The following is an 88,948-nucleotide window of genomic DNA, read 5'->3' on the forward strand; positions in this document are numbered from 1 at the left end:
CGCCGAGGGCTACGCCGACAAGATCAGCGCCGACGCCGCCGGCGGCACCCTGCCCGACGTCGTCAACGTCTCCCCGGACCTCGTCGCGCCCCTGGCGAAGGCCGGTCTCGCCCTCGACCTCGACAAGACCGCCGCCAGGTACCGGCCCGAGTACCTCGACGGAGCCTGGGCCAGCCACCAGGTGCCGGGGCTCAGCGGTACCTGGGCGTTCCCCTGGTACCTGAACACCGGCCCGCTCTTCTACAACAAGTCGCTGTTCGAGAAGGCGGGACTCGACCCCAGCAAGCCCCCCACGACGTACGGCGACCTCTTCGCCGACGCCCTGCGGATGGCGAAGGCGAGCGACGGCAAGGTCTCCACCCTCGCCAACGTGCCCACCATCGAGGACTTCGGACGCTACGGCGTGCCGCTGATGAACAAGGAAGGCACCGGCTTCGCCTTCGACGACGCCAAGGGGGTCGAACTCCTCACCAGGTACAAGGAGCTGTACGACGCCAAGGCGCTCGACCCGCAGGCGCTGACCGCCACCCCGGAGTCCTCCGGGAAGAAGTTCCTCACCGAGGCCGTCGCCATGAACCCCGGCAGCGCCCTGGATCTCGGCAACTTCAAGAAGCAGGCACCGGGCCTCTACAAGAACATCGGGATCACCGACCAGATCACCAGCACCGGCCACGTCAACATGTACGTCATGGGCGTGATGGTCAACTCCCGCACCAAGCACACCCCGGCCGCCGTCGCCTTCGCCCACTTCGTCACCGACGCGCACAACCAGATGTCCTTCGCCAAGAAGGTCGCCATCTTCCCCAGCACCGCCGGCTCCCTCGACGACCCCTACTTCACCCAGGAGGACGGCACCGACGAGACCCGCGTACGCGTCGCCGCCGCCAAGTCCCTGAAGAGCGCGGTCAACTACACGCCGGTGCTGTTCAGCGAGCAGATGAAGACCGCGCTGCGCAACGAGGTCGCCAAGGCCCTGCAGGGCAAGGAGAGCCCCGAGGCGGCTCTCGACAACGCTGTCAAGGCGTGCGACCAGCTGCTGAAGCAGCAGGGCTGACCATGGCCGCCCCCACCGCCCCGGCCCGGACACGGCGGCAACTGCCGACCAGTCCCTGGCTGTTCGCCGCGCCCGGCCTGCTGGTCACCGGCGCCTTCGTGCTCTACCCGTTCGTGTCGACCGTGGTGAACTCCTTCACCGACCGCCGCACGCTGGTCCCGGGCCGCTTCGTCGGCCTCGCCAACTACCGCGAACTGCTGCACGACGACATGTTCTGGACCGGTCTGCGCAACAGCACGCTCTACATCGCCGGCGTCGTACCGGCCCTGGTGATCCTGCCGCTGCTGCTCGCCCTGCTGGTCCACAGGAACATCCCCGGGATCACCTTCTTCCGGTCCGCCTTCTACACCCCGGTCGTCGCCTCCATCGTGGTCGTCGGGCTGATCTGGGTGTGGCTGCTCGACGAACGGGGGCTGGTCAACTCCCTCCTGGAGGCCGTGGGCGTGGGGCGGGTCGGCTTCCTCAGCGACCAGTGGCTGCTCCTGCTGAGCGCCATGGCCGTGACCGTGTGGAAGGGGCTCGGCTACTACATGATCATCTACCTGGCGGCGCTGGCGAACGTACCGCGCGAACTGCACGAGGCGGCCGCCGTCGACGGCGCCGGCCCGGTCCGCCGCTTCCTCACGGTCACCGTGCCCGCCGTCCGCTCCACCATGGTGCTCGTCGCCGCGCTCTCCTCGGTCGCCGCCTTCAAGGTGTTCTCCGAGGTCTACCTGATGGCGGGCCCGAGCGGCGGTCCGGCCGGTGAGGACACCACCCTCGTCATGCTCGTCCAGCGCACCGGCACCGGTCTGACCGGCCGCGTCGGCTACGCCTCCGCCCTCTCCGTCGTCGTGTTCGCGGTCACCGTCGCCCTGATGCTGCTGGTGCTGCGGGCGGACCGGAGGGAGGAGTCATGAGCCTCCTGGAGAAAGCGCCGCGCACCACGCGCCCGGCCGCACCGACCGCCGCCCGGGAGCCCCGGATCACCGACGAACACGGCCGCCGCGTCCGGCCCGGCGAACTCGTCCTGCGCTACCTGCTGCTGCTCGTCGTGCTCGCCCTCACCGTCGGACCCTTCCTCTGGCAGCTCTCCACCTCCCTCAAGGGGCCCACCGAGGACATCTTCAGCTCACCGCCCGGCTTCCTCCCCGCCCACCCCACCCTGCACAACTACGAGCGGGTCGCCGACACCATCCCGGTCTGGGACTACGCCCTCAACTCGCTGAAGGTCGCGAGCGCGAGCGTCGTGACCAACTGCGCCGGCTCCGCGCTCGCCGGGTACGCGCTCGCCCGGCTGCGCTACCGCGGCCGGCGCGCCACCACCCTCGTCTTCGTGCTGGCCATGCTGGTCCCCGTGGAGGGCATCGTCATCGCCCAGTTCACGACCATGCGGGAACTCGGCCTCAACAACACACTCATCGGGGTCGTCCTGCCCGGCGCGGTCGGCGCGATGAACGTGCTCCTGATGCGCAACGCCTTCCGCGGCCTGCCGTACGAGATCGAGGAGGCCGCCTACGTCGACGGCGCCGACGCCTGGCAGCGGTTCCTGCGCGTCGCGCTGCCGTCGGTCAGGGGCACCCTCGCGGTCGTCGCGATCTTCGCCTTCATGGGCGCCTGGGACGACTTCCTGTGGCCGCTCATCGTGCTCAGCGACCCCGACCGCTTCACCCTCACCATCGGCCTGAACTACCTGCACGGCACCTTCGCAGGCGACGAACGCCTGGTCGCCGCCGGCACCGTCATCGCCGTGGCCCCGCTCATCGCCCTCTTCGCCTGCCTCCAGCGGTACTTCTTCCGCGGGGTCGGCGAGGGCGCCGTCAAGGGCTGAGCCCGTACCCCCGGCCCGTACCCCCGCGAGGAGCAAGGACACCGCATGCCCGCTGCCGTCCGCTTCGGCGTCAACTACACCCCGAGCGAGGGCTGGTTCCACCACTGGCTCGACTTCGACCTCGACGCCGTGCGCGCCGACCTGGACGCGATCGCCGCCCTCGGCCTCGACCACATCCGCGTCTTCCCGCTGTGGCCCTACTTCCAGCCCAACCGCACCCTGATCAGGCCCAGCGCCGTCGAGGACCTGGTACGGCTCGCCGACGCGGCCGCCGAACGCGGCCTGGACGTCAACGTCGACGGACTGCAGGGCCACTTGAGCAGCTTCGACTTCCTGCCCGCCTGGACCCGCACCTGGCACCGGCGCAACCTCTTCACCGACCCGGACGTCATCGAGGGCCAGGCCGCCTACCTGCGCACCCTGGCCGCGGCCCTCGTCGACCGGCCCAACTTCCTCGGCATGACCCTCGGCAACGAGGTCAACCAGTTCGCCGCCGGACCGCACCCGGACCCCGACCGCATCACGCCCGAGGACGCCGAGCGCTGGCTCACCCGGCTGCTCGCCGCCTGCGCCGAGGGTGCCCCCGACCGGCCGCACCTGCACGCCTCGTACGACGCCGCCTGGTACCAGGACGACCAGCCCTTCACCCCCGGCCACTCCGCCCGCCTCGGCGCCCTCACCGCCGTGCACTCCTGGGTCTTCAACGGCACCGCCCAGCGCCACGGCCGCACCTCCGTGGCCACCGAGCACCACGCCGCCTACCTGGTCGAACTGAGCAAGGCATGGGCCGAGGAACCGCACCGGCCCGTCTGGCTCCAGGAGGTCGGCGCGCCGGCGCCCCTGGTGCCCGCCGAGCACGCGGCGGCCTTCACCGAGGCGACCGTCCGCAACGTCCTGGACTGCCCCGACCTGTGGGGCGTCACCTGGTGGTGCTCGTACGACGTCTCCCGCGAACTCGCCGACTTCCCCGAACTCGAATACGGACTCGGCCTGTTCACCAGCGACCGGCGGCCCAAGGGCATCGCCCGCGTGCTGGCCGACGCGGCCCACGCGCCCCACCGGCCGGCCGCCACCCGCACCACGGCCCTCGTCGTCCCCGCGGACCCCGCCCGCCGCTCCCGCTGCGCACCCGGCGGACCCGTCTTCGACGCCTTCTTCCGGCTGGTCGCCGACGGGGCCCGCCCCACCACCGTCCTGGACACCCACGCGGACGACAAGGAACACCTCACCGCCCGCGGCATCACCGAAGTCGTCACTCCCGGCCAGGTACTCCTTCCCACCCCACCCGGAGGCCCCAGCTCGTGAACCCCACCAGACGCACCGTCCTCGCCGCGGCCACCGCCGCTGCCCTCGCCCCCGTGCCCGCTCTCGGCCCCGTGCCCGCCCTCGCGGCCGGCCGGGCCCGGGCCGCCGCCACCCCGCCGTACGCCTCCTACTGGTACCCGGACTCCCTGCCCGCCGGGAGCCCCGGCCCCGGCATCACCTGGCGCAGCCTGAAGACCTGGCGGGCGGCCGACGACCCCGACCTCGCCTTCAACGCCGCGTCCGTCCCGCTCGCCCCCCGCTTCACCCCGACCCCGGCGAACCCGACCGCCCGCACGGGACAGGCCCGCGTCCAGGCCCTGGTCTCCTTCGGGCCCACCTCCGCCAACCCCTCCCAGGGCGCGGCGGACGCCGACTACTACGCCCTCACCCACTGGGCCTACCTCGACGAGCTGGTGTTCTGGGGCGGCTCCGCGGGCGAGGGGCTGATCCTGGCGCCGAACGCCCCGGTCGTGGACGCCGCCCACCGGCACGGCGTGCCCGTCCTCGGCAACGTCTTCCTGCCGCCCACCGCCTACGGCGGGCAGCTCCGCTGGACCCGCGACCTCGTCGAGCAGGACGCCGCCGGGCACTTCCCGCTCGCCGCGCAACTCGTCGCGGTGGCGGCGGCGTACGGCTTCGACGGCTGGTTCGTGAACGCCGAGACCGGCGGCGGGAACACCGCGCTCGGCACCGCGATGCTCGGCTTCGTCAAGGAGCTGAGGACGCTCGCTGCCGCCCGGGGGCAGCGGGTGACCTGGTACGACGCGATGACCGTCAACGGCACGGTCGCCTGGCAGGGCGCCCTGGACAGCCAGAACCAGGCGTTCTTCCAGGCCGCCGACGACATGTTCGTCGACTTCCGCTGGAGCGCCGCCACCCTCGCCGCCTCGGGGACCGAGGCCGGGCAGCTCGGACGCAGCCGGTACGCGCTGTGGGCGGGCGTCGACGTCGAGTCGAACGGCCCGGACACCCCGGTGGACTGGGACGCGATCGTCCCCGCCGGCAAGCCCCACGTCGCCTCGGTCGGCTTCTACCGGCCCGAGTGGACCCGCAACCACCTGCCGGCCGACCGGCGTTCCCCCGCCGACTTCCACGCGGCCGACGACCGGTTCTGGACCGGCCGGTCCCTGGACCCGGCGCGACCGGACGCGACCGATCCGTGGCGGGCGCCCGCCGTGTCGGTGGCGGACCGCTCGACGGTGTCCTCGGTGCCGTTCGCGAGCGTGTTCAACACCGGGCACGGGCTGCGCTGGTACGAGGCCGGAGCGGTCACCTCGGACGCGCCCTGGAACCACCTCGGGCTCCAGGACCGGCTGCCCGCGCGGCGCTGGACGGTGCGGACGGCGGGGGAGCGGCCCGCCGTCTCCTTCGACTTCGAGGACGCCTGGCGTGGCGGGAGCAGTGTGCTGGTCGCCGGCGCCCTGGACCGGCCGGCGGTGCTGGACCTGTACGCGACCCGGCTGCCGATCACCCGGGACACCGTGGCCGAACTGACCTACAAGGCCGAGGCCGGAGAGGCGGACGTCGAACTGGCCGTCGCGACCGGCGAACCGGCGGCGCCCGGGGCGGCACCGCCGTACCGGTACCTGCCGGTGGACCCGGGCGGCCGGGCGTGCCGCACGACCTCCGTCAACGGCTGGCGGACGGTGGAGGTACCGCTCACCCGTCTCTCCGGCACCGTGCACGCCCTCGGGGTCCGGCTCACCGGCGGCGGCTCACCGGTGCGCTGGCGGCTCGGCGCGCTCGCCGTCCGCGACACGGCCGGACCGCCCGCCGCGCCCTCCGGCGCCCGGGTCACCGCGGCGGACGGCGGCGACCTGCGCCTCGCCTGGAACGCCGCCCCGGGTCCCGTCCGCCACTACACCGTGCACCGCGTGCTGCCCGACGGAACCCGCCGCTTCCTCGGCGGCACCTGCCAGCGCGCCTTCTTCGTCGCCGGTGCGCGGCCCGAGCCGGGCGAGAGCGCAGCACGGTTCGAACTGCGCGCCGTGGGGGAGCTCTACAACGCCTCGACTCCCGTGACCGTCACCCACACCTGGTAATCACCCCGGACACCCCAGCAGGGAGCACCCCACATGCATGACGACCGCACGCTGGTCGAAGCCCGCCTCCGGCGCGTCCTCGACGAACGCATCCGCCCCGCCGTGTACCCCGAGTCCGTGCCGCTGCGAGTCGCCGTCTGGCACGCCCCGGGCGAGCCGGTACCGGTCGCGGAGGGGCTGGCGGCCGAGCCCGCGCCGATCGAGGTCGGCGCCCGGTGGGGTGCCCCGTGGGGCACGAGCTGGTTCACGGTGACCGGCACCGTGCCCGAGGCGTGGGCGGGCCGGACCGTGGAGGCGCTGCTCGACCTGGGCTTCGACGAGAACATGCCCGGGTTCCAGTGCGAGGGCCTGGTCTACCGCCCCGACGGCACACCGGTGAAGGGGCTCAACCCGCGCAACCAGTGGGTGCGGGTCGCCGCGCCCGCCGCCGGCGGCGAGGAGGTGTCCCTGCACGTCGAGGCCGCCTCCAACCCCGTCGTCCTCGACTACCGCCCGTTCCGGCCCACCCCGCTCGGCGACCTGGCCACCGCCGGGCACGAGCCGCAGTACACACTCACCCGCATGGACCTCGCCGTCTTCGACGAGACCGTGTGGCAGCTGGTGCTCGACCTGGAGGTGCTGGGCGAGCTGATGGCCGAGCTGCCCGAGGACTCCGCGCGCCGCCACGACATCCTGCGCGCGGTCGACCGGGCGCTGGACGCGGTGGACCTCCAGGACGTGAACGGCACGGCGGACCGGGCCCGGGAGCGGCTCACCGGCGTGCTGGCCGCCCCCGCGGTGCCGTCCGCGCACCGGATCAGCGCCGTCGGGCACGCGCACATCGACTCGGCCTGGCTGTGGCCGCTGCGCGAGACCGTGCGCAAGGTGGCCCGTACGACGTCCAACATGACCGCGCTCCTCGACGACGAGCCGGACTTCGTCTTCGCCATGTCCCAGGCGCAGCAGTGGGCGTGGGTGAAGGAGCACCGGCCCGAGGTGTGGGCCCGGGTGAAGAAGGCGGTGGCGGGCGGGCGGTTCGTGCCGGCCGGCGGGATGTGGGTGGAGTCGGACACCAACATGCCGGGCTCGGAGGCGATGGCCCGTCAGTTCGTGCACGGAAAGCGGTTCTTCCTCGACGAGTTCGGCATCGAGAACGAGGAGGCGTGGCTGCCCGACACCTTCGGCTTCGCCGCCGGCCTGCCGCAGATCATCAGGGCGGCCGGCTCCAAGTGGCTGCTGACGCAGAAGATCTCCTGGTCCCGGACCAACCGGTTCCCGCACCACACCTTCCAGTGGGAGGGCATCGACGGCACCCGGATCTTCACCCACTTCCCGCCCGTCGACACCTACAACTGCTCGATGAAGGGCGCCGAGATCGCCCACGCGGCCCGCAACTTCCGGGACAAGGGCCGCGCCCGGCACTCGCTGGCGCCCACCGGCTGGGGCGACGGGGGCGGCGGCACGACCCGCGAGATGGTCGCCAAGGCGGCCCGGCTGCGCGACCTGGAGGGTTCGGCGACCGTCGCCTGGGAGACCCCCGCCGCGTTCTTCGCGAAGGCCGAGGCGGAGTACCCGGACCCGCCGGTCTGGGTCGGCGAGCTGTACCTCGAACTGCACCGCGCCACCCTGACCAGCCAGGCCAGGACCAAACAGGGCAACCGGCGCAGCGAACACCTGTTGTACGAGGCGGAGTTGTGGGCGGCGACCGCGGCCGTGCGCACCGGGTTCCGCTACCCGTACGAGGACCTGGACCGGATCTGGAAGACGGTCCTGCTGCACCAGTTCCACGACATCCTGCCCGGCTCCTCCATCGCCTGGGTGCACCGGGAGGCGCGGGCGACGTACGAGCGGGTCGCCGCCGAGCTGGAGGGGATCGTCGGGGCCGCGCAGCGCGCCCTCGCGGGCGAGGGGGACACACCGCTGGTGTTCAACGCCGCCCCGCACCCGCGCGCCGGTGTCCCGGCCGGCGGGGCGGCGACGGCGCGGACGGAGGACGCGACGACGCTCCTGCCCCGCCCGGACGGCGGGCACGTCCTGGACAACGGCCTGCTGCGGATCGAGATCGACGCCCGCGGCCTGGTCGTCTCCGCCCGCGACCTGGCGGCCGGGCGCGAGACGATCGCTCCCGGCGCGGCGGCCAACCTGCTCCAGCTGCACGCCGACTTCCCGAACATGTGGGACGCCTGGGACGTGGACGAGTTCTACCGGAACACGGTCACGGACCTCACGGACGCCGACGCGGTGACGGCGGGCGAGGACGGCGCCTCGGTGCGGGTCGTACGGTCCTTCGGCGCGTCCCGGGTCACCCAGGTGCTGTCGCTGCCGGCGGGGGAGCGGCGGATGGTGCTGGACACGGAGGTCGACTGGCACGAGACGGAGAAGTTCCTGAAGCTGGCCTTCCCGCTGGATCTGCACGCCGAACGGTACGCGTCCGAGACGCAGTTCGGGCACTTCCACCGGCCCACCCACACCAACACCTCGTGGGAGGCGGCCAAGTTCGAGGCGTGCAACCACCGCTTCGTGCACCTGGAGGAACCCGGCTGGGGCGTCGCGGTCGTCAACGACTCGACGTACGGCCACGACGTGACCCGCACCGTCCGCCCCCGGGGCGACCGGGGCACGACCACCACGGTCCGGGTGTCGCTGCTGCGCGCCCCGCGGTTCCCCGACCCCGAGACCGACCAGGGCGTGCACCGCTTCCGGCACGCGCTGGTGCCCGGCGCGGGAATCGCCGACGCGGTCCGCGAGGGCTGGCGGATCAACCTGCCCGAGCGGCGCGCGAACGGTGCCGGCACGGTGTCCCCACTGGTCACGGTCGACAACCCGGCGGTCGTGGTGACCGCCGTGAAGCTGGCCGACGACGGCAGCGGCGACGTCGTGGTCCGCTTCCACGAGGCCCACGGCGGCCGGGCCGAGGCCACCCTGGACCTGGGCTTCCCGGTCGCGGACCACACCGTGACGGACCTGCTGGAACGACCGGCCGGCGAGGCCGAGCCACCCGCGCGCGACGGCGACCGGATCACCGTACGGCTGCGGCCCTTCGAGCTGATGACCCTGCGGCTGCGAAGGGCGTGAGCCGACGGCGGGCGGGGGCGGGGCGGGGTCTGGAAGGTCGCCCCCGCCGTCCTGGCCCGCCCCGCCCGCCGTCCGGGCTTCTCCCGGGCCCGCCGCTGCCACGATGATGTGCGGATGAGACGAAGAAGGGTCCCCGACCACTCCTGGGCCGCGGAGCCTGACCCGCTGCTGGCCCTCGCCCAGCGGGAGTTGGCGTTCTACGCGCGGGCCTGCGAGCGGGCCAGGCGGCTGCACCACGTCACCGAACTGGGTGCTCTCCTGAGCACGTCGGTGACGGTCGTGGCCGCCGGTCTGCACGCCCCCGCGTGGCTCACGGCTCTGATCGCGGGCGGCGCGGTCTTCTTCACCGGAATGCGCCAGCTCTACGGCGCCGGGTCGCGCTGGGTGCTGGCCGCGCAGGCGCGGGAGGCGCTGCGCCGGGCACTCGACCGCTACCTGCTGCTGCCCCCGGCCGAGCGGGACCACGCGGCCCGGCAGGCGCTGCAGACCGTGGTCGAGGAGGTCGGCGCGAACGAACTGCGTGCCTGGTCCGAGACGCAGGGCGGCCGTCCCGAGGCGGCGCCGCTGCCCCCGGTGCAGACGTGAGGGTCCTCGGCCGCAGCGGCGTCGAGGTGAGCCCGCTCGGCTTCGGCGCCGCCGGGATCGGCAATCTCTACACCCCGGTGGACGACGAGCGGGCGCACGAGGCGGTGCGCGCCGCCTGGCGGCGCGGCATCCGCTACTTCGACACCGCGCCCCACTACGGACTCGGTCTGTCCGAACGGCGCCTGGGCGCGGCCCTGCGGGAGTACGACCGGGCCGCGTTCACCGTCTCCACCAAGGTCGGCCGCCGGCTCGAACCCGCCGACGGCACCGGCGACGACCTGGCACACGGCTTCGCCGTCCCGGCCAGCCTGCGCCGCGTCTGGGACTTCGGCGCCGACGGCGTCCGCCGCACCCTGGAGGCCAGCCTGGAACGGCTCGGCCTCGACCGGGTCGACGTCGTCTACCTCCATGACCCCGACGACCACGCCGAGCAGGCGTTCCGCGAGGCCTACCCGGCCCTGGAGCGGCTGCGGTCGGAAGGCCTCGTCGGCGCGATCGGCGCGGGCATGAACCAGGCGGAGATGCTGACCCGGTTCGTCCGCGACACCGACGTGGACGTCGTCCTCTGCGCGGGCCGCTACACCCTGCTCGACCGGAGCGCGGCGCACGAGCTGCTGCCCGAGGCCGCCGCGCGCGGCGTGTCCGTGGTCATCGGCGGCGCCTTCAACTCCGGCCTGCTCGCGGACCCCGGGCCCGCGGCGCCGTACGACTACGGCCGCGCGCCCCGGGAACTGGTCGAGCGCGCACGGCGTCTGGCGGCCGTCGCCGAGCGGCACGGCATCACCCTGCGCGCCGCCGCCCTCGCCTTCTGCGCCGCGCACCCGGCCGTCGTCACCGTCCTGGCCGGCGCCCGCTCGGCCGCGGAAGTGCACGACTGCGCCGACCAGTTCACGACCCGGGTCCCACCCGCCTTCTGGCACGACCTCCACACCACAGGCCTGCTCCCCGAGGCTGTGCCCGACCCCACCGGCACCGGCGTCGGTGATCCGCACGACGGGTGAGGCCGTCCGCTCCGCCTCGCCGCGCGTGAATTGCGGCCACCGCCCGCTAGGACCGCCGCGCCGCCGACGCGAGTCTCGTCGGTGGCAAATACTCGCGTACGTACGTCCGGTCCCAGCACGCGCCCGTCTCGCGCAGTTCGCGCCAGGTGGTGTAGCGGTAGCGGAAGAGGCGGGCGCGGATGTGGCGGGGTGGGGTGTCCGGGGGGAAGGGGGAGCGGCGCAGCAGTCTCAGGGTGTCGCGGTCGTTCTCCAGCAGCCGTTCCACCAGGCCGCCGAACCAGTCGCCGGCGTAGGCGGGGGACAGTGCGGCGAACCACATCAGCCAGTCCAGGCGCAGGTGGTAGGGCGCGAACTGGCGGGGCCAGTGCCGGGGGTCGCCGGGCTTGCCCCGGAACTCGTACTCCCGCCAGTCGGAGTCCTCGCGCGGGACGTCGTCCAGCGTGCCCTCGACGACCACCTCGTAGCGGACCCGGCTGACGCTGCCGAACGCCCCGTAGGTGTTCACCAGGTGCAGCGGGTCGAAGGAGCGGTTCATGACCTGGCGCCGGGAGACCATGTTCAGCACCGGGTGGTAGCTCAGGAAGAGCAGCAGCGCGGCCACCGCGAGCACGACCACCTCGTACCAGAGCGGCGCCGCGGGCACGGACGGCGCGCCGGTGGGCAGCCGGAGCGCGGACAGGGCCAGCACGACGGTGATCCAGTTCAGCCAGGAGAAGTTCCCGGACACCACCAGCCAGAGCTGGGTGACGATCATCAGGGCGGCGGCGGCCGAGGCGATCGGCTGGGGCGTGAAGAGCAGCACCGGCACGACCAGCTGCGTGAGGTGGTTCGCCGCCACCTCCGCCCGGTGCAGCGGCCCCGGCAGATGGTGGAAGAACCAGCTCAGCGGTCCCGGCATCGGCTGGGTCTCGTGGTGGTAGTACAGGCAGGTCAGCTTGCGCCAGCAGGCGTCGCCGCGCAGCTTGATCAGCCCGGCTCCGAACTCGACCCGGAACAGGATCCAGCGCAGCAGGAACAGCACGACGACGGGCGGCGCGACCTCGTCGTTGCCGAGGAACGCGGCCAGGAACCCCGTCTCCAGCAGCAGGGACTCCCAGCCGAACGCGTACCACGTCTGGCCCACGTTGACGATCGACAGGTACAGCGCCCACGGCACCAGCCACAGCAGGATCGCGGCCCACAGCGGCAGCAGCGAGTCCGCCCCCGCCAGCAGGGCCGCCGACACCGCGCAGCCCGCCCAGGCGCAGGCCGCGAAGAACCGGTCCGAGTAGTGGAGCTGGAACAGGCTGGGGGCCCGCCGGAACCGCACCCGCGCCGTGAAGCGCGGGATCGGCAGCATGCCGCGCGTGCCCAGCAGGGGCCGGAACTGGAGGGCCGCCGTCAGGAAGGCGACGAGGTACACGGCGGCCAGAGCCCGCTGAAAGACCAGCCGGCTCAGCCAGTAGTCGGGTGTGGTGAACCAGTCCACGGCCGTGCGCTCCTGCCTCCATTGTGGCCGCCGCGAGGCGAGTGGCCCCAGCGGCGCGGGAAGGGCCCGTCACTGCGTGTACCTCACCGCTCCGCCCGCGTAACCCGGGCGGCCCGGCGCCCTCACCCGCCGGTGGCGCCCCCGTCCGGTCCGGCGCCCGCTCGAAGAATCGGACAAACCCTGGCAAGGTGGGCGCATGGCTGATCGGGGAGCGAGTGCCCTGTCACTCCCGGAGGACTGGCCCGCCCACCCGGATCCGATCCTGGCGCTCAACCGCATGGGCAGCTTCGACTGGGATCTGGACACCGGTCTGTTCAGCATGGACGCCCAGGCGCACGAGATCTTCGACCTGCGCCCCGAGGAGTACGACGGCCGCCCCGAGAGCCTGACCGTGCGGGTGCCCCGCGCCGAGGGGCACCGCCTCGACGCCCTGGTGGCCCAGGCCATCAAGGACGGCCGGGAGAACTACGGCGCCTACTTCCGCGTCCGGCGCCGCGACGGTGCCCTGCGCTGGACGCACACCCAGGGGTACATACGGCGGGACGGCACCGGCCGCCCCCGGCGGATCATCGGCATCGTGCGGGACGCCACCGAGGAGCTGGACGAGGCGGTGGTGAGCCGGGAGACGGCCGCGCAGGTCGCCGCCCGGCGGGCGCAGACCAACGTCGTCCAGATCGCCACGGCGGCCCTCGCCCACGCCCGCACCGTCCAGGACGTCATCGACGTCGTCAAGGACACCCACGGCCTCACCCTGCTCGGCTCCACCAGCATGGTCCTCGGCCTGGTCGAGGCCGGCCGCATCCGGCTCGTCGCCGAGGGCCCCGCCGGCACCTTCGTGCCCGGCACCCGGGTCACCCGTATCGAGGAGCCCTACCCGATGAGCGAGGCGGTGCGGACCCTGAGCCCGTGCTTCATCGAGTCCCCCGAGGAGTTCGCCGACCGCTTTCCCCTGCTGTGGGGGCAGATCACCGGCCTGCGCATCACCTCCGCCGCCTATCTGCCGCTGATCGCCCAGGCCAGGCCGATCGGGGCGGTGGGCCTGCTCTACAGCGACCGGCGCGGCTTCTCGCGCGAGGAGCGCGATGTGCTGGTCGCGCTCGGCAGCAGCATCGCGCAGAGCCTGCAGCGCGCCATGCTCTACGAGCAGGAGAAGGACCTCGCCCAGGGCCTCCAGCAGGCCATGCTGCCGCGCACCATCCCGAGCGTGCGGGGCGCCGACGTGGCCGTCCGCTACCGCGCCGCCACCGTCGGCGGGGCCCTCGGCCGGGACATCGGCGGCGACTGGTACGACCTGATCCCGCTGCCCGGCGAGAAGGTCGGCGCCGTCATCGGCGACGTCCAGGGCCACGACACGCACGCGGCGGCCGTGATGGGCCAGCTGCGCATCGTGCTGCGCGCCTACGCCGCCGAGGGCCACACCCCGGCCACCGTGATGGCCCGCGCCTCCGTCTTCCTGCGCGAACTGGACACCGACCGCTTCGCCACCTGCCTGTACGCGGAGGCCGACCTGTCCACCGGGGTGGTGCAGGTGGTCCGGGCCGGGCACATCGACCCGGTCGTCCGGCACTCCGACGGCACCTGCCGGCGGGTCACCGTCGAGGGCGGGCTGCCGCTCGGCCTGTCCGCCGAGTTCGGCCGCCTCGAATACCCCGTCTCCACCCTGGAACTCGACCCCGGCCACACCCTGCTGCTGTGCACCGACGGCCTGGTCGAACAGCCCGGCGTCGACCTCGACGACGGGATGCTCGCCCTGACCGCCCTCATCGACAGCGGCCCCGGGGAGGTGCGCGACCTCGCCGACCGGCTGATCCAGATGGCCGAGGAACGCGGCGGCGACGACGACGTGGCCCTGCTCCTGCTGCGCCGCCGCGCCCCCGAGGCCCCGCGGGCGGGCGGCCGGCTCCAGCAGCACGTGGCGCCCGGCGACCCCGAGGCCCTCACCCGGGCCCGGCACATGATCCGGGCCGCGGTCCGTTCCTGGGGCGCCCGGGACCGGTCCGACGAGATCGAGCTGGTCGCCGACGAGCTGATCACCAACGCCCTGATGCACACCGAGGGCTCCGCGATCGTCACCGTGCGGGTCCTGGAGGGCAGCGGCCGCCGGCTGCGGGTCGAGGTGGAGGACTCCTCCAGCGCCCTGCCGCGCCGCCGGGACGCCGGCGAGAACGGCGTCTCCGGCCGCGGGCTGCTCCTGGTCGACCGGCTCGCCGACGTCTGGGGCGTCGAGGCGCGCGGCGGCGGCAAGGCCGTGTGGTGCGAGTTCGCGGTGCCGGACGGGACGCGGGCCGGCGGCTGAGCGGCCGTGCGCCGGCGGCGCCGGATGGCACTCTGGACGTATGCCGGAACTGCCCGAGGTAGAAGCGCTGAAGGACTTCCTCACCGAGCACCTGGTCGGCCGCCGGGTGGTGCGGGTGCTGCCGGTGGCCATCAGCGTCCTGAAGACGTTCGACCCCCCGCTCACCGCCGTCGAGGGTGGCGAGGTCACCGCCGTGGACCGGTACGGCAAGTTCCTCGGCCTGGCGACGGACGGCGGACCGCACCTGGTCACCCATCTGGCCCGCGCGGGCTGGCTGCAGTGGCGGGACCGGCTGCCGGACGGCCCGCCACGCCCGGGCAAGGGCCCGCTCGCCCTGCGCGTGGCGCTGGAGACGGGCGAGGGCTTCGACCTCACCGAGGCCGGCACCCAGAAGCGCCTGGCGGTGTACGTCGTCCGGGACCCGCGCGAGGTGCCCGGCATCGCCCGCCTCGGCCCCGACCCGCTCGCCGCGGACTTCGACGAGGAACGGCTCGCGGCCCTGCTGAAGGACGAGCGGCGCCGGATCAAGGGCGCGCTGCGCGACCAGAGCCTGATCGCGGGGGTCGGCAACGCCTACAGCGACGAGATCCTGCACGCGGCGAAGATGTCCCCGTACAAGATCGCCGCCTCGCTCACCCCCGAGGAGGTGCACCGCCTGCACGAGGCGCTGCGCACCACCCTGACGGAGGCGGTCGAGCGCTCGCGCGGCCTCGCGGCCGGCCGTCTGAAGGCGGAGAAGAAGAGCGGCCTGCGCGTCCACGGCCGCACCGGCGAGCCGTGCCCGGTCTGCGGCGACACCATCCGCGAGGTCTCCTTCAGCGACTCCTCGCTCCAGTACTGCCCCACCTGCCAGACCGGCGGCAAACCCCTCGCCGACCGCCGCCTGTCGCGACTGCTCAAGTAGCCCGCGCGGCCTCAGCTCGGGTCGAGCGAGACCAGCCGCTGCCCGTCCGTGGTGCGTACGTCGTAGTGGGCGATCTGGTCCGGGTGCATGGTGGAGCCGGCCATCGTCATGGTCGTACCGGTGTCGCGGGTGCCCACGGACCAGCCGCTGACGACCTGCTCGGAGCCGTCGCGGCCCACGACGACCAGCCGGCAGGAGTGGGGGCCGGAGGCGTCCTTGACCTCCAAGCGCATCAGGCTGCCGGAGTCCCCGTCCTCGGTGGTCACGCGTGCCCACACGCCGGTGCCGGGGTCGGTGGCCGCGGTGACCCGGGAGGCCGGCTCGCCGTGCCCGGCGAAGGCCATGACCGCCGGTCCGGCCACCGCGAGCACCACCGAGGCGGCCAGGCCGTACAGCAGGCGGCGGCGCCGGGCCCGATGCCGGACCGTCAGTTCACCCAGGAGCCGGTCGAGCAGCCGGGGACCGGGCTGGGCCATGGGGTGCACGAAGCGCGGCGTGGCACGGCGGTACAGCATCAACTGCCGTGCGGCGGGACCGAACTCGGTCACCTGTGCCGCGCACTGGGGGCACTCCATGAGGTGGTCCTCGAAGCGGAAGGACTCCGCCTCGTCCAGCACGCCGAGCGCGTACGCGCCGACGTCGCGATGCCTTTCCAGGGACCTCATGCCGAATCCTCGTGCCGATGGGTGCGGGTGGGGTTACTCCTTGCTCCCATCCGTACGCAGACGACAACCGAATCACTCAAGGCACACACCGAATCGTGACCTGGAGATTCGGAGCGGCCCGGCCCGCGGATTGGTCCGGATCGCAGAAAAATCCGAAGAGGCCGGAACGTGGCAGGTCCGGGGCTCAGAAGAGGTGGATGGCCAGGTGTCCCAGCGGCAGTCCGAGCCGCCAGGCGGGGGTCCACACCTTCGGCCCGTCGTCCTCTCCGAACACCGCGCCGCCGCCCGGCACCGCGTCCAGGTCGGGCGCGAGCAGCTCGGTCTCCTCCAGCCAGCGCCAGGCCTCGGCGGCCAGGGCCAGGTCCGGTGACGGCGCGCCGGCCGCGGCCTCCTCACCGGCCAGTTCGGCCATCCGCTCGCCCACCCACTCCAGCCACGGCTGGTCGTACGCCGTCAGGGACAGCCAGTTCTCCAGCTGCGAGATCACCCGGATGCCGGACAGCTCGCCGTCGGTGTCGGAGAGGAAGACCGTCAGGGCCAGCGCGTCCCGGCCGGCCCGGAACTCGAAGGACGTCGGCGGCATCAGATCGCCGGTGCGCAGCAGTTCGTCGGCGATGTACTCGGCGTACAGCCAGGCCATGGGGACGGCGAGTTCGCCCTCGCCGGTGCCGTCCGTGCTCTCGTGACCTCTGTGCAGCATCCCTTCCTGCCTTCCTCCGGTGCGTGCGCGTCGCCCGAACCCCTGGACCCGTTGTGGGCGGCCCCGTCCGGAACACGGATGAGGACAGCCCATTGCCCGAACGGGGGTCACAGCAAGGCGCTTTACCGAGGTTTGACCAAGGCCCCGGTTTCACCGCAGGTCGGCCGCATAACCCGGAAGAACCCGGCGCAGGGCGCGCAGCGCGTAGTAAGCGCGCGACTTCACGGTACCGGGCGGGATCCCGAGGGCCCGCGCGGCTTCCGCCACACTGGCCCCGCGGAAGTACACGAGCACCAGGACGTCACGGTGCTCCGGAGTGAGTGTCTTCACAGCCTCCCGGACGTCGAGCGCCGCGGCGGCCCGCTCGGCGTGGTCGGCGGTCACCCGGGCGTTCTCCGGCACCTCGTCTCCGACCTCGCAGGGGCGCGCCCGCCGGGCCCGCCGCGCGTCGATCGCGAGCCGCCGGGCCACGGTCAGCAGCCAGGGCCGTACGGAGTCGAAGTCGGCCGCGCGCAGGGCCTCGGGATGCTGCCAGGCGCGCACCAGGGTCTCCTGCACGAGGTCCTCGGCGCGCTGGCGGTCCCCGTCGCTCAGCCGCAGCAGCAGGGCGAAGAGGGGGCCGCCGTGGTCGCGCTGGAGCGCGGCGAGCTCGTGCTCGGCGGTCGTCGTCCCGGGGGGAAGTGAGGTTCCGGCCGTCATGGCCGTATCGCAGCGCAGGGGGCGGCCGGGGGACAGGGGGCGCGCCCGGCTGTGCGACGGACGGTCGATCGCGGCGGTGAACGGTCGCACGCGTGACCTTCCGCCGTACGGGGAGAGCACCGGATGGGTTAATTCGGGTGCTCGGGTTGTTTGCGTCGGGGGTCGGTTTCATACCCATATGCCCGTCAAGGCTTTGTCGGTAAATAAGACGTCCGCACAGACGACGACGACCCTGGGGTGAGCTGATGATCGGACGCAGACACCAGGTGGCGCTGGCCCTGACCGCCCTCCTCGCCGCCGGGGCGGCCTGCCAGAACCAGGTGCGGCACGAGTCCGCGAGCCCGGGCCGCCCGGCGCCGCCGCCCGTCGTCCGCGACTTCACGCTCGTCGCGACCGGTGACGTGCTGCCGCACGCCTCCGTGATCGAGCGGGCGGGCTTCGACGCGGGTGGCCGGGGCTACGACTTCCGCCCGATGCTCGCCGGCGCCGAACCCGTGGTCCGCCGCGCCGACGTGGCGCTGTGCCACCTGGAGACCGTCTACGGCGCCGACCGCGGCTTCACGGACTTCAAGGCGCCCCCGCAGCTCGCCGCCGGCCTCACCGCGACCGGCTACGACGGCTGCTCGACCGCCTCCAGCCATGTCCTGGACGACGGCGCCCCGGGCCTGCGGCGCACCCTGGACACCATGGACCGGGCCGGGCTGCGGCACTCGGGGACCGCCCGCACCGAGGCCGAGGCGCACTCGGTCACGATGCTCCAGGCGGGCCCGGCCCGGGTCGCGCACCTGTCGTACACCTACGGCACCGACGGCCACCCGATGCCCGCCGGGCAGCCCTGGGCGGTCAACCTCATCGACGCGGACCGGATGATCTCCGACGCCCGGGCCGCCCGGCTCGCGGGCGCCGACGTGGTCGTCGTCTCGGTGCGCTGGGGCACCGAGTGGGAGGAGGCCCCGGACGGCACGCAGCTCGAACTCGCCCGGCGTCTCACCGCCTCGACCACCAACGGCCGCCCCGACATCGACCTGATCCTCGGCAGCCACGCCCACGTGCCGCAGGCCTACGAGAAGGTCAACGGCACCTGGGTGGTCTACGGCATGGGCGACCAGGTCGCAGGCGAGATGTACAACCGCAGGGGCGTGCAGGACTCGCGCGGCAACGAGTCGACGGTCGGCCGCTTCACCTTCACCGCGCCCGCCAACCCCGGCGACCGCTGGCAGGTCACCCGGGCCGAGTTCGTCCCGCAGATGTACGACCTCGACGCCGGCCGGGTGCTGGACCTCGGCCGGGCCATCGCCGGCGGCGCCGAGCTGCAGGGGGTGCGTGACCGCATCCGGGACGTGGTGTTCAGCCGGGGCGCCGCCGCCGACGGCCTGGTCATGGGGGACTGATCACCCGGCGGGCGGCCGGGCGAGCGCGGAGCGGCGGTAGGAGTAGCCGAAGTAGATCACGCAGCCGATCAGGAACCACACGACGAACCGGACCCACGTCTGCCACTGCAGGAACGTGATCAGCCAGATCGAGAAGACGACGCCCAGCGCGGGCAGGAACGGCATCCACGGGGTGCGGAAGGCGCGCGGCAGGTCCGGCCGGCGGTAGCGCAGCACGATCACGGCCGTGCACACCACGACGAACGCCAGCAGGATGCCGATGTTGGTCAGCTCCGCCGCCTCGCCGATCGGGACGAACCCCGCGATGAGCGCCGAGCCCACCCCGACGATCCAGGTCACCCGGGTCGGCACGTGCCGGGTCGGGTGCGTCTTGGCGAACCAGGCCGGCAGCAGCCCGTCACGGGACATCGAGAACCACACCCGGGTCACGCCCAGCATGAAGGTGAACATGACCGTCAGGATGCCGATGATGGCGCCGACCGCGATCACGTTGGCGAGGCCGCCCAGGCCCACCGACTTGAAGGCCGAGGAGAACCCGCTCTCGGGGTCGATGTCCTTGTAGTTCTGCATGCCGGTCAGCACCAGGCAGGCCAGCACGTACAGCACCATCGAGATCGCCAGCGAGTAGATGATCGCCTTCGGCATGTGCCGCTGGGCGTCCTTCGACTCCTCGGCCGCGGTCGACATGGCGTCGTACCCGAAGACCGCGAAGAACACCGTCGCGGCGCCCGTGAACGCCCCGCTGACACCGAACGGGAAGAACGGGTGGTAGTTCGCCGTGTCGATGTGGAAGAAGCCCACGCCGATCACCACCAGCACCACCAGCACCTTCACCGCGACCACGACGGTCTCGAAGCGGGCCGCGCTGCGGATGCCCAGGGTGAGCAGCCAGGCGATCAGCAGGCACAGCACCACCGCGAACAGGTCGACCCGGTGCCCGGCCCCCGTCCCCGGCGCCCCGAGCATCCAGGCGGGCAGCTTCGCGCCCATCTGCTCGACCAGGAACCCGAAGTAGCCCGAGATGCCGATCGCCACCACGGCCACGATCGCCGTGTACTCCAGCAGCAGGTCCCAGCCGATGAACCAGCCGGCGAACTCGCCGAGCACCGCGTAGCCGTACGTGTACGCCGACCCCGCCTTGGGGATCATGCCCGCGAACTCGGCGTAGGACAGCGCGGCGCAGGCGCTCGCCAGACCGGCGATCAGGAACGACACCAGCACCGCGGGGCCCGCCGTGCCGTTGGCGACGGTGCCGGCGAGGGTGAAGATGCCCGCTCCGATGATGCCGCCCACGCCGATGGCGGTGAGCTGCGACAACCCGAGCGAGCGTTCGAGCCGGGGGCCCTCGCCGAGTTCGGTCTCCTCGATGTGTTCGATGGGTTTGCGGCGGAGAATTCCTTCACCTGCGCGGAGCCTGGCCATGCGCCTCACCTCTTAGCCGACGGCAAACGGCTGACGGCGGATCATGATGGCTCAGGGCGGTCCCGGACGGAAGACGCCACGCACGGCCCAGTCCGGTGTCCACGCGCCTGCACCGGCCGGGGCGGGCGACGGGCCCGCGAGGTGGGCGCGCAGGGCGGCGAGACCGGGATGGGCGTTGGCCGCGTCCCGGACCAGGCAGTGCGGGTAGACCGGCGTCGGACCGGTGAGCGCGATCCGGCGCAGATCGTGCCCGGCGGGCCAGACGAGACGGGTCTGCGCGCCGACGAAGGTGGCCGGCGCGGAGGAGTCGGTGACCGCGTCCAACAGCGCCTCGATGCCGAAGTCGGGCCCCACCGAATCGATGGTCAGCCCGAACGCGTCGGCCAGGGCCGCGTAGTAGGCGGCCCACTCGGTGCCGTCCACGATGCCCGGCATCCAGATCCGGTGCCCGGCCAGGTCCGCCGGGGCCACCGCGCCCGCCCCGGCCGGCGCGTGCCCCGGGCCGGTCAGCAGCTCCAGCGGCTCGTCCAGCACCCGGGTCGCCGCAAGGCCCTCGGGGGCCCGGCCGCTGGTCGCCCGCCACGGCAGGCGCCGGGTGCTGTTCACCGTCGGCGTGCTGCGCGCCTGCTGGTCGGTGGGCCTGGCCCTCGTCCGGCGCCCGGCGTCCCCGGCCTGGCCCTGGTGATGGTCCTCGAACTGGGCCTCATCACCTGCTCGGGCGTGTTCAGCCCGGTCCTCGCCGCCGAACGGCTCGAACGGACCCCGGACGACCGGGTGGCCCGCACCCTGGCGGCCTGGTCCGTCACGAGCAGGGCCACCACCGCCGCGCTCACCGCGCTGTGGGGGCCTGCCGGCCGCGCTCAACGGCCCGCGCGCCGCGATCGCCCTGGCCGGGATCCTGCTGCTGCCCACCCCGCTGCTGCTGCGCGCGACCGCTACGGCACGACCGTCACCGGCCACCGCCCCGCCTTCACCAGCCGGACCGCCACCGACCCGATGATCCGGTGCCCGGCCTGCTCCGAGGCGCCCACCACCACCGCGTCCGCCTTGAGCTCGTCGGCCGCCTTCACCAGCCCGTTGTACGGGTCGCCGCGGAAGGTGTGGAACTCCCAGCGCACCTCGAATATCCCCCTGACCCGTTCGGCCGCCTCCCGGATGTAGGAGACCAGGTCCTCGGCGATCTCGTCGGTCGTCTCCGCCACCGGCGCGCCGAGCGCCGCCCCGGCCGCGAGCACCGGCTGCACGTACACCACGGCCAGCAGCGCGCGCTGCCGCCGCGCCAGACCGCCCGCGTACGCGGCGGCGCGCAGCGAGGAGTCCGAGCCGTCCACCCCGACCACGATGACCTTGGGGCCGTCGGTGCCCCGCTCGAACTGGTGCGCGTGCTGTTCGTGCTGCTCCGTCACAACCCGAGGCTATCGGAACCGGTGGTTCAGGCCGAGGCGCGGCCCCGCTCGACGGGCGAACGGTCCCGGCCCTTCCTACAGTCGGAACCATGACTGCCACCGCCGGGCCGGACGCACGCGGGTCGGCCGCGGGCCGGATACGCCCGCCCGCCGGCGGACGCCTCGGCTGGGTGCCCGAGGCCTTCGGGGCCCTGTTCGCCGCCCTCGGCCTGCTCTGCGCACTGCTCGCGTTCATCGCCCCGCTGCGCACCGTGCTCCGCCCGGTCGTGCGCACCCTGGACCTGCTCCTGGTGCCGATCAGCGCCAACCTGGCGTACGCGGTCTTCCTCTTCCTGCTGGCCGGGGCCACCGCCGCCCGCAAGAAGGTCGCCTGGTGGCTGGTCGTGGTCTACCTGGGCCTGCTGGTCCTCTTCGACGTCCTCGGCCTGGCCCTGGGCCAGTACGCCGCCTCGCTGCCGTCCTTCGTCCTCTGCGGCCTGCTGCTGCTCCTGCTGGTGCTCGCCCGCGCGGAGTTCTACGCCGCCTCCCGCCGCGGTGCCGTGTGGCGCGCCCTGGGTGTGCTGCTGGCCGGGCTCGCCGTCGCCATCGTCGTCGGCTGGGGGCTGGTCTCCCTGTTCCCGGGCACCCTGCCGGAGGGCCAGCACCTGGCCTGGGCGGCCGACCGGGTCTGCGGCGGGCTCGTCTCCAACAGCTCCTTCGACGGCCGGCCGCCGCGCGAGGTCACCTTCCTGCTCGGCCTGTTCGGCGCGCTCGCCCTGCTGAACGCGGCCGCCACGCTCTTCCGCTCCCAGCGCCTGGAAGCGGCCCTCCACGGTGACGAGGAGGCCCGCATCCGCGCCCTCCTCGGGGCCTACGGCGCACAGGACTCGCTCGGCTACTTCGCCACCCGGCGGGACAAGGCCGTCGTCTTCTCCTCCAGCGGCAAGGCCGCCGTCACCTACCGCGTCGAAGCCGGCGTGTGCCTGGCCAGCGGCGACCCCGTCGGCGACCCCGAGGCATGGCCGCACGCCATCGCCGCCTGGCTGGACGTGGCCCGCCGGCACGCCTGGGCGCCCGCGGTGATGGGCGCCTCCGAGTCCGGGGCCCGCGCCTTCGCCCGCGCCGGTCTCGGCGCCCTCCAGCTCGGCGACGAGGCGATCCTGCACGTGCCCGGGTTCGACCTGAACGGCCGGGACATGCGCGTCACCCGGCAGGCCGTGCACCGGGTTCGCCGCACCGGAGCCACCTCGCGCGTCCGGCGCCACGCCACCCTCACCGACCGTGAGATGGAGGAGATCGTCGACAAGGCCGACGCCTGGCGCGACACCGAGACCGAGCGCGGCTTCTCCATGGCCCTGGACCGGCTCGGCGACCCCAGCGACGGCGACTGCCTCCTCGTGGAGGCCCTGAGCGAGGACGGCAGGCTGCTCGCCCTGCTCTCCTTCGTTCCCTGGGGGCGCGGAGGTGTCTCCCTGGACCTGATGCGCCGTGACCGCAGCGCCCCCAACGGGGTGATGGAGTTCATGGTCGCCGAACTGTGCGCGGCCGCCCCGAAGCTGGGGGTGCGCAGGATCTCGCTGAACTTCGCCGTCTTCAGGTCCGTGTTCGAGGAGGGCGCCCGCATCGGCGCAGGGCCGGTCCTCCGGCTGTGGCGCCGGCTGCTGCTGTTCTTCTCCCGCTGGTGGCAGTTGGAGGCCCTCTACCGCTCCAACGCCAAGTACCGCCCGGAGTGGTACCCGCGCTTCATCTGCTACGGCGAGACCGCCTCCCTCGCCCGCATCGGCCTCGCCTCCGCCATCGCCGAGGGATTCGTCTCCGTACCTTCCCTGCGCAAACTCTGGGGGAAGGGGCACCCGAAGACAGGGCAGCGGCCCGCCACCACCGAGGGCCTGCCGCCTCTGGCGGCGCTCGGCCTCGACGGAGGGGACGAGGCCGGGACCGCCGTCCCGGGCGCGGGCCTGTCCGACCAGGTCCGCGTCCGGCTCCGCAAGCTCGACCGGCTGCGCGCGACCGGCACCGACCCGTACCCGGTCGGCGGGGCCGCCCCCACCCACGCTCTCGCCGACGTCCCGCGCGGCGCGGACGTCACCGTGGCAGGCCGGGTCATGCTGGTCCGCGACTTCGGCGGCATCGTCTTCGCCGTCCTGCGCGACTGGTCCGGGGACCACCAACTCGCCCTCACCCGCGAGCGGTCCGGGGCCTTCCTCGACCGCTTCCGGGACACGGCCGACATCGGCGACCACATCACCGCCACCGGCCGCGCGGGTGTCAGCGACAAGGGCGAGCCCACCGTCTTCGTCACCTCGTGGCACCTGGCCGGCAAGTGCCTGCACCCGCTGCCCGACAAGCGCCGCGGCCTCGCCGACCCCGAGGCCCGGGTCCGCCGCCGCTACCTCGACCTGGTCACCAGCCCCGCCGCCCGCCAGGTGGTCCGCACCCGCTCCACCGCCGTGCAGGCCCTGCGCCAGGGCCTGCTGGACCGCGGCTACGTCGAGGTCGAGACGCCGATGCTGCAGCAGATCCACGGCGGCGCCAACGCCCGCCCCTTCACCACCCACATCAACGCCTACGACCTCGACCTCTACCTGCGCATCGCCCCCGAGCTGTACCTCAAGCGGCTGTGCGTGGGCGGCCTGGAGCGGGTCTTCGAGATGGGCCGCACCTTCCGCAACGAGGGCGTTTCCTACAAGCACAACCCCGAGTTCACGATGCTGGAGGCCTACCAGGCGCACGCCGACTACGACGTGATGCGCGACCTGGCCCGCGAGCTGATCCAGGGCGCGGCGACCGCCGCCTTCGGCTCCGCGGTCGCCCGCAAGGACGGCCGGGAGTACGACATCTCGGGGGACTGGCCCGTGAAGACGGTCCACGGGGCGCTCTCCGAGGCTCTGGGCGAGGAGATCGGCCCCGGCACCGAACTCCTCAGGCTGCACCGGCTGTGCGACCGCACGGGCGTGCCGTACACCCCCGACGACACCCCGGGCGACGTGGTCCTGGAGATGTACGAGCGGCTGGTCGAGGAGCGCACCGGGCTGCCCACCTTCTACAAGGACTTCCCCACCGAGGTCTCCCCGCTCACCCGGCAGCACCGCACCGACCCGCGCCTCGCCGAGCGCTGGGACCTCGTCGCCTTCGGCACCGAACTCGGCACCGCCTACTCCGAACTGACCGACCCCGTCGAACAGCGCCGCCGGCTCACCGAACAGTCCCTGCTCGCCGCGGGCGGCGACCCCGAGGCCATGGAGCTCGACGAGGACTTCCTCGACGCCCTGGAGTACGCGATGCCACCGACCGGCGGCCTCGGCATCGGCGTCGACCGGCTGGTCATGTTCCTCACCGGCCTCACCATCCGGGAGACCCTGCCCTTCCCGCTGGTGCGCCGCCGCTGAAGCCTGCCGGCCGGACCGTGTCGGTCCGTGTCCGCGGGCGGGTCACGGGCGCGCTCCGGGGCGGCCTCGCCCCCGGCCGGGCCATGGACGGCACCCCCTACCGGGTCGGTCCGCCTGACAGCAGGGCCCCGGGCGCCTCGCGGCCCTCGCGCCAGGCCCGTTGCCCCGCCCGCACGCACGCGCCGCCTGCGCACCACTCCCGTGTGCCCCGCCCGCCCGCACGCGCCGCCTTCCGTGCCACGCCCGCGCACCCCGGTGGCACCGTGCCCGCGCGGGAGGCGCACGCGGTGGCGGGCGCTGCGCCGTACGGGTGCATTCCGCCGCCGCACCGGTGTCGATGCGGGGCACATGAGGTTTGCGGGGCGACTGATGAAGCATGCAGAAGGATCAGTTGTTCACACGGCGCCGCATGCTGCTCGCCGGGGCCGCCGCCCTGGGAGCCGCGGGCACCGCGGGAGTCGTGGTGGCGGGCGACGGCGGAGAGGCGGCCCGCACCGCCCCACCCGTCGCCGGCCCGCAGGCCCGCCAGGTGCTCAAGTCCTCCGCCTTCCGGCTCCAGCCGCTCACCGGGTACGGCCCCCCGCGCGCCGCGCCGCGCAAGCTCAAGGTCCGCAGCGAACCCATCCTGCAGATCTCCGGGCGGGGCCGCCGGATGATGCTCACCTACGACGACGGCCCGAACCCGGCCTACACCCCGCACATCCTGGACACCCTCGCCAAGTACCGCGTCCGGGCGATGTTCTTCGTGTGCGGGGAGTGCGTCGTCGACAACAAGGAACTGCTGGCCCGGATGGCCGACGAGGGGCACGTCGTCGGCAACCACACCTGGACCCATCCGCTGCTGACCAGCCTGGACCGGGGGGAGATCCGCTCCGAGATGGAGCGCACCAGCGACATCATCGAGGACGCCTACGGAGAGCGCCCCCAGTGGTTCCGCGCCCCGTACGGCGCCTGGAACCGCGCGGCCTTCCAGCTCGGCGCCGAGATGGGCATGGAGCCGATGGCCTGGACGGTCGACACCACCGACTGGGAGACCCCCGGCACGGGGATCATCGTCGACCGCGTGGAGAGCGGCGCCGCCCCCGGTGTCGTGGTGCTCTCCCACGACGCCGGTGGCGACCGTTCGCAGAGCGTCCACGCGATCCGTGAATACCTGCCCTACCTGCTCGACTCCGGCTACGACCTCGTGGTGCCGCCCCGCCGCACCACGTGAGGCGGCCCTTCGCCCGCCCGGTGACGGCGCCTCAGTCCACCGCGACCAGGCGGGCGAAGACGACGACGTTCCCGTCGTACCCGTTCTGCTTCGAGAAACCGCCGCCACAGGTGATCACCCGCAGCTCCGGTGTGCCCTTGGAGCCGTACACCCGGTCGCTCGGGAAGTCGCTCTTCGCGAACACCTCGACGCCGTAGATCTCGAAGACCGCGGTCTTGCCGTCCTTGCGCAGGACCTCGACCCGGTTGCCCTTCTTCAGCGCGCCGAGCCCGTAGAACACGGCGGGTCCCTGCTTGTTGTCGACATGGCCGACCACGACCGCGGTGCCCTTCTCCCCGGGCGAGACCGCACCGGTGAACCAGCCCGCCAGGTTGGGGTCCTCCGGCGGCGGCGCACCGACCCAGCCGTTGGCGTCCAGGCCGACGGGCGTGACGGGCGCGTCGACCCGGATCGCGGGGATGCGGACCCGGTCGGCCGCCGCGAACGGCAGCGGGACGGGGGCCGCCGGGAGCGTCTCGGGGGCGGTCCGGCTGTCCGCGGCCGCCGCCGCAGCGGGTTGCGGCGGGCCGACGTCGAACTCCCCGGAACCGTTCCTGATGAGGGCCAGGCCGGTCAGAAGGACCAGCGCTATGACGCCCCAGGGGGCGCGCTTGCGCCGCCGCTCCTCCTCCTCGGCCAGCTCGGACCGCAAGGACACAGACATTCGCCATCCCCTCTCGACGCGGCCGTCGGCACGTGCCTCGCGCATGGGAAAACGCTAAGTCCCGCGAAGGCCGGGGGCGACGGGGCGACGGGCGAACGGGTGGCCCGCCGCCCTTCCGGTGCGCCATCCGAGTTGCAGCCGACAGGAATTTTCTGACGCGGTGTGACCTGCAGAAATATCTGATTGTGTGGTTGTCGCACGGCGTGTCTGCTCACCAGGACGGAGCATTCTCGACGTGCGGGCGTGTTCCGCGCGTCCGAGGGTCTTGATCGGGAGGCGCTTTCTCGCCGATAGACCGGGGACGGGACCCGGGGTGCCTCCCGCGGAGGATCACATGCGAAACCAAGGCGCTCTGGCGGCCGCGTGCGCGGCGGCCGCCGTGCTCGGGCTCGCCACTCCCGTCGCCGTCGCGGACGGCATGGGCAACAACGGCGGGCCGTCCAACGACAACACCGGAGTCATCGCCGGCACCGGCACCGGCGTCGCGGGGGTGGGGGTGGGGGTCGTCCCGGGCATCGGCAACCTCAACGGGCTCGGCAACGGCAACGGCAACCGGTTCAACGGCAACGGCGACGCCAACTTCAACGGCAACATCAACGGCAATTTCAACGGCCACATCAACGGCAACATCGGCGGCGGCCGCGGCAACGACTTCAACAACGGCCGCAACGACTTCAACAACGGCAGGGGCGACAACAACGGCCGAGGGGACAACTTCGGCAACAACAACGGCAGGGGCGACAACAACGGCAGGGGCGACAACAACGGCCGAGGGGACGACTTCGGCAACAACAACGGCCGAGGAGACGACTTCGGCAACAACAACGGCCGAGGAGACGACTTCGGGAACAACAACGGCCGGGGCGACGACTTCGGCAACAACAACGGCCGAGGGGACGACTTCGGCAACAACGGCCGCGGGGACGGCAACCCGCGCAACATCGTCGCCTCGCCCAGCGTGATCCCCGCCGGCGGCCGGATCACCGTCACCGTGGACGGCTGCCGGGGCGGCACGGCGTTCTCGCGCGCCTTCCGTCCCATCGAGCTCCGGCCGGTCCGGGACGACACCTCGCGCGGCTCCGGCTCGGTCGAGCGGGGCACCCGTCCGGGCCGCTACGACATCACGGTCAACTGCAACGGCCGCACCCTGACCCGGCCCAACGCCTTCACCGTGCTCGGTGGCGTCCAGGGCGGCCTCGGCGGCAGCGTCCTCTCCGGCGCCACGCCGGCCGACACCGCCATCGGCGGCGGGCTGGTGGCCGCGGCCGTCCTCGGTGGCGGCGCGTGCCTGCTCCGCCGCCGGAACGAGAAGCGGATCTGACGGGCCCTTGTCCCGCCCCCGCCGAAGCCCGGCCACCCCGACAGGCCCTCGCCCCGACCCCCGCACGGGACTCGGGGCGAGGGCCTGTGACGGGACGCGTACCCTAGCCGCCCGCGTGCGGGAACAGCGAGAGGAACGGTTCGGCGGTGGCCGCGATGCCCCGGCTGAAGGGGGCGTCGAAGTCCCAGATGAGGAACAGCATGAAGGCGATGGTCGCGGAGAACAGCCCGGCCAGGACCAGTTCCCTGCGCGTGCGCCGGATCTGCAGCGCGAAGACCATGCCGATCGTGATGACCGCGCCAGCCAGCAGGCCCCACCACACCACGGACGGCATTGTCGCCCCGGTCGAGTCGGCACGCGCGTTGCGCGCCTCGTCGGCGGCCGCCATCTGGTCCAGCACCGGCTGGTACGCCTGCGCCTCGAAGTCGTTCTTCGGCTGGTAGTCGGTGACGTCGTGGCGGACCTGCGTCAGCAGTTCGGTGCCGCGCGGGGTGATCCGCCCGTGGTCGGCCATCTCCTTCCACTCGGTGGTCACGACGTGTCCGACATAGGCGTTGACGTCGTCCCGAATCCGGTCACGGACGTCCGGCGGGTAGATCCGCACCCGCTCGTAGATCTCGTGCAGCGCCTGGGCCTCGGCCTGCACATGGTCCTGGGCGGCGCTGCGCGCCTCCCACACGCCCGCGATGGCCAGGCCCAGGACGATGGCGTACACCACGCCGATCCACATCGTCATGTACTCGATGACGTCCGGGGTCTCGCTGGGGTCCTCGTCCTCGGGGGCCCGCTTGTGCCGTACGAGGGTGATCACGACCACCACGGCGCAGGCCCCCAGCATCGCGAGGACGAGAACAAGCCAATCCGACAACGGTTCCTCCAGGGGTGAGCGGCCGGCGCGTCAGCGCGGGCGCAGCGCCGCGACGGCGACGATCGCGGGAACGGTGATGAGCAGGACGTAGGTGACCGGTGAGGTGGGGGAGGGCGCCGGCCGGCTGCTCGCCCTGGGGTGGTACGCCGGGTAGCTCACCGGGGTCACCGAGGGCCGTGGCCTGGGCTTGGGCCTGGGCGGCGGGGTGGGCGGCGGCGGCGGCGGGGGAGTGGGGCGGGCCGCGGGTGCCGCCGGGGCGGGCCGGACCGGCGGGCGGGGCTTCGGCGGGGGCGGCGGCTTCGGTGTGGGGGTCGGCCGCGGCTCGGGCTTCGGCTTCGGCGGCGGCGGGGTGGGCGTCGGCGTCGGCGTCGGCTTCGGTGTGGGGGTGGGGGTGGGCGGGCACGGCGGCGGGGTGGGCTCCGGGCACGGCGGGACGGGCCAGTGACCGCCGCCTTGGTCGTCGTCGCCCTGGCCGTCGTCACCGCCGTGGCCGCCGCCCGCCACGGCCACCGCGACCGTGCCGTCCGGGCCCGTCGAGGCGTAGGCGCAGGCGTCGGCCGACGCGGTCCCGACCGGGCAGCCCACCAGGGTCCAGGTCAGGGTCAGAAGGGCCAACACCCGTGCGGCGGGCGCACATCGGGTCACTTCGGGTCCATGCACGACCGAGATCATGAGCCGCCGGGCGCGGTCGCACGCCGTGGTGTCCCGGGATTACCCCAAAGGGGGGACAAAACACGATCAAGGGTTTGACGAGGGGAAGAGGTCCGAACACCCCGGTCTGTACGCCCGCACGACTCCCCGGGCGTCCGATCCGGCCGCGGCGTCCGGAAAAGAAATTCGCGCCCCCATTGAACGCTCCCGCCCCCGCGCCGCGTACCCATGGCCGTGCGGCGGCGCAGCAAGGCGCTGCAATATCCAGGCGAAATTTGGGGAGTTGACGATGAAGACCTCCTGGCGGGCCGCCTCACTGGTGGCCACGGCCGCTTCGGTGCTGGCGCTGACGACGGCGTGCGGTCAGGACAACGCCACCACTCCGGCATCGGCGGCCCAGAACGTCGGGGCCACGGCGGCGGCCGGCGACTACGGCAACGCCGGAGCCACGCCCGGCACCGGCACCGCCGCGGGCAACGGCTACGGCGCCGACGGCAACCAGAGCTCGAGCTCCCCGAGCCCGGCCACCCCCGCCGGCAAGCTGACGGTGGCCGCCAACCCCGACCTGGGCAAGGTGTTGACCGACGGCTCCGGCCTCACGCTGTACCGGTTCGACAAGGACACCGCGAACCCGCCCAAGTCGAACTGCGCCGGCGACTGCGCCACCACCTGGCCGCCGGTGCCCGCCGACGACGCCACCGCGGGCGCCGGCATCGACAAGGCCCTGCTGGGCGAGGTCACCCGTGCCGACGGCAGCAAGCAGCTCACCATCGCCGGCTGGCCCGCCTACCGCTACGCCAAGGACGTCAACTCCGGTGACGTCAACGGCCAGGGCGTGGGCGGCAAGTGGTTCGCGCTCGCCCCCAACGGCAAGAAGGCCTCGCTGTCCTCCCTGCCCGGCCTCTCGGTGCGCAAGGACCCCAAGCTCGGCGAGGTCGTCGTCGACCGCAACGGCATGACGGTCTACCGCTTCCTGAAGGACAAGGCGTGGCCCAAGTCCGTCTCGAACTGCACCGGCGCCTGCCTGGAGAAGTGGCCGGCGGTCGCCCCCGTCAAGTCCGACGACACCAAGGGCGTGCAGAAGAAGGGCCTGATGGGCTTCACCCGGCCCGACGGCATCAAGCAGATGACGGTCGACTGCTGGCCGATCTACACCTTCTCCGGTGACAAGGCGCCCGGAGACACCAACGGTCAGGGCGTCGGCGGCACCTGGTACGCCGTCTCGCCCGACGGCAAGCCGGTCGGCGCGCCGGGCAAGTAAGAGATCACCTCCCCAGGGTCGATCGCCCCGCCCCCCGGCGCCTGATCGAAGGTCCGCCCCCTCCGCACCGCACGGAGGGGGCGGACCGTTGTGTGTGCGGGCCCCCGCGGCGAGTGGCAAGCGGCAAGCCGGACAGTCGTCGCACAGCGGGGCCACACGGGCACTTCCCGCAGGCAGTGACCGGGAACGGATGGTCAATTTCCGGTTCGGGTCGCTCCTTTGGCGGGCGATCAGTAGCCTCAGCTCGAACACCGGATCGCCTACACACTTCGTCCACGCCTGGAGAGATACATGGAGCGTCCCGCCTGGGCCCCCCGGAGCATCGACATCTCGGTGCCGAGCGTTTCGCGTATCTACGACTACTACCTGGGCGGTTCGCACAACTTCGAGGTCGATCGGGAAGCGGCCCGCAGGGCCATGGAGTTCATGCCGGGCCTGCCGAAGATCATGCAGGCGAACCGGGCGTTCATGCGCCGGGCCGTGCGGTTCGCGGCCGCCGAGGGCATCACCCAGTTCCTCGACATCGGCTCCGGCATCCCGACCTTCGGCAACGTCCACGAGGTGGCCCAGGCGGCCGCGCCGGACGCCCGCGTGGTCTACGTCGACCACGACCCGGTGGCGGTGGCGCACAGCGAGGCGGTGCTGGCGGGCAACGACCGCGCGGACGTGGTGGCCGCCGATCTCTGCAAGCCCCGGGAGATCCTCGCGAGCCCCCGTCTTGAACGGCTGATCGACCTGAATCGGCCAGTGGCGCTCCTTCTCGTTGCCATACTGCACTTCGTGGAAGACGCGGACGACCCGTACGGTGCGGTGGCCGAGTTGCGCGGCGCGCTCGCGCCCGGCAGCCTGCTGATCCTCACGCACGCCTCGTACGAGGGAATCCCGTTGCCGGCGGAGCGGGCCGAGGGCGCGGTGGACGTGTACAAGAACATCCGCAACCCGCTGATCATGCGCTCGCGCGACGACATCGCGCGGTTCTTCGAGGGGTACGACATGGTGGAACCCGGCCTGGTGCCGATGCCGCACTGGCGCCCGGAGTCGGCGCCGGAGGACGAGGACCCGTACGCCTTCTCCGGGTTCGCCGGCGTGGGGCGTACGGCGTGAGCGCGGAGCCGGACGGGCCGGAGGACAGACTGCGCCGGCTGACGACGATCTGGAGCCGGGCGGTCTTCCCCGTCACCTCCACGTCGCTCACCCGCGCCGAGTTCGAGCAACTGCTCCTTCCGCTCGCCCGCCGGCTGAGCGGGCTGCTGCGGGCCCGCAGCTTCGACGCCGAGGAGGCGAGGGCCGTCGGCGCCGCCCTGGTCGGCGCCCACTGCACCGACCCGGAGACGCTCACCCGCACCCTGGACTGCGTCGACGCCTACCTGGTCCTGTACTGCGGCGGTGACGGCCCCCAGGACGAACTGCGCATGCGTTCCTCGCGGTTGCAGCACGCGATGGCCGCCGGGTACGCGCAGGCGCTGCGCGAGCGCACCCTCGCCGAGCAGGAGGCCATCGCCCAGGCCGCGTTGCGGGCCCAGGGCGTGGTGGCGCAGGCGCTGCACGCCAGCGAGGCCCGGTTCCGGGCGGTGTTCGAGGGCGCGGCCATAGGAATCGGCATCGCCGACCTGGACGGCAACGTGCTCCAGGTGAACCAGGCCCTGCTGCGGATGTTCGGCGGCTCGGAGAACACCGTGCGCGGCCGCAACGTCCTGGAGTGGACGCACCCCGAGGACGCCCCGCAGACCTGGAAGCTCTACGAGGAGCTCGTCCGCGGCGAGCGCGAGCACTACCACCTGGAGAAGGCCTTCAACCGCCAGGACGGCACGGTCCTGTGGACCAACCTGACCGTCTCCCTGCTGCGGGACGCCGACGGCACACCGCAGTACCAGCTCGCGCTCATGGAGGACACCACCGAGCGGCGCCTGCTCAACCTCCGCCTGCGCTACGAGGCCACGCACGACGCGCTGACCGGGCTGCCCAACCGCACGCTGTTCTTCGAGCGGCTGGAGAAGGCGCTCGGCGCGGGCGAGGGCCAGCGCTTCGGCCTGTGCTACCTGGATCTGGACGGCTTCAAGACCATCAACGACAGCCTCGGCCACGCGGCCGGCGACCGGCTGCTGGTGGAGGTCGCCGACCGGCTCCAGTCCTGCGCGACCGCGCCCGGCGAGATGGTCGCCCGGCTCGGCGGCGACGAGTTCGTGGCGCTGACCACCGGGCCCGGCACCGAGCGCAAGGTGGACGAGCTGGCCGAACGCATCATGAGCGCCCTGGTCACGCCCATCAGCATCGACGGCCGCGATCTGCTCGTGCGGGGCAGCCTCGGCATCGTGGAGGGCCCGGCGGGCGAGCGCACCGCGGCGGAGGTCCTGCGCAGCGCGGACATCACCATGTACCGGGCCAAGTCGGCGGGCGGCAACCGCTCCGAACTCGCCGATCCGGAGGCCGACGCCCGCGCGATCACCCGGCACGGCCTCACCACCGCCCTGCCGACGGCCCTGGAGCGCGGCGAGTTCTTCATCGAGTACCAGCCGCTGGTGCACCTCGGCGACGGCAGCGTCCGCGGCGCCGAGGCCCTGGTCCGCTGGCTGCACCCGCAGCACGGCGTCCTCGGCCCCGACCGCTTCATCCCGCTCGCCGAGCACACGGGCCTCATCGTCCCGCTGGGCCGCTGGGTGCTGGAGGAGTCCATCCGGCAGGCCCGCGAGTGGCGGGAGCGCCACGGTGCCGGCACGGCCGCCGGGCCGCTGCGCATCAACGTCAACCTCTCGCCGTGCCAGCTCAGCCATCCCGGTCTGGTCCAGGACACGGTGGAGATCCTCGAACGGGCGGGTGTCACCCCGGACGCCCTCTGCCTCGAGGTCACGGAGTCCGCGCTGATCGGCGCCGATGACGACCTGCTCAAGCCGCTGCGCCGGCTGGCCGAGATGGGCGTGGACATCGCCCTGGACGACTTCGGCACCGGCTACTCCAACCTCGCCAACCTGCGCCGGCTGCCGGTGAGCGTCCTCAAGCTGGACCGCTCCTTCACCCAGGGCATGCAGCAGTTCCCGGCCGACCCGGTCGACCTGAAGATCGTCGAGGGCATCGTCTCCCTGGCCCACAGCCTCGACCTGGCGGTCACCGTCGAGGGCGTGGAGACCGGAGCCCAGGCCGAACAGCTCCGCATACTGGGCTGCGACACGGCCCAGGGCTGGTACTACGCCAGGCCCGGCCCCCCGGAAAGGCTCCACGACCTGGCCCTGGTGGACGCGACGCGCTGAGCGGTGGGGGTGGGGGGCGAAGCCCCCCACCAGGGGCGCGGGGAACTGCGTGACCAGCCAGAACGCACCCGCACCCCGGGACGACGCGACCGAGGCAGACGCACCCGCGCCACCCCGAGAAGAACCTCACCGCTCCAGCAGCATCCGCTGCAACTCCCGGGCAGCCCGGGGCGGAGCCACATCGCTGCGATGGGCCAGCGCGATGGTCCGGTGCAGCCCCGGCCGGGCCAGCGGGGTGACCCGCAGGCCGTGGCCGGCGCGCGTGGCGACCATGCGGGGCACCACGGCCACGCCGAGCCCCGCCCGCACGAAGCCCAGCACCGCGTCCATCTCGCCGCCCTCCACCGCGAAGTCCGGCTCGAACCCGGCGGAGCGGCACGCGGCCACGGTCAGTTCCCGCAGGTCGTAGCCGTGCCGGAACATCACGAGGCGTTCGCCCGCCAGATCGCCGACGCCGACCTCCCGGCCGTCCCGGCCCGGTGCGGGGGACTCCGGCGAGGACACCACCACGAGGTCCTCCCGCAGCAGCTCCACCGTGGTCAGCGCGGGCGCCGGGGACGGCAGCGGCAGGACGACCAGGGCCAGGTCCAGGGCGCCCCGGGCCAGCCCCCGCACCAGGTCGTGCGAGCCGCCCTCCTCGATCAGCAGCCGGATGCCGGGGTAGCGGTCGTGGAAGGCGCGCAGGACGTCCGGCAGCAGACCGGTGCACAGGCTCGGCGTCGCGCCCAGCCGGACCCGGCCCCGCCGCAGCTGGACCAGCTCCTGCACCTCGTGACGGGCGGTGTCGGTGTCCGCGAGGATCCGCCGGGCCAGCGGCAGCAGCGCCTCGCCCGCGTCGGTCAGGGTGATGTTGCCCCGGGCGCGCAGGAACAGATCCGCGCCCAGCTCCCGCTCCAGCGCCTTGATCTGCTGCGACAGCGACGGCTGGGCCACGTGCACCAGCTCGGCGGCCCGGGTGAAGTGCCGGGTCTCCGCCACGGCCACGAAGTACTGGAGCTGCTGGAACTGCATCCCCCCAGCATAGCTGGAGCCTATGGAAACGAGGCGGACCATGTCTTGGACCGATCAGGACCTCAAGCCCTAGCGTTCTGACCCATGGCTCTGGCAACGCGGACGGACCGACGACCGTCCATGGCGCGCACGATCTGGGACAGCACGGTCGGCAAGAAGACGGTCATGGCCGTCAGCGGCCTGATCATGCTGCTGTACCTGGTCGCGCACATGATCGGAAACCTGAAGATCTACTTCGGCGCGGGCGAGTTCAACCACTACGCCCACTGGCTGCGCACCGTCGGCGAACCGTTCATGCACTACGAGTGGACGCTCTGGCTCATCCGGATCGTCCTCGTCGCCGCCGTGATCGCGCACGCCACCTCCGCCTACCAGCTCAGCCGGCGCGACATCAACGCCCGGCCGAGCAAGTACGTGCACCGCAAGCCGCGGGCGAGCTACGCCACGCGGACCATGCGCTGGGGCGGTGTCATCCTCGGCCTGTTCATCGTCTGGCACCTCCTGGACCTGACCACCGGCACCGTGCACTCCGGCGGCTTCCAGGAGGGCCACCCGTACCAGAACGTGGTGGACACCTTCTCCACCTGGTACGGCAACGTCGTCTACATCGTCGCGATGCTCGCGCTCGGACTGCACGTACGGCACGGCTTCTGGAGCGCCGCCCAGACCCTCGGCGTCGGCAGCCGGGCCCGCGACCGCGCCCTCAAGATCGTCGCCGACGTCCTCGCGCTGCTGCTCACGGCCGGCTTCGTCGCCGTACCCGTGGGCGTCATGACCGGAGTGGTGAGCTGACATGACCGAATACGTGAAGTACGCGACGGGCGAGCCGGTCGTCGACACCAAGGCACCCTCGGGTCCGGTCCACGAGCGGTGGGACAAGCGCCGCTTCGAGGCGAAGCTGGTCAACCCCGCCAACCGGCGCAAGCAGACGATCATCGTGGTCGGCACCGGTCTCGCGGGCGGCTCGGCCGGCGCGACCCTCGCCGAACAGGGCTACCACGTCGTCCAGTTCTGCTACCAGGACTCCCCGCGCCGCGCCCACTCCATCGCCGCCCAGGGCGGGATCAACGCGGCCAAGAACTACCGCAACGACGGCGACTCGGTGCACCGGCTCTTCTACGACACCGTCAAGGGCGGCGACTTCCGCTCCCGCGAGTCCAACGTCCACCGCCTCGCGCAGATCTCCGTCGAGATCATCGACCAGTGCGTGGCCCAGGGCGTGCCCTTCGCCCGCGAGTACGGCGGCCTGCTCGACACCCGCTCCTTCGGCGGCGTCCAGGTCTCCCGCACCTTCTACGCCCGCGGCCAGACGGGCCAGCAGCTGCTGCTCGGCGCCTACCAGGCGCTCAGCCGGCAGATCGCCGCCGGTAACGTGGAGATGCACCCGCGCACCGAGATGCTGGACCTGATCGTCGTGGACGGACGGGCGCGCGGCATCGTGGCCCGGGACCTGATCACCGGCCGGATCGACACCTACTTCGCGGACGCCGTCGTCCTCGCCAGCGGCGGCTACGGCAACGTCTTCTACCTGTCGACCAACGCCATGAACTCCAACGCCACCGCCATCTGGCGGGCCCACCGGCGCGGGGCGTACTTCGCCAACCCCTGCTTCACCCAGATCCACCCCACCTGCATCCCGCGCACCGGCGACCACCAGTCCAAGCTGACCCTGATGAGCGAGTCGCTGCGCAACGACGGCCGCATCTGGGTGCCGAAGGCCAAGGGCGACGACCGCCCGCCGAACCGGATCCCCGAGGACGAGCGCGACTACTACCTGGAGCGCATCTACCCCTCCTTCGGCAACCTGGTCCCGCGCGACATCGCCTCCCGCGCCGCGAAGAACGTCTGCGACGAGGGCCGGGGCGTGGGACCCGGCGGCCAGGGCGTCTACCTCGACTTCGCCGACGCCATCCGGCGGATGGGCCGCAAGGCCGTCGAGGCCAAGTACGGCAATCTCTTCGACATGTACCAGCGGATCACCGACGAGGATCCGTACGAGGTGCCCATGCGGATCTACCCGGCCGTGCACTACACGATGGGCGGCCTGTGGGTCGACTACGACCTGCAGACCACGGTCCCGGGCCTGTTCGCGGTCGGCGAGGCCAACTTCTCCGACCACGGCGCCAACCGGCTCGGCGCGTCCGCGCTGATGCAGGGCCTGGCCGACGGCTACTTCGTGCTGCCGGCCACCATCAACGACTACCTGGCCCGCCACCCCCACCAGGAGCCGGTCACCGACGGACACCCCGCCGTCCAGGAGGTGCTGGCCGAGACCGAGGACCGGCTCAACCTGCTCCTCGCCGTCGACGGCGACCGCACGCCCGACTCCTTCCACCGCGAACTCGGCGAACTCATGTGGGAGTTCTGCGGCATGGCCCGCACCGACGCCGGGCTGCGCAAGGCACTGGAGCGCATCCCGCAGATCCGCGAGGAGTTCTGGCGGCGGATCAAGGTGCCCGGCACCGGCGAGGAGTTCAACCAGTCGCTGGAGAAGGCCAACCGGATCGTCGACTACCTGGAACTCGCCGAGCTGATGTGCCTGGACGCGCTGCACCGCGCCGAGTCCTGCGGTGGCCACTTCCGCGAGGAGTCCCAGACACCCGACGGCGAGGCCGCCCGCAGGGACGAGGAGTTCGCCTACGCCGCCGCCTGGGAGTTCGCCGGCACCGGCGAGGCCCCCGTCCTGCACAAGGAAGACCTCGTCTTCGAGTACGTCCACCCCACCCAGCGGAGCTACGCATGAAGCTCACCCTGCGCGTCTGGCGGCAGAAGAACGCCGACGCCGAAGGCGCCATGTCCACCTACGAGGTGGACGGCATCTCGTCCGACATGTCCTTCCTGGAGATGCTGGACGTCCTCAACGAGCGGCTCATCCTCGCCGGCGAGGAACCCGTCGCCTTCGACCACGACTGCCGCGAGGGGATCTGCGGGGCGTGCTCCCTCGTCATCAACGGGGAGGCGCACGGCCCCGAGCGCACCACCACCTGCCAGCTGCACATGCGGTCCTTCCGGGACGGCGACACCATCGACATCGAGCCGTGGCGGGCCGCCGCCTTCCCGGTGATCAAGGACCTGGTCGTCGACCGGTCCGCCTTCGACCGGATCATCCAGGCCGGCGGCTACGTCACCGCCCCCACCGGCTCGGCGCCGGAGGCGCACGCCACGCCGGTGCCCAAGGCCGACGCCGACTTCGCCTTCGAGCACGCCGAGTGCATCGGCTGCGGGGCCTGCGTGGCCGCCTGCCCGAACGGCGCGGCGATGCTGTTCACCTCCGCCAAGGTCAACCACCTGAACGTGCTGCCCCAGGGCGCGCCCGAGCGGGAGACCCGGGTGCTGGACATGGTGGCGCAGATGGACGCCGAAGGGTTCGGCGGCTGCACGCTGACCGGCGAGTGCGCCACCGCCTGCCCCAAGGGCATCCCCCTCATGTCCATCACCGGCATGAACCGGGAGTGGCTGCGCGCCACCCGGAAGTCGGGCGGGCGCTAGGGCCTGTCGCGGCCCCAGTAGCGCGATCACGGACGTTCGCCGACGGACAGGCGGACGGGCGGGACCGGGAGAGGTGCTCCTCCCGGTCCCGTCTGGCTTTTCCGCCGTGCAGCCCGCGCCGTTCAGCAAGCCCACACCCGCTCTCCCGCCATCGGTCACGTGCACGCCAACCGGCATCGGAAGAACAGGACCGGCGGTCCCGACCGGCCGCCGCTCCCGCCGACCCCGGCCCGCGACCATGGAGAGAGCCATGACCGGCGTCACCACGCTCGACCGTCCTCCGCAGCCCGCGGCACCCACCCGCTACACCGTCGCCCTCGCCCGCGACGAGACCGACGTGCGTGCCGCGCAGCGGCTGCGGCACGACGTCTTCGCCAGCGAGATGGGCGCCCTGCTCACCACCCCGGAACCCGGGCACGACGTCGACGCCTTCGACGCGTACTGCGACCACCTGCTGGTCCGCGACACCGTCACCGGTCAGGTCGTCGGCACCTACCGGCTGCTGCCGCCGGAGCGGGCCGCGGTGGCCGGCCGGCTCTACTCGGAGGGCGAGTTCGACCTGGCCCGGCTCGACGCGATCAGGCCCGCCCTGGTCGAGGTCGGCCGCTCCTGCGTGCACCCCGACCACCGCGACGGCGCCGTCATCGGCCTGATCTGGGCCGGTCTGGCCCGCTACATGGTGGACCGGGGCCACGAATGGCTGGCCGGCTGCTGCTCCGTCCCGCTCGCCGACGGCGGCACCCTGGCGAGCGCCACCTGGCAGCGGGTCCAGGAGAAACACCTGGCCCCGGAGGAGTACCGGGTGCGCCCGCTGCTGCCCTGGGTCCCGGACCCGGGCGCGCCCGCCGCCCGCACCGAACTGCCCGCCCTGCTCCGCGGCTACCTGCGCCTGGGCGCCTGGGTGTGCGGGGAGCCGGCCCACGACCCGGACTTCGGGGTCGCCGACCTGTACGTGCTGCTGTCCATGCGCCGGGTCAACCCGCGCTACCTGCGGCACTTCCTCTCCCTCGTACCGGGCGTACCGGGCCGATGAGCGCCTGGCTGCCCAGCGCGCCCTGCACCCCGGGCGCCTGCGTGGAGCCGGCCGCGCCCGTGGTGGCCGTACCGCGCGCGGTGCTGCGGCTCACCGCGGTCACGGTCTTGGTGCTGGCCGGGATCGCGCTGTCCCCGCTCGGCGGGAGGATCCCCGTCGAGTGGGTCAGACGGTGGTGCCGGACCGTCGTGCGCGCCGTCGGGGTGCGGGTCCGCTTCACCGGCGGCCCCGCGCCCGCGGGCGGGCTGCTGCTCGTCGCCAACCACGTCTCCTGGCTGGACATCCCCCTGCTCGCCGCCGTACGCCCCGCCCGGATGCTCGCCAAGACCGAGATCCGGCGGTGGCCGGTGGCCGGGGCGCTGGCCGCGCGCGGCGGGGCCCTGTTCATCGAGCGCGACCGGCTGCGCTCGCTGCCTGGCACGGTCGCCCGGATCGCCGACGCCCTGGACCGGGGCGCGGCGGTGGCCGCCTTCCCCGAGGGCAGCACCTGGTGCGGGCGCGCGCACGGCCCCTTCCACCGGGCCGTCTTCCAGGCGGCGCTGGACGCCGGCGTGCCGGTGCAGCCGGTCCGGCTGCGCTACCGGCAGGACGGGCAGCCGGCCGGCACCGCGGCCGCGTTCGTCGGCGAGGACACCCTGCTCGCCTCGCTGTGGCGGGTCGCCCGGGCGCGCGGCCTGGTGGCCGAGGTGGAGACCCGGCCGGTGATACCGCCCGGCGCCCAGCCCGACCGCCGGGCCCTCGCCCGCGCCGCCCAGCCGGTCACGCCCGCGCCGGCCTGGACCCACGCGGTCCTGCTGGCCCCGCGGGCGCCCGGGGTTCAGGGCATGACCCGGGCCAGATAGGGCGCGGTGGCGCTGCCCTCCGCGCGCGCCACCCGCCGCGGCGGCCCGGTCGCCACGACGCGCCCGCCCCGGTCGCCGCCGCCCGGGCCCAGGTCGATCACCCAGTCGGCCTCCGCGACCACCGTCATGTCGTGCTCCACCACGACGACCGTGTGCCCGGCGTCGACCAGCCCGTGCAGCCGGTCCATCAGCACCTCGACGTCGGCCGGGTGGAGCCCGGTCGTCGGCTCGTCCAGGAGGTAGAGGGTGTGGCCGCGGCGGCCGCGCTGCAACTCGCCGGCCAGCTTGATCCGCTGCGCCTCGCCGCCGGACAGCTCGGTCGCGGGCTGGCCGAGGCGCAGATAGCCGAGTCCGACGTCCAGCAGCGTGCCCAGGCTGCGCATCGCGCCCGGGGTGTCGGCGAAGAACCCCGCCGCCTCCTCGACGGTGAGATCGAGGACCTCGGCGATGTTCCGGCCCCGGTACGTCACCTGGAGCGTCTCGGGGTTGTAGCGGGCGCCGCCGCAGTCCGGGCAGGGGGCGTACGTGCTCGGCAGGAACAGCAGCTCCACGCTGACGAACCCCTCGCCCTGGCAGGTCTCGCAGCGCCCGCCCGCGACGTTGAAGGAGAACCGGCCGACGCCGTAACCCCGTTGCCGGGCCTCGCCGGTGGCGGCGAACACCTTCCGCACGACGTCGAACAGGCCCGTGTAGGTGGCCAGGTTGGAGCGCGGGGTGCGGCCGATCGGCTTCTGGTCCACCCGGACCAGCCGGCCGACGCCGGGCAGCTCCCCGGTCAACTCGCCGATCAGCGTGGACTTGCCGGACCCGGAGACGCCGGTGACGGCGGTGAACGCGCCGAGCGGGAAGCCGGCCGTCACCGCGCGCAGGTTGTGCCGGGTCACCGGGCCGACCTCCAGCCAGCCGCGAGGCTCCCGGACCTCGCGGGCAGGGCCCGGGGCCTCGTCGAAGAGGTAGCGGGCCGTGGCCGACTCCTCGACCGAGGCCAGTTCCGCGACCGGGCCGCTGTACAGCACCCGCCCGCCGTGCTCGCCCGCGCCGGGGCCGACGTCCACCAGCCAGTCGGCGCCGCGCACCACCTCCAGGTGGTGCTCCACCACGAACACCGAGTTCCCGGCCCCCTTGAGCCGGTCCAGGACGGTGAGCAGGGCCTCGGTGTCCGCCGGGTGCAGCCCCGCCGACGGCTCGTCCAGCACGTACACGACGCCGAACAGACCGGAGCGCAACTGCGTGGCCAGCCGCAGCCGTTGCAGCTCGCCCGCCGACAGGGTGGGGGCGGCCCGGTCCAGGCTGAGGTAGCCGAGGCCCAGTTCGAGGACGGGCCCGATCCGCGCCTTCAGGTCCCCGGTGAGCACCCGGGCGGTCTCGGTGCGGCCGTCGAGCAGCCCGGCCAGGTCGGTCAGCGGGAGCGCGGCCAGCTCCGCGATGTTCCGGCCGCCGAAGGTGACCGCCAGCGCCTCGGGCCGCAGTCTGCTGCCCCCGCACACCCGGCAGGGCGTACTGGTCAGGAAACGCTCGGCCTTGGCCCGCAGGGTGGGCGACTTGGTGTCGGAGAACGTCTTCAGCACATAGCGGCGGGCACTGGTGTAGGTGCCCTGGTACGGTCGCTGGATGCGTTCCGCCTCCCGGACCGGGTGCACGGTGACGACCGGCTGCTCGTCCGTGAAGAGGATCCACTCCCGGTCCCCGGCGGGCAGTTCGCGCCAGGGCCGGTCCACGTCGTGGCCGAGCGCGTCGAGGATGTCGCGCAGGTTCTTGCCCTGCCAGGCACCCGGCCACGCGGCGATCGCGCCCTCGCGGACCGACAGCGAGGGGTCGGGGACCAGCAGCTCCTCGGTGGTGCCGTGCACCTGACCGAGGCCGTGGCACTCCGGACAGGCGCCCGCGGCCGTGTTCGGCGAGAACGCGTCCGAGTCCAGCCGTTCGGCGCCCGGCGGATACTCCCCGGCCCGGGAGAACAGCATGCGCAGGGAGTTGGAGAGGTTGGTGACCGTGCCCACGGAGGAGCGCGAGGTGGGCGCCGAGCGGCGCTGCTGCAGCGAGACGGCGGGCGGCAGCCCGGTGATCTCACCGACCTTCGGCGCCCCCACCTGGTGGATCAGCCGGCGCGCGTACGGCGCGACCGACTCGAAGTAGCGCCGCTGCGCCTCGGCGTAGACGGTGCCGAAGGCCAGCGACGACTTGCCCGAGCCGGACACGCCGGTGAACACGGCCAGCACGTCCCGCGGGACGTCCACGTCGACGCCCTTGAGATTGTGCTCGCGGGCGCCGCGCACGCGTACGTACGGGTCATGGGGGCTGTGCATCGGGGGGAACTCCGTACGGGCCTGCCGGGGCGGGGACAAACCCCGCGAGTCTAGCCGGGCGCCGCACGGCGGCGGGGCCGCCCCCGCCGGTTACGGCCGCGGAGGGTTGTCCGGGCCCTGCGGCCTGGTGCCGAACTCGTCCCGCAGCTTGTCCTGGCCGGTGTCGACCTGCGACTTGTACTTGTTCCCGGTCCGCTGGTCGATGTAGTCACCGCCCTTGTCCACGCCCTTGTCGGCCATGTCCTCGTGGCCCTTGAGCATGCCCTTGATCTTGTCCATGAAGGACATCGCAGCCCTCCTCGTCGCTTGAGGCTCGCACTCCCAGCCTCCCCGCTGCGGCCCGGACCCGCATCTCGGGATCCGGCGACCCCTGCCCCCATGCGTGCCCACAGTGTTTGTGACAGTTTGGTGGCGTATGTCCGTCGCCACAGAAAGGCCCGCCCCATGAGCACACCCGGCTTCGGATTCGGCCGCAGTCCCTTCGAGGAGTTCGACGAGCTGATGTCCCGGTTCTTCGGGCCGGGCGGACAGGCGGCCCCGGCCGCCCGCAGGCCCCAGCGCGTCGACATCGGCAGCCTGCTCTCCGAGCGGGCCATGGAGCTGGTGGCGGAGGCCAGGGACATCGCGGGTGCCGAGGGCAGCGAGGAGCTGGACGCCCGCCACCTGCTGGCCGCGGCGACCAGCAACGAGTCCACGCGGCGCCTGCTCACCGAGTCCGGCACCGACCCCGACCGGCTCCGCGAGCAACTGGGCGCCGCCGGAAACGGGGGCGAGCGGACCGAACCCACGACGCTCACCCCGTCGGCCAAGCGCGCCCTCCTGGACGCCTACCGCATCTCCCGGGCCGAGGGCGCCTCCTACATCGGCCCCGGCCATCTGCTGCGGGCCCTCGCCGCCAACCCGGAGTCGGCCGCCGGGCAGGCGCTCGGCGACGGCGGCTGGGAACCCACCCGGCTGCCCACCGAGGGCACGGCCGAGCGGAAGAAGCCCAGCAGCACCCCGACCGTCGACGAGTACGGCCGTGATCTCACCCAGGACGCCCGCGACGGCCGCCTCGACCCGGTGATCGGGCGCGACGACGAGGTCGAGCAGACCATCGAGGTGCTCTCCCGGCGCAGCAAGAACAACCCCGTCCTGATCGGCGACCCCGGAGTCGGCAAGACCGCCGTGGTCGAGGGCATCGCCCAGCGCATCGTCGCCGGCGACGTGCCGAGGACGCTCGCCGACAAGCGGCTGGTCTCGCTGGACCTGGCCGGCATGGTGGCCGGCACCAAGTACCGGGGCGAGTTCGAGGAACGCCTGAAGAAGCTGCTGGACGAGGTCGGCGAGCACGGCGACGAACTCATCCTGTTCCTCGACGAGCTGCACACCATGGTCGGGGCGGGAGGCGGCGGCGAGGGCGCGATGGACGCCGGCAACATGCTCAAGCCCGCCCTGGCCCGCGGGGAGCTGCACCTGATCGGCGCGACGACGGTGGACGAGTACCGCAGGCACATCGAGAAGGACGCCGCCCTGGAGCGCCGCTTCGCGCCCATCCTGGTCGGCGAGCCCAGCGTCGACGACACCATCGAGATCCTGCGCGGTCTGCGCGATCGCTACGAGGCCCACCACCAGGTCCGCATCACCGACGAGGCGGTGGTCGCCGCGGCCGAGCTGTCCGACCGGTACATCACCTCCCGCTTCCTGCCCGACAAGGCGATCGACCTGATGGACCAGGCCGCCGCCCGGGTCAGGCTGCGGGCCAAGACCCCGCTGGAGGACACCCGGGAGATCGAGGACCGCGTCGCCGCCCTGAACCGGGAGAAGGACCAGGCGGTCGCCGACGAGGAGTACGAGCGCGCCAAGGAACTCAGGGACCGGATCAAGGAGGCCGAGGCCGAACTGGCCGCGGCGGGCCGGACCGACGAGCACGCCCCGAAGGTCACCGCCGAGGACATCGCCCAGGTCGTCTCCCGCACCACCGGCATCCCGGTCGCCCAGCTCACCGAGGAGGAGCGGGAGCGGCTGATGAAGCTGGAGGAGCACCTGCACGAGCGGGTGGTCGGCCAGGACGAGGCGATCACCGCCGTCGCCCGGGCCGTGCGCCGCGCCCGGGCCGGCATGAGCGACCCCAACCGTCCTGTCGGCAGCTTCCTGTTCCTCGGCCCGACCGGCGTCGGCAAGACCGAACTGGCCCGCGCGCTCGCTGCCGCCCTCTTCGGCGACGAGAGCCGCATGATCCGCCTGGACATGAGCGAGTTCCAGGAGCGGCACACCGTCTCCCGGCTGGTCGGCGCCCCGCCCGGATACGTCGGCCACGAGGAGGCCGGCCAGCTCACCGAGGCCGTGCGCAGGCAGCCGTACGCCGTCCTGCTGCTGGACGAGGTGGAGAAGGCCCACCCCGACGTCTTCAACACCCTGCTGCAGCTCCTGGACGACGGCCGCCTCACCGACTCCCAGGGCCGTACCGTCGACTTCAAGAACACCGTCGTCATCATGACGTCGAACATCGGCGCCGACCGCATCCTGGCCGCGGGCACGGAGGACTACGGCAAGATCCGTGAGGCGGTCATGCCGGTCCTCCAGCAGCACTTCCGGCCGGAGTTCCTCAACCGCATCGACGAGATCATCGTCTTCCGCGGCCTGGACCGCACCGAACTGCGCCAGGTCGTGGACCTGATGCTCGAGCACACCCGGCGCCGCCTGCACGCCCAGGACGTCTCCCTGGAGGTCACCGACGCGGCCGCCGACCTGCTCGCGAACCTCGGCTACCAGCCCGACTTCGGCGCCCGCCCGCTGCGCCGCACCATCCAGCGCGAGGTGGACGACCGCCTCGCCGACCTGCTGCTCTCCGGCCAACTGGAGGCGGGCGACCGGGCGGTGGTGGACGCGTCGGACGGCTCGGTGGAGATCCGGACGGACAAGCCGGCCGCCGTGGAGGGCTGAGCCCCGTTCAGCGAGCCGGTGCGAAGAGCGCGGCGAGGCGCCGGTAGGAGTCCAGCAGCGCCGCGCGGTCGTGGCCGCTGGTGGTGACCAGCACCTCGTCGGCGCCGGTCTCCTTCAGCACCGACTCCAGTTCGTGGGCGACCTGGTCGCCGGTGCCCGCGATGTGCCCGCCGAGCCCGGACTCGTAGAAGCCGCGTTCCTTCGCGGTCATCGCGCGCTCCAGGACCGCCTCGGCGGGCGCCAGCGGCGGGAAGGTGCCGTGGGTCCGCGAGTACGCCATGGCCCACGCCTCCGGGACCAGCAGCCGCCGGGCCTCCTCGGCGGTCCCGGCGACGGCCACCGTGCCGGAGACGATCACGTACGGCTCCGGCGCCCACGGCGAGGGGCGGAACAGGGAGCGGTACTCCTCCACGCCGCGCAGCATCCGCTCGCGCCCTCGCAGGTCCCCGATGACCATCGGCAGACCGGCGCGGGCGGCGATGCGCGCGCCCTCGCCCATGGCCAGCACGAACGGCGGCACGCGCAGGCCCTCCGCCGGCCGGGCGTGCACCCCGGTCGGTGAGGTCCCGGCGAACCAGCCGAGCAGCTCGTCGAGTTGCGCGGCGAAGTCCTCGGCGTCCTCCCTGCCGCGCCCCAGTGCCCGGCGCACCCCGTCGGTGAAGCCCACGGAACGGCCGAGCCCCATGTCGATCCGGCCCGGGAAGAGCGCTTCGAGCACCCCGAACTGTTCGGCCACCACCAGGGGCTGGTGGTTGGGCAGCATGACCCCGCCGGTGCCCACCCGGATGGTGCCGGTCGCGGCCGCCACGGCGGCGGCGAGCACGGTCGGCGCCGACCCGGCGACCCCGGGCACCCCGTGGTGCTCGGAGACCCAGAAGCGGTGGTAGCCGAGCGCCTCCGCCTCCCGGGCCAGCGCGACGGTGTCCCGCAGCGCCTGGGCGGGCGGGTCGCCCTCCCGGGTACGGGAGCGGTCGAGGACGGAGAACCTGGTCCGGGCGATCACTGCACTCACGCAGGGTTCAACGCCGCGGCGGCCGGGGGATTCCCGCCGTCACCCACGGCCACGGCCCGTCACGGCCCGCCCGGGCGCGCGCCCCGGCCGCCGGCGGCCGGTCAGCGCCCCGTCCGGGCCCGGGCGCCGCGCGGCGCCCGGATCATCTGCAGCTCCAGCGTGAGCGGCGGCCCGGCGACCCCGGGACCGCCCGCGCCGGCCCACTCGGCGACCTCGTCGGTGCACGCCTCGTCCAGGGCGAACCCGATCCAGGTGGGTCGCCCGCCCGCCCGGCGGCCCTCGGCGGACGGGCGCACCACCAGCACGTTCGCCTGGTCGCACGGGCCGAGGCAGTCGCTCGTCCGCACCTCGAAACCGCCCTCGGCGGCCGCCGCCCGCAGCCGCTCCAGCTGCCCCCGGTGGTCGGCCCCCGGGTGCTTGGCCGGGTCGCCGCAACAGCAGCCCCGGCAGACGACGACGGCGCAGGGGCGTTCGGAGGCGGCCGGGACGGGCCGGGGAGCGGAAGACATGACAGAAGCATGAGGCCCGCCGACGGCGGAAGTTGAGGCGGGGTGACTACGCTGAACCCGTGACCGACAGCAGCGGACGTCCGGTCGGGGTTTTCGACCTCGACAACACCCTCGCCGACACCGCCCACCGGCAGCACTTCCTGACGGGCAGACCGCGCGACTGGAACGGGTTCTTCGCCGCCGCGCCCGCCGACCCGCCGCTCGCCGAGGGCGTGGCGCTCGTCCTGGAGACGGCCCGGGTGTGCGAGATCGTCTACCTCACCGGGCGGCCCGAGCGCTGCCGCCGCGACACGCTGGACTGGCTCGCGGCCCAGGGGCTGCCCGAGGGCCGCGTCCACATGCGCCGGGACGCCGACCGCAGGCCCGCGCGGTTCACCAAGCTGGAGATCCTGCGGCGGCTCGCCCGCGACCGCGAGGTCCGGGTGCTCGTCGACGACGACGAACTCGTCTGCGACGACGCCGAGCGGGCCGGCTTCACCGTCGTGCGGGCCCGCTGGGCCGCCGAATCGGAGGCGCTGAAGGACGCGCAGGAGCGCGAGGGCAGGACCTGACGACCGCCGGCTACTCCGCGCCGTCGCCGTCCTCGATGCGGAACCCCACCTTCAGGCCCACCTGGTAGTGCTCGACCCGGCCGTTCTCGATCTGGCCGCGCACCTGGGTCACCTCGAACCAGTCCAGGTTGCGCAGCGTCTGTCCCGCACGCGAGATGCCGTTGCGGATGGCCTGGTCGAGACCTTCGTGCGAGGTGCCGACGATCTCGGTGACCCGGTAGGTGTGGTTCGACATGCGGGTGCTCCTCTCCGCCGTGAGAGCGCGGAACGCGTCCCTCACGTCCGTCGTGACCGGTGTGTCACGCCGTACTCCACCGTGCCGTATCCGCGCCCGGTGCGCGAGATGTCGCACCTGTACCGCCCGTTTCGCTTGACCTACGCATTGGTCCATACCAAAATCCCGTACACCCGTACGAGCTTCCGCTCGTCCCCCCACCTCGGGCCCTCTCGCCTGTCCGCACCGCCCATGCCAGACAGAACAGGACCCTCTCGTGAGACGTCGTCTGCTCGCCCTCATCTGTGTCACCGGTTCGCTCGTGAGCGGCTGCGGCCTCCTCCCGGGCGGCCACGACCGGCACACCGTCACCGTGTGGCTGATGAAGGACAGTGCCTCCAAGGAGTTCCTGGCGCGCTTCACCGAGGACTTCGAACGCACCCACACCGACCAGCGCCTGGACATCCGCATCCAGGAGTGGACCGGCATCGTCGAGAAGGTCCGGAAGGCGCTCAGGAGCCACGCGAAGGACGCCCCCGACGTCATCGAGGTGGGCAACACCCAGGTCCCGCAGTACGTCGACGACGGCCGGCTCACCGACCTCACCCTGGAGTCCATGCGCGACTGGGGCACGGAGCACTGGCTGCCGGGCCTCGCCGAACCCGGCAAGGAGGGCAACAAGCAGTACGGCGTGCCCTGGTACGCGGCCAACCGGGTGGTCATCTACCGCAAGGACCTCTTCGAGCGGGCCGGCGTCACCGAGCCGCCGAAGACCCGCGACGCCTGGCTCGACGACACCGAGAAGCTGAACTCGGGCGGCGACCAGGGGATATACCTCGCCGGACAGGACTGGTACACGCTCTCCGGCTTCATCTGGGACGAGGGAGGCGAACTCGCCCAGGAGAAGGACTACGAGTGGCGGGGCACCCTGGACACCCCGGCCGCCCTGCGCGGCATGGCCTTCTACCGGCGGCTCCAGGCGCTCGGCGAGGGCCCCGTGGACTCGGACGAGGAACACCCGCCCCAGGCCGGGGTGTTCGCGGGCGGCAAGGTCGCCCAGATCGTCGCCGTGCCCGGGCTCGCCCAGGCCATCGTGCAGCAGAACCCCGGCCTCAAGGGCAAGCTCGGCTTCTTCCCGGTGCCCGGCAAGAGCGCCGCCCGGCCCGGCACGGTCTTCACCGGCGGCTCCGACCTCGTCGTCCCACAGAACACCGACGACCAGTTCGCCGCGACCGCCGTCATCGGGGCGCTCACCGGCGCCAAATGGGACACCGAACTCGCCCGCACCATGAACTACGTGCCCAACAAGACCACGCTGGCCGGCGCGGTCGCCGGGGAGGAGGGGGTCGCCGCCATGGCGGCGGGCGCCGCACACGGCCGGGCGACCCCCAACACCCCTCAGTGGGCGGCCGTCGAGGCCGACAACCCGATCAAGGGGTACATGACCAGGGTGATCGGCGGGGCGGACCCGGCGACCGAGGCCCGCCGGGCCTCCCGCAAGATCACCGAGGCCCTCGCCACCGACCTGGGCTGACCCGGGCGCGCCGCGCGTCCCGGCCGGCGAGCCCTCGCCGGTGCGCCCCGCTCAGCGCGCCACGCTGAGCGACAGCGCGAAGCGGCCCCCGGCATCCGTCCACCAGTGGGTCAGTTCGAGTCCGGAGGCGGCGAGTTCGGCGCTCACCCCTTCCCGGCGGAACTTCGCCGACACCTCGGTCCGCAGGTCCTCGCCCGCCGCGAAGTGCACGGCGAGGTCCAGCGCGGGCACCTTGACGGTCTGCGCGGTGCGGGAGCGCAGCCGCATCTCGATCCACTCCCGCTCCGCGTCCCACAGCGCCACGTGGTCGAAGGCGTCCGGGTCGAAGTCGGCGCCCAGCTCCCGGTTCACGACGGCCAGCACGTTCTTGTCGAACGCGGCCGTCACCCCGGCCGCGTCGTCGTACGCCCGGACCAGAGTCCGCTCGTCCTTGACCAGGTCCGTGCCGAGCAGCAGCCCGTCGCCCGGTGCGAGCAGCGCGCGTACGGAGGCGAGGAACTTCTCCCGCTCGGCGGGCAGCAGGTTGCCGATGGTGCCTCCGAGGAAGGCCACCAGCCGGGGTCCGGGCGTCGCCGGCAGTTCCAGCGGTGCGGTGAAGTCGGCGATGAGCGCGTGCACGTCGAGGCCGGGCCGCTCCTCGATCAGCGCCCGCCCGGCCTGGGTCAGAGCGCTCTCGCTGACGTCCACGGGCACGTAGGACCGCAGCGAGGTGAGCGCGTCGAGCAGGAAGCGGGTCTTCTCCGACGAGCCGGAACCCAGCTCCACCAGGGTGCGCGCCCCGCTCGCGGCGGCGATCTCGCCGGACCGGTCGGCGAGGATCTCCCGTTCGGCCCGCGTCGGGTAGTACTCGGGCAGTTGGGTGATCCGCTCGAACAGCTCGCTGCCCACGGCGTCGTAGAACCACTTCGGCGGCAGCGTCTTGGGGTGGTCGGTGAGGCCGCTCAGGACATCGGCGCGCAGCGCGGCGTCCGTGGCGTCCTCGGGGAGGGTGCGGGTGACGTGCAGGGGACTCACGTACGGGGCTCCTTCGGGGATGGGGGTCCCCCCGCTCGGGCGGAGCTGGGAGTGGGGGAGAGGGCCGGGTCCTCGAGCGGGGCGAGCAGGACGCCGGCCCGGTTCGCGGTGAGCACGGTGCGGTCGGGGACCTCCTGCCAGAGCGGGTCGTCGTCGTACGGCTCGGAGGCGACGACCGTGCCCGTGCCGGGCTCGGCGCGGTACCAGAGGCTGTCGCCCCAGGCGGTGGCCGCGATGGTGACGCCGTCGGTGAGCAGCAGGTTCAGCCGGGAGGCGGGCGCCGCCTCGGCGAGCGAGCGCACCACCGTGCCCAGGGCCCGCGCGGGCTCGTCGCCGGAGCGCAGCCGGTGCAGCACCAGCGCCCAGACGAAGGCGGAGTCGGTGCGCGCCTGCAGCGACAGCAGGTCGACCGGGGGCAGGGCCGCGACCAGCGGTGCCGCGGCGTCCGGCCAGCCGGCCACGGCGCCGTTGTGGCTGAACAGCCACTCCCCGGCGGCGAAGGGTGCCGCCGCGGCCTCGGCGTCCGCGCCCGCGAGGGTCGCGTCGCGTACGGCGGCGAGCACCGCGCCGGACCGCACCACCCGGGCCAGGTCGGCGAAGGACAGGTCTGCCCAGACCGGCCCCGCCCGCCGGTAGCGGGCCGGCACCGGGTCGTCCGCGACGTACCAGCCCACCCCGAAACCGTCGGCGTTGACCGTCCCGTGCCGCTGCCGCCGCGGCGCCCACGACTGCCGGTACAGGCTGTGCGGTGGTTCCACGAGGAGCCGGCCGAGCGACTCCTCCGGCCCCACGTAGGCGAGGTGGCGGCACATCAGACGGCCTCCGAGCGGGCGGTGCGGAACCCGGAGAAGATCTGCCGCCGGATCGGGTGGTCCCAGTTGCGGAACGTGCCCCGGCACGCCACCGGGTCCACGGCGAACGAGCCGCCCCGCAGCACCTTGTACGCGGGGCCGAAGAACACCTCCGAGTACTCCTTGTACGGGAACGTCCGGAACCCCGGGTACGGCAGGAAGTCGCTCGACGTCCACTCCCACACGTCCCCGATGAGCTGGCGCACGCCCAGCGGCGACGCGCCGGCCGGGTAGCTGCCGGCCGGGGCGGGCCTGAGGTGCCGCTGGCCCAGGTTGGCGTGCTCGGGCTCCGGGTCGGCGTCGCCCCACGGATAGCGGGTGGAGCGGCCGGAGACCGGGTCGTGGCGGGCGGCCTTCTCCCACTCCGCCTCGGTGGGCAGCCGGCGGCCGGCCCAGCGGGCGTAGGCGTCCGCCTCGTACCAGCACACGTGCAGCACCGGCTCGTCGGCCGGCACCGCCTCGGTGACCCCGAAGCGGCGCCGCAGCCACTGCCCGCCGTCCCGGCGCCAGAACAGCGGGGCGGTCAGCGAGTGCTGCCGGACGTGCGCCCAGCCCTCCGGTGTCCACCAGCGCTCCGTGTCGTAGCCGCCGTCCTCGATGAACGCCTGGTACGCCGCGTTCGTCACCGGGGTGGTGTCGATCCAGAACGGCGCCACGTCCACCGGGTGCGCCGGGCGCTCGTTGTCCAGCGCCCAGGGTTCGGTGGAGGTGCCCATCGTGAACGGGCCGCCGGGGACCAGGACTTCGGCCGGGCCCGGGAACAGCGGGACCGGTTCCGGGTCCGGGGCGGTCAGGGCCTGGGGACCCTTGCGGAGCTGATGGGTGATCAGCATGGTCTCGTCGTGCTGCTGTTCGTGCTGCGCGATCATCCCGAAGGCGAACCCGGCCTCGGTCAGCCGGCTGCCGTGGAAGTCGGCGGCCGTCAGCAGGTCCACCACCCGGCCGCGCACCTCGGCCGCGTAACCGCGGGCCTCGGCGGGCGGCAGCAGCGGCAGCGAGGGGCGCTCGGCCCGCGGGTGCTCGAAGGCGTCGTACAGGCCGTCGATCTCGGGCCGCATCGCCTCGCGGCCGCCGACCGCCCGCAGCAGCCACTGCTCCTCCTGGTTGCCGATGTGCGCGAGGTCCCAGACCAGCGGCGACATCAGCGGGGAGTGCTGTGCGGTGAGATCGGGGTCCTCCACACAGCTGGTCAGCAGGGTGGTGCGAGCGCGTGCGGTGGTGAGCGAGGCGAGCGCGCGCTCGCGCAGCACCTCCGCCTCGGGTACCGACGTCTTCTCGGTCTCGGGGGCGGTCATGTGCGGATGTCCTTCCTCCCGTGGGCGGTGCGCCTGCCCCCGGTCGCATGCGGCCGGGGCCGGTGGGTGTTCGTGCCGTGCAGGCGGTCCAGCAGGTCGTCGGCCGGGCAGCGGCCCCGCTCGACGTAGCGGTCCGAGAACGCCGCCACGGCGTCGGTGACCGCGGGGGTGGCGCCGAGCCGGGGCAGCGCCCGCAGCGCCGCCTCGAAACAGGTGACGGCGGCCTCCCGCAGCTCGGGGTCGGCGAGCCCGTGCCGGGCCGCGTCGAGCCACAGCGGATTGTGCGGGGCGGGCAGGTTCAGCGACCGCTCCACCAGGGGCTTCACCGCCTGGTGCGCGACCTCGGTGGCTTCCGGGTCGTCGAACAGCGCCGTCGTGACCGCCAGCGGCACGATCCAGCCGTCGTCGCCGGGCTGCGCGTCGATCATGCGCAGCTCCAGGTGCCCGCGCGGCCGGACCGGCGGGAACAGGGTGGTCAGGTGGTAGTCGAGATCCGCCCGGGTGGGCGGCCGCGGGGACCGCGAGCGGGTCCACTCGCGGAACGTCAGCTCCTCCGGCACGTGCCAGGGGCCGCTGTCGCGGCGGACGCACATGACCGGGGAGTCCAGCACGTGCCGGGCCCAGGCGCTCCGGGGGTCGCCGTCCGGCGCGGGAGCGCCCGCCCGGCCGGCGCCGATCTCCATCCACAGCAGCTGCCGGGTGGAGGCCCAGCCGGTGGGCTCCAGGCCGACCAGCGGGGAGTTGGCGAACGCGGCCACCAGAACCGCGCCCAGATGGTGGGCCAGCCACCAGCGCCGTTCGTGCCCGAGCGGCCCGGGTTGCTCCAGCCCGGCGTCCAGGCAGACCTGGACGGAGGCCGAGGTGCACATCATGTGCCGGCCGGCCGTGCCGGTACGGTCGAGGCACGCCTCCATGGCGTCGTAGCGCGGTTCGCGCAGGAACCGGCGGGGCGTGTGCCAGGGGTCGTGGCCGGCGCCGAGCAGTCCGAGGCCGTGCTCGGCGAGGACCGCGCGGACGGTGTCCAGGTCGGCCGAGACGACGTCCACGCACTCCATCAGGGAGGCGGCGGGCGGCGAGCTCAGCTCCAGCTGGCCGCCGGGTTCGACGGTCAGCGGCGACCGCAGGGGCACGGTCCGCAGGGCGGCGTAGGCCGCTTCGAGTCTTTCGGGTGTCACCGGGAGCTGCGGCAGCCGCAGCTCGTGGACGAACCATTCCACTTCGACCCCGAGCGTGCGGGGCGGTCCGGTTTTGAAGCAGATGCCCCGGACGAGGGCCTCCACCTCGGCTTCGGTGACGGCGGTGCGGGGGTCCGTACAGTCGCCACCTTCGTGTGTCGAGTCAGACATGTCGGGATCCTCCTGAGATTCCACCATGCCACCCGCCCGGCCCGGGGATGGGCCGCGCAGGCACTCGTCCCACCCAAGACCCTCGCGCCGAATCGCACAAGAGTGCCCAACGGGACGTTCCGGATCGGTAACCTCCGTTTCCTCGCGCGTTCCCGGCCTGTTCCGGGGCCGGGAAACTCCGTTGCACCGCATCCCAGCATCACCCAGGATGCGTGCATGAGCACGACGGGGGATTCCGCGCGGGCCGTGATCACGGCGTCCACGGGGGTGGCGCCATGAGCGCGCGCCTGCGCGGCATCGCGACGCAGACCGAGCGCATCGTGGCGGCGGGGGAGTACCGCGCGCCGGACGGCCGGCAGGTGTCCGTGGCGGCGGCGGTCGAGGCCGCCCGGGCGGGCACGCGGATGTTCGGTCCCGGGCCCATTCCGGTGCCCCGGACCGGCGACGCGGAGACGTCCTTCGAGGTCACCGGCGAGAGCAGCCTCGAGGCCGCCCGCCGCTGGGCGGACACGCCGGTGGCCGTGCTCAACTTCGCCTCCGCCCGCAACCCGGGCGGCGGCTACCTGAACGGCGCCCAGGCCCAGGAGGAGGCCCTGTGCCGTGCCTCGGCGCTGTACACCTGCCTCCTCAGGGCCCGGCCGTTCTACGACCACCATCGCGCCCACCGCGACCCGTTCTACACCGACCGGGTGATCCACACCCCGGCCGTGCCGGTGTTCCGCGACGACCGCGGCGACCTGCTGCCCGAGCCCTTTCCGGCCGGATTCCTGACGGCCGCCGCTCCCAACGCGGGCGTCGTACGGCGTACCGCGCCCGACCGTGCCGGTGAGCTGCCCGCCGCCCTGGCCCGGCGGGCCGAACGCGTGCTGGAGACCGCCGCCGCCCAGGGCTACCGGCGGCTGGTGCTCGGGGCCTGGGGCTGCGGCGTCTTCCAGAACGACCCGGCGCAGGTCGCGGGCGCCTTCCGGACCCTGCTCGGGCCCGGCGGCCGGTTCGCCCGGACCTTCGAACACGTGGTGTTCGGCATCCTGGACAGCACGCCGGGCGCGACGGTCCGGGCGGCCTTCGAGAAGGCGTTCCCGGCGCGTACGGAGCCGGCGGCGCGGTAGGTCCTGGCCGGGCGGGGACGGAGCCGGCGGCACGGCAGACCCGAGCGGGCCGGCACGGGGCGGTCGAACCGGCCGGGGGCGCCCGGGCGGGGACGGGGCATTCAGGTCAGCCGGGCCCGGCCGGGCATCAGCGGGTCCGGTCAGGTCCAGCCGTACCGCTGGTGCAGCCGCTGCCGGACCAGGTTGAACCGCATCCGGTCGAGCGCGCACGCCTCCCGGCGCATCCCGGTCTCGTGCAGCCGCAGCACACGGTCCACGTTCACCCACGAGTCCCGGTCCGACCGGTCCCAGGGGCCGTTGCCTATCGCCACCCATTCCCGGTCGTCGTCGTGCCGCTTGCTGGAGAGCTGGACGGCGAGGAAGGTGCCCGCCGCCTCCCGGGCGACGACCAGCACCGGGCGGTCCTTGCCCCGGCCGTCGTTCTCCTCGAACGGCACCCAGGTCCAGACGATCTCCCCGGGGTCCGGGTCGCCGTCGTGGGCGGGGGAGTACTCGGTGCGCACCGCGCCGACCTCGCGCGGGTCGGCCTCGGTGGTGGCGTGGGGGCCGCGACGGCCCGGGACCTCTTCGTCGTTGTACGTGCTCACGCCCGCACCCTAACCGTCCGGTCCCGACGGGCAACGGGCGCCCGGCGTCTCAGGTTTGGACCGGCGCCGCCGCCGCGTGCGACCGGATCCGCAGGCCCGGGCGGCGGCGGTGCACGGTCAGGTACGTCAGGCCGTGCCCGCCCGCGGTGATGCTGCGCGCGGAGCCGTGCGGCAGCCAGCACAGGGCGCCCTCGGCCAGCGGCTCGGGCGCGTCCGTCGCCCCCTTGCCGAGCACACCGTCCCCGCGGACCACGAGCACCAGCACGTCCAGGTCCGGCTCGCGGTGGGAGTCGACCCGGTCGCCCGGGGCGAGCCGGACGACGTTGGCGTCCAGCTGCCGGCCGGTCTCGGCCAGCTTCCACAGCACCCCGGCCGCCTGCGGCGGGGCGTCGGCCAGCGCGCCGGTGTCGCACAGCAGCCGCGGCTCCGCGTCCGGCTCCCCGCCCGGACCGGTCTCGAACGCGGACGACGACGTCATGGGGCACCCCTCGCTGCTCGGCCTCTGCTGCCGCCCCTACCATTACTACAAGTACCGGCTGTACAAAATACGCGCAGGTGAGAGGGGTGACGGCCCATGGTCACGGGGGAGAGCCCCCAGCGCCGGAAGGTGCTGGACCTGCTGCGGACCGCCCCGGGGCCGCTCGGTGTCACGGAGGCCGCCGGCCGGCTCGGCGTCCACCCCAACACCGTGCGCTTCCACCTGGACGCCCTGGTCGCCGAGGGCCGGGCAGAGCGCACCGCCGAGGCGCCCTCCGGACCCGGCCGCCCCCGCGCGGTCTACACCGCGCGGCCCGGCATGGACCGCGGCGGCACCCGCGGCTACCGCCTGCTCGCCCGGATGCTGCTCGGCAGGTGGGCCTCGGCCGACCCGGCCGAGGCGCGCGCGGAGGCGATGGAGACCGGGCGCGGCTGGGGCCGTCTGCTGGTCGACCCGCTGCCGCCGCACGAGCGGCCGACCGCCGAGCGGTCGGCGGCCCGGCTGGTCGCCCTGCTGGACGACCTGGGCTTCGCCCCGCGGCCTGAGGGAGCGGACGCGCCCGGCGCGGCACCGCGCCGGGTCCGCCTCGGGCACTGCCCCTTCCTGGAACTGGCCGAGGAGCACGGTTCGCTGGTGTGCCCGCTCCACCTGGGGCTGATGCAGGGCGCGCTGTCCGGACTCGATGCCCCGCTGACGGCCACCGGCCTCGAGCCGTTCGCCGAACCCGACTCCTGCCTGGCCCACCTGACCGAGGTGCCCGGCGGACCGCAGAAGGAATAAACACCCCGATGAACCCCGCGGCGGCCGCCACGGCGAGCGCGATCGTCTTCGTCTGGCTCGGCATGGTGCTGGCGATCTCCTTCCTGGAGGCGCCGCTGAAGTTCCGCGCCCCGGGCGTGACCATCCCCGTCGGCCTGGGCATCGGCCGCCTGGTGTTCCGGGCGCTGAACACCGTCGAGACGGCCCTGGCCGCCGTGGCGGTCGTCGCCGTCGTGGCGGGCGGCGCCCCGGCCGGCGTGACCTGGCTGACCGCCGCCGTGGCGGTCCTGTCGGCCGCGCAGCCGGCCGTCGTCCGGCCGCGGCTGAACCGCAGGTCCGATCGGGTCCTCGCGGGCGAGGACCTGCCCCGCTCGCGCGGCCACCTCTGGTACGTGGCACTGGAGTTCGCGAAGGTCCTGGCGCTGGTCGCGCTGGGTGTCGGCCTGGTCAGGCTCTGACCCGGCGACGCCCGCCGACACGGCAGGGCCGGGGCCGCTGGTGCGGGCCCCGGCCCTGCCGCCGGCTCGCTGCGGAGGCGCGCCGCCTCCGTGAACTCCCTTCAGCTCACCGGCAACTCTCCTCGGCTCTCCGGGAACTCCCGTCAGCTCTCCGGCTCCAGCGGCACCTTCTGCGTCACGGGGGCCGAGGCGGTCACGGGAGCCACCACACCGTCGAGCGACGGCGCCGTGCCCTTGACCGGCTCCCCGGCCCGGTGCCCGTTCGGGCTGCCGGCGTTGTCGCCGTGGTGGCTGCCGTGCTGGGTGCCGTTCCGGTTCATCGACGCGAGTAGCTGACGGGCCAGGCCGAGACCCGTGCCGCCCATGGTGAGCGCCTTGGCGAACATGTCGGCCATGCCGTCGGCGCCGTTGAGCAGCACCATGTTGTCCACATTGCCGAACGCGGACGCGCCGGCCTTGACGATCTCCGGCCAGTTCTCCGCCAGTTGCTGGGCGACGACCGCCTCCTGGTTCTCGGCGAGGGCGACGGCCCGCGCCTTGATGGCCTCCGCCTCCGCCAGACCCCTGGCCCTGGCCGCCTCGGCCGTGGCCAGACCCTTGGCCTGCGCGGCCGCGGCCTCCGCCTCACCGGTGGCCCGGGTCGCCGCGGCCGTGGCCGCACCGCGGGTCCTGGTGGCCTCCGCCTCGGCGCCGGCGGCCGTCTTGACCCGGGTCGCCTCGGCGGCGGCCGCGAGTTCGGTCTCCTTCGCCCGCGCCTGCGCCGCGGAGATCCGGGCGTCGCGCTCGGCCTCGGCCAGCGTCCGCGTCTCGTAGGCCCGGGCGTCCGCCGGCTTGCGGACGTCCGCCTGGAGCTGCTGCTCCCTGCGGTGCGCCTCCAGCTCGGCGACCCGGGTCTCCTGGACGACGACCTCCTGCCGGGCCGCCGCGTCGGCGAGCGGGCCGGCCTGCCGGGCCTTCGCCGAGGCGTTGTCCCGCTCGGCCTGGTAGCCGGCCTGGAGGATCTCGCTGTCCCGGGTGGCCTCCGCCATCCGGGCGAACGACTGCTGCTCGGCCTCGGTGGCGAGACGGTTCGCCTCCGCCTGCGCGATGCGCGCGTCCCGCTGCACGGCCGCCGCGTGCGGCATGGCCAGGTTCTGGATGTAGCCCGTCGGGTCCTCGATCTCGTGGATCTGCAGCGAGTCGACGATCAGGCCGAGCTTCTCCATCTCCGTACCGCAGGCCGCCCGGGTCTGCCCGGTCAGCTTCTCCCGGTCGCGGATCATGTCCTCGACCGTCAGGCCGCCCACGATGGAGCGGAGGTGACCGGCGAAGACGTTGTGCACCCGCTCCGACATCAGCTTCTGCTGGTCGAGGAAGCGGCGTGCCGCGTTGGCGATCGACACGAAGTCGTCGCCCACCTTGAAGATGACCACGCCTCGCACCTTCAGCGGAATGCCCTGGTGGGTGACGCAGTCCACGTGCAGCTCGGTCTCGTTCAGGTCCAGGGAGAGCTTGCGCACCGCCTGCACACCGGGCAGCACCAGGGTGCCGCGCCCGGTGACGATGCGGAATCCCATGCCCTCCTCGAGGCCCTCGGTGCGGTGCTTGGACCCGGAGATGATGAGCGCCTCGTTGGGTTCGGCGACCCGCCACATCATCTTGAACAGACCGATCAGAACAAGGGCGGCAACACAGGCCGCCCCCGCAACGACGCCGACGATCATCGGCATTCGCCCCCTTTGGATGGTGCCTGTTCGGCACCGAACTAGGGGAGTGTGCGCCTGCCGGAACCCGGCGAGAAGGTACCGGGGATTCCTTGTTGCAATCTTGACGCATACCGCCCTCACCTGGGACGGAGCATGCTCAGTTGTCGTAGGCGGCGGTGACGTAGACCGTCCTGGGCGGCAGGTACTCGACCACCATCACCACCGTGCCGCGCTCCATCCGGGCCGTGCCGTCGGCCGCGTAGGCGAGGAAGTGCTCGGCGCCGCCGCGCACCCGGACCATCACCTCGCCGACCAGCCCGGGCCCGACCGTCCCCGTCACCCGCCCCACGAGCCCGACCATCGACGCATCGTCCATGGTCACAGCGTACGGGCGGGACACGCTGCTGCCGCCGGCCGTGAAGCGCTCCGCTTGTGCGGAGCCTGGGCCGTGGTGCCGCCGGTCGTGAATCGCCCCGGCCGCGCACCGTGCGGCGCGCACCGCCGCGCGGCGCGCGCTGTCGCGTCCGCCCTCGGGCCGCGGTCGCCGCCGAGGCGGCCGGTAGACGGTGGGTCCGCCGTGCTCACCGCCGGGGGAAGGCGCCCTCACGCCGCCGCGGAGTCGGGGGTTGCCGTCGACGGCGGCCACAGTTCGTGCCAGCGCAGTTCCGCCTCCAGTTGGGCGGCGAGGGAGACCAGCAGCGGTTCGCTGTTGGCCGGGCCGAGCAGTTGGGCGCCCACCGGCAGTCCTTCGCCCACGAACCCGGCGGGGACGTTGACGCCGGGCCAGCCCAGCACGTTCCACGGCCAGGCGTACGGGCAGGCGGCGATCATGGCGCGGTCGGTGGCGAAGCCGCTGAGCCCGGCCAGGGCACCGATCGCGGGCGGGGGAGCGGCCGTCGTCGGGGCGAGGACCACGTCGTACGACCCGAAGAACGCGCCGATCCGCCGGTGCAGCAGGGCCTCGGCGCGCCGGGCCACGCGCAGCGGGGCGCCGCCGAGCAGACGGCCGAGCCGGGCCGCGTCCCGGGTGCGCGGGTCGAGCAGCGCCGGGTCGGGGGCCTCGCGGACGTAGTCGGCGATACCGGCGGTGGCACGCGGCACGAAGGTCAGCCCGATCTGGCCGTAGGGCGGATCGGCCTCCTCGACGGTGTGCCCCGACGCGGCCAGTCGCTCGGCGAGTTCGAGTATCCGGGCGCGGACGTCCGGGCGCAGCCGGGCGGGCACCGCCGTGAACGGCGGCTTCAGGGACAGGGCGATGCGCAGCCGGCCGGGGTCGCGGCCGACCGCGTCCGCCACCGTGAGCGCCGGCGGCCGGTGCGGGTCCCGCGCGTGGTTGCCGCCGGCCGCGTCGAGCAGCAGGGCGGCGTCGGCGACCGTACGGGCGAGTGTGCCGTTGACCGTGATGCCGTGGAAGGACTCGCCGCGCGGCCAGGTGGAGATCCGCCCGCGCTGTGGCTTGATGCCGATCAGATGGGTCCAGGACGCCGGGATGCGCACCGAGCCGGCACCGTCCGAGCCGAGCGCGGCCCCGACCAGGCCGGCCGCCACCGCCGCCGCCGAGCCCCCGGAGGAGCCGCCCGGGGTGTGGCCGGTGTGCCACGGGTTGCGGGTGTCGCCGAACGCGGGGCCCTCGGTGAACGGCCACTGGCCCAGCTCGCAGGTGTTCGTCTTGCCGACGATCACGGCCCCGGCCGCGCGCAGCCGCCGTACCGCCTCGCCGTCCTGGGCGAGCGGCGGGAAGTCGCCGGCACAGCCGAAGGCGGTCGGCTCTCCCGCGACGTCCATGTCGTCCTTGACCGCCACCGGCACGCCGAGCAGCGGCCGCCGGCCGCCGGCCGTCAACTCCCGGTCGGCGGCGTCCGCTTCGGCGAGCGCGGCCTCGGCGCGTACGACCCGGAAGGCGTTCAGGGTCGGCTGGGTGGCCTCGATCCTGGCGAGGGCCTGTTCCACCAGCTCGCGGGAGGTCACCTCCCCGTCGGCGAGGGCGCGGACGGACTCCGCGAGTCCTGCGGCACGGTCTGGCGTCATGTGGGGGGCACCTCCGGGAGCACGCTGTCTACCGAACGGTAACCTTCGCGGGCCCCGCGCGGTACAGGGTGCACACCGGCGACATCCGGCCAAGTTGGCGGCGGAGGAATGGGGTTGGGCCGAGCGGAGCGGGTCCGTCAGGCAACCGGCGCGGGATCGCGCCCCTCCTCTCTGTCGAGTCAGCCGTACCGGACGCGCGTCGCCCTCCGTGCCGTGCCGGCCTCGGCCGAGCCCGCCCCGCGCCGACAGGAGCCCTCATTTGGACCGCACCCAGCCCATGCCCGCGGAGGGGCCGTCCCGCCGCGGTTTCCTCGTCCGCACGGTGGCGGCGGCCACGCTGACCGTCGCCGCCCCGCTCGCCTGCACCACCCCCTCGTCCGCGGAGGGCGCCGCGCCCGCCCGGCCGGACCCCGCGGACCCGGGCGCGGGCGTCCTGGTGACCGGCGCGGACGAGGAGATGCTGGTCCTGGAGGTGACGACGGCCGGCCAGGTCGTCGTACGGCTGCCCCGGGCCGAGGTCGGCCAGGGCATCACCACCGCCGTGGCCATGATGATCGCCGAGGAACTGGACGCCCGCCTCGCCGACGTGCGGATCCCGCTGGCCGACGCCAGGACCAAGGGCAACCAGTACACCGGCGGGTCGAGTTCGGTGAGTTCGCTGTACGGTCCCGCGCGGCAGCTCGCCGCCACCGCCCGGGCCCGGCTGGTCACCGCGGCCGCCCGGCGCTGGCACCTGCCCGCCCGGACCCTGCGCACCCGGGACGGCATGGTCGTCGCCCCGGACGGGCGCACCGCCACCTTCGGCTCGCTGACCGCGAGCGCCTCCCGGATCCGCCGTACCGACGTCCCGGACCGGCCCAAACCCCCCTCCCGGCACCGGGTGATCGGCCGGCCGACGACCAGGATCGACGCCCGGGACATCGTCACCGGGCGGGCGAAGTACGCCGGTGACCTGGCCGTCGCCGGGGCGAAGCCGACGGTGGTGGCCCGGCCGCCGACGATCCGCGGCGAACTGGTCTCGGTGGACGCCCGGGCCGCCCGGGCCATGCCGGGGGTCCACGCGGTGGTCCGGCTGCCCGGCGGGGTCGCCGTCGTCGCGGACACCTTCCACCACGCCTTCACCGCCCGGGACGCGCTCCGCCTCACCTGGGCGCCGGGGCCGCTCGCCGCCCTGTCGGACGACCGGATCCGCGCCCGGCTGAAGGCCGCCGTGCCCCGGTTCCGCACCCCGCCCCGCGGCTCGACCCAGGTGACGGGCGAGTTCGCGTTCGCTTTCGTCGGGCACGCCCCCATGGAGGTGCTCACGGCCCTGGCGGACGTCCGGCCCGACCGCGCGGAGCTGTGGTTCTCCTCGCAGACCCCGATGGACGCGCGTGACGCCGTCGCGGAGGCGGTCGGCCTGCGCCCGTCGGCGGTCCGGGTCCATGTGACGCGCGCCGGCGGCTCGTTCGGCCGCCGGCTGAACTTCGACGCGGCGATCGAGGCGGCGCTGGTCTCCAAGGCGGCCCGGCGCCCGGTGAAGCTGATGTGGAGCCGGGGCGACGACATCCGGCACGGCCGGATGCGCCCCGCCAGCCACCACCGGGTCCGGGCCAGCGTGTCCGGGGGCCGGGTGGTGGCCTTCGAGCAGGTGACGGCGTCCGTCTCGGAGGCGTACGACGGCGCCGGCCTCGCCCCGCAGGGGGGCGCACGGGCGTCGGGCCCGCTGCCCAGCACCGGCGGCCTGTACAACTTCGGCCGGATATCGGGTGATTCGGGCGGCATCGAGCTGGCCATGCCGCTCGGCGCCTGGCGGTCGGTGGACTCCGGGACCGTGCGCACCGCGGAGGAGATCGTCGTGGACGAGGTCGCCCGCAGCCTCGGCCACGACCCGGTGGCCTTCCGCCGGACGACCCTGCGCACCAAGACGGCCCGGGCCGTCCTCGACAAGGCGGCGAGCGCCGGCCGGTGGGGCCGCGCGCTGCCGGCCGGCACCGCGCAGGGCGTCGCCGTGCACGAGGAGTACGGCTCCAGCGTCGCCTGCCTCGCCGAGATCGACGCGAGCGACCCGAAGCACCCACGGGTGACCAAGGTGGTGATGGCCGCCGACGTCGGCATCGCCGTCAACCCCCGCGGCCTGGAGGCGCAGTTGATGGGCGCCGCCACCGACGGCATCTCGGTGGTGCTCCAGGCGGGCCTGCACATCGACCGGGGCGCGGTGCGCGAGGGCAGCTACGCCGACTTCCGCTACGCCCGCCAGCGCGACGCCCCGCTCTCCTTCGAGGCCCACATCCTGCCCTCGACCAGGGAACCGGGCGGCGCCGGCGAACTCGGCGTCCCCGCCGCCTCCGCGGCCGTCGCCAACGCCTACGCCCGGGCCACCGGCACCGTGCCCCGCAGCTTCCCGCTCACCTTCTGACCCACGACCCGAGGCCCCCATGCGCGCGTACACCTTCACCCTCAACGGCCGGCCGGTCACCGTCCGGGCACCCGCCGACATGCCCCTGCTGTGGGTCCTGCGCGACCTCCTGGGCGTCACCGGCCCCAAGTACGGCTGCGGCGTGGGCGTCTGCCGTGCCTGCACCAGCCACCTGGACGGCGCCGAGATCCAGCCCTGCGTGGTCCCGGTCGCCGACTGCGCGGACCGCACCGTCACCACCATCGAGGGCCTGGCCGACGGCGACACCCTGCACCCCGTCCAACAGGCCTGGCTCACCTGCGACGTGGCCCAGTGCGGCTTCTGCCAGCCCGGCCAGATCATGGCCGCCGCCGCCCTCCTGTCCCACACCCCCGACCCCACGGACGCCGACATCGACGCCATCGAGAACATCTGCCGCTGCGGCACGTACGCCCGCATCCGAGAAGCGATCAAGCAGGCGGCCGCGAGCCGTTCGGAGGGGGTGGCCCGGCCGGGGGTGGACCCGGACCCCGTGGGCTGAGATGTACCCGGGCCGGGGCCGCCCCCGTGGGCGGTTCCGGCCCGTCGGGGCCTCAGTGGGTCAACAGGCGGCGCAGCCAGTCCAGTTGGGCTGCGCGGGCCGCCAGGGAGAGGGACGCCTGGGGGGCGAAGCCGTCGAAGCCGTGGAAGCCGCCCGGCCAGACGTGGAGTTCGGCCACGCCGCCCGACTGCCAGATCCGGGAGGCGTAGTCGACGACCTCGTCCCGGAAGGTCTCGGCCGAGCCGACGTCGAGGAAGGCCGGGGGCAGGCCGGACAGGTCGTCCGCGCGGGCGGGGGCGGCGTACGGGGAGACGTCGGGGCCGCCCCGGCGGTCGCCGAGCAGGGCCGTCCACGCCGTCTCGTTCGCCGTGCGGTCCCAGACACCGACGCCCGCCATCTGGTGGCTGGAGACGGTCTCGTTGCGGTCGTCCAGCATCGGGCACATCAGGAGCTGGCCGATGAGCGGCGGCCCCTGGCGGTCCCGGGCGAGGAGGGCGAGTGCGGCGGTCAGGCCACCGCCCGCGCTGGAGCCCGCGAGCACGATCCGGTCCGGGTCGCCGCCGAACTCCCCGGCATGCCCGGCGGTCCACAGCAGACCGGCGTACGCGTCCTCGACCGGCGCCGGGTGCGGGTGTTCGGGAGCGAGGCGGTACTCCACCGACACGACCACCGCGCCCAGCTCCCGCGCCCAGGCCAGCGGGCCGTCCACGCCGGCCCGGTTGTTGCCGAGGATCATGCCGCCGCCGTGGACGTGGTAGATCACCGGCAGCGGGACGGCGGGATCGGCGTCCACCGGGCGGCAGACGAGCAGGGAGACGTCCGGTGCTCCGGGCGGGCCCGGCACCGTACGGTCCTCCGCCTCGAAGGCACCGCCCATCGTGACGTCGATCAGCCCGAGCAGTTCCATGCCCGCGCCCTGCCGCGCGGTGGGGATCTCGTCCAGGGCGAGCCCGGGCGAGAGCACGTCCTTGACCAGGTCCAGCGCGGCGGCCAGCTCCGGATCGAAAGGGGGCGGGGGCGGGACGGGGGCCATGGCTTCTCCTCACCTGCACGCATGCGCTTCGGGTACCCGCGGCACGCCGTACGCGCCCCGGGCGGCGCGGGCGCCGTCCCGAGGGGGTGAGGCTCCCGCGTCCATGATCCGCATACCCCGAGAAGAGGCGAGGCCGACGAGCGGGGCGCGCCGAGAATGACGGCACGCGGAGGGGGCCGGAACCTGGTTACGGCTCCGGCCCCCTCCGCGGCGGGTGGTACCGCGGCTCAGGCGGCCGCGCCCACGTTGCCGTGCAGACGGGCGACGACCTCGGTGAGCTGGGCGGCGACCTCGGCGTCGTCGACCGGGTGGGTCTCGGCGAAGCGGGTCACGGAGCCGGGGATGGACAGCTTGATGTCCTCGATCACCTTGCCGCCGGCGATGCCCACGGCCTTGCGGGTGTCGTCCTGCGCCCACACGCCGCCGTACTGGCCGAAGGCGGTGCCGATGACGGCGACGGGCTTGCCGCCGAAGGCGCCGGCGCCGTACGGGCGGGACAGCCAGTCGATGGCGTTCTTCAGGACGGCCGGGATGGTGCCGTTGTACTCGGGCGAGAAGAGCAGGAAGGCGTCGGCGGCCTGGGCGGCGGCGCGCAGCTTGGCGGCGGCCTCCGGGACGCTGCCCTCGACGTCGAGGTCCTCGTTGTAGAAGGGAACGTCGGCCAGGCCCTCGAAGAGGTCGACCTCGGCACCCTCGGGGGCGAGCTTGACGGCCGCCTCGGCGAGCTGGCGGTTGTGCGAACCGGCACGCAGGCTGCCGACGAGCGCGAGGATGCGAACAGACATGGGAGATCTCCAAAAAGGACTGAAAACATCGCTGTCAGGAACCGGACCGAGGTCCGCTTAGCTTTTGTATCAGGCTAAGCGGACCGCGGTCCAGTTTTGTTCCCCATGCTTTACGCTGTCTTCATGTCCAGCGTCCTGCCGCCCTGCCCCCAGCCTCAGGAGCCCGTCGAGTCGCCCCAGCTGCTGGAGGTCGGCACGGGCCCCGAGGAACCGTGCCTGCGGGCCGACGCGGCCCGCAACCGGGCCCGGCTCCTGGAGGCGGCCGCCCGGCTGATCGCGGAGCACGGGGTGGCCGGGGTGACCATGGAGGCAGTGGCCGCCGCGGCCCAGGTCGGCAAGGGGACCGTGTTCCGCCGCTTCGGCGACCGCACCGGCCTGCTCATGGCGCTGCTCGACCACTCGGGCAGGCGGCTGCAGGCCGACTTCCTCGGCGGACCGCCACCGCTCGGTCCCGGCGCACCCCCACTGGACCGGCTGCGCGCCTTCGGCGTGGCGGTGCTGTACCGGTCGGCCGAGCAACTGGACCTCCAGCTCGCCGCCCAGCCCGAGCCGGACCGGCGGTTCGCCCATCCGGCGCTCGGCGCGCTGCGCACCCACGTCACGATGCTGCTGCGGCAGATCGTGCCGGACGCCGACTGCGACCTCCTCGCCCAGACCCTGCTGGCATACCTGGACCCCGCCCTGATCCACCATCTGACCCGGCAGTGCGGCATGCCCATGGAACGGCTGGAGACCGGCTGGATCGACCTCGTCGCCCGGCTCACCCGCACCGAGCCGTCCAGCTGACCCCACCTCCGCGAGGTTCCCTGCCGTGGGCCGGCCCGCCGAGCGGCGCTTACGCGACGACGCGACGCCGCTCAGACGTCCCGCGCGCTGTCGTGGCCGGCGAACATGTCGAGCAGCCCCTGCGGCGCGTCGGCGCGGAACAGCAGCTCTCCGCTGTGCGCGGACTCGGCGGCGGACGCCTCGGCGCGCCGGAACATCCGCTCCTCGTAGGCGGCCAGCGCGGTCTCGGTGTCCCCGGGGTGCGCGGCGATCGCGAGGCCCAGTTCGGCGCCGTCGAGCAGGGCCAGGTTGGCGCCCTCACCCGCGAACGGCGACATAAGATGCGCGGCGTCGCCGAGCAGGGTGACGCCGGGGACCCGGTCCCAGCGGTGTCCGACCGGCAGTGCCTGGATCCGCCGGGGCACCAGCGTCCCGTCCGCGTCCCGGACCAGCGCCCGCAGGCTCTCGTCCCAGCCGTCGAACTCCTTCAGCACGGCCGCCCTTGCCGCCTCGCCGTCCGTGAAGTCGATGCCGTCGAGCCAGTCCTCCGGCGCCGTCACGGCCGCGTACACGTGCAGGCTGCCGTCGTACTCGCGGTGCGCGAGGAAGCCCCGGCCCGGACCCAGCGCGAACAGCATGCCGCCGCCGACCACCCGGGCGCTCACGGGGTGGCGCCCGTCCGCGTCGAGCAGGTCGGCCTCCACGAAGGACACGCCGGTGTACGCCGGTTCGGCGGACGACACCAGCGGACGGACGCGGGACCAGGCGCCGTCGGCGCCGACCAGCAGCCCCGCGGTGAAACGGCCGCCGTCGGCCGACGTCACCTCGTGCCGGCCGTCACCGAGCGGGCGCGCGCCGGTCACCTTCACGCCCCAGCGGACGGTGCCCTCCGGCAGCGAGCCGAGCAGCAGGTCGCGCAGGTCGCCGCGGTCTATCTCGGGGCGGTCGCCGGTGCCGTCGTCGGGCTCGTCGAGACGGACCGCCCCGTGCCGGTCCAGGACCCGCACGGCCTGGCCGCCGGCGTGCGTCCGGGTCAGGAACTCCGCGTGCAGCCCGGCCGCACGCAGCGCCTCCTGGCCGGAGTCGTCGTGGATGTCGAGCATGCCGCCCTGGGTCCGCGCGGCCGGCGAGGCGTCCAGATCGAACACGGCGGCCTCGACGCCGTGCGCGTGCAGCACGCGGGCGAGCGCGAGCCCGCCGAGTCCGGCACCGATGACGGCGATCTCGTGGTGGGGGATGGACATGGTGTGCCTCCAGGGGATGCGGCGTCGTCGCGCACGCCTGGGGCGGTGCGCGCGTCGTGCGGTCGTGCGGTGGTGTGGTGGCCGTCGGCAGTGCGCGAGCGTGCGCCGGTCGTCGGCCGTGCGCGGTCGTGCGGCGGTCGTCGGTCGGGAACGGCGGTGCGGTGTCGTGGCCGTCGGTCGGGAACGGCGGTGTGGTGTCGTGGCCGTCAGTCGGGCACGGCGGTCCGCTCGATGCCGTTGATCAGCGCCTGGAACGCCCAGGAGGCCCGGGCTTCGGGCGCGCCGGACAGCAGGAGGGCGGAGCCGGCGGCGATGTGCGGGTGGGTCTCGGCGGACGCTCCGCGCAGCGCGCCGCGCAGGGCCTGCCAGTCGGCGGAGGGCTCGTCGCCCGCGTGCTCGGCCGCGGTCGCGGTGGCGTGCTGGAGCAGCAGGTCGACGCCCCAGGCCGCCCGCTCGCGCGGCACCCCGCCCTCGTCCAGCAGGGCGAGCAGCGTCTCGATCAGGTCCAGGTAGTGCGGGCCGCTCGGCCACGCGGTCAGTGCCGAGCGGGCGAGGCTCGGATGCTCCAGGAGCACCCGCGTGTAGGCGGTGAGCGCCTGCTCCAGCCGCTCCCGCCAGGTGCCCTCGGCCGGCACGGGGTCCATCGTGCCGAGCAGTTCGTCCAGGACGGCCGCGTGCAGCTCGTCGGTGTTGCGGACGTAGACGTACAGCGAGGCGGGGCCCGTGTCGAGCTCCTGGGCGAGCCGCCGCATGGTCACCTTGCGCAGGCCCTCGGCGCGCAGGATCGCCACCGCGGCGGTGACGATGCCCTCCCGGGAGAGGGCGGGCTTGGCGGGGCGGTCACGGCGGGAGCGCGGAGCGGCGGCTGTCATGCGACGAGCGTAGCGAACACGTTCGTGACGAACAAGTTCGGCACGAACATGTTCGTCCACTGATCTGCGCGGCTTCTTTCGTTCAGCGGTGAACCACGTTCCCCCGCCCGTCGGCGCCCTTCACGCTTCTGCCACTATGCGGTCTGTCATGGTGCAGATACCGAACACGCCCCCGTCCGCGGCGCCCGCATCGCACTCCGTCCCGACGAGTGCGGACGTGGCCCGGCTGGCCGGCGTCTCGCGTGCGACCGTCTCCTACGTCCTCAACAACACCAGCGCCGTCCGGATCAGCGAGCCGACCCGCCGCCGCGTCCACGAGGCCGCACGGGAACTGGGGTACGTGCCCCACGCGGCCGCGCGCAGCCTGCGCGCCGGGCACAGCCGCATGGTCCTGATGCCCGCCCCGGCCATCCCGGTGGGCCCCCTCTACAGCCGCTTCCTCAGCGAACTCCAGTCGGCGCTCGGCCGCCTCGACTACACGGTGGTGCAGTACGGCACCGTCGGCCGCCAGGGGGACGAAGCCGCGCGCGCCTGGGCGGAGTTGAGGCCGGTCGCCGTCCTGGTGCCCGGTACGGGGCTCGGTCCGCAGGGTGTCGCGGTCCTCAAGCGCGCCGGTGCCCGGGCCGTGGTGACCCTCGGCCCCGAACGCGTCGAGGGAGCGCACGCGTTGCTGATGGACCACGAGGCCGTCGGCCACTGCGTGGGCGCCCATCTGCACGCGCGTGGCCGGCGCCGTATCGGCGTGGTGGTCCCTGACGAGGAGGGCCTGGAGGCGTTCTCCCGGCCCCGGCTCGCCGGTGTGCGCCAGGCGCTGCGGGGCACGGACGCGAGCGTGACCGAACTGCCGCTCGCCTACACCGAGCAGGCCGCCGCCGAACTCGCCGCCCGCTGGGCCGGGTCGGGCCTGGACGCCGTGTTCGCCTACAACGACGAGTACGCCATGCTGCTGATGCGCGCGCTCCAGGACGAGGGCCTGCGCGTCCCCGAGGACGTGGCCGTCGTCGGCGCCGACGACCTGATGCTCGGCCGGCTGCTTCGGCCCCGGCTCACCACCGTGCACATCGAACTGCCCTCCGGCCGCGAACTCGCCGAACTCGTCGACCAGGCGGTCCGCGACCCCGGCGCCGAGCCCGAGGTCCGCAGGGTGCTGGGCGCCGCCCTGGTCCGCCGCGAGTCCAGCTGACCCGGCGGCGGAGATTCACCGGAAGGGGGCCGGCCGGCTCACCCGTATGGAGGCATGACCCCCACCGGCTCAGGACGAAGGAAGGGGCGCCCGGTTACTCGGCGGCGCCGCTCTCCTGGGCGGCGATGCTCTTGCGGACCTCGTCCATGTCGAGCTTCCGGGCCTGGCCGATGACGTCCGCGAGCGCGGCCTCGGGCAGCGCGCCCGGCTGGGCGAAGATGGCGACCTGGTCCCGCACGATCATCAGCGTCGGGATCGACTGGATGCCGAAGGCCTGGGCCAGTTCCGGCTGCGCCTCCGTGTCGACCTTGCCGAACACGAGGTCCGGGTTCTCCTCGGCCGCCTTCTCGTACACGGGTGCGAACTGACGGCACGGCCCGCACCAGGACGCCCAGAAGTCGATGAGGACGAACTCGTTCTCGGTGACCGTCTGGTCGAAGTTGTCCTTGGTCAGCTCCATGGTGCTGCTCATGGCGTGATTCCCTCGTTCCTGGTGTGGGGATGGTGCCGACGGCGAGAACACGACGGTCCGCCCGCCTATTCCACCGTGCCGATGTCTGTCCCGTCCGTGCACGGTCGTGTTCCGCGCGCGTACCCGTGTGGCCCCCGCGGCAACCACCCACCAGACTGACACCATGACGGAAACGGAATCCATCGCGTACGACGTCGTGGTGCTCGGGGCCGGGCCCGTGGGGGAGAACGTCGCCGACCGCACCCGCGCCGCCGGTCTCACCACCGCGATCGTGGAGAGCGAACTGGTCGGCGGCGAGTGCTCGTACTGGGCCTGCATGCCCAGCAAGGCGCTGCTCAGGCCGGTGATCGCACAGGCCGACGCGCGACGCCTGCCGGGCCTGAGCCAGTCGGTCCAGGGCCCCCTCGACACGCCCGCCGTCCTCGCCCGCCGTGACACCTACGCCTCCCACTGGCAGGACGACGGCCAGGTCGCCTGGCTGAACGGCGTCAACGCCGACCTCTACCGGGGCCACGGCCGCCTCGCGGGGCCCCGCACGGTCACCGTGACGGCCCCCGACGGCACCGTGACCACCCTGACCGCGCGGCACGCCGTCGCCGTCAGCACCGGCACCCGCGCCCAGCTCCCCGACCTGCCGGGCGTGTCCGAGGTCAAGCCCTGGACCAGCCGTGAGGCCACCAGCGCCAAGGCGGCACCGGGCCGGCTGATCGTGGTCGGCGGCGGTGTCGTCGCCACCGAGATGGCCACCGCCTGGCAGGCCCTCGGCTCGCGCGTCACCCTGCTGGTCCGCGGCAAGGGCCTGCTCAACCGCATGGAGCCGTTCGCCGGGGAACTGGTCGCGGAGGCCCTCGCCCAGGCGGGCGTCGACATCCGCACCGGCACCTCCGTGGACTCCGTCAGCCGCGAGAACGGCACGGTCGTGGCCGTCACCGGCACCGGCGACCGCGTCGAGGCCGACGAGATCCTCTTCGCCACCGGCCGGGTCCCGCACACCGACGACATCGGCCTGGACACCGTCGGCCTGGAGCCGGGCTCCTGGCTGGAGACCGACGACACCCTGCGCGTCACCGGCACCGACTGGCTCTACGCCGTCGGCGACGTCAACCACCGCGCTCTCCTCACCCATCAGGGCAAGTACCAGGCCCGCATCGCGGGCGCCGCCATCGCCGCCCGCGCCGCCGGCGACCCTCTCCTGGACGAGCCCTGGGGCGCGCACGTGGCCACCGCCGACCACGATGCCGTACCCCAGGTCGTCTTCACCGACCCCGAGGCCGCCGCCGTCGGCCTCTCCCTCGCCGAGGCCGAACAGGCCGGGCACCGGGTCCGCGCCGTCGACGTGGCGTTCTCCACCGTCGCCGGGGCCGGCCTGTACGGCGACGGCTACAAGGGCCGCGCCCGCGTGGTGGTCGACCTGGAGGAGGAGATCCTGCGCGGGGCCACCTTCGTCGGCCCCGGCGTCGGCGAACTCGTGCACTCCGCGACCATCGCGATCACCGGCCGCGTACCGGTCGACCGCCTGTGGCACGCCGTCCCGTCGTACCCGACGCTCAGCGAGGTGTGGCTGCGGCTCCTGGAGGCCTACCGGGACAGCTGACGGCCGTCCGGCGGGGTACCGGCGGCCGACGGCACGTCACGGCAGCGTGAAGCCGAGCGCCTCGGCCGCCGCCTCCGGCGCCGGCTGCGCCCACAGGGCCGCCACCGCCTCGTTCGTGGACAGGGAACGCAGCTCCGCCCGGTCGAGGTAGAGCGTGCCGTCGAGATGGTCCGTCTCGTGCTGGACGATACGGGCCGGCCACCCGCCGACCACCTCGTCCAGCGCCCGCCCTTGCCCGTCCTCCCCGCGCAGCCGCACCTCGGCGTGCCGGGCCACCACGGCCTGCCAGCCCGGCACGCTCAGGCAGCCCTCGAAGAACGCCGCACGCGTGTCGCCCACGGGCTCGTACGACGGGTTCACCAGGACCCGGAACGGCTGCGGCACCCGGCCTCGTACCAGCGCCACCTCCTCGGGCACCGGAGCCGGGTCCTCCACGACCGCGATCCGCAGCGGGATGCCGACCTGCGGGGCGGCGAGGCCCACGCCGGGCGCCGCGTGCATGGTGACGCGCAGGGCCTCGACGAAACGGGCCAGCAGGGCGGGGGAGAGCTGGCCCTCGTAGGGCTCAGCGCCGCGCCGCAGGACCGGCTGACCGGCCGTGACGATGGGCAAGGGGCCGCCGGCGGCGAGGAGTTCCTCGACCCGCTCGGCGACGGACGCGCGTTCGCTGGGAGGTGCCATCGCGTCAGAATGCCATGCCCACCTGCCTCTCCGTGTGGCGCAGCTCACCAACACCCCGGGGAACCCGGCGCCCTTCCGGCCCGACCAGTGGACCGACACCCTGCCGGTCCGAGTCCCCCGGAGATGCCCACCGATGTCCACCGCTCCCTCGCCCACCACGGACGAGGCACCCGCCCCGGCCCCCGCCCCGGGCCGCCGGGCCGCGCTGCGCCCCCTCGTGCTGCGCCTGCACTTCTACGCCGGTCTGCTCGTCGCCCCCTTCCTGCTGGTCGCCGCCGTCAGCGGCCTGCTGTACGCGGGCTCCTTCCAGGCCGAGAAGTACGTCTACGCCCATGAACTCACCGCGCCGGAGAGCCACCGCCGGCTCCCCGTCTCGGCCCAGGTCGCCGCCGCCCGCGAGGCCCACCCGGAGGGCACCGTCACGGCGGTGCGGCCGGCGCCCGGACCCGGCACCACCACCCGGGTGATGCTCTCCGGCGTGCCGGGCGTCGACCCCGACCACACCCTCGCGGTGTTCGTGGACCCCGGCACCGGCCAGGTGCGCGGGTCCCTCGAACAGTACGGCTCGACCGGCGCGCTGCCCCTGCGCACCTGGATCGACGAACTCCACCGCGACCTGCACCTCGGCGACACCGGCCGGCTCTACAGCGAACTCGCGGCCTCCTGGCTGTGGGTGGTCACCGGCGGCGGCCTGGTGCTGTGGTTCTCCCGGCGGCGCGCCCTGCGCCGGGTGCGGGGCACCCGGGGGCGGCGCCGCACCCTCGGTCTGCACGGCACGGTCGGCGTCTGGACCGCCGTCGGCTTCCTGTTCCTGTCGGCGACCGGCCTGACCTGGTCCACCTACGCCGGCGCGCACATCGACGACCTGCGCACCTCCCTCGGCCAGGCCACGCCCACCCTCTCGGCGGCGGTGCCGGGCGGTGAGCACGCGGGCCACGGCGCGGCAGGCGGCACCGGCGGCGACGCCGGTTCAGGGACCGGCCTCGACCGCGCGCTCGCGGCCGCCCGCGCCAAGGGCCTCGGCGACCCCGTGGAGATCGTCCCGCCCGCCGACGCGCACAGCGCCTACGTGGTCAGGCAGGTGCAGCGGTCCTGGCCGGAGAAGCAGGACGCCGTCGCCGTCGACCCCGCCACCGGCGAGGTGACCGGCGAACTGCGGTTCGCCGACCACCCGGTGCTCGCCAAGCTCACCCGCTGGGGGATCGACCTGCACACCGGCGTGCTGTTCGGCCTCGCCAACCAGATCGCCCTCGCCCTGCTCGCGCTCGCCCTCGTCCTGCTGATCGTCTGGGGCTACCGCATGTGGTGGCAGCGCGGCCGCGGCTCCGCGTTCGGCCGGCCGCTGCCGCGCGGCTCGTGGGCGCAGGTGCCGCCGTACCTCCTGGTGCCGGCCCTGGCGGTGATCGCCGCCACCGGCTACTTCGTGCCGCTGCTCGGCATCCCGCTGGCCGCCTTCATCGCCGTCGACGTCGTCCTGGGCGAGATCGCGCACCGCCGCGGGCGCCGTAGGCCCGGGAAGGCGGCCGCGAACGCGGCGAGCGGCGCGGCCGGGGCGAAGTAGCGCCCCGGAACGTGCCGAGGGCCCGGTTCCGCCGGGGAACCGGGCCCGCCCGCACCGCTCACTCCCGCGGGAAGTCACCCGCGAGCGCCGAGGCGATCCGCAGGTGCGGTTCCGCCTCGTCGTGCCGCGCCTGCCGCTGGAGCGTGCGGCCCAGCATCAGCCGGGCGTAGTGCTCCACCGGGTCGCGCTCCACGACGATCCGCAGCTCGGCCTCCGCGCGGCGCAGCTGGGCCGAGTGGTAGTAGGCGCGGGCCAGCAGCAGCCGGGGTCCGGTCTGCTCCGGCACCTCCTCGACCAGCCGGGCCAGCACCCGCGCCGCGCCCGCGTAGTCCTTCGCGTCGAAGAACTGCCGTGCGCGCTCCCAGCGTTCGGCGGTGCTGCCGTGGTCGTAGTACGTGGTCGTGCTCTGCGTCTCCACTCGTGACCTCCTTCGACGGCTCCAACCGAAGCAGGTTGTTCAATATTCCACTATTGCTGGGCTCCGTCTCCGTCCCCGCCTCACGGGTGCGGTGCGACCCCTTCGTCGACCGGCAGCGGCAGCGGCTGGTCCGCCTCCGCCGGCCGGGCGGGACCGCGTGCCGCACGGCGGCCGCGCGGGGCGCCGGGGCCCAGCCGGCGCAGCGCGAGGTGCAGGAGGGGGATCAGCACACAGGTGACCGCGGCGCTCTGCCACAGCAGCGCGTCCAGGCGCCCGGCCGCCAGATAGGCCCCGGCGGCGACCGCGGCCAGGGCGCACACGCCCCGGTCCACGATGCTCTCCACCGACAGCAGCGTGGCGCGCGGCGCGTCCGGCGGGACGGCGTCGTTGACGAGCTTGCGCTGTACCGGATAGACGAACCCGGTGAGCGCGGCGAACGCGCACAGCAGCGCCACCACCAGCCAGGGCCCGCCGAGCGCGGTGCCCGCGAGCGCGGCGGCGAGCGCCACGCTCAGCAGGGACACCCAGGCGGCCGGTGACACCCGGCGGCTCAGCCACTGCGGGCGGGCCGACGCCACCGCCTCGGCCACCGTCATGGCCGCGAGCACACCGCCGTGCGCGCTCTCTTTGATCCCGTGTTCCAGCAGGACCGGCTGGAACAGGTTGACCTGGCAGATGCGCGACAGCGTGAACACCGCCACGCCCTGCACCATGAGCAACGGCAGCCAGGGCGAAGCGCGCAGGGCACGCACCGCGGCACCGGTGTCCCGCAGGAGGGTGTTGGTGCGCTGCCCGCGCACGTCCGCGCGGGCGGCCCCGCCGCGCGGCGCGAGCCGTGGCAGTGCCAGCGCGCAGGCCAGGGACCCGGCCGCGCTCGCCGCGCTGAGCACGTACGGGCTCTGCGGGGCCAGCGCCATCAGCGGGCCGACCAGCGGCCAGCAGACCACCTTGGCGGCCAGTCCGAGGGACCGCGCGGTGCCCTCCGCCCTCAGGTAGTGGGCGTCGGCACCCTCGGCGCGCAGACCGTCGTACAGGTAGGCGCTCGCCGCACCCGAGGTGAGGGAGCGTCCGGCCGCGATGGCGAGGAAGTGCACCAGGAAACCGGTGTACGAGGGCGCCAGCACCGGCGCCAAGTTCGCCGCCGTCATGACGACCGCGCCCGCGCGCAGGCAGTTGCGGGCGCCGATGCGGTCGGCGACGACCCCCGTCGGAATCTCGAACAGGCAGAACGCGATGTAGTAGATGCTCTGGATGCCGAAGATCTGGCCGTCGGACAGACCGGCGTCGCGCTGGTAGGCGTAGAAGACGGGCATCCACCACAGCAGGTTGAACAGCAGTTGGAACCCGTTGTTGAGCCGGATGATACGGCGGGCGACCGGAGAGGCCACCGGTCGCGCCTGCCGTCGCCACGGGACCGCCATACGGCGGCTCACCGGGCATAGGGGCGGATCTGGACCAGGTGGAAAGCCCCCTGGTCCGTCATCAGCCACTCGATGTCGAGCGCGTCGTCGGTGTCCTCGGCGCCGAAGTGGGACTGGAGCAGCCGCCCGGTGAGCGCGAGCCGGGCCAGCGCGAGGCGCGTCCGCGGCGGCAGGTCCTCGCCCGTGGACCCGACGTCCACCGTACGGCCGCCGCCCTCCACGGTGTTGTACAGGTACTGCTGCGGCAGGACGGTGCCGTCCACTACTCGCTCCGGGGAACCGGGCGTGCAGTTGACGTACACGTTGCGGAAGTCCTCCCGGCGGGTCGGGTCGCAGGTCACCAGCACACCGCCGAGAGCAGCGGGCACGTACTCCTGGACGATCACACCCATGTAGGTGTCGTCCAGAGAGATGCCGGCCTGGTGCCGCAGCCGCACGCTGCGCGGCGACAGCAGCGAGGCCCACACCTGCCGTACGGCGTCCAGGAGTTGGTCCGTCCCGCGCACGGTGGTCACCGAGTCGTAGATCCCGGCCGCGGAGAAGCCGGGCAGGTCCTCGGCGTTGGACGAGGACCGCGCCACCATCCGGCTGCCGTCGGCCAGGAGTTCCGGCACCGCGCCCGTGATCGCCGAGCTCACCTCGTCGGGCATCGGTGTGCAGCCCACGAGGTGCTGGAGGTTCAGGCACAGCGGGTCCACGAGGTCGAACGCCTCCAGCTCCAGGGCCATCTTCAGCTTGCCGATGCCCTGTTGCAGCGCGGGGGAGGAGGTCAGGAACAGATGGTGGAGGTGGAACGGCAGTGCCACGCCCCGGGGCGCGCGGACCGTCGCGGCCACGTACGCGGCCGCCGCCGCGCGCAACTCCTCAGCGGAGGCGCCCGGTTCGCCGAGGCGGGCGCCGAGGTGGCCGAGCAGATGGGGGCGCGGCGGGCGCGGGCGGGCGTAGAACGTCGTCAGGTCGGCGGTGCGGCTGTCCAGGACGTGGTGCAGTTCCCCGAGGTTGGCCGCCTTGGTGCCGTAGCTGTCGCGGTCGGTGCGCCGCAGCCGGTCCAGGGCCAGCACCGGGGCCTGCCGCAGCAGGGGTGTGCCGATGCGGATGCGCTGCTGGTGCCAGGAGGGCCGGGTGAGGTCCGGCCTGCCGGGCAGCGGCTCCAGGGTGATGGAGTCCTCCCGGACCCGGTAGCGCACCCAGGCACCGTCGAGACTGTCGAGGGTGTGGAGGCCGTCGCTCCGTACCAGGGTGTCGAGGTCGCGGACGACGGCGTTCGGGATGCCCCAGCCCGAGGCCAGCACATTGGTGTGCGAAAGCGGCGTGATGGGCGCGGTGTTGATGAAGCCGGCCACTCGGGGCACGTCGTCGGGGAGGCGGGGCATCGCGACGATGTCCGACCAGCCGAGCTCCGCGGCCGCCGCCTCGTACTCGGCCGCGGTGCGGAAGTGGCGCAGCCGGCCCTCGGCCTCGCCGGGATTGAGGCAGGTGCGGGTCCGGTTGCCGAACAGCTCGTGGCTCAGGATGCGCGGCACGCGCGCCTCGCCGATCGCGGTCAGTTCGTGTTCCTGGCCGTGGTTGGCGGGCTTGAGCAGCAGCGGCAGCCGTCCGTCGACCCGCTCGCGCACGTAGCAGTAGAACTCCTCCAGCAGCGGGCCCTGCATGGTGTCCGCCTCGGTGGTCTCCAGCACCAGGAAGGAACGCTCGGTGCCGTCCGGGTCCTCCTCGGCGTGCAGCGACAGCACTCCCAGGAGGAAGCGGCGCTCGGGTGCCATGTACACGGACGCGTTGAACGCGTCCAGGTCCGCGTCGAGTTCGGCCATCGTCATGCCGAGGACACGGGTGGCGATGTAGTCGACGTGGAAGGGGTGCACCCGCGTGTCGAGCAGGTGCCAGGTGCCCTCGGCCCGGTCCACCACGATCTTCAGGTACGGGTGTCCGGCGAGCACCCCGGACAGCGTCCGGAACAGGGGCAGCGACAGGTTTGCGCCGACGACCGTGCGGTCGCCCGCCGTCCCGGGCACGCCGGCCTCGTCCAGTGTGGCGGTCATGCCCGCACCCCCTCGCCGACGTACGCCGGCAGGATGCGCGGGAGCGCGTCCACCAGGGCGGTGAAGTCGCGGATCACGGTCTGCGGCCGGTCGGCGGACATCAGGCACAGCCCCGCCATGGTGTTGGCGCCCGCGGCCGGGTCGTAGACCGGCACCGGTGTGCCGTCCGGCAGCGAGCTCTCCCGGACGACGGACAGGGTGCTGTCCGCGCCGGCCGGCACGGAGCGCAGCACCGAGGCGGAGTCCCACAGGTGCCGGTGGCGCCAGGGGGCGCCCGCGCCGTCCACGGCGAGGACGACGAGGGAACCGGCCGCGCCCTCGGCGTCCTCGGGCGTCAGCGCCCGGGCCGGCCAGCCGGCCGCCCGGCCCAGCAGCTGGTCGGTGAACATCCCCACCAGGTCGAGGCCGAAGACCTCCTCGATCTGCGGCACCGTCATCGCGCCGCCGAAGCGCGCCGCCGTCTCGATCACCCACATGCGGCCGTCCGCCCCGAGCTTGATCTCGGTGTGGGTGCCGCAGTCCTCGAGACCCAGCGCCTCCACCGCCTGCCGGGCCAGCTCCACGATCCGGGCCTGCGCCCGCGCGCCCACGGCGGCCGGGGTGATGCCGGCCCGCTCGGTGAACGGCGCCACCGTCGGCATCCGGCCGCTCAGGCAGACCGGCCGGAAGACGCCGCCGACGACCGCGCCCTCGACGCTGACGTAGTCGCCCCAGCCCGTGCCGTCGAACCACTCCTCGGCACAGCCGGTGACGATCTCCTCCACCACGAAGTCCTCACCGGCGCCGCCGACATGCAGCTCCGCGTAGCCGAGGCGCGCCGACTCGCTCATCACCGCGCGCGACCGCTCCCAGGCGCCCGGCACGTCGGCGGGCCCCTCGATGATCTGGTGCGCGGTCGAGCCGGCGCTCCAGGCCGCCTTCAGCAGCAGCGGACAGGTCAACTCAACAGCCGCTGCCGCCAGTTGCTCGGCCGTCGCGACGGCGCGGAAGCGGGGCTGGGGGATGCCGTGGAGCTCCCAGGCGGCGCGCATCAGGCGCTTGTCGCGGGCGAGGGCCGCGGCCGGCCCGGCGCCTCGCAGCCCGAGCAGCCGTGCGGCCTCGGCGACCGCGACCACCGCGTACTCCGAGAAGGTGATGACGGCGTCCGCGCCGACCTCGCGGGCCCGGGAGGTGATGAGTTCGACCAGGTCGTGCTCGTCCGCGTCGGCGCGGGCGAGGACCGACGCGCACAGCCGCTCCGGGTCCGCCGCCATGCCGGCCGGCAGGTCGCTGAGTGCCAGCAGGTGCACGGTCGACCTCGCGGCCACCCGGGGCAGGGCGTACCCCACCGGGGGGCCTCCCTTGGCATGCACGTACAGCACCTTCGTCACGGAATCCCATCTCCTTCGTCGTCCGGTCCGGTGGTGGTTCCTCGTCCGATCGCGAGGTTCCGTTTCCAGCGAAGCAGCCCGGCTGCCCGCTCCCGGAAGGGCGAAGCACCGGACTCTCAGGCAAATGCCTGACTGCCGGCGACGGTCGAGGTCGGAGGTGTGCGGCATGCCGCACGTGTGCACGGGACACGCATGACGTGTCACCCCACGTGATTTTGGTGGAACGTCGAAGGAGTCGAGTCGTGGACGAAGCCGATTTCAAAGCGCTGCTCGCGCCGCTCCCGGTGTCCTGGTGGGAAGCCGACGGCGGTTCGCGCCTGGTCGAGTGCGGAGGCGGCGCCTTCGCCGACGAACGCACCGCCCGGCGCTTCCTGCGGGCCCTGTGCGCCGAGGCCGGCGGCACCGCGCGGTTACCCGGTGAAGGCCCCTACCGGGCGCGCTTCGAGGGCCGCACGTTCGACGTGAACTGGCCCGCCCGCGACGGCGGTACGGCCGCGGGGCGCAGCAGGGGCGTTGCGGTCGAGGTGGCCGGCGCGGCGGCCGGGACCGGACCGTACGCGTCCTTCGCCGACCTGAGCCCGGCCGCGGTCTTCGTCCGCGACCCCGACGGCCGCTGCGTCTGGGCGAACCACGCCTACGCCCATCTGTACGGGACCACGCGGGACACCCTGATCGGCCGGCACCTGGCCGAGATCGACGGGGCCGACGACGCGGCGCGGTTCCTCGCCCTCGACGAACAGGTCCTCACCGGCGGGCACTCCGCGCGGCACACGCTCGCCTTCCGGCACACGGACGGCAGCCCCGGGCACGCGGTCGGCTACCGCTTCCCGGTCCGCTGGGGGACGCGGCGCTGCGTGGCGGGCATCTACGTCGACATCACCGACTACACCCGCGCGCTGGAGCAGCGGCGCCGGGCGGAGGCGGACCTGTGCGCGCTGCGCGACCACAGCGGCCTCGCCTGTCTGCGCCTGTCCGCGGACGGGGTGGTCAGGGACGCGGGCACGGCGGCCGCCGAGGTGCTGCACGTCCGCCTGGGCGACCTGCTCGGTTCCCCCGCCGACACCCTGCTGGCCCGGACCCCCGAACGCAGGGCACTGCACCGGGTCTGGGACGACCTCATCGCCGGCCGGCGCAGAAGCGCGCGGACCAGCGCCGTGCTCGTGGACGGCGACCGCAGGCGCCGGGCCTGGATCCATCTGAGCGCCGTCCAGCACGCCGCCGAACGCCTGCCCGGTGTCTGGGCGGTCATCACCCGGCTCGGCCTGAGCCACGAGGCGCACCCGCCGCTGACGCCCGCCCAGGTGCGGATACTGGCCCTGCTGGCCGCCGGGCACAGCAACGCCGACGTCGCCGGGGCCCTGCACCTCTCCCGGCAGACGGTCGACTACCACCTCAGCCGGCTGCGGTGCCTCCTGGGGGTCGCGACCCGTCCGGCGCTGGTGGCCCGCGCCTACGCGCTGGGCATCCTCTCCCCGCACACCTGGCCGCCGCGCTCCACCACGGCGGCGCACCCGCTCAGCCCCGCCTGACCCAACGGTCCGGAGAGCACGGAGAGCGTGCCGCCGACGGGGCGGCACGCTCTCGGTATGCGGTATGCGGTATGCGGTATGGGGTGTGCCGTGACCGGTACGGGGGACGGCGGACGCCGTCCCCCGGTCAATGGCTCAGCGCAGGCGCATGGCCTCGCGGACCGTGGTGAACAGGTCCGTCTGGTTGGTGACGCCGAGGACGCGGTAGGCCCAGGGGCCCTGGGCGGCGATGCGGACCTCGGTGCCGGTGTGCTCCTGGGACAGGCCCGGCGTGTTGGTCGAGTAGTTGACCTTCAGCTGCTGGCCCTCGTCGGTGACCAGCGTGGAGGACAGGCCGGGCGGGGTGGCCTCCAGCGGGACGATCTGGCTGGTGTGGCCGTGGTCGGCGGTGGTGACGACCAGGGTGTCGGGGTGCTTGGCCGCGTAGGCGCGGGCGACCTTCACCGCCTTGTCGAAGGCCGCGGTCTCGCCGATCTGGCCGCAGGGGTCGGCGGCGTGGTCCTGCTTGTCGATCGAGGCGCCCTCGATCTGCAGGAAGAAGCCCTGCTTGGAGTGCTTCGCCTGCTGCTTGGCCTCCAGGAGCTGGATGGCCTTCGTGGCGGAGTCGGCGAGGCTCGGGGTGCCGGCCGGGCGGTTCGGGTTGGACGTGACGCACCGCTGCGGGTCCGTGCCGCCGACCGCCGCCGTCCTGCCGGTCCACTCGGTGGGCACGTTGCCCTGGGCGAAGAGGCCGAGGACCGGCTTGCCCGGCTTGGCCGCCTTCATCGAGGCGTTGTCGGTGACGACCTGGTAACCCAGCTTCCGCGCCTGCCCGGTGACGGTCAGGCCCTTGTACCGGCCGTCGGTGACGGCCTGGTCGAAGCGCTGCTTGCCGCCGCCGAAGAGGACGTCGACCTTGTGGTTGACCTCCTGCTCGGCGATCGAGCCGGGGCCGCCGGCGGCGATCGTGTCGGTGGGGCACTTGGCCATGTCGGCCGGGCCCTGGCAGGAGCGGTCGGTGGCGTGCGAGGCGAGCACGGCCGGGGTGGCGTCGGTGAGTTCGGCCGTGGTGACGTTGCCCGTGGCGTAGCCGCTCTTCTGGGCCAGCTCCAGGAGGGTCTTCACCGGCTTGTCGGTGCCGGGGGTCTTGGAGATGCGGCCGTTGACGGTCTTCACGCCGGTGGCCCAGCCGGTGCCGCTCGCGGCGGAGTCGGTGACGTAGTCCGGGGTGCCGTCGGCGTGGACCGCGTAGGTGGTGTACGCGCCCGTGAGCGGGAACCTGTCCATGTTCAGGCGGCCGTTGGCGCCCACGGTGTAGTCCCGGGCGAGGGTGATCTCCGAGTCGCCCATGCCGTCACCGATGAGCAGGATGACGTTCTTCGCCTTCCCGTCCTGGATCGCCCTGCGCACCTGCTCCTTGCTGGTGGAGGCGCCGGCGGCGGTCGTGACCGCGACGGCGGCCGTCGTCGCGGCGACGAGCGCGGTGGCGACCGTGAGGTGGCGGCGGGTGGGTCTGTGCATGGTGACTCCTTGGGGCGTCCGATGATCGGATGCTTGGACCAACGGACGTCAGATCACCATGGGTTGGCAAAGAGCGGGTTAACGGATGGTCGTGCGCGCGCATCGAGGTCGTGACGCGCGGCCCCCGGTGGCAGCGGCGGTACGGGGGCCGTGGGTGGCGTAGGCGGTACGCGGGCCCGGGAGTCCGGGCTCCGGTCAGCCGCTCGGGACGCCCGCGCCCTCCTCCTCCGGCTCGGCGAGGGCGGCGGAGTCGGTGAGGCCGAGGCGGAGATGCTCGACGTGGTAGATGGCCTGGTCGATGAGTGCCGCGACGTGGTTGTCGTAGAGCGAGTACACGATCGACCGGCCCTTGCGGGTGCCGACGACGAGGCCGAGGTTGCGCAGCAGGCGCAACTGGTGGGAGCAGGCCGACTGTTCCATGCCGACCTCTGCGGCCAGCTCGGTCGCGGGCAGGGAGCCCTCGCGCAGGCGGGCGAGGATCAGCAGCCGCGAGGGCGTCGCCAGCGCCTGGAGGGTGGTCGCCACCTTGGCGGCGCTGGCCGCGTCCAGGCTCCTGCGCGGGACGCGCCCTGACGGCTGTGCGGCTCCATGACCCATGCGTTCATGGTACGGCACCATCCATGAACACATGAATGTCTCTTCATTCATTCCTGTTAGGGTGGTGCGGTCGGACTCTGTCACGCCCACCCCGAAGGACCCCGTGTCGATGTCGTCCACGCTCACCCGTCCGGCGCCCTCCGGCGCGGCGCGCGAGTCGGTCGCCCCCCGCCGCCGCACCCGGCTCCTCGCCCTGCCCGAGGTCCGCTGGGCGGCGGCCGCGCTGGCGCTGTTCCTGATCGCCCTGCCCCTGTACCTGGCCGGGGCGCCCGGCTGGACCTGGGGCACGCTCTTCGCGGCCGTCTACGCGACCGGAGGCTGGGAACCGGGCTGGGCCGGGCTCCGGTCGCTGCGCGAGAAGACCCTCGACGTGGACCTGTTGATGGTGGTCGCCGCACTCGGGGCGGCGGCGATCGGGCAGGTGCTGGACGGCGCGCTGCTGATCGTCATCTTCGCCACCTCGGGGGCGCTGGAGGCGATCGCCACCGCCCGCACCGCCGACTCCGTGCGCGGCCTGCTCGACCTCGCCCCCGCCACGGCCACGCGCGTCGCCGACGACGGCACCGAGGAGACGGTGCCCGGTGAGCGGCTCGCGGTGGGCGAGATCATCCTGGTCCGGCCCGGTGAGCGCATCGGCGCGGACGGCCGCGTCCTGGACGGGGCCGGCGAGGTCGACCAGGCCACCATCACCGGCGAGCCGCTGCCCGTGGCGAAGGCGGCCGGGGACGAGGTGTTCGCCGGGACCCTCAACGGCACGGGCGCGCTGCGGGTGAAGGTCGAGCGCGACCCGTCCGACTCGGTGATCGCCCGGATCGTGGCCATGGTCGAGGAGGCCTCCGGGACCAAGGCGCCGACCCAGCTCTTCATCGAGAAGGCCGAACAGCGCTACTCGCTCGGCATGGTCGCGGCCACGGTGGCACTCTTCGTGCTCCCGCTGCTCGTCGGCGCCGATCTGCGCTCCACCCTGCTGCGGGCGATGACCTTCATGATCGTCGCCTCGCCGTGCGCCGTCGTACTGGCCACCATGCCGCCGCTGCTGTCCGCCATCGCCAACGCCGGCCGCCACGGCGTGCTGGTCAAGTCGGCCGTGGTCATGGAACGCCTCGGGCAGGTGGACGCCGTGGCGCTGGACAAGACGGGCACCCTGACCGAGGGCACGCCCCGGGTGACGGACGTCCGTCCACTGGCCGGCTCCGGCCTGCCGGAGGACGAGGTGCTGCGGCTGGCCGCGGCCGCCGAGCACCCCAGCGAGCACCCGCTGGCCCGCGCGATCGTGGACGCGGCCCGCGGCCGAGGTCTCGACATCCCCCTCGTGCGGGACTTCGGTTCAGCGCCCGGCACCGGCGTCAGCGCCACCATCGAGGGCAGGACCGTCGCGGTCGGCAGCCCGGCCCGGCTGCCGGACGGCCGCACGGGCGGTCCCGCCGAGGAAGTGGCGGCGGCCCTGGAGGTGGCGGCGGCCTTGGAGGAAGAGGGCCGCACCGCCGTGCTCGTCACCGTCGACGGCCGGCCGGCCGGGGTCCTCGGCATCGCCGACCGCCTGCGTGACGAGGCCGCCGCCACCGTCGCGGCCCTCGGAGAGCTGGCGGGCACCACCCCGGTGCTGGTCACCGGTGACAACCCGCACGCGGCGGCCCGGCTCGCCGGTGAGGTGGGCGTCGACGACGTCCGTGCGGGACTGCTGCCGCAGGACAAGGTGGCCGCGGTGCGGGAGATGGAGCGGGCGGGGCGGAAGGTGCTGGTGGTCGGCGACGGCGTCAACGACGCCCCCGCGCTGGCCGCCGCCCACACCGGCATCGCCATGGGCCGGGCCGGCTCCGACCTGGCCCTGGAGACCGCCGACGCGGTCGTGGTCCGCGACGAGCTGGCGACCGTCCCCGCCGTCGTCCGTCTCTCCCGCCGGGCCCGCCGCCTCGTCGTGCAGAACCTGGTCATCGCATCGGTGTTCATCACCGGCCTGGTGATCTGGGACCTGGCCGGGACGCTGCCCCTGCCGCTGGGTGTCGCGGGCCACGAGGGGTCCACCGTGATCGTCGGCCTCAACGGCCTGCGCCTGCTCGCCGACGGCGCCTGGCGCCGTGCCCGGGCGGGGACGGACCGGTGAGCCGCCGCGCCCGCGGGGCCCGCCGTGCCACGGCCGCCGCACCTGCACCCTGCGCCGTCACCGTGTGCCGCGGCTGCTGCTGCGGCACGGAGAAGATCCCGGGTGTGGACCACGCCGCCCAGCTCGCCCTGCTGCGACAGTCGCTGTCCGGCACGGGGCAGGTCCGCGTGACCGGCTGCCTGGACGCCTGCGAACAGGCCGATGTGATCGTCGTCCAGCCGTCAGCGGCCGGGCGGGCCGCAGGCGGGCGGCCCGTCTGGCTCGGCCTGGTCCACGACGCCGACGCCGTGCGGGACATCGCCGCGTGGATCACCGCCGGCGGTCCTGGACTGGCGGACCCGCCCGGCGTGCTCGACCTGTACGCGTTCACCCCGTCCCGGCGCGTCCGCCAGGCCGGGGAGGACTGATCGCCACCGGCGGGGCGGCCGGCTTTCCCGGGAGGCGACGCGTCAGACGCGGACGCCGAACATGAACGGGCCGCCGATGGTGTCCATCGACTCGTACCGGACGACCGTGCCGGTGCGCGGGGCGTGCAGGACCTGTCCGTTGCCCGCGTACAGGCCCACGTGGTGCAGGTCGTTGAAGAAGAAGACCAGGTCGCCGACCTGGAGCTGACTGCGGGTGAGGCGGGTCCCGATGCCCGACTGCGCCTCGGAGGTGCGCGGTATGGACACGCCGGCCTGGGCGTAGGCCCAGGACGTGAGACCCGAGCAGTCGAAGGAGGAGGGGCCGGTGGCGCCGTAGACGTACGGCTTGCCTATCTGGCTCTGGGCGGCCGAGAACGCGGCGCCGGCCCGGCCGGAGGCGGGCGGGGCGTCCTTGAGGTCCACACGCTCGGTGGAGGAGCGGTCGGCGCGCTGCTGTTCGGCGTCGAGGGCCGCCTTCTCCTTGGCGGTCAGGGTGTTCAGGAGCTTCTGCGCCTCGGCGAGCTTGCCCTGGACCTCCTTCTTCTTGTTGCCCAGCTCGGTACGGGTGGCGGCCAGGTCCTTGAGCTTCTCGGTGGCCTCGGCGCGCTCCTGGGCGAGTTCGCGCTGCTTGTCCTGGATCTTCTTCAGCGCCTCGACCTGCTGGCTGCTCAACTGGTCGAGCGTGGACGCCTTGTCGAGGAAGTCGTCGGGGTCCGACGACAGGAAGAGCTGCACCGAGGCGTCGATGCCGCCCGAGCGGTACTGGGCGGTCGCCATCGAACCCAGGCCCTCGCGGAGCTTGTTCAGCTCCTGCTGGCCGCGGGCCACGTTGTCCTGGACGGTGGAGATCTCCTTCTGGAGCTTCTGCTGCTTCTCCTTGGCCCCGTTGTACTTCTCGGTGGCCTGCTCCGCCTGCTCGTAGAGCTTGTCGACCTTCGCCTTCACCTCGTCCTTGCCGAGCTTCTCGCTCGGGGCGGCGTCGGCGGCGTTCGCGCTCAGCGCGACGGCAGCGGCGGCTGCGGTGGTGAGCACGGTGACACGCGTGCGGCTCGGCTGCTTGGGTCGACGATGGGACGCCACAGGGGCGAGCTCCTTGCTCCTTCAGCCGCCTGTCCAACGCGTCGGTGGGCGGTGCCCCTCCACCGTCACTCCCGTTGAGTGATCACCCGAGCGAGGGGTTGGATCACGACCTTAATGACTTTCTTACGGTTGGATCAAATGTCTGCATGGAAGAACTCGCTCACTTCGTGCCGACTTGACCGCCAACCGGTGTTTGTTCGTGACATTTTGATGCCGTTTCTTGTTCACTCACGAGGGCCGCCGGCACTCGACTTGCTCACCGTCAGTCGATCGAAGGCGGGTCACGGATCCCGCACACGGTGGACGGGACCGTTGTATGTGACGGGAAGCAGACCTGAGGCTTCGCCGACGCGCACAGCTCGGGGGAGGCCGCGCGGCAGCATCCAAGGGCGCGCGCCACCAGGCGTCCTCGTGGCCGGACAGGCGGAGACACGGTCTCGAACTCCCTGGACGGGAGAATCGGGTCTCACCAGGTCAGCGCACCCTGCCGCGTGCCTTCAGCGGTACCGGGGGCAGTTCGGGGGCGCGCAGCGGGGCGCCGTCGTAGCCCTTCACCTCCCCGAAGCGCGACCCCGTCGTCCAGTCCTCGCGGGCCTGCTCGATGTCCTGCTGGGTGCGGCCGACGAAGTTCCACCACATGATCAGCTCCTCGGCGAACGGCTCGCCGCCCAGCAGCATGATCCCGGCGTCCGACTCGGCGCGCAGCGGGAGTTCGGTGCGGCCGCAGCCGAGGTAGAGCATCGAGCCCGGCAGCACCGGCACGCCGTCCACGTGCACCTCGCCGGACATGGCCAGCACGCCGTACTCGAAGTCCCGGTCCAGCGGGAGGCGGACGTCCGTGCCCCGGGTGAGCGCGAGGTCGGCGCCGACGATCGGGGTGAACGTCGTACCCGGGGAGGACGATCCGTCGAGGTCGCCGAGGATCACCGTGGCCGTGAGGCCGGGCGCGGTGACCGTGGGCAGGTCGGCGTGGTACTCGAACTTGGGCTCGGTGTGGCGGTGCTCCTCCGGCAGCGCGACCCACAGCTGCGCGCCGTGCAGGAAGCGGGCGTGCGGCCGGGGGCTCTCCTCGGAGTGGCTGATCGCCCGGCCCGAGGTCATCAGGCCGAGCTGCTTGGGCCGGATCGTCTGGAGGCTGCCGGTCGAGTCGCGGTGCAGCACCTCGCCCTCGTGCAGCCAGCTCACCGTCTGCAACCCGATGTGCGGGTGCGGAGGGACCTGCATGCCGGGTTCGTCGGCGATGTCGTCGGGGCCGTAGTGGTCCACGAAGGCCCAGGCGCCGATCATGCGACGGCCGAGGTTGGGCAGCAGCCGGCGCACCTCGGTCGACTCGCCCAGCTTCACGTGACGGGGGCTCAGCAGCTCGCGGACGGGCTCGGCGACGACAAATCCGCGGCCGCCGCACACACTCGGCACGGGAGCGCGGTCAAGGTTGCTCATGCCGCCCAACCTAGCGGCAGCGCGTCGCCGTTGCCGAGCGCGCGGACGGGTGGGCCGCGCGACCGCCGCGGCCCCGGGGCCCGGACCTGGGGCGAGTGGGTGGACGACGGCCCCAGCGGCGGCGGACGCGGACACCCCTGCGCACCCCGTTCGGCGGATCAGGGCCTGGGGACGCTCGACGGATCAGGGCCCCGGGACGCTCGGCGACGGCTGGGCCGTGGTCGGCCGGACCGGGCTCGGGACGGGGGAGGGTGTGCCGGTCGCCGGCGGCCGGGGCCGGTGAGCCGGCTCGGCGGGCCGGTCCGGGCCGCCGCGGACGGCGAAAAACACCAGGGCCGCCACGGCGGCGAGGGCCAGCAGGCCCACCGCCGTCCGGCGCAGCACCCGCGGCAGCGGTTTCTGCTGTACGTCCTTCGGCAGCCGGACTGCCAGCCACAGCACGTCCAGTACCTCCTGCGAATCGAGGT

General features: G+C 73.6%; 74 protein-coding genes and 4 pseudogenes (1 of these 78 running past the window's edge). 38 read left to right on the forward strand and 40 right to left on the reverse strand.

The window, feature by feature from the left end; all coding sequences use genetic code 11:
* The 8 genes from PV343_RS19720 to PV343_RS19755 all read left to right on the forward strand — a co-directional run.
* Window positions 1-1,054: the 3' portion of an ABC transporter substrate-binding protein gene (locus PV343_RS19720; protein WP_319148266.1), read on the forward strand. Its footprint begins 239 nt before the window's first position; the window shows 1,054 of its 1,293 coding nt (coding positions 240-1,293); its start codon lies off the left edge, out of view; its stop codon occupies window positions 1,052-1,054.
* 2 nt (window positions 1,055-1,056) lie between these two features.
* The gene (locus tag PV343_RS19725; RefSeq protein WP_319148267.1) at window positions 1,057-1,953 is read left to right on the forward strand and encodes a carbohydrate ABC transporter permease; all 897 of its coding nucleotides are present in this window, start codon (window positions 1,057-1,059) and stop codon (window positions 1,951-1,953) included.
* Window positions 1,950-2,864, forward strand: coding sequence for a carbohydrate ABC transporter permease (locus tag PV343_RS19730; protein ID WP_319148268.1), 915 nt, complete (start codon window positions 1,950-1,952; stop codon window positions 2,862-2,864). Before PV343_RS19725 ends, PV343_RS19730 begins: the two co-directional genes overlap by 4 nt.
* 45 nt (window positions 2,865-2,909) lie before the next feature.
* Window positions 2,910-4,169, forward strand: coding sequence for a glycosyl hydrolase (locus PV343_RS19735; protein WP_319148269.1), 1,260 nt, complete (start codon window positions 2,910-2,912; stop codon window positions 4,167-4,169).
* Window positions 4,166-6,211 carry an endo-beta-N-acetylglucosaminidase gene (locus PV343_RS19740; protein WP_319148270.1) on the forward strand — a complete coding sequence of 682 codons (2,046 nt, stop codon included), beginning with the start codon at window positions 4,166-4,168 and terminating at the stop codon, window positions 6,209-6,211. Before PV343_RS19735 ends, PV343_RS19740 begins: the two co-directional genes overlap by 4 nt.
* A gap of 33 nt (window positions 6,212-6,244) precedes the next feature.
* On the forward strand, window positions 6,245-9,265 hold the full coding sequence (locus tag PV343_RS19745; protein ID WP_319148271.1) for an alpha-mannosidase: 3,021 nt from the start codon (window positions 6,245-6,247) through the stop codon (window positions 9,263-9,265).
* Window positions 9,266-9,379: 114 nt separating this feature from the next.
* A complete protein-coding gene (locus PV343_RS19750) occupies window positions 9,380-9,850 on the forward strand; it encodes a DUF4231 domain-containing protein (RefSeq protein WP_319148272.1) in 471 nt (156 codons plus the stop codon).
* On the forward strand, window positions 9,847-10,851 hold the full coding sequence (locus PV343_RS19755; RefSeq protein ID WP_319148273.1) for an aldo/keto reductase: 1,005 nt from the start codon (window positions 9,847-9,849) through the stop codon (window positions 10,849-10,851). Before PV343_RS19750 ends, PV343_RS19755 begins: the two co-directional genes overlap by 4 nt.
* Window positions 10,852-10,897: 46 nt before the next feature.
* Here the strand turns inward: PV343_RS19755 and PV343_RS19760 are convergent, their stop codons facing one another.
* Window positions 10,898-12,319 (reverse strand): lipase maturation factor family protein, encoded by a 1,422-nt coding sequence (locus PV343_RS19760; RefSeq protein ID WP_319148274.1) that lies wholly within the window; start codon window positions 12,317-12,319, stop codon window positions 10,898-10,900.
* Window positions 12,320-12,515: 196 nt separating this feature from the next.
* Here PV343_RS19760 and PV343_RS19765 point away from each other — a divergent pair, with 196 nt between their 5' ends.
* Entirely contained in the window at window positions 12,516-14,615 is a 2,100-nt protein-coding gene (locus tag PV343_RS19765; RefSeq protein ID WP_319148275.1) for a SpoIIE family protein phosphatase, read from the forward strand.
* A gap of 40 nt (window positions 14,616-14,655) precedes the next feature.
* Entirely contained in the window at window positions 14,656-15,519 is an 864-nt protein-coding gene (locus PV343_RS19770) for an Fpg/Nei family DNA glycosylase (protein ID WP_319148276.1), read from the forward strand.
* A gap of 11 nt (window positions 15,520-15,530) precedes the next feature.
* Here the strand turns inward: PV343_RS19770 and PV343_RS19775 are convergent, their stop codons facing one another.
* From PV343_RS19775 to PV343_RS19785, 3 genes are all read right to left on the reverse strand, one after another.
* A complete protein-coding gene (locus PV343_RS19775) occupies window positions 15,531-16,184 on the reverse strand; it encodes a zf-HC2 domain-containing protein (RefSeq protein WP_319148277.1) in 654 nt (217 codons plus the stop codon).
* A gap of 184 nt (window positions 16,185-16,368) precedes the next feature.
* The gene (locus PV343_RS19780; protein ID WP_319148278.1) at window positions 16,369-16,884 is read right to left on the reverse strand and encodes a hypothetical protein; all 516 of its coding nucleotides are present in this window, start codon (window positions 16,882-16,884) and stop codon (window positions 16,369-16,371) included.
* 150 nt (window positions 16,885-17,034) lie between these two features.
* On the reverse strand, window positions 17,035-17,583 hold the full coding sequence (locus PV343_RS19785; protein WP_319148279.1) for a sigma-70 family RNA polymerase sigma factor: 549 nt from the start codon (window positions 17,581-17,583) through the stop codon (window positions 17,035-17,037).
* 245 nt (window positions 17,584-17,828) lie between these two features.
* On the opposite strand from PV343_RS19785, the gene PV343_RS19790 reads away from it, so the two are divergent.
* A complete protein-coding gene (locus PV343_RS19790; RefSeq protein WP_319148280.1) occupies window positions 17,829-18,974 on the forward strand; it encodes a CapA family protein in 1,146 nt (381 codons plus the stop codon).
* Here the strand turns inward: PV343_RS19790 and PV343_RS19795 are convergent, their stop codons facing one another.
* Both PV343_RS19795 and PV343_RS19800 read right to left on the reverse strand, forming a co-directional pair.
* On the reverse strand, window positions 18,975-20,396 hold the full coding sequence (locus PV343_RS19795) for an amino acid permease (protein WP_319148281.1): 1,422 nt from the start codon (window positions 20,394-20,396) through the stop codon (window positions 18,975-18,977). It lies immediately after the preceding gene.
* Window positions 20,397-20,447: 51 nt separating this feature from the next.
* A pseudogene (locus tag PV343_RS19800) lies at window positions 20,448-20,972 on the reverse strand (LysR family transcriptional regulator); the annotation flags it as partial.
* On the opposite strand from PV343_RS19800, the pseudogene PV343_RS19805 reads away from it, so the two are divergent.
* Window positions 20,956-21,396, forward strand: a pseudogene (locus tag PV343_RS19805) (MFS transporter); the annotation flags it as partial. The pseudogenes PV343_RS19800 and PV343_RS19805 sit on opposite strands and share 17 nt — an antisense overlap.
* On the opposite strand, the gene PV343_RS19810 reads toward PV343_RS19805, so the two are convergent.
* Window positions 21,332-21,802 carry a universal stress protein gene (locus tag PV343_RS19810; protein ID WP_020943590.1) on the reverse strand — a complete coding sequence of 157 codons (471 nt, stop codon included), beginning with the start codon at window positions 21,800-21,802 and terminating at the stop codon, window positions 21,332-21,334. The pseudogene PV343_RS19805 and the gene PV343_RS19810 overlap by 65 nt on opposite strands.
* An 89-nt stretch (window positions 21,803-21,891) precedes the next feature.
* On the opposite strand from PV343_RS19810, the gene lysX reads away from it, so the two are divergent.
* Both lysX and PV343_RS19820 read left to right on the forward strand, forming a co-directional pair.
* A complete protein-coding gene (gene lysX, locus PV343_RS19815; protein WP_319148282.1) occupies window positions 21,892-25,170 on the forward strand; it encodes a bifunctional lysylphosphatidylglycerol synthetase/lysine--tRNA ligase LysX in 3,279 nt (1,092 codons plus the stop codon).
* A 376-nt stretch (window positions 25,171-25,546) separates the two neighbouring features.
* Window positions 25,547-26,383 carry a polysaccharide deacetylase family protein gene (locus PV343_RS19820; RefSeq protein WP_319148283.1) on the forward strand — a complete coding sequence of 279 codons (837 nt, stop codon included), beginning with the start codon at window positions 25,547-25,549 and terminating at the stop codon, window positions 26,381-26,383.
* A 31-nt stretch (window positions 26,384-26,414) separates the two neighbouring features.
* Here PV343_RS19820 and PV343_RS19825 read toward each other — a convergent pair whose 3' ends face one another.
* Window positions 26,415-27,086: a class F sortase gene (locus tag PV343_RS19825; protein WP_319148284.1), complete on the reverse strand. Its 672-nt coding sequence runs from the start codon at window positions 27,084-27,086 to the stop codon at window positions 26,415-26,417.
* 928 nt (window positions 27,087-28,014) lie between these two features.
* Here PV343_RS19825 and PV343_RS19830 point away from each other — a divergent pair.
* A pseudogene (locus tag PV343_RS19830) lies at window positions 28,015-28,407 on the forward strand (hypothetical protein); the annotation flags it as partial.
* Between the two features lie 103 nt (window positions 28,408-28,510).
* Here the strand turns inward: PV343_RS19830 and PV343_RS19835 are convergent.
* Entirely contained in the window at window positions 28,511-29,275 is a 765-nt protein-coding gene (locus PV343_RS19835; RefSeq protein WP_319148285.1) for a hypothetical protein, read from the reverse strand.
* A gap of 30 nt (window positions 29,276-29,305) precedes the next feature.
* Complete coding sequence (locus tag PV343_RS19840) at window positions 29,306-29,893, reverse strand: hypothetical protein (RefSeq protein ID WP_319148341.1); 588 nt, start codon at window positions 29,891-29,893, stop codon at window positions 29,306-29,308.
* Between the two features lie 322 nt (window positions 29,894-30,215).
* Between PV343_RS19840 and PV343_RS19845 the strand changes: the two genes are divergently transcribed.
* The 3 genes from PV343_RS19845 (at window position 30,216) to PV343_RS19855 (ending at window position 34,432) form a co-directional block, all read left to right on the forward strand.
* Window positions 30,216-31,187: an SCO0930 family lipoprotein gene (locus tag PV343_RS19845; protein ID WP_319148286.1), complete on the forward strand. Its 972-nt coding sequence runs from the start codon at window positions 30,216-30,218 to the stop codon at window positions 31,185-31,187.
* A gap of 291 nt (window positions 31,188-31,478) precedes the next feature.
* A complete protein-coding gene (locus tag PV343_RS19850) occupies window positions 31,479-32,291 on the forward strand; it encodes an SAM-dependent methyltransferase (protein ID WP_319148287.1) in 813 nt (270 codons plus the stop codon).
* Window positions 32,288-34,432 carry a putative bifunctional diguanylate cyclase/phosphodiesterase gene (locus tag PV343_RS19855; RefSeq protein ID WP_319148288.1) on the forward strand — a complete coding sequence of 715 codons (2,145 nt, stop codon included), beginning with the start codon at window positions 32,288-32,290 and terminating at the stop codon, window positions 34,430-34,432. Before PV343_RS19850 ends, PV343_RS19855 begins: the two co-directional genes overlap by 4 nt.
* A 126-nt stretch (window positions 34,433-34,558) precedes the next feature.
* Here the strand turns inward: PV343_RS19855 and PV343_RS19860 are convergent, their stop codons facing one another.
* Window positions 34,559-35,443 (reverse strand): LysR family transcriptional regulator, encoded by an 885-nt coding sequence (locus tag PV343_RS19860; RefSeq protein WP_319148289.1) that lies wholly within the window; start codon window positions 35,441-35,443, stop codon window positions 34,559-34,561.
* Between the two features lie 120 nt (window positions 35,444-35,563).
* Between PV343_RS19860 and PV343_RS19865 the strand changes: the two genes are divergently transcribed.
* From PV343_RS19865 to PV343_RS19885, 5 genes are all read left to right on the forward strand, one after another.
* Entirely contained in the window at window positions 35,564-36,235 is a 672-nt protein-coding gene (locus PV343_RS19865; RefSeq protein ID WP_319148342.1) for a succinate dehydrogenase, read from the forward strand.
* A 1-nt stretch (window position 36,236) separates the two neighbouring features.
* Window positions 36,237-38,186 (forward strand): fumarate reductase/succinate dehydrogenase flavoprotein subunit, encoded by a 1,950-nt coding sequence (locus PV343_RS19870; protein ID WP_319148290.1) that lies wholly within the window; start codon window positions 36,237-36,239, stop codon window positions 38,184-38,186.
* Window positions 38,183-38,932 carry a succinate dehydrogenase/fumarate reductase iron-sulfur subunit gene (locus tag PV343_RS19875; protein ID WP_319148291.1) on the forward strand — a complete coding sequence of 250 codons (750 nt, stop codon included), beginning with the start codon at window positions 38,183-38,185 and terminating at the stop codon, window positions 38,930-38,932. The genes PV343_RS19870 and PV343_RS19875 overlap by 4 nt, the downstream gene beginning before the upstream one ends.
* Before the next feature lie 250 nt (window positions 38,933-39,182).
* On the forward strand, window positions 39,183-39,965 hold the full coding sequence (locus PV343_RS19880; RefSeq protein WP_319148292.1) for a GNAT family N-acetyltransferase: 783 nt from the start codon (window positions 39,183-39,185) through the stop codon (window positions 39,963-39,965).
* Entirely contained in the window at window positions 39,962-40,807 is an 846-nt protein-coding gene (locus tag PV343_RS19885) for a lysophospholipid acyltransferase family protein (RefSeq protein ID WP_319148293.1), read from the forward strand. The genes PV343_RS19880 and PV343_RS19885 overlap by 4 nt, the downstream gene beginning before the upstream one ends.
* Here the strand turns inward: PV343_RS19885 and PV343_RS19890 are convergent.
* Both PV343_RS19890 and PV343_RS19895 read right to left on the reverse strand, forming a co-directional pair.
* Entirely contained in the window at window positions 40,783-43,113 is a 2,331-nt protein-coding gene (locus PV343_RS19890; RefSeq protein WP_319148294.1) for an excinuclease ABC subunit UvrA, read from the reverse strand. The two genes, PV343_RS19885 and PV343_RS19890, sit on opposite strands and share 25 nt — an antisense overlap.
* A 90-nt stretch (window positions 43,114-43,203) precedes the next feature.
* Window positions 43,204-43,401 (reverse strand): antitoxin, encoded by a 198-nt coding sequence (locus tag PV343_RS19895; RefSeq protein ID WP_317446641.1) that lies wholly within the window; start codon window positions 43,399-43,401, stop codon window positions 43,204-43,206.
* A gap of 156 nt (window positions 43,402-43,557) precedes the next feature.
* On the opposite strand from PV343_RS19895, the gene PV343_RS19900 reads away from it, so the two are divergent.
* On the forward strand, window positions 43,558-46,038 hold the full coding sequence (locus PV343_RS19900) for an ATP-dependent Clp protease ATP-binding subunit (RefSeq protein ID WP_319148295.1): 2,481 nt from the start codon (window positions 43,558-43,560) through the stop codon (window positions 46,036-46,038).
* Window positions 46,039-46,045: 7 nt separating this feature from the next.
* Here the strand turns inward: PV343_RS19900 and PV343_RS19905 are convergent, their stop codons facing one another.
* Window positions 46,046-47,050: an LLM class flavin-dependent oxidoreductase gene (locus PV343_RS19905; protein ID WP_319148296.1), complete on the reverse strand. Its 1,005-nt coding sequence runs from the start codon at window positions 47,048-47,050 to the stop codon at window positions 46,046-46,048.
* Between the two features lie 101 nt (window positions 47,051-47,151).
* On the reverse strand, window positions 47,152-47,559 hold the full coding sequence (locus PV343_RS19910; protein WP_319148297.1) for a (2Fe-2S) ferredoxin domain-containing protein: 408 nt from the start codon (window positions 47,557-47,559) through the stop codon (window positions 47,152-47,154).
* Between the two features lie 59 nt (window positions 47,560-47,618).
* On the opposite strand from PV343_RS19910, the gene PV343_RS19915 reads away from it, so the two are divergent.
* Window positions 47,619-48,110 carry a hypothetical protein gene (locus PV343_RS19915; RefSeq protein ID WP_319148298.1) on the forward strand — a complete coding sequence of 164 codons (492 nt, stop codon included), beginning with the start codon at window positions 47,619-47,621 and terminating at the stop codon, window positions 48,108-48,110.
* A 10-nt stretch (window positions 48,111-48,120) separates the two neighbouring features.
* Here the strand turns inward: PV343_RS19915 and PV343_RS19920 are convergent, their stop codons facing one another.
* Window positions 48,121-48,345 carry a dodecin gene (locus PV343_RS19920; protein ID WP_319148299.1) on the reverse strand — a complete coding sequence of 75 codons (225 nt, stop codon included), beginning with the start codon at window positions 48,343-48,345 and terminating at the stop codon, window positions 48,121-48,123.
* A gap of 256 nt (window positions 48,346-48,601) precedes the next feature.
* Here PV343_RS19920 and PV343_RS19925 point away from each other — a divergent pair, with 256 nt between their 5' ends.
* Entirely contained in the window at window positions 48,602-49,858 is a 1,257-nt protein-coding gene (locus tag PV343_RS19925) for an extracellular solute-binding protein (RefSeq protein WP_319148300.1), read from the forward strand.
* Window positions 49,859-49,909: 51 nt separating this feature from the next.
* Here the strand turns inward: PV343_RS19925 and egtD are convergent, their stop codons facing one another.
* Genes egtD through egtA form a run of 4 tightly spaced genes read right to left on the reverse strand, consistent with a single transcriptional unit; the run spans window position 49,910 to window position 54,364 of the window.
* Window positions 49,910-50,872 carry an L-histidine N(alpha)-methyltransferase gene (egtD, locus tag PV343_RS19930; RefSeq protein WP_319148301.1) on the reverse strand — a complete coding sequence of 321 codons (963 nt, stop codon included), beginning with the start codon at window positions 50,870-50,872 and terminating at the stop codon, window positions 49,910-49,912.
* The gene (egtC, locus tag PV343_RS19935) at window positions 50,869-51,684 is read right to left on the reverse strand and encodes an ergothioneine biosynthesis protein EgtC (RefSeq protein WP_319148302.1); all 816 of its coding nucleotides are present in this window, start codon (window positions 51,682-51,684) and stop codon (window positions 50,869-50,871) included. Before egtC ends, egtD begins: the two co-directional genes overlap by 4 nt.
* Window positions 51,684-53,018, reverse strand: coding sequence for an ergothioneine biosynthesis protein EgtB (gene egtB / locus PV343_RS19940; protein ID WP_319148303.1), 1,335 nt, complete (start codon window positions 53,016-53,018; stop codon window positions 51,684-51,686). Before egtB ends, egtC begins: the two co-directional genes overlap by 1 nt.
* Complete coding sequence (egtA, locus tag PV343_RS19945; RefSeq protein WP_319148304.1) at window positions 53,015-54,364, reverse strand: ergothioneine biosynthesis glutamate--cysteine ligase EgtA; 1,350 nt, start codon at window positions 54,362-54,364, stop codon at window positions 53,015-53,017. Before egtA ends, egtB begins: the two co-directional genes overlap by 4 nt.
* Before the next feature lie 275 nt (window positions 54,365-54,639).
* Here egtA and PV343_RS19950 point away from each other — a divergent pair, with 275 nt between their 5' ends.
* Window positions 54,640-55,473: a TIGR02452 family protein gene (locus tag PV343_RS19950; protein WP_319148305.1), complete on the forward strand. Its 834-nt coding sequence runs from the start codon at window positions 54,640-54,642 to the stop codon at window positions 55,471-55,473.
* Window positions 55,474-55,613: 140 nt separating this feature from the next.
* On the opposite strand, the gene PV343_RS19955 is transcribed toward PV343_RS19950, so the two are convergent.
* On the reverse strand, window positions 55,614-56,060 hold the full coding sequence (locus tag PV343_RS19955) for a type II toxin-antitoxin system PemK/MazF family toxin (RefSeq protein ID WP_319148306.1): 447 nt from the start codon (window positions 56,058-56,060) through the stop codon (window positions 55,614-55,616).
* Window positions 56,061-56,109: 49 nt separating this feature from the next.
* Window positions 56,110-56,538: a hypothetical protein gene (locus PV343_RS19960; RefSeq protein WP_319148307.1), complete on the reverse strand. Its 429-nt coding sequence runs from the start codon at window positions 56,536-56,538 to the stop codon at window positions 56,110-56,112.
* A 96-nt stretch (window positions 56,539-56,634) separates the two neighbouring features.
* Here PV343_RS19960 and PV343_RS19965 point away from each other — a divergent pair, with 96 nt between their 5' ends.
* Window positions 56,635-57,318 carry a helix-turn-helix transcriptional regulator gene (locus PV343_RS19965; protein ID WP_319148308.1) on the forward strand — a complete coding sequence of 228 codons (684 nt, stop codon included), beginning with the start codon at window positions 56,635-56,637 and terminating at the stop codon, window positions 57,316-57,318.
* 8 nt (window positions 57,319-57,326) lie between these two features.
* Window positions 57,327-57,755, forward strand: a complete 429-nt coding sequence (locus PV343_RS19970) for a hypothetical protein (protein ID WP_319148309.1) — start codon at window positions 57,327-57,329, stop codon at window positions 57,753-57,755.
* Between the two features lie 143 nt (window positions 57,756-57,898).
* Here PV343_RS19970 and PV343_RS19975 read toward each other — a convergent pair whose 3' ends face one another.
* From PV343_RS19975 to PV343_RS19985, 3 genes are all read right to left on the reverse strand, one after another.
* Window positions 57,899-59,464: a flotillin family protein gene (locus PV343_RS19975; protein WP_319148310.1), complete on the reverse strand. Its 1,566-nt coding sequence runs from the start codon at window positions 59,462-59,464 to the stop codon at window positions 57,899-57,901.
* A gap of 133 nt (window positions 59,465-59,597) precedes the next feature.
* Window positions 59,598-59,816: a hypothetical protein gene (locus PV343_RS19980; RefSeq protein ID WP_319148311.1), complete on the reverse strand. Its 219-nt coding sequence runs from the start codon at window positions 59,814-59,816 to the stop codon at window positions 59,598-59,600.
* A 227-nt stretch (window positions 59,817-60,043) separates the two neighbouring features.
* Window positions 60,044-61,468 carry an amidase gene (locus PV343_RS19985; protein ID WP_319148312.1) on the reverse strand — a complete coding sequence of 475 codons (1,425 nt, stop codon included), beginning with the start codon at window positions 61,466-61,468 and terminating at the stop codon, window positions 60,044-60,046.
* 277 nt (window positions 61,469-61,745) lie between these two features.
* On the opposite strand from PV343_RS19985, the gene PV343_RS19990 reads away from it, so the two are divergent.
* Together PV343_RS19990 and PV343_RS19995 are read left to right on the forward strand one after the other, a co-directional pair.
* Window positions 61,746-63,866, forward strand: a complete 2,121-nt coding sequence (locus PV343_RS19990) for a xanthine dehydrogenase family protein molybdopterin-binding subunit (RefSeq protein WP_319148343.1) — start codon at window positions 61,746-61,748, stop codon at window positions 63,864-63,866.
* Between the two features lie 19 nt (window positions 63,867-63,885).
* Window positions 63,886-64,386 (forward strand): (2Fe-2S)-binding protein, encoded by a 501-nt coding sequence (locus PV343_RS19995; protein ID WP_319148313.1) that lies wholly within the window; start codon window positions 63,886-63,888, stop codon window positions 64,384-64,386.
* Between the two features lie 52 nt (window positions 64,387-64,438).
* Here the strand turns inward: PV343_RS19995 and PV343_RS20000 are convergent, their stop codons facing one another.
* Window positions 64,439-65,419 (reverse strand): alpha/beta hydrolase, encoded by a 981-nt coding sequence (locus PV343_RS20000; protein ID WP_319148314.1) that lies wholly within the window; start codon window positions 65,417-65,419, stop codon window positions 64,439-64,441.
* Between the two features lie 227 nt (window positions 65,420-65,646).
* Window positions 65,647-66,204, reverse strand: coding sequence for an NAD(P)H-dependent oxidoreductase (locus PV343_RS20005; protein ID WP_319148315.1), 558 nt, complete (start codon window positions 66,202-66,204; stop codon window positions 65,647-65,649).
* Window positions 66,205-66,309: 105 nt separating this feature from the next.
* On the opposite strand from PV343_RS20005, the gene PV343_RS20010 reads away from it, so the two are divergent.
* A complete protein-coding gene (locus PV343_RS20010) occupies window positions 66,310-66,990 on the forward strand; it encodes a TetR/AcrR family transcriptional regulator (protein WP_319148316.1) in 681 nt (226 codons plus the stop codon).
* A 71-nt stretch (window positions 66,991-67,061) separates the two neighbouring features.
* On the opposite strand, the gene PV343_RS20015 is transcribed toward PV343_RS20010, so the two are convergent.
* Entirely contained in the window at window positions 67,062-68,213 is a 1,152-nt protein-coding gene (locus PV343_RS20015) for an FAD-dependent oxidoreductase (protein ID WP_319148317.1), read from the reverse strand.
* Window positions 68,214-68,419: 206 nt separating this feature from the next.
* Window positions 68,420-69,085 (reverse strand): TetR/AcrR family transcriptional regulator, encoded by a 666-nt coding sequence (locus PV343_RS20020; RefSeq protein ID WP_319148318.1) that lies wholly within the window; start codon window positions 69,083-69,085, stop codon window positions 68,420-68,422.
* 136 nt (window positions 69,086-69,221) lie between these two features.
* On the opposite strand from PV343_RS20020, the gene PV343_RS20025 reads away from it, so the two are divergent.
* A complete protein-coding gene (locus PV343_RS20025; protein WP_319148320.1) occupies window positions 69,222-70,268 on the forward strand; it encodes a LacI family DNA-binding transcriptional regulator in 1,047 nt (348 codons plus the stop codon).
* Window positions 70,269-70,362: 94 nt separating this feature from the next.
* Here PV343_RS20025 and trxA read toward each other — a convergent pair whose 3' ends face one another.
* Entirely contained in the window at window positions 70,363-70,740 is a 378-nt protein-coding gene (trxA, locus tag PV343_RS20030) for a thioredoxin (RefSeq protein WP_020943631.1), read from the reverse strand.
* A 163-nt stretch (window positions 70,741-70,903) separates the two neighbouring features.
* On the opposite strand from trxA, the gene PV343_RS20035 reads away from it, so the two are divergent.
* The gene (locus PV343_RS20035; RefSeq protein WP_319148321.1) at window positions 70,904-72,334 is read left to right on the forward strand and encodes a dihydrolipoyl dehydrogenase family protein; all 1,431 of its coding nucleotides are present in this window, start codon (window positions 70,904-70,906) and stop codon (window positions 72,332-72,334) included.
* Window positions 72,335-72,370: 36 nt separating this feature from the next.
* On the opposite strand, the gene PV343_RS20040 is transcribed toward PV343_RS20035, so the two are convergent.
* Entirely contained in the window at window positions 72,371-73,015 is a 645-nt protein-coding gene (locus PV343_RS20040) for a peptide deformylase (RefSeq protein ID WP_319148322.1), read from the reverse strand.
* 133 nt (window positions 73,016-73,148) lie between these two features.
* Between PV343_RS20040 and PV343_RS20045 the strand changes: the two genes are divergently transcribed.
* Window positions 73,149-74,576, forward strand: coding sequence for a PepSY-associated TM helix domain-containing protein (locus tag PV343_RS20045; RefSeq protein ID WP_319148323.1), 1,428 nt, complete (start codon window positions 73,149-73,151; stop codon window positions 74,574-74,576).
* Window positions 74,577-74,634: 58 nt separating this feature from the next.
* Here PV343_RS20045 and PV343_RS20050 read toward each other — a convergent pair whose 3' ends face one another.
* From PV343_RS20050 to PV343_RS20065, 4 genes are all read right to left on the reverse strand, one after another.
* Window positions 74,635-74,994: a tetratricopeptide repeat protein gene (locus PV343_RS20050; protein WP_319148324.1), complete on the reverse strand. Its 360-nt coding sequence runs from the start codon at window positions 74,992-74,994 to the stop codon at window positions 74,635-74,637.
* A gap of 80 nt (window positions 74,995-75,074) precedes the next feature.
* Entirely contained in the window at window positions 75,075-76,415 is a 1,341-nt protein-coding gene (locus tag PV343_RS20055; RefSeq protein WP_319148325.1) for an MFS transporter, read from the reverse strand.
* An 8-nt stretch (window positions 76,416-76,423) separates the two neighbouring features.
* Complete coding sequence (locus PV343_RS20060; RefSeq protein ID WP_319148326.1) at window positions 76,424-78,454, reverse strand: PEP/pyruvate-binding domain-containing protein; 2,031 nt, start codon at window positions 78,452-78,454, stop codon at window positions 76,424-76,426.
* Window positions 78,451-79,824, reverse strand: a complete 1,374-nt coding sequence (locus PV343_RS20065) for an ATP-grasp domain-containing protein (RefSeq protein WP_319148327.1) — start codon at window positions 79,822-79,824, stop codon at window positions 78,451-78,453. The genes PV343_RS20060 and PV343_RS20065 overlap by 4 nt, the downstream gene beginning before the upstream one ends.
* 242 nt (window positions 79,825-80,066) lie before the next feature.
* On the opposite strand from PV343_RS20065, the gene PV343_RS20070 reads away from it, so the two are divergent.
* Window positions 80,067-81,353 carry a PAS domain-containing protein gene (locus PV343_RS20070; RefSeq protein WP_319148328.1) on the forward strand — a complete coding sequence of 429 codons (1,287 nt, stop codon included), beginning with the start codon at window positions 80,067-80,069 and terminating at the stop codon, window positions 81,351-81,353.
* Window positions 81,354-81,488: 135 nt separating this feature from the next.
* Here PV343_RS20070 and PV343_RS20075 read toward each other — a convergent pair whose 3' ends face one another.
* On the reverse strand, window positions 81,489-82,853 hold the full coding sequence (locus PV343_RS20075) for an alkaline phosphatase (protein ID WP_319148330.1): 1,365 nt from the start codon (window positions 82,851-82,853) through the stop codon (window positions 81,489-81,491).
* A gap of 195 nt (window positions 82,854-83,048) precedes the next feature.
* Window positions 83,049-83,450 carry an ArsR/SmtB family transcription factor gene (locus tag PV343_RS20080; protein ID WP_319148331.1) on the reverse strand — a complete coding sequence of 134 codons (402 nt, stop codon included), beginning with the start codon at window positions 83,448-83,450 and terminating at the stop codon, window positions 83,049-83,051.
* Window positions 83,451-83,559: 109 nt separating this feature from the next.
* Between PV343_RS20080 and PV343_RS20085 the strand changes: the two genes are divergently transcribed.
* Both PV343_RS20085 and PV343_RS20090 read left to right on the forward strand, forming a co-directional pair.
* On the forward strand, window positions 83,560-85,554 hold the full coding sequence (locus tag PV343_RS20085) for a heavy metal translocating P-type ATPase (RefSeq protein WP_319148332.1): 1,995 nt from the start codon (window positions 83,560-83,562) through the stop codon (window positions 85,552-85,554).
* Window positions 85,551-85,961 (forward strand): (2Fe-2S) ferredoxin domain-containing protein, encoded by a 411-nt coding sequence (locus PV343_RS20090; protein WP_319148333.1) that lies wholly within the window; start codon window positions 85,551-85,553, stop codon window positions 85,959-85,961. Before PV343_RS20085 ends, PV343_RS20090 begins: the two co-directional genes overlap by 4 nt.
* 42 nt (window positions 85,962-86,003) lie before the next feature.
* Here the strand turns inward: PV343_RS20090 and PV343_RS20095 are convergent, their stop codons facing one another.
* From PV343_RS20095 to PV343_RS20105, 3 genes and pseudogenes are all read right to left on the reverse strand, one after another.
* Window positions 86,004-87,041: a C40 family peptidase gene (locus tag PV343_RS20095; RefSeq protein ID WP_319148334.1), complete on the reverse strand. Its 1,038-nt coding sequence runs from the start codon at window positions 87,039-87,041 to the stop codon at window positions 86,004-86,006.
* Between the two features lie 474 nt (window positions 87,042-87,515).
* Window positions 87,516-88,481, reverse strand: a complete 966-nt coding sequence (locus PV343_RS20100) for a pirin family protein (protein WP_319148335.1) — start codon at window positions 88,479-88,481, stop codon at window positions 87,516-87,518.
* A 183-nt stretch (window positions 88,482-88,664) separates the two neighbouring features.
* A pseudogene (locus tag PV343_RS20105) lies at window positions 88,665-88,948 on the reverse strand (hypothetical protein); the annotation flags it as partial.

It is taken from the genome of Streptomyces sp. WI03-4A (genome assembly GCF_033792105.1).
Lineage (GTDB): Bacteria > Actinomycetota > Actinomycetes > Streptomycetales > Streptomycetaceae > Streptomyces > Streptomyces collinus_A.

Excerpts from the sequence above, each read along its gene's own strand:
- PV343_RS19725 (WP_319148267.1), top strand. The coding sequence starts at position 1,057 with ATGGCCGCCCCCACCGCCCCGGCCCGGACACGGCGGCAACTGCCGACC.
- PV343_RS19730 (WP_319148268.1), top strand. The coding sequence starts at position 1,950 with ATGAGCCTCCTGGAGAAAGCGCCGCGCACCACGCGCCCGGCCGCACCG.
- PV343_RS19735 (WP_319148269.1), top strand. The coding sequence starts at position 2,910 with ATGCCCGCTGCCGTCCGCTTCGGCGTCAACTACACCCCGAGCGAGGGC.
- PV343_RS19745 (WP_319148271.1), top strand. The coding sequence starts at position 6,245 with ATGCATGACGACCGCACGCTGGTCGAAGCCCGCCTCCGGCGCGTCCTC.
- PV343_RS19750 (WP_319148272.1), top strand. The coding sequence starts at position 9,380 with ATGAGACGAAGAAGGGTCCCCGACCACTCCTGGGCCGCGGAGCCTGAC.
- PV343_RS19765 (WP_319148275.1), top strand. The coding sequence starts at position 12,516 with ATGGCTGATCGGGGAGCGAGTGCCCTGTCACTCCCGGAGGACTGGCCC.
- PV343_RS19770 (WP_319148276.1), top strand. The coding sequence starts at position 14,656 with ATGCCGGAACTGCCCGAGGTAGAAGCGCTGAAGGACTTCCTCACCGAG.
- PV343_RS19775 (WP_319148277.1), bottom strand. The coding sequence starts at position 16,184 with ATGAGGTCCCTGGAAAGGCATCGCGACGTCGGCGCGTACGCGCTCGGC.
- PV343_RS19780 (WP_319148278.1), bottom strand. The coding sequence starts at position 16,884 with ATGCTGCACAGAGGTCACGAGAGCACGGACGGCACCGGCGAGGGCGAA.
- PV343_RS19785 (WP_319148279.1), bottom strand. The coding sequence starts at position 17,583 with ATGACGGCCGGAACCTCACTTCCCCCCGGGACGACGACCGCCGAGCAC.
- PV343_RS19790 (WP_319148280.1), top strand. The coding sequence starts at position 17,829 with ATGATCGGACGCAGACACCAGGTGGCGCTGGCCCTGACCGCCCTCCTC.
- PV343_RS19795 (WP_319148281.1), bottom strand. The coding sequence starts at position 20,396 with ATGGCCAGGCTCCGCGCAGGTGAAGGAATTCTCCGCCGCAAACCCATC.
- lysX (WP_319148282.1), top strand. The coding sequence starts at position 21,892 with ATGACTGCCACCGCCGGGCCGGACGCACGCGGGTCGGCCGCGGGCCGG.
- PV343_RS19820 (WP_319148283.1), top strand. The coding sequence starts at position 25,547 with ATGCAGAAGGATCAGTTGTTCACACGGCGCCGCATGCTGCTCGCCGGG.
- PV343_RS19825 (WP_319148284.1), bottom strand. The coding sequence starts at position 27,086 with ATGTCTGTGTCCTTGCGGTCCGAGCTGGCCGAGGAGGAGGAGCGGCGG.
- PV343_RS19845 (WP_319148286.1), top strand. The coding sequence starts at position 30,216 with ATGAAGACCTCCTGGCGGGCCGCCTCACTGGTGGCCACGGCCGCTTCG.
- PV343_RS19850 (WP_319148287.1), top strand. The coding sequence starts at position 31,479 with ATGGAGCGTCCCGCCTGGGCCCCCCGGAGCATCGACATCTCGGTGCCG.
- PV343_RS19860 (WP_319148289.1), bottom strand. The coding sequence starts at position 35,443 with ATGCAGTTCCAGCAGCTCCAGTACTTCGTGGCCGTGGCGGAGACCCGG.
- PV343_RS19865 (WP_319148342.1), top strand. The coding sequence starts at position 35,564 with ATGGCGCGCACGATCTGGGACAGCACGGTCGGCAAGAAGACGGTCATG.
- PV343_RS19870 (WP_319148290.1), top strand. The coding sequence starts at position 36,237 with ATGACCGAATACGTGAAGTACGCGACGGGCGAGCCGGTCGTCGACACC.
- PV343_RS19875 (WP_319148291.1), top strand. The coding sequence starts at position 38,183 with ATGAAGCTCACCCTGCGCGTCTGGCGGCAGAAGAACGCCGACGCCGAA.
- PV343_RS19880 (WP_319148292.1), top strand. The coding sequence starts at position 39,183 with ATGACCGGCGTCACCACGCTCGACCGTCCTCCGCAGCCCGCGGCACCC.
- PV343_RS19885 (WP_319148293.1), top strand. The coding sequence starts at position 39,962 with ATGAGCGCCTGGCTGCCCAGCGCGCCCTGCACCCCGGGCGCCTGCGTG.
- PV343_RS19890 (WP_319148294.1), bottom strand. The coding sequence starts at position 43,113 with ATGCACAGCCCCCATGACCCGTACGTACGCGTGCGCGGCGCCCGCGAG.
- PV343_RS19895 (WP_317446641.1), bottom strand. The coding sequence starts at position 43,401 with ATGTCCTTCATGGACAAGATCAAGGGCATGCTCAAGGGCCACGAGGAC.
- PV343_RS19900 (WP_319148295.1), top strand. The coding sequence starts at position 43,558 with ATGAGCACACCCGGCTTCGGATTCGGCCGCAGTCCCTTCGAGGAGTTC.
- PV343_RS19910 (WP_319148297.1), bottom strand. The coding sequence starts at position 47,559 with ATGTCTTCCGCTCCCCGGCCCGTCCCGGCCGCCTCCGAACGCCCCTGC.
- PV343_RS19920 (WP_319148299.1), bottom strand. The coding sequence starts at position 48,345 with ATGTCGAACCACACCTACCGGGTCACCGAGATCGTCGGCACCTCGCAC.
- egtC (WP_319148302.1), bottom strand. The coding sequence starts at position 51,684 with ATGTGCCGCCACCTCGCCTACGTGGGGCCGGAGGAGTCGCTCGGCCGG.
- egtB (WP_319148303.1), bottom strand. The coding sequence starts at position 53,018 with ATGACCGCCCCCGAGACCGAGAAGACGTCGGTACCCGAGGCGGAGGTG.
- egtA (WP_319148304.1), bottom strand. The coding sequence starts at position 54,364 with ATGTCTGACTCGACACACGAAGGTGGCGACTGTACGGACCCCCGCACC.
- PV343_RS19950 (WP_319148305.1), top strand. The coding sequence starts at position 54,640 with ATGAGCGCGCGCCTGCGCGGCATCGCGACGCAGACCGAGCGCATCGTG.
- PV343_RS19960 (WP_319148307.1), bottom strand. The coding sequence starts at position 56,538 with ATGACGTCGTCGTCCGCGTTCGAGACCGGTCCGGGCGGGGAGCCGGAC.
- PV343_RS19965 (WP_319148308.1), top strand. The coding sequence starts at position 56,635 with ATGGTCACGGGGGAGAGCCCCCAGCGCCGGAAGGTGCTGGACCTGCTG.
- PV343_RS19970 (WP_319148309.1), top strand. The coding sequence starts at position 57,327 with ATGAACCCCGCGGCGGCCGCCACGGCGAGCGCGATCGTCTTCGTCTGG.
- PV343_RS19975 (WP_319148310.1), bottom strand. The coding sequence starts at position 59,464 with ATGCCGATGATCGTCGGCGTCGTTGCGGGGGCGGCCTGTGTTGCCGCC.
- PV343_RS19980 (WP_319148311.1), bottom strand. The coding sequence starts at position 59,816 with ATGGACGATGCGTCGATGGTCGGGCTCGTGGGGCGGGTGACGGGGACG.
- PV343_RS19985 (WP_319148312.1), bottom strand. The coding sequence starts at position 61,468 with ATGACGCCAGACCGTGCCGCAGGACTCGCGGAGTCCGTCCGCGCCCTC.
- PV343_RS19990 (WP_319148343.1), top strand. The coding sequence starts at position 61,746 with ATGCCCGCGGAGGGGCCGTCCCGCCGCGGTTTCCTCGTCCGCACGGTG.
- PV343_RS19995 (WP_319148313.1), top strand. The coding sequence starts at position 63,886 with ATGCGCGCGTACACCTTCACCCTCAACGGCCGGCCGGTCACCGTCCGG.
- PV343_RS20000 (WP_319148314.1), bottom strand. The coding sequence starts at position 65,419 with ATGGCCCCCGTCCCGCCCCCGCCCCCTTTCGATCCGGAGCTGGCCGCC.
- PV343_RS20005 (WP_319148315.1), bottom strand. The coding sequence starts at position 66,204 with ATGTCTGTTCGCATCCTCGCGCTCGTCGGCAGCCTGCGTGCCGGTTCG.
- PV343_RS20010 (WP_319148316.1), top strand. The coding sequence starts at position 66,310 with ATGCTTTACGCTGTCTTCATGTCCAGCGTCCTGCCGCCCTGCCCCCAG.
- PV343_RS20015 (WP_319148317.1), bottom strand. The coding sequence starts at position 68,213 with ATGTCCATCCCCCACCACGAGATCGCCGTCATCGGTGCCGGACTCGGC.
- PV343_RS20020 (WP_319148318.1), bottom strand. The coding sequence starts at position 69,085 with ATGACAGCCGCCGCTCCGCGCTCCCGCCGTGACCGCCCCGCCAAGCCC.
- PV343_RS20025 (WP_319148320.1), top strand. The coding sequence starts at position 69,222 with ATGCGGTCTGTCATGGTGCAGATACCGAACACGCCCCCGTCCGCGGCG.
- trxA (WP_020943631.1), bottom strand. The coding sequence starts at position 70,740 with ATGAGCAGCACCATGGAGCTGACCAAGGACAACTTCGACCAGACGGTC.
- PV343_RS20035 (WP_319148321.1), top strand. The coding sequence starts at position 70,904 with ATGACGGAAACGGAATCCATCGCGTACGACGTCGTGGTGCTCGGGGCC.
- PV343_RS20040 (WP_319148322.1), bottom strand. The coding sequence starts at position 73,015 with ATGGCACCTCCCAGCGAACGCGCGTCCGTCGCCGAGCGGGTCGAGGAA.
- PV343_RS20045 (WP_319148323.1), top strand. The coding sequence starts at position 73,149 with ATGTCCACCGCTCCCTCGCCCACCACGGACGAGGCACCCGCCCCGGCC.
- PV343_RS20055 (WP_319148325.1), bottom strand. The coding sequence starts at position 76,415 with ATGGCGGTCCCGTGGCGACGGCAGGCGCGACCGGTGGCCTCTCCGGTC.
- PV343_RS20060 (WP_319148326.1), bottom strand. The coding sequence starts at position 78,454 with ATGACCGCCACACTGGACGAGGCCGGCGTGCCCGGGACGGCGGGCGAC.
- PV343_RS20075 (WP_319148330.1), bottom strand. The coding sequence starts at position 82,853 with ATGCACAGACCCACCCGCCGCCACCTCACGGTCGCCACCGCGCTCGTC.
- PV343_RS20080 (WP_319148331.1), bottom strand. The coding sequence starts at position 83,450 with ATGGGTCATGGAGCCGCACAGCCGTCAGGGCGCGTCCCGCGCAGGAGC.
- PV343_RS20085 (WP_319148332.1), top strand. The coding sequence starts at position 83,560 with ATGTCGTCCACGCTCACCCGTCCGGCGCCCTCCGGCGCGGCGCGCGAG.
- PV343_RS20100 (WP_319148335.1), bottom strand. The coding sequence starts at position 88,481 with ATGAGCAACCTTGACCGCGCTCCCGTGCCGAGTGTGTGCGGCGGCCGC.